The sequence below is a fragment of the Enhydrobacter aerosaccus genome, assembly GCF_900167455.1.
Taxonomy (GTDB): domain Bacteria; phylum Pseudomonadota; class Alphaproteobacteria; order Reyranellales; family Reyranellaceae; genus Reyranella; species Reyranella aerosaccus.
On the sequence record NZ_FUWJ01000002.1, the window covers coordinates 428,491 to 540,964 of the forward strand.

Here is a 112,474-nt window from a genome sequence, read left to right on the forward strand (position 1 = left end):
TGTCCTTGAATTGCCCCACGCCCTTGGCCGCGTTGTACTGGACGTCGGACTGCGCCAGACCGAATTCCTGCTCGCCGGTGCCGATGGCATTGGCGTTGAACACGGAGCCGCCCGTCGATTCGACCGAGCAGCGGATCCCGGTCTTGGCCCGCTCCTTGTTCATGAGACGGCACACCGCGCCGCCCACCGCGTAATACACGCCAGTGACGCCGCCGGTGCCGATGGTGACGAACTTCTGCTGCGCCGCCGCCGGCTCGGGCAGCGACGAAAAAGCAACCAGTGCTGCGGCGGCGAGCCCGCCGAGCGTAGTGACCTTGCTTCTGATCATTCTTGCCTCCTGTGACTTCCGTTGCTCCAATGATTACTTCCCGGTGGCGGCGATCGCCGCGTCGACCGCCTCGCCCAACCGTTCGACGACGGTGTCGATCGTCGCGGCATCGACGATGAAGGGCGGCGCCAGCAACACATGATCGCCGCGCACACCATCGACGGTGCCGCCCATCGGATAGACCATCAGGCCGCGATCCATCGCTTCCTGCTTGATGCGGACATTGAGCTTGCGGGCCGGATCGAACGGTTCCTTGGTGCCGCGATCGGCGACCAGCTCGATCGCCTGGAACAATCCGCGCCCGCGCACATCGCCGACAAAGGGGTGATTGCCGAACCGTTCGCCGAGGCGGCGCAGAAGGTGATCGCCCTGAGCCTTCACATTGGTCAGCAGGTTGTCCCGCTGGATCACGCGCTGGACGGCGAGGGCCGCCGCACAGGCCAGGGGATGCCCCATGTAGGTGTGCCCGTGCTGGAAGAAGCCCGATCCCTCGGTCAGGGTCTTCACGATCTTCTCCTGCACCATGAGGGCGCCGATCGGCGCGTAGCCACCGCCCAGCCCCTTGGCGACCACCAGCAGATCGGGCGTCACGCCTTCCTGCTCGCACGCATGCAGCGTGCCGGTGCGGCCCATGCCGCACATGACTTCGTCGAGGATCAGCAGGATGCCGTGACGATCGCAGATCTCGCGCACGCGCTTGAAATAGCCCGGCACCGCCGGCACCGCGCCCAGCGTCGCGCCCACCATCGTTTCGGCGATGAAGGCGATGACGTTGCCACCACCCAGCTCGTCGATCTTGTTCGAGAGTTCCTGCGCCAGCCGTTCACCGTAGCGCTGGGGCGTCTCGTCGATGCGGCGGCCGCGATATTCGTAGCAGGGCGAGACGTGATGCACGTTCTCGAGCAGGATCGGCGCGAACGGCTTGCGCCGCCACAGATTGCCGCCGACCGACAGCGCCCCCAAGGTATTGCCGTGATAGCCCTGCAGCCGGCCGATGAAGTGCTGGCGCTGCAACTCGCCGCGCTCGACGAAATACTGCCGTGCCAGCTTCAACGCCGCCTCGACCGCTTCCGAGCCGCCGCTGGTGAAGTAGACGTGCCCGATGCCGGCGGGAGCGTGCCGGATCATCTCGTCGGCCAGCTCTTCCGCTGCCGGCGTAGTGAAGAAGCCGGTGTGGGCATAGTCGAGCTTGTCGATCTGCGCGTGCAGCGCCGCCAGGACGTCCGGATTGGAATGGCCCAGGCAGGAGACGGCAGCGCCGCCCGACGCATCGATATATTCCTTGCCGGTGGCGTCGCGGATGGTGATGCCGCGGCCCAGGACCGCGGACGGGTAGTCACGCGTGAGCTGGCGATAGAACACATGGGTCATGACGGAACTCTCTTTCTACTGCCCTTCCTGCGGGTGACGTAGGTGTCGAAGGCGGCGAGCTGCTTCTCGCTCTCGCTCAGTGCCGACAGCGTCTCCTTGCCTCGTCGAGCGGCCACGAGGGCCGCCAGGCATTCGACCACGGCGAAGGCCGGCGTGACGGTATGGAAGAACGAGGGCGTCTCCGTGCCGACCACGACCACGCGATCGGCGATAACGGCAAGCGGAGACACGGTGCTGTCGGTGATGGCAACGACCTTCGCCCCGCGCGACTTGGCAAAACGCGCCGTCGCCACGGTTTCGCGCACATAGGGATTCAACGTCACCGCGAGCAGCACGTCGCCTCGACCGATCGTGCGCAACGTATCCCGCCCGGTCGCCCCCGGCCCGTCCACCAGCACCGACTTGGAACCGAACAACGATCGCACGTAGTGGAAGATGAAGGCGACGGCATAGGTCGAGCGCTGGCCAAGGCAGAAGACGTGATCGGCCGAGGCAATCATTTCCGCCGCCGCCGCCACGTGACGGACGGACTCCGGCGCCGACAGCATCGCCAGATGGCGATCGAGGGCGGCGAACACGTCGCGCGCCAGCGCCGCATCGCCCTCGCTGCCATGCCGGGCCAGCAGCTCCTGCGCACGCCCATGGAAGCTCTCCGGCCGCTGGCGCACCGCGTCCGCATAGAGGCGGCGAATGTCGTCATAGCCCTTCAGCCGGAAGCGCTGGGCAAGCCGTGTGAGCGTCACCGGTGCGACACCCGACCGCCGCGCCTGCTCGCGCAAGGACAGCAGCGCCACATCTGCCGGGTGATCGATCACCCAGCGCGCCGCCTCCTGAAGTTGCGGCGACAAGTCGCCGAACTGCGCCTTGAGTTCGGCGCTGAACGCCGACAACGACCAACGGGCCACGAATTCCCCAAGTTCACCCCGAACGAAACAAACGTGTCATATTCGGAAAATTGCGTCAAACGATTCAGAACATATGACGCCCGCTACGGCCAGTAATCCGGAAGATCGACGGCGAGCCAGCGTGCCAGGGCGGCATTCACGGCCGCAGGCCGCTCCTGCGCCATCCAGTGGCCGGACTTGACCACGACCTCGGTGAGATGGGCGCAGGCCCTCCGCATCGGCTCGGCCAGCCGCGAGGTCATGGTCTCGCAGGTCGTGTCGTAGGCGCCATGCAGGAACAGCACCGGCATATCGAGCCGGCCGGCCTTCGCCGCGCGCCGGGCATAGTCGCCATTGGTCTTGTGGTTCATGTACCAGGAGCCCGGCCCGAAGAAGCCGTTGCGCGTCAGCGCGGCGACATAGGCCTCCAGGTCCTGCTCGGTGATGACATCGCCATCGCGCGGCAGATCGGGCAAGGCGCCGCCACCGAACCGGCCACCCGCCTTGCGCACGAAGGCCGTCGGCGCCGGCTGGCCCACACGGGCGGGATCGCCCTTGCGGAATAGGGCCTTTACGACGTTGCGGATATTGGCCTCGAAATCGGTGCAGGCCCGGTCGAAATTCTCCTCGTAGAAAAACTGGTAGTCCCACTGGCCGGCCGGAAAGGTGTCCGCGGGATAGAGCTTGCGGTCGACGAGCGCGACCAGGTTCTGGAGCGTGAAGCCTGTAGGCAGATAGGGCACGCACAGGCTCGCGACGGCCAAGACCTTGTCGGGATGATGGCTGGCGAGATTCCAGACCACGGCACTACCCCAGTCGTGGCCGATCCAGACTGCCCTGTCGCGGCCGAGCGAGCCGAGCAGCTCGAGCATGTCCTGCACGATCAGCTCCTGCGCGAAGTCCCCGTGCCGGGTGTAGGTGCTCGAGCGGCCATAGCCGCGCATGTCGGGCGCGACGCAGCGAAAGCCGAGCGCGGCGAACGCCGGCAGCTGATGCCGCCACGACAGCGAGAGCTCGGGCCAGCCGTGGCAGAAGATCAGCAGCGGCCCCTCTTCCGCTCCGCAGGCGAGATAGCCGGTCGTGTGGCGCGGTGTCTTGACGGTGTGTTCGGTGATCGGGAATGTCATGGCCAAACGTGACTCGTCCCGGCGCAGGCCGACAACGGAGGAAATCTATGGACATCGATACCGGCACCACTGAACTGCTGTGCTCGGTGCGCGACGGCGTGGCCGTGATCACCCTCAACCGGCCGGAAGCGCGCAACGCGATGTCGGACAAGCTGACGCCGGCCCTGCGCACGCAGATCAAGGAGCGCGGCGAAGACCCGGATGTCGGCGCCATCCTGATCACCGGCGCCGGCACCGCCTTCTGCAGCGGCGGCGACGTGAAGGGCATGGGCGGCCGCGGTCCGCGCGGCCAGATGAGCTTCGAGGAGCGGCTGGCCGACCTGCGCTGGCGCCAGACCAATCTCACCGGCGCGCTGGTCGCGCTGCGCAAGCCGACCGTCGCCGCCCTGCCGGGCGCTGCGGCCGGTGCCGGCCTCGCCATCGCGCTCGCCTGCGACATCCGCATTGCCGCCCGATCGGCCTTCGTCAGCACGGGCTACGCCAAGATCGGCCTGACCGGCGACTACGGCATCGCCTGGCTGCTCACCCGCACCGTCGGCCCGGCCCGGGCGCGCGAACTGATGTTCACCGCCGAACGCGTCGATGCCGAGCGCGGCGAGCGCATCGGGCTGTTCAACCGGATCGTCGACGACGCCCGACTGCAGGACGAAGCGTTCGCCTTCGCCAAGTCGCTCGCGGACGGTCCGCGGCTCGCCTTGGCGAGCATGAAGGACAATCTCGACGAGGCGCTGCACATCGACTACCCGACCGCGCTCCATCGCGAGGCCGAACGTCTCGTCCGCGCCTCGCGCACCGCCGACCACAAGGAAGCGGTCCAGGCCTTCGTCGAAAAGCGCAAGCCGGTGTTCAAGGGCCGCTGACGGCCCACCGTCGAACGCACACGAAGGGCGGAAGACACCGACCAGGACGTGACCTGCACAATTGTCGCACGTCACTCCCGCACGCGCCGCAACCGCCTCGTTTCCATTAAATAAATGGACGAATAAAGGAAATGAGGACGGCGGGCAGACCATGGCGCGCGCATTTTACGGCCGCGCCGATCCACTCCCTATTATGGTCATCAACGCCAAGGCATCGTCCGATGCCGTCACGAATAGCAGCGCAGCCGCTTTCCCGGCAGCAGATCGTACGGTGCCTTCCAGCCCGGAAGCGTCTCCAGCCGGGCAAGCCAGGCGGCGACGGCAGGGTGACTGACCGGAAGATCGTACCCTGTCTCGTTCTTCGGGAACGACAGATATGCCATCAGCGAAAAGTCGGCGATGGTCGGATGAGCGCCGATCACGAACGGCCTCGAACCGAGATGATGATCGAGGATGCCGAGGAAATCGTCGAGACGCCGGCGGAAATAGGCCAGCACCGCCGGATCCGGCGACGGCGTGAAGGCGCGCATGTAGCGGTACGTCGCCATGTAGCCGGTGAGTTTGTGGTTGTCCCAGAACAGCCAGCGCAGGATCTCGAAACGCTCCGCTTCGCTCTCGGCACCGAAGCGGCCATAGCGCTCGGCGAGGCGCAGGAGGATCGGCGCGGTCTGGGTCAGGCGCTGAGTGCCGTCCTCCAGAACCGGGATCTCGCCCATCGGGTTGACCTTGTCCCGCCACTCCGGAGTGCGCGTGACGCCACCGCCGAAGTCGGTCCAGATCGGCTCGAACGTCTGGCCGCACAGCGTCAGCATGAGCGCAAGCTTGTAGCTGTTGCCCGATTCGGGAAAGTAGTGAAGGCGATAGGAAGTCACGGCGCTCAAGCTAAGCCGGATCGGCGCAGGGCACCATTCAGTCCTCGGACCGCCCGCTTCAGCAAAATGCAAGGCTGCCCCTAGGCAGCGACTTGCGCCTCGCCCTGCAACCACGTGCTGAAGCGCTCAAACGCCTTGCCTGATGGGCGGCCCTTGCGTCGGACGATATGGAAGCTGCGCGAAAGCATGACGCTCCCAATGTCCAGGCGGACCAGGCGGCGGCTTTCGAGATAGGGGCGCACCAGCGGATCGAGGCCTATGGCGATGCCGAGACCTGCCGCGGCCGCCTCGTAGACGAGCTGCAGATTGTCGTAGCTCCGATACGCAGCTGGCTCGAACGCACGGCCGCCCAACCTGAACCATTCCGGCCAGAAATCAGGCTGATGGGTCGAGCCGATCAGGGTGTGGCGCAGGAGGTGGTGCGGCTTGCGGATGATGCTGTGGCCTGAGCAAAAGGCAGGGCTGGCGACCGGATAGGCTTCGATGGGCAAGAAGCTCCGACCGATGAGACCCGGCCAGGGTCCGCGTCCGAGGCGAAGCGCGCAATCGATGTCCTGCCGGATTTCGAGATCGACATAGTCCGCCGATGTCTCGAGCTCGATCTCCATACCGGCCGGCCGCATTCCGTCCCGCGCCAACCTCGGGAGCAGCCAATTGGCTGCGAATGTCGGAATGACGCTGATCCGGAGAGGACGCCGCGCCGATATCCTGGCTGCTGCTGTCGCCTTCTGCAGAACCTCCCATGCCGGGCCCAGTTCGGCGAAATACCGCTCACCCGCGCTGGTCAGGGCGAGACCACGGGGCAGGCGATGAAACAGCCGAACGCCAAGCTGCTGCTCGAGAATCTGCACGCGCCGGCTCACGGCCGGAACGGTAATGCTCAAGACGAGAGCTGCGCGCGCGAGGCTTCCCTCGCGCGCTGCCGCCACGAAAGCCTCGATCGCACGCAGGGGAAGCTGGCTCATCGCGCGTCAGTCCCGGTAATTCGCCGCCCGCTTCTGCAGGTTCGACATGACGGCCTCGAGCTGGTTCGGTGAACCGATCAGCTTCTGCTGCTCGACTGACTCGGCCATCAGGCCAGTCGCCGCGTCCGACGCCACGGCGAGGTTCAGGAGCCGCTTGGCCGCCCGCACGGCATCCGGACTCTTGGCAGCGATCTCACCGGCCGCTTCCAGCGCGGCGGCGCGCGGATCGGCGACGATGCGGGTCACGAAGCCAAGCCGCTGCGCCTCCTCGCCGTTGAAGATTCGGCCGGTGTAGGTGAGCTCGCGCACGATATCCTCGCGCGCCAGATGGCGCATGAGCTGCGTGCCGGCGAGATCGGGCACCAGCCCCCACTTGATCTCCATGACCGAGAAACGCGCATCGGCGGTCGCGTAGCGCATGTCGGCGCCGAGCGCGATCTGGAAGCCGCCGCCGAAGGCGACGCCATGGACCGCGGCAATCACCGGCACCGGCAGGACGCGCCATTGCCAGGCGCATTGCTGCGGGCGATTGGCGATGCCATGAGTGCGCGTGGTAAGATCGCGAACGCCGGGCACCTTGTCGCCCTGCTCCTTCATGGCGGCGAAGCTGCCCATGTCGAGGCCGGCGCAGAAGGCCTTGCCCTCGCCCGACAGCACCACGGCGCGCAGCCCCTTCATCTCCGTCAGTCGCTGCCCGGCCTCCAGGATGGCCTCGAACATGGCGGGATCGAGCGCATTCATCTTGTCGGCCCGAACCAGCCGCACGTCGGCAACGCCATCCTTGAAGTCGATGGCAACACGGTCCTTCATTTGTCCCTCTCCGATTTCAGCCACTCGCGCAGGCGGCGTTTCACTTCATCCGGCGACAGGCGCTCCGGCGGCTTGAGCCCGCCATCTTCCTGCTTCGGCCACATCAGCACGGCGATCGCACGCTGCACATCGGCGAAGCTGCAATCGTCCGGCAACCGATCGAGCAGCTCGCGGACCTGATCCTTGACGCTCTTGTCGCTCATCGTCCCGCCATCTGCCAAACACCCTGCGCAACATAGACCGCACCGAGGGCCAGAATCACGCGGCGCGTCCAGTAATAGAACTGCTTGTCGGACAGCCGGTCGAGGAAGCTGCGCGACAACGTGGTGCCGAGGACCGCGCACCCGGCCGCGAAGGCCATGACCAGCCATTGCTCCGGATCGCCCGCGACGGAGCGGCCGACCAGCCCGCCGAAGTAGATAACCTTGGTGAGATGGCCCATCACCTGCGCCGCCGCCTTGGTCGAGACATTGACCTGCCGCGTCATGCCGGTGCGCACATAGAAGATATCGAGGATCGGCCCGGTCACGCCCGAGACGAGCTGCAGTCCGCCGCCGATCACGCCAGCAGTGAAGGCCTGCCCGCGTCTTTCGATATTGGGAGCGATGCGTTGTGGAACCGCCAGGGCGACGAAAGGCATGAGTCCGACCGCGATCAGCACGACCGGCTTGGGCGGCACGAAGGCGAACGACGAAAAGACCATCAGCGAGAAGCCGGCGCCGAGGCCGAACTGCAACACCACGCTCCAGTTGATGTGATGGCGCCACAGCCAGGAGCGCCAGCCATTGGCGGCGATCTGAATGACGCCATGGAACACCATCGCGACAGGGACCGGCAGCATCAGCAGCAGAAAGCCGATCAACAGCATGCCGCCCGCCATGCCGAAAATGCCCGAGATGAAGGAGGTGACGACGGCGATGGCTGCCAGCGCAGCGAGGACGGGGAGCGAGAACATTCTGTTGCCGACTTCGGGCAATAGCCTGTGGCAGGCGGGAAGCAAAGCCCGACGTTGCGGCCGAGGGTGCCGTTCGGGAAGGGATCACCGCTTTGTGGCTACAGTCCAGTCTCGCTGCGTGAGGCGGCGCTACTGGCCTTGGCCTCGCGCCCCGCTATGCTCTCCCCAATAACGAGACTTTGTGGGAGGGACTCATGCGCATCACAGTGGCGCTGTTCGGCTTGTTGGCCGCCTGGGCGAGCGTCGACCCCGCAGCGGCGGAATATCCCGACAAACCGATCCGACTCATGGCGCCCTACGCGCCCGGCGGGAACATCGACGTCACGGCGCGCATCGTCGCCGACAAGCTCAAGGACGTGCTGGGCGTGACGGTGCTGGTGGAGAACAAGGCAGGCGCCTCCGGCATGATCGGCAGCGACGTGATCGCCCGCTCGGCGCCCGATGGATACAATCTGCTGGTCTCGGCCAATTCGCTCGTGGCGGTGCCGGCGATCTACGGCAACGCGCCGTACGATTGGCGCACGGCATTCCAGCCGATCAGCCATATCCAGTCGGTACCAGCGGTGGTGCTCGTCAATCCGGCGTCGCCGATCAAGACCTTCGCCGATTTCATCAAGGCGGGGCGCGACACACCGGGCAAGCTTGCGCTGGCCGATTCGGGAATCGGCACCACCAACCATATCGTGATCGAGCTGATGAGCGCGGCGAGCGGCGCCAAATACACGCTGGTGCATTACAAGGGCAGCGGCGCCGCCGCGGTCGACGTGGTGGCCGGACAGGTGCCGGCACAGGTCGACCAGCTCAACAGCGCCATCGGCCACATCAAGGCCGGCAAGCTACGCGCGCTCGCCGTGACGTCCGACAAGCGCATGGCCGAGCTTCCCGACGTTCCCACCGTCAAGGAATCGGGCATTCCGGAACTGTCCGATTTCACCTACGCGACCTATACGGGCCTGTTCGGCCCGGCGAGGATGCCACCCGACGTGGTGGCCAAACTGCACGAAGCGATGGTGAAGGTTCTGACCGATCCAGTGACGGTCAAGCGCTTCGCCGATCTCACGGCCGAAGCCCGGCCCAGCACGCCCGAAGAACTTGCCGGCCGGCTCGACAAGGAAGACAAGCTGGTGGTGCCGCTCATCAGGAAGCTCGGCATCAAGGCGGAGTAGAACGTATGCTTGGGCCGGCGGCGCCTCAGCCGGCGCCGAGCGCGCTCGCGACCTGGAAGACCGCAAACGCCGCCGCATAGGCCAGCGCCAGCATGTAGAAGAAGGTGACGGCCATCCATTTCCAGCTGCCGGTCTCGCGCCGGATCACGGCCAGGGTCGAGGCGCACTGCGGCGCGAAGATGTACCAAGCCAGGAAGGCCAGCGCCGTCGCGAGACTCCATTGGCCGCTCAGCACCTGACCGATCTTGTCGGCGGCGCTCTCGCCGCCGTCGATCGAGTAGATCGTGCCCAACGCGCCGACGGCAACCTCGCGCGCCGCCATGCCGGGAACGAGGGCGACGTTGATCTGCCAGTTGAAACCCAGCGGATGGGTCAGCGGTGCGATGGCATTGCCGATCATGGCGGCCAGGCTGTAGTTGATGGCAGGCCCGGTCGCGCCGTCCGGCGGCTGCGGAAACGAGGCCAGCACCCAGATCAGGATCATCATCGACAGGATCGTGGTGCCGGCGCGCTTGAGGAAGGCCAGCGCCCGGGCCCAGACGCCCAGCAGCAGGCTCTTGAGCTGCGGTATCTTGTAATCCGGCAGCTCCAGCATGAAGGGCTCGCCGGCATTGGTGCGCCAGAACAGCCGCTTGGCGATGAACGACACGACCAGCGCGCCAACGATGCCGACGGCATAGAGACCGAACATCACCAGCCCCTGCAAGCCGACAACGCCCCAGACCTGGCGATCGGGAATGAAGGCCGAGATGATCAGGGTATAGACGGGGATGCGCGCCGAGCAGGTCATGAGTGGCGCCACCAGGATCGTGGTCAGCCGATCGCGCCGATCGTCGATCACCCGCGTCGCCATGATGCCGGGAATGGCGCAGGCGAAGGAGGACAGCAAAGGGATGAAGGCACGGCCATGGAGGCCGGCGCCGCCCATGATCTTGTCCATCAGGAACGCGGCTCGGGCCATGTAGCCCAGGTCCTCGAGCAGCAGGATGAAGAAGAACAGAATCGTGATCTGCGGCAGGAACACGATCACACTGCCGACGCCGGCGATGACGCCATCCTTGAGGAAGCTGCGCAGGATCTCGGGTAGCGGCGCTTCGCCCACCAGGGCGCCGAACCAGGTGAAGCCATCGGAGATGGCATCCATCAGCGGTCGCGCCCAGGCGAAGACCGCCTGGAACATCACGAACAGAATGGCGAGCAGGATCACCAATCCCGCCACCGGATGAAGCAGCAGCGCATCGGCCTTGGCCGTGCCCGGATCGAGACGGCCTTCGCTGCGCACCGCCAGCCGCAACAGGCGATCCGCTTCACGTTGACCGCTGCGCAACTCGGAGGCGTTCGGGGCGTGCCAGTCGGACACGCCAGCCTGGAGCCTCCGGTCGAGGGCACGATCGAGTTCGGCCAGCAGCCCGTCGGTGCCCCCGCGACGGACGGCAACCGAACTCACAACGGGGATGCCCAGCGCCGCCGACAGCCGATCGATATCGATCTCGATGCCGCGCTTGCGCGCGATGTCCATCATGTTGAGCGACAGCAGCAACGGCCGTCCCACATGCTTGAGCTCGAGCACCAATCGCAGCGCCAGGCGCAGATTGGAAGCATCGGCGACGCAGACGATGAGATCCGGCACCGCCTCGGTGGCGAGACGGCCCAGCACCGCGTCACGGGTGATTTCCTCGTCGGGCGAGCGGGCGCGCAGCGAATAGGTTCCCGGCAGATCGACGACCTTGATGGCGCGACCCGCCGGAGTCGTGAACTGACCGGTCTTCTTTTCGACGGTGACGCCGGGATAATTGGCGACCTTCTGCCGGCTGCCCGTCAGGGCATTGAACAAGGCGGTCTTGCCGCAGTTGGGATTGCCGACCAGAGCAACGATGGCGGCAGCCGCGGTGGACTCTGGCGCCTGCTCCGCCCGAGGCAGCGGGGCGACGGAGATGTCTCCGTTCATGACGGCGTCTTCATCGGGGCCACCGAAACCGCCATTGCTTCGCGCCGCCGCAGCGCGATCGTCGTGCCGGCGACGCGCACGGCAATCGGATCGCCGCCGAAAAGGCCCTGATGCAACAGCTCGACGGTCGCTCCCTCGACAAAGCCGAGTTCGATCAGCCGCCGCTCCAGTTCGGGACCCGGCAGTCCGGCACCGTCCGCAGAATGCATATCGAGTGCAACAATACGGCCGCGAAATCCCACCCGTGCTTCCCCCAAAGGAAGTGTGCGATGGCTTATGATGGTCTGGTCAGGCATTGAGATTGCTTCCTAATAGCATCGGAGCGTCAATGCCGCCAGTGCGGGAAGGAAAAAACATATGACGTCTGTGGTTTTGGCGCACGGCGCCTGGTCGGCCGCCTGGGCCTGGAAAAAGATGCGGCCGCTGCTCCAGGCGGCGGGACACGAGTTCTTTTCGCCGACCTACACCGGGCTTGGCCACCGCGCCCACCTGCTGGCGCCGACCATCGATTTGTCGACCCACGTCCAGGATGTCGTATCCCTGCTCGAATTCGAGGACCTGACGGACGTCACGCTTCTCGGCCATTCCTATGGCGGGATGGTCGCCACCGGCGTTGCCGATCGTGCGCGGAGCCGGATCGGCCGCATCGTCTATATCGACGCCTTCGCACCCAGGGATGGGCAGAGCCTGTTCGATCTCGTTGGCCCCAAGGCCGAGGGAAATATGCGCGCGGGCGCAGCGAAGGACGGCGAAGGCTGGAAATTGCCGGTCAACCCGATGCCACCGGATACCTCTCCCGAGGACAAGGCGTGGGCGAGCCCGCGGCGACGACCGCAACCGATCCGGACTTTCGAGGAAAGGATCAGGTTGGAATCGAAGGAGTCGCCGCCGCCACGCCATTACATCTACGCCCGGAAAAACGGCCCGGGCGACGTGTTCCGCCAGTTCGCGGAGCGCGCCAAGACCGAGCCCGGTTGGAGCTACTATGAAATCGATGCCAGCCACAATCCGCACATAACTTGCCCGAATGTGCTGATGGACTTGTTGACCCAGATCATGGCCGGCAAATGAACGCAACTCTCAGTCACGACATCCTGGCCTTGCTGGGCCGGCCGGCGCGGAGCGATGACAATCTGCTTGTGAGCGGCAGCAGCGATCCGGTCTTCCGCACCCCCTGGCGGATCGCCGAAGCGGGCGCATCGGCCCTGGGGGCCGTGGGCCTTGCGTTGTCCGATCTGTGGCGTCTGCGGACCGGCAGAGGCCAGGCAGTGACCGTGGACCGGCACGCCGCCGCGGCGTCGCTACGATCCAATACCTATGTCCTGCGCAACGGCGAGCGACCGGTCTCCTGGGATCCGCTGACCGGTCATTATCCGACCCGGGACGGCCGCCACATGTTCCTCCACACCAACCATCCGCATCATCGGGCCGGTGCCCTGCGGATCGCCGGCGCCGCGGCAGACACAAAGGAGGCACTGGCGGCGGCGGTCGCCAAATGGGATGGCCTTGCGATCGAAGAGGCCATCGCTGCCGGCGGTTGCGTTGGCGGCCTCACTCGCAGCCGCGACGAATGGAATGCGCATCCGCATGGCCAGGCCGTCTCCCAGCTACCCCTGATCGACATCGTTCCGATTGGAGACGCGCCACCGCGGCCGCTGCCTGAAGGCGATCGTCCGCTGTCCGGTGTGCGGGTCCTCGACCTGACCCGGGTCCTGGCCGGACCGACCAGTGGTCGCGTGCTGGCCGAGAACGGGGCCGACGTGCTGCATGTCGTGGCACCGCACCTGCCCTACCAAACCGAACTGCTGATGGACACCGGCCACGGCAAGCGCTGCACGTGGATCGATCTGCGCGAACCGGCCGGCGTGGAAACCCTGAAGGGCTTGATTCAGGATGCCGATGTCTTCACCCAGGGCTATCGGCCCGGTACGGTTGCCGGCCGCGGCTTCTCGCCCGAGCAGGTGGCGTCGCTTCGGCCCGGCATCGTCTATGTCAGCATCTGCGCCTACGGCCACGAGGGCCCATGGGCCGCGCGACGCGGATTCGATTCGATCGTCCAGAACGTGACCGGGCTCGCCGCAACACAAGGCTCGCTCGTGAAGCCCCGCAACCTGCCGGTCCAGGCGCTCGACTACATCGCAGGCTATCTCGGCGCGCTGGGCGCCATGATCGGTCTGGCGCGCCGCGTCGAACAGGGCGGATCGTGGCACGTGCGCGTTTCCCTGGTCCAGGTGGCGCATTGGCTGGCGAGTCTCGGAACCGTCGATCCTGCCGACGGCCTTGCCGAGCTTCCCGACAACGAGCTGGCGCCGCTCTTCATGGAGAGCGACGGGCCGCTCGGTCATATCCGCCATCTCAAACCGGTCATACAGCTGAGCGAGACTCCGTCCTTCTTCGCCAAGCCAGCCGAACCGCTCGGCACGTCGGCGGCGCGATGGGCCGCCTGAGGAGCACCATGTCCGACCACATCGTAAACTCCGTCGCTGAGCTCGAAGCGCTCTATGGGCAGCCGAACGAGGCTTCCACCGTCAAGGAGATCGACTACATCACGCCGCATTATCGCGCCTATATCGAAGCATCGCCGTTCGCGGCACTGGCCACGGCCGGACCGGAAGGCCTCGATTGCTCGCCGCGCGGCGACAAGCCCGGGTTCGTGCGCATCCACGACGAGCGAACCCTGATGCTGCCGGATCGACGCGGCAACAATCGCATCGATTCGCTGCGCAACATCGTACGCGACCCGCGCGTCGCGCTGCTCTTCATGATTCCCGGCGTCGGCAACACGCTGCGCGTCAACGGACGCGCGCATATCAGCATCGAGCCGTCCCTGCTGGCGTCGTTCGCGATCGAGGACAAGGCGCCCCGTTCGGTGACGGTGATGACGGTGGAGCGGATCTACTTCCAATGCGCCCGGGCGCTGGTGCGATCGGAGCTGTGGGATCCGGCCCGCCACGTCGATCCGCGAAGCCTGCCGACGGCCGGCCAGATCCTGGCCGCTCTCAGCCGCGATCGCGTGGGCGGCGAAGCCTATGACCGCGACTGGCCGGAGCGAGCCGCCAAGACGATGTGGTGACGATAGGTGGTCGCGCTCAGGCGGCGACCCGCGGAATCGACTGCGCCTTGATCGACAGCAGGGCGTCCATGAAGCGGGCGCAATAGGCCTGCGCGGTGGTGCGAAAGACCTTTTCCTTCAGGGCCTGATGGCGTTCCTTACGTTCCGGTGCCGGCATGATCAGGGCGTGGTGCATGGCGTCGGCGATGGCATCGGGGTCGAACGGATTGATGATCAACGCTTCCGTCAACTCCTGGGCCGCACCAGCGAATTGCGACAGCACCAGCACGCCGGGATCCTCATCGGACTGGGCGGCAACGAATTCCTTGGCGACCAGATTCATGCCATCACGCAGCGGCGTCACCAGGCCGATACGGCCGATCCGATAGAGACCGGCAAGGGTACTGCGCGGCGCGGCGCGAGCGCTGTAGCGCAGCGGCGTCCAGTCGAACTCCGAGAAGCGGCCATTGATGCGGCCGGTCAGACGATCGAGCTCGATGCGCAGCTTGCGGTACTCGTCGACCTCCTCACGCGACCGCGGACAGATCTGGAGAAAGTGGACCTGTCGGCGATGCTCCGGATGGCGCTCGAACAGGCGGCCATAAGCTTCGAAGCGCTGCGGCAGGCCCTTGGAATAGTCCATGCGGTCGACGCCGATGGCCAGAGCGCGGCCGGCGAGGCTGCCAGCGACACGCTTCACCAGGCTGTCGTTCTCCGCCCGCTGCGCTTCCTGATGGAAGCCCTCGGCATCGATGCCGATCGGATCCGCAAAAGCTCGCATGCTGCGCCCGTTGAGCCGGACCCATTCGCCCCTCACCGTGGCGCCCAGCAGCCGTTGGGCACAGTCGCGGAAATCGCGCGCATGCTCCTCCGTCTGGAAGCCCACGAGATCGTAGGCGCAAAGATCGGCCACGAGCTCGCGCCCGACCGGCAAGGCTTCGAGCATCGACGGCGGCACAAAGGGCACGTGCAGGAAGAAGCCGAGCGGACCGCGGAAGCCCTGCTGACGCAGCATGCGCGCGAACGGAACCAAGTGGTAATCGTGCGCCCAGACGGTATCGTCCGGCTGCAGCATCGTTCTCAACGATTCGGCGAAGAGGCGATTGACGGAAAGATAGTCGTCGTAATCCTCTTGCCGGTATTGCATCAGGCCAAGCCGGAAGTGCAGCAACGGCCACAGCGTGCCGTTGGCGAAGCCGACATAGAAGCCGCGATAGGTCTCCGCCTTCAGATCGATGGTCGCGTAGGTGACGCCACGCGCCTCGACGATCGCCGGCTGCAGGGAGGGGTCCGCCGACAGCCGTCCGCTCCAGCCGAACCACACGGTTCCCGGCGTCAGAAGATCGCGCAACGCTACCGTCAGACCACCCGCAGAGGCGCCGCGCGACTTCGGGATCGGGACGCGGTTGGAGACGATTATGACGCGTGCCATAGGCCCTCCTCCCAGCTTCGGGACAGCCGCATGGCAGAGAGGATCAGCCCCACCTGCGAGTAGGTTTGCGGAAAATTCCCCCACAGCTCGCCGGTCCGCGGATCGAGATCCTCCGACAGCAGGCCGACATGATTGCGCTGACCCAGGACGTTGTTGAAGAGCTCAAGCGCTTCCTCGCGCCGACCGACACTTGCGAGGGCATCGATGTACCAGAAGGTACACAGCAAGAACGCATTCGACGGTTTGCCGAAGTCATCGGCCTCGACGTAGCGCATGACGAAGCCGTTCTTCATCAACCGCTTCGCCACCATGTCGAGCGTCCCGTGAAAGCGCGGGTCGTCGGAGCGTAACAATCCGATTTCGGGAAGGACCAGACTGGAAGCGTCGGACATCTCGCGATCGAGAACGCCAGAGAGCCAGCCGTCCGGCGTGGTGGCGCGCTGCAGCACTTCCTGGCGCAGCACGCCCGCCTTGGCGAGCCATTCGCGCGACTCCGAATCCACCCCGACCCGGCGGGCGATCATGCCAAGCCTGTGCTGCGCGGCCCAGCACATGGCCGCTGAAAACGTGTGGACCTCTTCGCGCTCACGGTACTCCCAAAGTCCGGCATCGCACGTCAACGCAGCGCGGTGGGCTTCGTTCCCCACCACACACAGCTGACGGTAGAGTTCCAGATCGCCATACCGCGGCAGGCGTTCGTCCCAGAACATCTGAGCCGCAGTCAGGACCATGGAGCCGTAAGTATCGTTCTGGCGCTGCCCGACCGCCGCGTTGCCGATGCGGACCGGGCCGTAACCGCGGTATCCCGGCAAGGTTTCGACGATGCGCTCGGCGGTGTCGGTGCCCGGCGCGATCGGGAACAAGGGTGGGATCTGATCGGCTTCGCCGCGCGAACTGCCGGCCTCGACGATGTCGACGATGAAGCGCACGAACCGCTCCATCGTTCGTGTAGCCGACAATCGATTCAAGGCCGTCACTGTAAAAAAAGAGTCACGCAGCCACGAAAAACGATAGTCCCAGTTCCGTGGCGTGGCGGCGGCTTCCGGAACGGACGTCGTCAGCGCCGCCAATACGGCGCCCGTATCCTCGAAGCTGCAGAGTTTCAAGGTGATGGCGGCACGGATGACAGCCGCCTGCCAATCGAACGGAATGTTCAGATCTCGAACCCAGGTGTGCCAGTACGACTCGGTCTCGGCGAGAAAGGTGCGATAGAGCGAATCGGGGCTTTCGGGAATGCTTTCGTCCGCGGCCAGAATCAGCGTCAGCGGGCGGTCGAGGGCGAATTCCGTCTCGTGCAGGATATAGGTGACCGCCGCGTCGGTCGTGAGCCGCATCACCGCCGCTTCACTGAAGAAGCGGACATGGTTGCTGCCGCTGGTCAGCTGCGGCCTGTGGGCTCCGTAGGAGAAGGTCGGCCGAATACGAATGGCGATTCGCGGCCGCCCCGCTACCGGCTCCAGCCGACGCACGAGCATGGGCGGACGGAACATGCGTCCGAAACGGCGAAAGCGCGGCGCGAAATCGACGATGCGCACCGTCCCGCTTGTTCCCTCGATCGTCGTCTCGAGAATGGCGGTATTGGGAAGGTAGCGCTGCCGACCCGGCTCGCGAGCACCGGCGACGGCCGCTTCCATGAAACCGCCCTGCGGGTTCACCCCGCCGAGCAGGGCGTTGAACACCGGATCGCCGTCCAATCGTCCCAGCCCGTGCCAGACATGGCGTCCGTTGCGGTCAATCAGACTGGCGATGGCGCAGTTTCCGACCACGCCGAGATCGAGCGTGCTCATGGCGTCACCCCCGTCGGAATGGATGACGCGGACCGGCCATCGAGCCGCTGCGCTCCCTCCATCAACCAGGCCCGCACATTGGCCGGATCGCCGCCGAACACTTCGGCGACACGCAATCCGATTCCCCCGAGTTCGCGCGCCTTTCTCATGCCGGCCTCGTCGGTGAAGTCGTCGCCGATAAAGATCGGGCGCCGTCCGTGGAAGGGCGCATGCGCCATCAGCCGCTCGACCGCATGTCCCTTGGACGCGGAGCGCAGGCCGATCTCGACGGCCTCGCGCGCCGGAACGAGATGAAACCAAGGGTGCTCGGGCGGCACGAGCTGGCGGACCAGTCGCCAGACCTCGTTGCCGTATTCCGGGGCCAGCCTGTAATGCACCGCGAAGCCATGCGGCTTGGGCTCGACCAGGACACCTGGCCAGCGTTGGACCGCCGCCTCCAGTTCCTCCCGCCACGCCGAGGGCACGGCAATCCCCGCCGGCAGCTCCTCGCGCGTCCCGTCCGCATAGCGGAGCGATACGCCATGTTCACCCGCCGCGCTGGCGCTGAAAGGGCGAAGAAGCTCGTCGGTCTGCGCCAAAGGCCGACCTGTTACGATGGCGACAGCGCCCTCGAGCTGATGATGGAGATGCGCAAGAAGCGACGGCAAGCCGGGCGGCACGACGACCTGCTCCGGCGTAGCGGCGATTTCCAGCAGTGTCCCATCCAGATCGAGGAAGAGCGCCGATTTCCGGTCGAGTTCCGGCGGTGTCATCCCAAGTGTCCCTTCGCCGCTTGAAAGCATTGCCAAAGCGCGACGGGTACTCGAACGGAATACGCCGCCGGCGGCCGCTACGGGAGACGACCGCGCCTGCGCGCGATCTTAACGCACGACACCGACAATCGTTCCGCGAAAATACCTTGAGATGGACGCGAAGATGCTGCGATTAGCGCAAGGGGCCCAGGCTCCGCCAGAATGGTTTGCCGGACTCGAACGCGGCGGCAGCAGGCGAGATGCCCAGTTCCCGGAGGCTACGCGCATCCAGGCGCGCGAGGCAATGGCGGGTACGCATCCGCTCTCTCCAAACGGCCAGTGTAAGTGCCATCCGCTGGCGCAGGCTCTGCCGATGCTCGACCTCGGTCATGAACAGGTTCTGCGCGGAAAGCGGGTGACGCGATTGGAAACTCATCTCTCCCTCCTTCGGCTGGACAATCAAAGCTGACGCCAAGATGGTTTCGCACCCGCGAAGGCTCAATGATGCAGCAGGTAATCAAGGACGAGAGGTCCTCATGTGGCGCTGCGGAAAATTGAGGCAATGCCGTGCTAGTTTCCCCTCATCCAGAGTGAAGGAGTCGATGGATGCTGCCTTGCCAGCGTGAGTTGTTCGACATGCCGCGTGACGTGTGCTTCTTCAATGCCGCTTCCTGGAGCCCACTGCCGCGCGCCGTGCAGGAGGCGGGGCGGGCCGCGATCGGGCGCAAGGGCCAGCCGTGGAAATTGGCGCCGGACTTCCAGGGCGCTCAGTACGAACGAGCCCGCAAAGCCGCAGCCGCACTGATCGGCGCCGACGCTGACGACATTGCCTTGATCCCGTCGGTCGGCTACGGCGTGTCGACCGCAGGCAAGGTGCTGGCCATCGCGCCTGGCAGTCGCGTGATCGTGCTCGAGAACGACCACACTTCGCCGGTTCTGGAATGGGTCAGTCGTGCCATCGCCGGTGACTTCACCGTCGAGACCGTCGCGCAGCCAGGCGACGGCGATTGGACAACGGCCGTGCTCGAGGCCATCGAGCGAAAGGGAGCGGCACCGTTGGCGCTGGCCTCCCTATCGTCGGTCCACTGGTCGGACGGCGGCGCTCTCGATGTGGCCCGCATCGGCGCGGCCTTGAAGAGACAAGGTGCCGCCTTCCTGATCGATGCCACGCACGATGTCGGCGTCCGGCACATTGATGTAAAGGCCTTGGATCCCGACTTCCTGATCTTTCCGACATACAAGTGGGTGCTCGGGCCTTACGGTCGCGCCTTCATGTATGTCGCCAAGCGCCGGCAGCAAGGCGTGCCGCTCGAGCAAACGGCGGCCGCGCGCAAGGCGGTCTCTGCCGAGGACACGGTCTATTTCCGCGATCTCGCCTATCGCAACGATGCGCGCCGCTTCGACATGGGCGAGCGCGATCACTTCGTTTCCCTCGAGATGGCAGCCATCGGCATGGAGATGATGGCCGCTTGGGGCAACGACGCCATCGTCAAACGGCTGTCGATGCTGACGGGCCTGCTCGCGGACGGCCTGGGCAATCTCGATGTGCGCGTGCCGGACACCAGGCTGCGGGCGCCGCATATCCTGAGCGTCGCCTTCCCCAAGGGCATGCCGGAGCATCTCCCCGAGAAGCTCGCGGCCCGGAACGTTCATGCCGCGCCACGGCTCGGCCGCCTGCGCATCAGCCCGCATGTCTACAACGACGAGGAAGATGTCGAACGCTTCGTCGATGTATTCCGCAGCGTCGCGGGCTAGACTGCGTGATCGAAAAGAAGAACGAAGCAAGGGCAGGAAACCAGGATGTGGCAACCCAACGAACGCTACCCCGATCCGGCGGTGCGCGTACTCGATCCGTCCTTCAACAAGTATCGACTGATGCTGGCCTCGGTGGAACGTCTCTATACCGGCTGCCGGTGGTCGGAAGGACCGGTCTATTTCGGCGATGGCCGCTACCTTCTCTGGAGCGACATCCCCAACAATCGCATCCTGCGCTGGGATGAGGAGACCGGTGTGGTTTCGGTATTCCGAAAGCCCTCCAACAACGCCAATGGCCATACGCGCGATCGGCAAGGACGATTGGTCGGCTGCGAGCACGACACGCGACGCGTGGTGCGGACCGAGTACGATGGCTCCATCACGGTGCTGGCCGACTCCTACAATGGCAGGAAACTCAACTCGCCCAACGACGTGATCGTGAAGTCCGACCACACGATCTGGTTCACCGATCCGGAGTTCGGCATCCTCGGCTACTACGAAGGCCACAAGGACGAGAGCGAGAACAAGCCGGCCGTCTATCGACTCGATCCGCGAACCGGCAAGCTCACGATGATGGTCGACACCATCCCGGGGCCGAATGGGCTCGCTTTCTCACCCGACGAGAAGAAGCTGTATGTCGTGGCGTCGCGCGCGGAGCCGCATCGTCAGATCATCGCCTACGATCTGCTCGACGACGGCACCAAGCTCGGCAAGGGCACCGTGCTGATCGATGCCGGACCAGGCGGCTCACCGGACGGCTTCCGCGTCGATATCGATGGCAACCTCTGGTGTGGCTGGGGCATGGGAAGCGCCGATCTCGACGGCGTTCGGGTGTTCAATCCGCAGGGCAAGCCGATCGGCCATATCGATTTGCCCGAGCGCTGCGCCAATGTCTGTTTCGGCGGACGCTATCGCAATCGTCTGTTCATGGCAGCAAGCCACTCTCTCTATGCCCTTTACGTGAACACCCAGGGTGTCGCCGGCGGCTGACAGACCAAGGGGCAAGGAATAATGAGCGATATTGAATCGCGTTACGCCTGGTGGCGACTGGCTGCCAGCGTGGCGCTCAGCACCTTGGGCGGCGTCGGCATGTGGGCCGTGGTCGTCGCCCTGCCGCCCGTCCAGGCCGATTTCGGCGTCACGCGCGCCGACGTCTCGTTCTCCTACACCGCGACGATGGTGGGATTTGGCATCGGCAGCATTCTGCTTGGGCGCCTGATCGATGCCAAGGGGGCGCTCTTGACCGTCACCCTCAGCACGGTGGTGCTGGCGGCCGGTTTCGCGGTTGCATCCTATGCGCCGACCGCCTTGTTGTTCGCGCTCGCGCACATCCTGATCGGCTTCGGCTCTGCCGCAACCTTCGTCCCCCTCGTGGCCGATCTGTCGCACTGGTTCGACAAGCGACGCGGACTCGCCGTCGCAATCTGTTCGGCCGGCAATTATGTGGCCGGCGCTCTGTGGCCACCGATCGTGGAGCACCTCGTTAGCCATGAGGGATGGCGGTCGACCTATTTCACGATTGGCATCATCTGTCTGGTGGCGATGCTGCCTCTCGGGTTCGCGCTTCGGCGCCGTCTCGTCCAAGATCCCTCCGCGAGTGGCGGAATGCCGGCCGCCCACTCGGCCCGCAGCCTTGGCCTGTCGCCGGCCGCGCTGCAGGCGTGGTTGGCGCTGGCAGGCATCGGTTGTTGCGTCGCCATGTCGATGCCGCAGGTTCATATCGTCGCCTACTGCGCGGATCTCGGTTATGGCGTGGCGCGGGGCGCGGAGATGCTGTCCCTCATGCTAGGTTTCGGCATCGTCAGCCGGGTCGCGTCCGGCTGGATTGCCGATCGCGTCGGCGGCATCAAGACCCTGTTGCTGGGCTCGACACTTCAGGCCGTCGCCCTCTTCCTTTATCTGATCTCGGATACCCTCACCTCTCTGTACGTCGTCTCGGCCTTGTTCGGTCTGTTCCAGGGCGGCATCGTGCCGAGCTACGCCATTATCGTGCGCGAATATTTCCCCTCCCGCGAAGCGGGTATCCGTATGGGGATTGCTGTCTCGGCCACGATCGTGGGCATGGCGCTCGGCGGCTGGATGGGCGGGGTCTTTTTCGATCTCTCCGGCTCCTACCGGGCCGCCTTCATCAACGGTATCGCCTGGAACGCCTTGAATGGCGCCATCGCGTGGTGGCTGCTGCTGCGGCAGACACGCCGCGCCGTGTTCGTCACCTGACAACCCTCCTCCGGCGAGCCGTTCTGCTGGCCCGCCGGATCGAGGCCCTGTAGAACGACATCATCGGTTGTCTGCCACGGGTTGCATCATGCGCATCGTCGCCGTCCGCGACATCGTCTCGCCCATCCGCTCCAACATCGCCAACGCCTATATCGACTTCAGCCAGATGACCGCCTCCGTCGTGGCCATCGAGACCGACCTCAAGGTCGAGGGCAAAGCCGTTGTCGGCTACGGTTTCAATTCCAACGGTCGATACGCCCAGCATGGGCTTCTCAACGAACGTTTCATCAAGCGGCTGACGGAGACCAAGCCCGACTCGCTGCTCGATGGGGAGGGCCTGCTCGATCCCGGCAAATGCTGGGCGGCCATGATGGCCAACGAAAAGCCGGGAGGGCATGGCGAGCGCTCGGTGGCGGTCGGCGTGTTGGACATGGCGTTGTGGGATGCCGTCGCCAAGGCCAAGCGGGTGCCGCTCTGGAAGCTTCTCGCCGATCGATACAACGGTGGCCAATACGACGACAAGGCGTGGGTCTATGCGGCCGGCGGCTATTACTATCCCGGCAAGGACCTCGAAGCGCTGCAGGACGAGATGAAGCACTATCTCGATCTCGGCTATTCCTGCGTGAAGATGAAGGTCGGCGGGGTGCCGCTTGCCGAGGACCTGAAACGCATCGGCGCCGTGCTGAACATCGTCGGCTCCGCCGAACGCCTGGCCGTCGACGTCAATGGCAAGTTCGACCTGCTGACGGCGATCGAGTTCGGACGCGCGATCCAGTCGCTGGGGCTACGCTGGTACGAAGAACCGCTCGACCCGCTCGACTATCTCGCCCATGCCGCGCTCGCCACACAGTACGCGCCGCCCCTGGCAACGGGCGAGAACCTGTTCTCGATGCAGGACGCCCGCAACCTGATCCGCCATGCCGGGTTGCGGGCCGACCGCGACATCCTGCAGTTCGATCCGGCGCTGAGCTATGGTCTCGTCGAATATCTGCGCACGCTCGAGATGTTGAAAGCGAATGGCTGGTCGCCACGTCGCTGCGTGCCGCATGGCGGGCATCAATTCGCGCTGAATATCGCCGTCGGCCTGCAATGCGGCGGCAACGAATCCTACCCGCAGGTCTTTGCTCCTTTTGGCGGGTTTGCCGACGACTGTCCGGTGGCCGACGGCCGCGTTACCCTACCGGAGACGCCCGGCATCGGCTTCGAACGTAAAGCCGACCTTTGGAAGGTGATGCGGGAAATCGCCTGAAGCCGACCCTATTCCGGCTTCAGCACACCCATTTTCAACAGCTCCGCGACGTTGGCTTCGTCTGCCTTGAGCTGATCCTCGAATTCGCCTGGCGTCGACGGTCGGACCGTGGCGCCGAGGTCGCGCAGCCGTTGATGGGCGGTTTCGTCCCTGAGCCCTGCAACGACGGCCTCGTTCAGCCGGCGGACGATATCGGCAGGCGTCTCCCGACGCACGAACACGCCTGCAGTCGTCGCCCCATTGAAAGTCTTGCATCCGACCTGCTCCAGCGTCGGCACATCCGGGAGTTCCGGAATGCGCTCCGGCCCCAAGGCCATGAGAGGCCTGAATTTGCCGGATTGAATATAGGGCATGGACGCGGTGAGCTGATCGGCGAAGCAGTCGATATTGCCCGCCAACATGTCGTTCAACCCCGGCCCCGATCCCTTGTAGGGGATGATGTTGAAGCTAAGCTTCTCGTTCACCTGCAGACGCAGGATCGCGACATGATTGGTCGTGCCGTTGCCGGAATGGCCGATGCTTACTGTCCCGGGTTTGCTGCGCGCCTCGGCCAATAGCGCGCGCATATCGGAAAAGCGACTGTCGGCGCGAGTGACGACCAGTGTCGGGACGGTGGTCAGGATGCTGACGGGCGCGAACGCCGGCAGCAGCGGCTGCTTTCCTGCCAAGAGCGGCGCAATATAGATCACGCTGAAGCTTGCCATCGTGATGGTGTAGCCGTCGGCAGGTGCATTCGCTGCCGCCTCCAGTCCGACCACGCCGCCGGCGCCTGGTCGATTGTCTACCACGACGGTTTGTCCAAGCTGCCGGCTCATCGGCTCGGCCACCAGACGTGACGTCACGTCGTAATTGCCGCCGGGCGCGAAGGGTATGATCCAGTGGATCGGCCGTGATGGAAAAGTCTCCGCGCGACCGGCCGGCGCGAAACCGGCCGTCGCGAGGACGGCCGAACTTTTCTGGAGAAAGCGGCGCCGTTGCAAGTTCATGACCTGTCCCCTATTCCGGCTTCAACAAGCCGGATTTCACCAGTGGCGTCACAGTCTCCTCATCCGACTTGAGCGCTGCGGCGAAGGCTTCCGGCGTCGAGGGGCGAGTGATGGCTCCGAGTTCGGCCAGCCGGGCGCGCACCGCGTCGTCCTTCAGCGCACTCGTCACGTTCTGATTCAAGGTGGCAATCAGTGCGGTCGGCGTTCCCTCGCGAACAAAGAGGCCGGCGGTGGTGCCGCCATCGAAGGGCGTCGCGCCGATATCCTTGAGGCAAGGGACGTCCGGCAGGCTCGGCAACCGCTCGGGACTGACAGCCACCATCGCCTTCAGCTTGCCGTTCTTGATATGCGGCAGCGAGGTGGAGAGCTGATCCATGTAGAGATCGATGTTGCCGCCCATGAGGTCGGCCAGGCCGGGGCCGGATCCCTTGTAGGGAATGATGTTGAAGGTGATCTTCTCGCTCACCTGCAGACGCAGGATGTCGACGTGGTTCGAAGTGCCATTGCCGGCATGGCCGATGGTCACGGTACCGGGTTTCGCCTTGGCTGCTGCGAGAACCGCCTGCATATCGGCGAAGCGGCCGCCCGGCCTGCCGACCACCACCATCGGAACGGTCGTGAGCAGACTGACCGGCGCAACGGCAGAAAGCAGCGACGGCTTTCCCGCCATCAAGGGCGAGACAAACAACACGCTGAAACTGGCCATGACGACCGTGTAGCCGTCGGCGGGCGCATTGATGGCCGTTTCCACACCGACCAGGCCGCCGGCGCCAGGACGATTGTCCATCACGATGGTCTGATTGAGCAGGCGGCCCATCGCCTCGCCGACGATGCGCGACGTGACGTCGTAATTGCCGGCCGCAGCGAAGGGAATGATCCAGCGGATCGGTTTCGACGGAAATGTGTCGGCAAATGCAGCTGCGGCCCGACCTGCAGCGAACAGCGCCCCCGCGCCCGCGGTAAAATTCCGACGCCTGATCGGCATCTTTTCCTCCCATGGTTCTTTTTCTGAAGTATCGATAGCGCTGGAGAGGCTCGTCAACGATTGAAATCCCATCAGCGCTGGGCCACATCCGGAACGCAGAAATTCGAGCCGCACGGAGAAAGACGATACCCGAGCATCAGACACCGCTGATCGCGACAATCGTTGCCGGCCTGATGCTGGCCTACGTGTTCGGCCTCCTCGCCCAGCGCCTGCGGCTGCAGCCGCTGGTCGGCTATCTCGTTGCAGGAATTGTGGTGGGACCGTTCACCCCGGGCTTCACTGCGGACCTTTCACTGGCAGGCGAACTGGCCGAGATCGGCGTGATGCTACTGATGTTCGGCGTCGGCCTGCACTTTTCCCTCAAGGACTTGATGGCCGTCGCCAGCCTCGCCGTTCCTGGCGCGATCGGCCAGATCGTCCTCGCCACCATCATGGGGGCCGCCCTCGCCCACCTGCTGGGCTGGTCCTGGATTGCCGGGCTCGTATTCGGCCTGGCTCTCTCCGTCGCCAGCACGGTGGTGATGATCCGCGCGCTGCAGGACCGACGCATTCTCGATACCGATAGAGGTCGAATTGCCGTTGGCTGGCTCGTGGTCGAGGACCTAGCCATGGTGCTGGCCCTGGTGCTGGTGCCAGCGGCGGCAACGATTGCGTCGAGCGGCGACGTGCCTCTCAGCCGTTTGGTGTTCTCCCTCCTGGTCGCACTGGCCAAGATCAGCCTGTTCGCCGTGGCGATGCTGGTGGTGGGTCGCCGTCTCATCCCCTGGTTGATGCACTACACTGCGCACACCGGATCGCGGGAGCTCTTCCGGCTGGCCGTCTATGCGATTGCGCTGGGTGTCGCGTTCGGTGCCGCCAAGTTGTTCGGCGTGTCGTTCGCTCTCGGCGCTTTCTTCGCCGGCATGGTCATGGGCGAAAGCAATCTCAGCCAGCAGGCCACGGAAGAAGCCATGCCGCTTCGCGACGCGTTCGCGGTGCTGTTCTTCGTCTCGGTCGGCATGTTGCTCGACCCCTCGGTCCTCATTCGCTCGCCCCTTGCCGTGCTGGCGACCGTGATGATCATCGTGGTCGGCAAGTCGGCCATCGCCTGGGCCATCGTTCGGGCGTTCGGTCGTTCGAACGACATGGCGTTCGCCGTTGCCGCCAGCCTGGCGCAGATCGGCGAGTTTTCCTTCATCCTGATCGGGCTCGGCATCGAACTCGAATTGGTGCCGCTTCTGGCGCGTGATCTCATTCTCGCCGGCGCGATCCTGTCGATCATGGTCAACCCGCTGGTATTCGGCCTGCTGGTCCGCCCGGCAGCGGCGAAGGCAAAGCCTGTCCCGCAGACTCGGGCCCCCACGCCCGCCGGGCACGACGTGTTGGTCGGATATGGACGTGTCGGCTCGTGGATCGGAGCGATGCTGGCCCAGGAAGGGGGCCGTCGCATCGTCATCGAAGCCAACGAAGACGGCCTGGAACGGGCCCGCAGCGATGGCGCCGAGGTCGTGGCCGGCAATGCCGCCGATCCCTCGATCCTGGCGTCCGCCAACCTTGCCCAGGCGCGGCGCCTGTTCGTGACCGTTCCGGAACCGTTCGAGGCCGGCCAGGTTGTCGAGCAGGCGCGCGCCGTCAACCCGCAGCTCGATATCCTGGCTCGCGCCCATTCCGACGCCGCCGTCGACCACCTTCAGAAGCTCGGCGCCAGCCTGGTCGTGCAGGGCGAACGCGAGATCGCCGAACGCATGATCGAGCGGGCTCGCAAAAAGACGTAAGCGAGCCCGACAGCGTATCCGCTCACGACGCGCCTCCTCTAAAGATAGACAGCTCTCATTTGCGCGTCGGCATAACGTCCACCCGCAGCAGCTCCGGGCGGCACCGCCTCGGACAAACGCGCAACGTCGTCCGGCGATAGGGCGACATCAAGTGCACCCAGATTTTCGTCGATACGTTGGACATGCTTGGTACCCGGGATAGGAACGATATCCGGCCCCTGGGCCAACAGCCAGGCCAGCGCAACCTGCCCTGGCGTGCAGCCCTTGGCTTTGGCCATGGCCTCGACGACCCCGGTCAATTGGAGATTGCGCGCGAGATTGTCTGCCGCGAAGCGGGGATGACGGCCCCGCCCGTCGCCTTCGGGAATATCGCCGGCCTGTCGCACCGAGCCGGTCAGCAGGCTGCGGCCAAGCGGCGAGTAGGCGACGAACGAGATGCCCAGTTCTCGCGTGGTCTGCAGCGTCTCCTCCGCATCCCTCCGATAAAGTAGCGAATATTCGCTTTGCACCGCCGCAATCGGAAAGGTCTTGTGCGCACGACGAATCGTCTCCGGCCTGGCTTCGCTCAGGCCGAGCGCCTTCACCTTGCCGGCTGTGACCAGATCACCCATCGCGCCCACGGTCTCCTCGATCGGGACCGATGGATCGACGCGATGCTGATAATAGAGGTCGATCACCTCCACCCCGAGACGCTTGAGACTGGCCTCGCAGGCCGCCTTTACGTAGTCGGGCCGGCCGTTCACCCCGTTGACGCCGCCCGGCTGCTGCGTTTGCCCGAACTTGGTGGCGAGCACGACCCTGCTGCGGCGGCCTTCGCTCAGCGCTTTCCCGAGAAGCGTCTCGTTATGCCCCCAACCATACATATCGGAGCTGTCGAGCATCGTGACGCCGCGCTCTATCGCATGATGGATGACTTTGATCCCCTCGGCGTCGTCACTCTTGCCGTAAGCGCCGGACAGCGACATGCAGCCGAGGCCGATCGGAAACACCTTGAGCGTGCTGGCACCAAGCTGGCGTGGTTCCCTGGTGAACGTCTGTGTCATGGCTGCCTCCTTTTGCTGGACGCTAGCACGGCAGATTTGGCTTGGGTCTTGTCGAAAGAACAATGCTCGTCGCCCTTTGTTGCCGTGCGCGCAAGCCGAAGGGCGAGTGTCGCGTCACCCCTCTTCACGGGGCAAGGATGGCGTCCGCCGGGAGCGGTGATGCGATAACGCCAAGAAAGGTCTCTAACGACCGTTCGATCGACCCTCGTTCAAGTCCGTCGACGATGAACACCAGGCGCGACCGACGATCGTCGTCCGGCCAGGCCGTCATATGTATCGGCGGATGGACGAGGCGTTGCACACCATGGATCGCAACCGGCGTTTCCGAGTTCGCGACATTCAGGATGCCCTTCACCCGCAGCACGGCTTCGCCATGGCAATGGAGCAACATCGTCAGCCATACGCCAAACATGGTCCAGTCCAGTTGCCCCTCAAATGCCAGACTGAAGCTGCGGATGCTGTCGCCATGACGATTGCGGCCCGTCGCAGTGGACCGGCGTCCAGCCGCGACCTCCTCAGCAAACCATCGCAACGGACGCTCTGCCTTATCGCCGAGCGCAAAATGATCGTGCGCCAGCAGGAGATCGACGTCGAGAGACCGGTCTGCGGTCTGCCACAGCGGCGCCGACGGGTTGAGGCGCTGCACATCTCGCAGCAAGGTTTCGACCGATACCGGATCAGCGATATCCGTCTTCGTCAGGACCAACCGATCCGCGATCGCCACCTGCTTCACGCTTTCCGGGTGACGCCCCAGCTGGCCCGCGCCATTGACCGCATCCACGGTGGTAATGACATTGCCGAGCCGGAAATGATGCGTCAGCACCGGATCGTTCTGCACCGTCGACAGAATGGGAAATGGATCGGCAAGGCCGGTGCTTTCCACGACGATGCGGCGGAACACCGGGATTTCTCCGCGCTCGCGGCGGGAATGAAGATCGCGGATGGCCTCGGACAGTTCGCCTCGGATCGTGCAGCAGACGCATCCCGACGGCAGGAGCACCATCGTTTCGTCGATGCGCTCGAGCAGGTGGTGATCGAGTCCCACCTCGCCGAATTCGTTGATCAGGACCGCCGTATCCCCGAGGGCCGGATCGGCCAGCAGTCTCTGCAGCAGCGTGGTCTTTCCCGAGCCGAGGAAGCCAGTAACCAGATTGACCGGGGTGAACTCAGCCACGTGCGGGGCCCAAATGGTTGATCACCGCCGGATCCAGCGGATCACAGCGGCGTCCGAGCAGCTTCTCGGCCGCCGCCCATAAGTGCGTAAGGTTATCGACGATCTCGGTCTTGCCCGTCGGCGTGGACAATAGATAGGCCGTGCCCTGCCAATCGCTGAGCGTCAGGCGGTAATGGCTCAGGACGCGCTGCGCGCAAGCAACCCGCTGCAGCCGCTCCCGGCGACGCTGCAGCGAGTCCAGATTGCGGGTGAAAACGCCTGGCCGCGCGGCCGCATCGGTCCAGTGATTTGCCGGGCCGAGAATGCCGCACAGCGCGCACATGACGCTACTTCTTGCGCGGGAAACGTCGGGCGAAATCGTCCGCCATCTCGTTCATGGTGACGAACTTCACGCCAGGATGGCTGCTCATATGCTGGTACAGCCGCTCCAGCATCATGAGGACATGCGGACGGCCCGACACGTCGGGATGGATCGTCATCGGAAACACCGCATAGTCGTATTCGCGATAGACCCAGTCGAACTGGTCGCGCCACATCTGCTCGATGTCACGTGGATTGACGAAGCCGTGACTGTTGGGCGACTTCTTGATGAACATCATCGGCGGCAGGTCGTCGAGATACCAGCTTGCCGGAATTTCGATCAGGTCGGTTTCGTGGCCGCGCTTCAGCGGCACCATCCATTCGGCCGGCTTCTTTGCGTAATCGATCTTTGTCCAGCTATCGCCAACCCTGACGTAATAGGGCTGATGATCGTTGTGCATCAGCGAATGATCGTACTTGATGCCGCGCTCGAGCAGCAGCTCATTGGTGACCGGCGAGAATTCCCACCACGGGGCGACGTAGCCTGTCGGGCGTTTGCCGGAGAGCTTGGTGACGAGTTCGATGCACTTGTCGAGGATCTCGGTCTCCTGCTCGCGCGTCATCGCGATCGGATTTTCGTGGCTGTAACCATGAATGCCGATCTCATGCCCCGCATCGGCGACAGCCTTCATCTCGGCGGGGAAGGTCTCGATCGAATGGCCGGGAATGAACCAGGTCGTCTTGATGCCGAGCCTGTTGAACATCTTGAGCAGACGCGGGCTGCCGACCTCGCCGGCAAACAGGCCGCGCGAAATATCGTCGGGAGAATCTTCCCCGCCGTAACTGCCGAGCCAGCCTGCCACGGCATCGACGTCGATGCCGAAGCCGCACAGAATTTCCTTTGCCATAACCGGACGCTCCTCCTCGGATTAACGTCCAACAGACAGCAAAAAGCGTTCCGGACGAAATCCGGAACGCTGATTTATTTCGTCGGCCGGCGCCCAAGCGCCGGATTTCAGTTCGCGAACTTTACTGCCAAGCGAACTGGGCTTCTGTACGCAAGCGCTCACGCGCCTGGAGCACGCGATCCTTCGTGCTGACCGGCTTGACCGCCGGGCGGGTCGCCTCGACGACAAACGGCTCGGCTGGCGCATTGACGCGCGCCGTTGCCACACCCTGCAGTACGCTGGCCGTGCCGAAAGTCACCACCAAGGCGCCGATCAGCATGGTGGCCGCCACCAGTAAATGCCTCATTCCACACCTACCCCAATATGCCCAAGCGCGTGCGCCCACCGCACTACGCTCCCAAAAGTCACAAACGAATATCGCGCTGCCGAGGTCCACAAGTCTCTGCAGTTCGGGCGCAGTAAATAATCTGTCGCAGAGGAGAACGCCAGCAAAATCGACTCGTTTTCCGCAACCTTCGTCCCGATTTTTCGTATCAGGCGTAGGTACGGCAGCCAACCCCAAGGAGCGGCCCAAGCTGCGCAACACGGCTAAGGCCCTGAATCTATGGACAAAATGGCCAAAAGACGCGGAAACAGCAGTCCCTCTGCATGATGTAGAACGCGAATAAGTCTGACAAATTATCGCAGCTCTAATGCGGAGAAATTCACCTCAACTGCTATGATTGACAGGCATCCTCAGCCGTTCCGCCTCCTTCCGCCGGGGCACATTGCGCTGATCTGCCTCCGCCAGGCGCCCTTTTTTGAGCGCGTCGTCGACCGTCATCTCCGCCAGGGTCCAGCCCAGGAACGCCCACCGCGGAGGCGCGTTGACGGCACCATGAATGACGTGGCCACACCCGGAGTTGCATCCATCGTCCCGACCGTCCTGGTCGTCGAACACGATGTCATCGTGCGGATGGCGGTGTCGGGCTATCTTCGCGAGTGCGGCTTCAAGGTGATTGAAGCCGCCGATAGCGACGAGGCTCGGCGCATACTGGAATCCGACGTCGAGATCGATGTCGTCTTCGCGGAAGTGGCACTGCCTGGAGCGTCGGACGGATTTGCGCTGGCGACATGGCTGCGCAGTCACCACCCGCGCATCAAGGTCCTCCTCACCTCCGGCATCGGCCGGTTGGCAGAGCAGGCTGGGAATCTCTGCGAAGAAGGACCCATTCTTGCCAAGCCTTACGACCATCGGGAACTGGAACGTCTCATCCGCCGCCTCATAGCGGCGGAACAACACCAACCGCGCTGATCGTCCACCCTGTCAGAATGCTCGGCCGAGAATCAACTTGGTCACGATCGCATCGGATCCCTGAGTCAGCCCGACCCCCACGCCGAAGTTCACATCGAGGCCGAAGGCCTTGAAGTCGACGACACCGAACAGGTTGTGCTGCTGCGTATCGATGGTCGAGAAATTCCCCAGCGGTCCCATGTTGGCGTAGTACTCGGCGCCGACCCACACATCGCCGCTCACCTGCCGGGCCAAGCGCATGGCCGGGGCGAAGTCCACCGCGCCCTCGCTGCCAAAACTGACGTCTATGATCGGATTGATGATGGCTTCCCATCCGTTCTCGCGCACGCCGAGAATGGGCCTCAATTCGATCCCGAACGGACTCTGTGCAAAGCGCGGCGTCTGGTAGCTCAACTCGATGTTGAGACCGTAAAAGAGATTGCGCTCCTCGGCATGCGGGGAGACGAACAAGTGGCGGAACTTCACCCCGCCCGGGATGAAGGTGCCTGTCGCATCGACGGTAAAGGGTGCGTAGAACCCGATCTCGTACCAATCGGTCACACCGTAGGCGAGTTCGGGCGTGCCGTTGAGGGTGTGGAACGGCGCAATGCCTCCCTCGAAATCAGGCGTCGTACTGCCCTGCCACACGTAGTTCAGATGTTGCTGGAGCGTGAACGTGCCGACCGGCGCAATCTCTGCATTGTAAACTTGGATCTCATCGGTCGCCCAGGCATCTACCGGTGCGAATTGCAACGCATTCGCAACTAAACCGAGAACAACCAATCGCCCGGCATGACGGTATGAAGAACAAGCATTGGACGGGGTCATGACGATCCATGGCAAGAGTATGGTCCGCTCAATCAAGTTCAACGCCAGTAAACCAGCGTTTCGCGTGAACGCGAACACCGAAGTGAGACTAATAAACGGAGGGTTGCCACGCCCATATTTAAATTTAACTAAATCTAACTCACAATTTCGCGATGACTTGCTCTCCCAGGATCGGGCCGGTAGCAAAGGCGGCAGAGGCGGGGCGAAGCACAACCATGGCGTGAATTACCAGGAGCCATCGTGACCGACAGACCGATCGAACCCTGGAAGACCTTGACGTCGCGTTACTCGTACGAGGACGAGTGGCTGAGACTGCGCAGCGACGCTGTCTCGCTGCCGAACGGCAAGGTGCTCGATCCGTACCACACCATCGACGTACCGGATTGGGTGAACGTGATTGCCATCACGGACGTCGGCAACCTGGTGCTGGTCGAGCAGTATCGTCATGCCGTGAAGCGCGTGCTGATCGAGCTTCCCGCCGGGAATGTCGATCCCGGCGAATCATCGGAAACGGCGGCGCGGCGGGAGCTGTTGGAGGAAACGGGCTACGCGGACGGGCTCTGGTACGACCTGGGCGCCCTGTTCCCGGTGGCGTCGCGCTTTACGAACGAAGTTCGAGCCTACCTTGCGCTCGATGTTCGAAGGATCGGCGCTCCCAAGCCGGACGCCAGCGAGAATCTTCGCCTTCACGAAATCTCCTGGCAGCGCTTCGTCGACGATCTGCGTGCCGGCCGTCGCCCCATTCTCGAAGCAGCTCAGATGTCGAGCCTGTTCCTGCTGTCGCTGTTTGCGCAGTCGAGTCGTGATCCGAGAATTGCCAGCCTGCGATTATAGGCTCCGATCTCGCCCAGCGCCGCGCAGATCACGAGGTAGATCGATGATCCCTCGTCAGTCGTTCGGCGACAGATCGTTCGATCAGGGTATAGGACTGGCGCTCTGACTCGTAGGCGTACATGTCACCGGTGGCGATATCGAACCACCAGGCGCTCAGCCGGAGCCGGTTCGCTTCGACGGCGGAGCGGACAGCCGGATAGGTCATCAGATGGTCGCGCTGGACCAATACGTTCAGTCGCGAGAGCTCATCGTGCAACTTCAGCGTCCCGTTCTGGGGCCTGTCCTGCTTGAGCCGGAATAAGGCGCCATCGGCATGATGCAGCCACTTCGCCAGGTTCGGAGCATCGTCCAGATGGCTCGGCGCCAGGACGGCTTTCATCGCGCCGCATTCGGAATGACCGCAAACGACGATATCCTCGACCTGCAGGACGGATACTGCATATTCGATGGCGCTGGCTTCCGACAGGTCACCCGTCGATAGTCCTTCCTCGGTCGCCGGTGGAATGAGATTTCCGACATTGCGCATGGTGAAGAGCTCTCCTGGATCAGTTGAAACCAGAAGATTCGGAACGACCCGGCTGTCGGCGCAGGTTATGAACAAGGCATCCGGAGCCTGGACCTTCGCTAGTCCACGAAAGCGGTCGGCATATTGAGGCAGCAAGCGTTCCCGGAAGTCCACAATCCCCAAAATCAGTTTCTTCATGCGCCTTAATCTCCGGGCCTCAAACTCGCCGTAAGCCGATGTCGCTCGAAGGCAGAAGCGACGTCGTCATTTCAACAACACTTGCAGCGGCAATGCATGCTCTTATAGTGGCAAAGGAGAGGCAGTGCAGCCGGCAAGCGGTTGCTCGGGGATGCGTTGAGCCGAGGGGGAGCGTTAAGTGTTGCAGCGGCGCGGCCAACGTAGTCGCGACGGAGGCTGGGCGAGCTTCGGGTCGACGAAGCAGGCGCGGCCTCTGGCGCGGCCAATTCGCGACATCGTCACCGGCTCGGCAATACCGCCTCTTCTGGCGCTGGCCTTGACACTCGGAGGGTGCGAGGTCGGTCCGGATTTCAAATCGGCCGACGCTCCGGTCTCCGATAAGTGGCTGGAGGCAAATAATCCGTCCGTAAAGACCGACCGCCAAGAATACGAGCAGTGGTGGACGGTCTACAACGATCCAACGCTCAACCAGCTGATCGATAAGGCCTATCGCCAGAACTTGAGCCTTCAGGCCGCGGGAGCCAGGGTTCTGGAAGCGCGGGCGATCCTGGGTATCTCGATTGGCCAGTTCTACCCGCAGGTGCAGCAGGTCAACGTAAGTGCGGCCTATGCGCAGGCAAGCAAGACCGACACCAGTTCGAACCCTGGCAGCTTCCTCGACAACTACTGGAAGGCGACGATGGGCCTCCAAGTCGCCTGGGAAATCGATCTCTGGGGCAAGTTCCGGCGCTCGACGGAATCGGCCAGCGCCTCCTATCTCGCTTCGATCGCCACCTATGACGATGCGCTCGTCACTCTGCTGAGCGATGTCGCAACAACGTATATCGGCATTCGCACGCTACAGACCCAGATCGAGATCGCGAAGGAAAACGTCGTCAAGCAGCAGAGAGCGCTGATAATCGCCAGGGACCGTTATCGCGGCGGTGTCGCCACCGAGCTCGACGTCTACCAGGCCGAAAACGTCCTCGGTCAGACCCAGTCGACCATCCCCCAATTGACGGCCCAGTTGCAGAAGGGCGAAGACGCCCTGCGCGTGCTGCTCGGCATGCCGCCGCAATCGGTCGACGCCCTGATCGCCGGCCCGCAGACGATTCCTGTTCCGCCTCAGGATGTCGCGGTTGGCATTCCCGCCGACCTCGTCCGCCGGCGCCCCGATATCCGCAGCGCCGAACTCAAGGCGGCCGCCCAAAGCGCCAAGATCGGCATGACCAAGGCCCAGCTCTTTCCAGCCTTCACCCTCTCGGGTGTGTTCGGGACAACGGCCGGGGGCTCGACGGAAAACCCGCTCGACCAGGTCTTCAGCTCCCGAAGCATTTTCTTCGCCTTCGGCCCATCCTTCTCCTGGCCGGTCCTCAATTACGGACAGATCACCAACAAGGTCCGCGTCCAGGACGCGCGGCTGCAGGCCTTGCTGTTGGAATACCAGGACACGGTGCTGAAGGCGCAGAAGGAGGTCGAGGACGGGCTGAGCGGCTTCCTGCAAGGGCGACAACAGGTCGAACTGTTGAAAGGCAGCGTCAGCGCCGCCACCAAGGCGATGAATATCGCCATGGACCAGTACACGCTTGGCACGCGCGACTTCACGACGGTGCTCACGGCGGCCCAGAACCTCTATCAGGCGCAGAGCAATCTGGCTTCCGCCTCGGGCAACGTCTCCGCCAGCCTTGCCACCCTCTATCGCTCCCTGGGCGGTGGCTGGCAGATCCGGGGCAACAGCGAATTCGTCAACGACAAGGTCCGCGCCGAGATGCGCAACCGGACCGACTGGGGCAGCGTCCTGCCGCCTGCTGGTCCGCCGCCGCAACCTGAACCGGGTCTGCCCGGTCCCGACAATGTCGGACCGAACGTGCAGGCTCCGAAGTGGTGACGCCCATGATCAGCCAACTTGCAGAAGCGCAATGCCCATGACGCCTCGAGCCAGCACAACGCGCAACAGACTTCTGGTTGCCGCGGTCGTAGCGGCGGCCGCCATCGGGATCGTCGGCCAGTTCGAAGGATGGTGGCGCAATCCCAGTACCGGCACTTCCTCCGGTCCGACGCCGAGCCCGGCCACCGGCCAGGCGCAGACGTCACAGTCCGCCCCGGCGACCACGACACAGACGGCGCCGCCTGACGCTGCCAGCGCGAAAGTCCCCGTCGCCAAGCCGAAGGTCCAGACCATCAGTGACACGCTGGAGATCACTGGCAACGCCGCCGCTGTCAGCCAAGTGAAGCTCGTCGCCCGTGTCGTCGGCTACCTGGAAAAGATCCACTTCGAGGACGGCGCCCTCGTCCGCAAGGGCGACCTGCTCTTCACCATCCAGCAGGATCAGTGGAAGGCGCAGCTGCAGCAGGCCAAGGCCCAGCTCCAGCTTCAGCAGGCGGCGCTGAGCTACGCCAAGACCGAAGTGCAGCGATACACGGAGCTGGTGAAGCGATCGGCCGCGCCGCAGATCGAGATCGATCACTGGGTGTTCGAGAAGGAGAGTGCCGAAGCCAATATCCTGGCCGCCCAGGCCCAGATCGCGATCGCCCAGCTCAACCTCGACTACACCGAGGTTCGCGCGCCCTTCGACGGCCAGATGAGTAAGCATCTGATCGATCCTGGCAATGTCGTCGGTGCGACCACGGAAACCGCCCTCGCCCAGATCACGCAGCTCGACCCGATCTATGTCGAGGCCAACATCAGTTCACAGCAGGCGCTGCAGATCCGGACCAATCTCGACCAGCGCCGCCTGTCGCTCGAGGAACTGCACAAGGTTCCCGTGGATGTCGCCTTGGCCAACGAGACCGGCTTCCCCCTGCACGGCACGCTGCAATACGTGGCGCCGCAGATCGATCCGGCGACCGGAACGCTGCTGGTGCGCGCCCTGCTCGCCAACCCTAATCGGATCCTGGTCCCCGGCATCTTCGCCAAGATGCGCATTCCAATGGGCAAGGAAATCCAGCGCGCGCTGCTCGTGCCGGATCGGGCCCTCCAGGAAGACCAGGGCGGCCGCTACCTTCTCGTCCTCGACAAGGACGATATCGTCCGCCAGCGCTACGTGCAGATCGGCCAGCAGGTGGGCGCCCTGCGCGTCATCCTGGGCGGCCTCGATGCCAACGACCGCGTCGTGATCGGCGAACTGTGGCGCTCCACCCCCGGCACCAAGGTTTCGCCGCAGCTGAAATCGATCGACGGCTAGGAGCCGCGTCTCAATGTCGAAATTCTTCATCGAGCATCCGGTCCTGGCCAATGTGCTGGCGATCGTCCTGGTCCTGCTCGGCGCCGTATCGCTGCTGCGCCTGCCGGTGGCGGAATATCCCAATGTCGTGCCCCCCACCGTGTCGGTCACGGCGAGCTATCCCGGCGCCAGTCCCCAGACCGTCATCGACACCGTCGCCCTGCCGATCGAGCTGCAGGTCAACGGCGTCGATCGCATGCTCTACATGGAGTCGACCAGCGCCGCGGACGGCACCTACAGCCTGACCGTGACCTTCCAGATCGGCACCGATCCGGATATCGCCCAGGTCCTGGTGCAGAACCGCGTCCAGCTCGCTCTCGCCTCGCTGCCGACCCCGGTGCAATCGCAGGGCGTGAGCGTGATGAAGAAGAACACGGCGATCCTTCAGATCGTCACGCTCGACTCCGCCGACAGCCGCTACGACAGCCTTTTCCTCAGCAACTACGCCACCATCAATCTCGTGAACCAGCTCGCCCGCCTACCAGGCGTGGGCACGGTCAAGGTGTTCGGGGCCGGCACCTATTCGATGCGCGTGTGGCTGGATCCGGAGAAGCTGTTCTCGTTCGGACTGACGCCGCGCGACGTCAGCGACGCCATCAAACAGCAGAGCCAGGAAGTCGCGGCCGGCCAGGTGGGCATGCCGCCGGCACCGAAGGATGTCGACTTTCAGTACACGATCGACATCCAATCACGCCTCAACGAACCCGAGCAGTTCGCCGACATCATCGTCAAGGACCAGACCGCCCAGGGCGGACGGTTGGTCTATGTGCGGGACGTCGGTCGTATCGAGCTCGGGGCCCAGACCTATTCGCAGGACTTCCATCTCGACGGCAAGCCCGCGGCGGGCATCGCCATCTACCAGACGCCTGAAGCCAACTCCCTGCAGGTCGGGCAGCGGGTCAAGGACATGATGGCGCAACTCTCGAAGCGCTTCCCGGCCGGCATGCGCTACGCCATTCCCTACGACACGACGCTGTTCGTGACCGCGTCGATCAACGAGGTGTACACGACGCTGTACCAGGCCGGCATTCTCGTCCTCATCGTCATCCTGGTCTTCCTGCAGAATTTCCGCGCCACGCTGGTGCCAGCGACCACGGTGCCGGTGACGATCATCGGCGCCTTCGCCGGCATGGCGGCCCTCGGCTTCACCGTCAATCTCTCGACGTTGTTCGGTATCGTGCTGGCCATCGGCATCGTCGTCGACGACGCGATCGTGATCGTCGAGGGCGTCACCAAGTACATCGAGAAAGGAATGTCGGGGCACGATTCGGCCATCAAGGCGATGGGCGAATTGTTCGGGCCGATCATCGGCATCACGCTGGTGCTGATGTCGGTGTTCCTGCCCGCCGCCTTCGTGTCCGGCCTCACCGGAAACATGTTCGCGCAGTTCGCGCTCGTGATCGCGGCGACGGCCCTGATCAGCGCGGTGAACGCCGCCACGTTGAAGCCGACCCAGTGCGCGCAATGGCTGCGCACGCCCGTCACGCCGGAGAAGCGGAACTTCTTCTACCGCGGCTTCAACCGCCTCTACGATCCGATGGAGAATGCCTACGCAGGCCTGATCGGGCGCATGGTTCGACGCTCGGGCCTCATGGTGGTCGTGGCCCTCGTGATATCGGTCGGCGCGATCTGGGGCATCGGCCGCCTGCCGACGGCCTTCATCCCGATCGACGACCAGGGCTACGTGCTGGTTGCCATGCAGCTCCCCGAGGGCGCGTCGCTCAATCGCACCACGGCAGCACTCGAACAGATCAACAAGACCGCCCACCAGATCCCGGGCGTGGACAGGGTCATCGCGCTCGCCGGCATGTCCATTCTCGACAACAGCGCCGATCTGGCCAACGCCGGCACCTGCTGGATCATGCTGAAGCCGTTCGACGAACGCATCGGCGCAAAGGGGCAGGATCTCATATCCATCTACGAGAAGCTGTCGGCCGCCCTGATCTCGCTTCCCGATGGGCAGGCCACAGTGCTCCCGCCGCCGGCGATCCAGGGCATCGGTAATGCGGGCGGCTTCCAGATGCAGCTCGAGCTGCTGGGCGGCAGCTTCGACTACCGGAAGCTCGACGAATACGCTCGGGAAATCGTGCGACAGGCCGCGTCGGAACCCTCCGTCACCCACGTGCTCACCACCTTCAGGCCCGATGCACCGCACGTCGCTCTTACCGTCGACCGCGCCCGGGCCGAGACCCTGCGGGTGTCGGTCGGCGACATCTTCGCCGCCCTGACCGATTACGTCGGTTCGACCTACGTCAACCAGTTCAACAAGTTCGGCCTGTCGCTTCAGGTCTATATCCAGGCCGAGTCGAAGTTCCGGGAGCATCCCGACGATCTGCTCAATCTCTACGTCCGCAGCTCCGACAACCAGATGGTGCCGCTGGGGTCGGTCGCGAAGCTGGCGCCTACCGTCGCGCCGCCGCTGGTCACGCTCTACAATCTCTTCCCTTCGGCCACGATCATCGGCGGTTCCGCGCCGGGCTACAGCTCCGGCCAGTCGATGGCGGCGATGGAGCGTATCGCCGCGCGCGTCCTGCCCCAGGACGTCACGTTCGAATGGACGGCGATGTCCTACCAGGAAAAGATCACGGGCAATCAGCTCTACTACGTGTTCGGCCTCTCGGTCCTGCTCGTCTATCTTTGCCTCGCCGGCCAGTACGAGAGCTGGATCCTGCCGCTGGCGGTCCTGTCGGCCGTTCCCCTGGCGCTGGTCGGTCCCGTCGTGGCCCTGACCAGCCTGGGCGTCGCCAACAACCTCTACACGCAGATCGGCCTGATGCTGTTGATCGCCCTGTCGGCGAAGAACGGCATCCTGATCGTCGAGGTCGCGCGCGAGCATCGTATCCTCGGCGGCAAGAGCATCATGGAGGCGGCGGTAGAGGCCTCGCGGACCCGCTTCCGCCCGATCCTGATGACCTCCTTCGCCTTCATTCTCGGCGTGTTGCCGCTGGTCCTGGCGCAAGGCGCCGGCGCCAATGCACGCAAGTCACTGGGCATCAGCGTCTTCAGCGGCATGTTGGCCTCGACCTGCCTGGCCGTGCTCTTCGTTCCCAGCTTCTTCGTCCTGCTGCAGAAGTTCGACGAATGGCGTGCCTCCCGGAAGAAGGCGCATATCCCTGTCGTGAAGTCGGAGAGCGAAGCCCATGGCTGATGGCGGGCGAGGCAGATCGGGAAGCGTCAGCCAGAAACGCGACATTGCCACATGACAACCTCTGAACTTTGGCGTTGGTCAGCAGTCGACCTCGCTGACGCAATTCGACTGGGTACAATTTCCAGCGTCGAAGCCGTGCGCTCCTGTCTCGACCGGATCGCTGCCGTCAATCCCGCCGTGAACGCCGTCGTCGACGTGCTTGCGGATGAGGCCTTGACCGCGGCACGCGATGCCGATGCCGCTCGCGCCGGCGGTCGCGAGCTGGGTCTGCTGCACGGCGTCCCCGTGACCGTGAAAGTCAATGTCGACCAGCGCGGCCGCGCGACCACCAATGGCGTGGTCGCCTTCCGCGATGTCATCGCTACCGAGGACAGCCCGCCGGTGGCCAACTTTCGCAAGGCCGGCGCCGTGATCGTCGGCAGGACAAACACGCCGGCCTTCTCGCATCGCTGGTTCACGAACAACGACCTGCATGGCGCCACGCTCAATCCCTGGAATCGCGAGCGGACGCCGGGTGGCTCGAGCGGCGGCGCAGCGGCGGCAGTCGCCTCGGGAATGGGGGCACTGGCGCACGGCAACGACTTCGGCGGCTCGATTCGTTATCCGGCCTATGCCTGCGGCGTGGTCGGGCTGCGGCCCACGCCAGGCCGGGTGCCGACGTTCAACCCATCAGCAAAGGCCGAGAGACCAATCGTGGCACAGATGATGGCAGTACAAGGTCCCTTGGCGCGTCGGGTAGCCGATGTGCGCCTCGGCCTCGCCGCACTCGCCGCGGCCGATGCGCGCGATCCGCTATGGGTTCCAGCACCCCTCACCGGCGCTCCGATCGAGCGTCCGATCAATGTGGCGATGGTGCCCGATCCTTTCGGCACGGCCGATCCTGCCGTGAGTGCCGCGGTTCGCGCCGCCGGCAGCGCCTTGTCCCAAGCCGGCTGGAAGGTCACGGAGATCGCGCCGCCGCGTCTGCGGGAGGCCGCCGACATCTGGCACAAGCTCGTCACAAACGAGGAAAAGCGCGGCCTCGTACCGGCTATTCGAGCGTATGGCGACGACAAGAGCCGCCGCAACATCGACGCCCATCTCCGTTATGCCCCGTCGCTCGACGCCGACGGCATCCTGACGGCTTTCGAAACGCGGCTATCCCTGATACGCGACTGGCAGCTATTTCTGAGCCGATATCCGGTGCTCATCATGCCGGTATCGGATCAACTCCCCTTCCTGGATGATCTCGACATGGCCGACGACGCCACGGTCACGCGCCTGTTGGACTCGCAACGCTGTCTGCTTGCCACACCGGCGCTGGGCTTCCCTTCCGTTTCGGTGCCCACGGGGCTCGCTGAATCGAATATCCCGGTCGGCGTTCAGGTCGTCGCCGGACGTTTCCGCGAGGATCTTTGTCTTGATGCCGCCGAGGTCATCGAGGCACAGCCCTGCGGCCTTTGGCGAGTTCATCCTTCAACGCCGCCGCCAGCGTCCGGAACGTTTCCTTGCGCGCGGAACGCCGTCTCCAGGCCAGACCGATCCGCCGCGAAGACGGCTTGCCGGCGAGTGGCCGCGTTTCGAGCTTCGTTCCTCGCAGGATGCCGGCATCGATGGCCATCTGCGGCAGCAAGGTGATGCCCAACCCGGCTGCGACCATCTGTACGAGGGTGTGCAGGCTCGTGCCCTGGAACTCCTCGTTGCGCCGCGCCCCCTCGAGGTGGCACGCGGCAAGGGCCTGGTCGCGCAGGCAGTGCCCATCCTCCAGGAGCAGGAGATTCTCGAAGGCGATGTCGCCGGGCCGTACCGGTTTGCCGGGCGGCTCGGCGCGGCCGGGCGGATAGACGGCCGAAAAGGGATCGTCGGCAATATCGATGGCTTCGAGGTCGTCCCCGACCGCATAGGGCAAGGCGAGCAGCACCGCATCCAGTTCTCCGGCCCGCAACTTGGCCAGCAGCGGCGCCGTCTGCTCCTCGCGCAGGAACAGCCGCAGCCGTGGAAAGGCCTTGCGCAGGCGCGGCATGGCATGCGGCAACACAAAGGGTCCGATCGTCGGGATCACTCCCAGGCGCAGCGGACCGGCCATCGTGTCCTTCGACGACCGCGCCGCGTCGACCATGTCTTCCGCGGCCTTGAGCAGCTCCCGAGCCCGCGCCGCCATGTCCCGGCCGAGCGGAGTCGCGATCACCTGGCGCTTGGTGCGTTCGAGGAGCGGGGCGCCGAGAACCTCTTCGAGTTCGCGGATACCGGCGCTCAGGGTCGACTGCGTCACCCCGCAGGCATCGGCTGCCTTGCCGAAGTGGCAGAGATCGACGACGGCAACCAGGTAGCTCAGCTGACGGAAACTCGGCAACGGGCGCATGGCGATCATGTAATCGATTTTTTCGATTACACAAGTCGGAATTATTCGTTTTCCTCTCTAGATGCGAGCGATTATCTAACGCCCCAGGCCGAGAGCCTAACAACCGCGACGTAGTCAGGAGTAAATCCATGTCTTTGATCAACAGCGAGATCCAGCCGTTCAAGGCCACGGCCTATCAGCAGGGCGAGTTCATCGAGGTCACCGAGGCGACACTGAAGGGCAAGTGGTCCGTCCTGTTCTTCTATCCGGCCGACTTCACCTTCGTCTGCCCGACCGAACTCGAGGATCTGGCCGACAACTATGCCGAATTCCGCAAGCTCGGCGTCGAAATCTACAGCGTTTCGACCGACACGCATTTCTGCCACAAGGCCTGGCACGACACCTCGCCGGCGATCGGCAAGATCGGCTACCCGATGATCGCCGACCCGACCCATGTGCTGTCGCGCAACCTCGGCGTCCTGATCGAAGACGCCGGCATCGCCGATCGCGGTACGTTCGTGATCGACCCGCAGGGCCGCATCCAGATCATCGAGATCACGGCCGGCGGCGTCGGCCGCGACGCCAAGGAGCTGCTGCGCAAGATCAAGGCCGCTCAGTACGTTGCGGCGCACCCGGGCGAGGTCTGCCCGGCCAAGTGGCAGGAAGGCGCCAAGACGCTGGCGCCGTCGCTCGACCTCGTCGGCAAGATCTGACCGTCCAGGTCGCTCCCGGTCCGGCCCCTCTCCCCCTTGCCGGGCCGGGAGATCTGATCGTCCGTTTCTGTTTTTGCGTTGTCGCCGGAGCCCGTCATGTTGGACGCCAATCTGAAGACCCAGTTGCAGGGCTATCTCGCCCGCATCGCCCAGCCTGTCGAGTTGGTCGCATCGCTCGACGACGGCCAGAGTTCGGCGGAGCTGCAGGAGCTCCTGCACGAGATCGCGGAGCAATCACCGCAGATCACCGCCGTGCGCCGCGATGACGATGCCCGCCGTCCCTCCTTCGCGATCAACCGCGTGGGCACCGAGGTCGGCGTCCGTTTCGCCGGCCTGCCAATGGGCCACGAGTTCACCTCGCTGGTGCTGGCGCTCCTGCAGGTCGGAGGATATCCGCCCAAGGCATCGCCCGAGACGATCGAGCGCATCCTCAACCTCGAAGGCGAATACTTCTTCGAGACCTATTTCTCGCTCTCGTGCCAGAACTGCCCCGACGTGGTGCAGGCGCTCAATCTCATGAGTGCGATCAACCCGCGCATCCGGCACGTCGCCATCGATGGCGCCTTGTTCCAGAAGGAAGTCGAGGCGCGCGGCGTGATGGCCGTGCCGGCCGTGTTCCTGAACGGCGAGCCGTTCGCGCAGGGCCGCATGGGGTTGGACCAGATCTTGGCCAAGCTCGACACCGGATCGGTACAGCGACAGGCCGCAGCGCTGAAGGCAAAGGACGCGTTCGACGTGCTGGTCGTCGGCGGCGGCCCGGCCGGAGCGGCAGCGGCGATCTATGCGGCACGCAAGGGCATTCGCACCGGCGTCGTTGCCGAACGCTTCGGCGGCCAGGTGCTGGACACGATGGGCATCGAGAATTTCGTCTCGGTGCAGCACACCGAGGGCCCCAAGCTCGGCCTCGCCCTTGAAGAGCATGTGCGCGAGTACGGCGTCGACATCATGAACCTGCAGGTCGCCACCGCCTTGATACCGGCGGCGACGCCTGGCGGACTTGCCGAAGTCAAGCTGGCCAGCGGCGCCTCGCTCAAGGCCAAGACGATCGTGCTTTCCACGGGAGCCCGCTGGCGCACCATGAACATCCCGGGCGAGGATACCTATCGCAACAAGGGTGTGGCCTTCTGCCCGCACTGTGACGGCCCGCTCTTCAAGGGCAAACGCGTGGCCGTCATCGGTGGCGGCAACTCGGGTGTCGAGGCTGCGATCGATCTCGCCGGCATCACGGCTCATGTGACGCTGATCGAGTTCGACTCCAGACTGCGGGCGGACCAGGTCCTGCAGGACAAGCTGCGGTCGCTGCGCAACGTCACGATCATCACCTCGGCTCAGACCACGGAAGTGACAGGTGACGGCGCCAGGGTCACCGGGTTGCGGTACAAGGACCGTAGCACCGGCGCGGAGCGTTCGGTCGACCTCGAAGGCGTGTTCGTGCAGATCGGCCTCGTGCCCAACACCGAGTGGCTGAAAGGCACGATTGGGCTCAGCCCCCGCGGCGAGATCGAGGTCGACGCGCGTGGCCAGACATCGGCGCCAGGCATCTTCGCCGCCGGCGATGTCACCACGGTGCCCTACAAGCAGATCGTGATCGCGATGGGCGAAGGCGCCAAGGCATCCTTGGCCGCATTCGACCACCTGATCCGAACGGCGCCCGCCGAACTCGCGGCTGCAGCCTGACGCACCGCGAGACCCTGCGAACGGCCGCCCTAATGGGCGGCCGTTTTGCCGATGGCGTCGAGTTCCGCCATCACTTCGTTCGGCAGGTCCAGTTGGATCGACTGGAGGTTCTCGCGGAGATGCGAGAGCGACGAGGTGCCGGGGATCAATAGGATGTTGGGCGCGCGGCGCAGCAGCCACGCCAAGGCGACCTGCATCGGCGTCGCTCCCAGACGCGCCGCCACCTGCGAGAGCCGCTGCGAGTCCAACGGCGTGAACCCTCCGAGCGGAAAGAAGGGAACGTAGGCGATTCCGGCCGCGGCCAGCTCGTCGACCAGCCGATCGTCGGTGCGATGAACGAGGTTGTAGTGGTTCTGTACGCAGACCACCTCGCCCAAGGCGCGCGCCTCCGCAACCTGACGGGACGTGACGTTGCTCAGACCGAGATGGCGAACCAGGCCTTGCCGCTGCAGCTCGAGCAGCGCGGCAAAGCGCTCCGCAATCGATCCTTCGCTGGGTTCATGTGACTCCTCCGTGACGATGCGGAGATTGACCACGTCGAGAACATCGACCTTCAGATTGCGGAGATTGTCGTGGACGCCCTTGACCAGGTCCGCTGGCTTCTGGGCGGGGATCCACGAGGCATCGTCGCCGCGCACGGCGCCGACCTTGGTCACGATCACCAGATCGTCCGGATAGGGATGCAGGGCCTCGCGGATCAACTGGTTGGTGATGTGCGGACCGTAGAAGTCGCTGGTGTCGATATGGCGAACACCGGCCGCCACCGCTTCGCGCAACACGGCGACCGCCGTGTCGCGGTCCTTGGGCGGGCCGAAAACGCCCGGTCCGGCGAGTTGCATCGCCCCGTAGCCCATGCGGCTCACGACGCGACCGGCAAGGGGGAATGTGCCAGCAGAGTGAATGTCGACCATGCCAATCTCCGAAATGTCCAGGTGGGCCCGATATGGACTGGGCAAGCCTATTCGATAAGTCGTATTGCTTGGCACAGGCCGTACGAGAATTCGCACAATGGAGCTGAACGACCTTTCCGCCTTTGTCGCCGTGGTTCGCGCCCGTGGCTTCCGCGACGCCGCGCGGGCTCGAAACGAATCTCCCTCCGGTCTCAGCGAGGCGGTTCGGCGTCTGGAAAGCAGGCTGGGCGTTCGGCTGTTGAACCGGACCACGCGAAGCGTCGCGCCGACCGAGGCCGGCCAGCGGCTTTTCGAACGGTTGGTCCCCGCTCTTGGTGAGATCGAAGCGGCGCTGGACGTGGTCAACACTCTTCGCGATCGGCCCGCCGGGACCTTGCGGCTGAACGTTCCTGCCAACATCGCCAGGACGGTCCTGCCGGCCATCGTCGTGCCGTTCTTGAAGGCGTTCCCCGACATCCGCCTCGATGTGATCGTCGAGGACAGCTTCGTCGATCTGCTCGCTGCCGGCTGCGACGCGGGTATCCGCTATGATGAGAAGCTCGAGAAGGACATGGTCGCAGTGCCGATCGGGCCCCGCATCCAGCGGCTGGCGACGGCAGCGGCGCCAGCCTATCTCGAAGCGCACGGCTGTCCGCAACATCCACGCGATCTTCTCGTCCACGCCTGCCTGCGCGGACGATTCTCCGGCGGCGCATCGCCTGCCTGGGAATTCGAGCGGGACGGCGAGATCGTGAAGATCGATCCCAAGGGACCGCTCGTCACCCAACCGGGCGCCGCATCCGACCTGTTGCTGTCCGCCGCGCTTTCAGGACTGGGCATCATTCACCTGTTCGAGGATTGGCTTCGGCCTCACTTCGACAGTGGAGCGCTCGTCCCCGTGCTGGAGCCGTGGTGGCAAAGTTTCTCGGGTCCATACCTGTACTATCCCGGCACGCGCCTCATGCCGGCACCGCTTCGCGCGTTCATCGACTTCATCAGGACCTAGACCGAGACGGGCGAGCCCCCCTCAGCTGGTCATGCGGTCGCGCACAAAGTCCCAGTTCATCAGATTGTCGAGCACGGCCTTCACATGGTCGGGACGCCGATTCTGATAGTCGAGATAGTAGGCGTGCTCCCATACATCGATGACCGCCAATGGCCGCTTGCCGTGAGCGATCGGCGTGTCGGCGTTGCTGGTTTCCATCAAGGCCAGCTTGCCGCCATCTTCGATCAGCCATGCCCAGCCGCTGCCAAAGACCGCATTCGCCCGCTGGGCGTAGGCTTCCTTGAACTTGACAAAGCCGCCGAAGTCGCGTTCCAGCGCCTGCGCCAGCTTGCCGCTCGGCTGTGATCCGCTACCGGGCTTCAGCACCTGCCAGTAGAAGTCGTGATTCCAGGCCTGGCCGGCCTGATTGAACAAGGCCTTCTGCGTAGGATCGCTGCCCGTCTTGACGACGATCTGCTCCAGCGGAAGATCGGCGTAAGGCGTGTTCGGGATCATGCGGTTGAGGTTCGCGTAGTAGGCCGCATGGTGCTTGCCGTAATGGAACTGCACCGTCTGGGCGGAGATCGTCGGTGCGAGCGCGGTATCGGCGAAAGGTAACGGCGGCTGAGTGAGAGCCGCTGCGGAGGCGGAACGCATCGCTACCGGCGCCAGGACAGCCGCAACGACACCCGAACGCAACAGACTCCGCCGTGACAAACCGGACATGCTCTTCTCCTCCGTGAGGATGCGATATTGGCCGGCATTGCAACCGTGGTCCAATGCGATATGCCAGAAGCATTGCGATACGAATTCATTGTTTACCGGCCGCCCACCATCCATACGATGGACAGTCGGGGAAAATTCGCCGCCGAGGATTTGCACGCCGGGCCAGGAACTGGCCTTTCCGGTGGCCGCTCCCGTCGTATGGAGATCGTGATGTCCTTTCTCGTTCGGTCACTCGCAGTGTTGGTTCTCATCGTCTGTTCGCTGGCGCCAACTTTGCCGGCGCAGGCGGATGAGAAGAGTGCCGTTCAGGTCGTCTCGGGCATCAGCTACGAACTCGTCGATCGATGGGATGTGGACAGGCTCAATCGGATCCTCACGGTGGATGGGCCAAAATTCCTGGGCATCTCCGTTGCCTTTACGCCTGCCCGCAACGCCGTGCGGCTCTATCGGATCACCTACAGTTCGGTGATCCCCGAGCGCGGCAACAAGCCGACGACGGCGACCGGCCTTCTTGCGATTCCCGATACAGGCACCACCAGCTTTCCCATGGTCTCCTACCAGCACGGCACAGTCTACGGGAAGGAACAGGTGCCGTCCTTCCCCGACCAGTCGCCCGAAACCCAACTCGCGCTGGCCCAGTTTGCCGGCCAGGGCTACGTCGTCATTGGTGCCGACTATTTCGGCATGGGGCGCTCGACCGAGCCCGAAGGCTACCTGGTCAAAGGCAGCCATCAGCAGGCGACCTATGACATGCTGATGGCTAGCCGCGCCGTGCTCGACCATCTGAAGATCTCGACCCCGAAGCTGTTCCTGGGCGGCTGGTCACAGGGTGGCTTTGTCACCATGGCGCTCCTGGAGAAGCTGGAGAACTCGGGGGTACCAGTGGCGGCTGCAGCAACGGCGAGCGCAGGCGTGGACATCTTCGCGGGAATGAGCGGCTTCCTCGACTTTCCACGCAAGAACGACGCGGCCTGGATGCCGATCGTGTTCATCCTCTCATCCTTCTCGTTCGAGAACTACTATGGTGCCGCCGGTCTGGCGCGCTCGCTCATCAACGACGACTATTACGATCTGTCACGCCGCATCTACGAGAGGCAGTCCGCCGACGTGACGCAAATGCCGGCCGACCTGCACAAGCTCATCCGCGCGGAGTACTTCGATCCGCAGTTCTTCGCCGCCTCGACGTTCGGTCGCCTGCTGCTCGACAAGGCCAATGCCTATCGCTGGATCATCAAGAGCCCGGTCCGCAACTATTACGGTCAGGCCGACGAGATCATCTCCGTCGGCCTTGGCCAGCTCGCCATGAACTATCAGCGCAGCATCGGCAGCGGCAACACGAAGGTCGAGGCGATCTCTACCGGCGACACCGATCATCGCGGTACCTTCGGCACGGCGCTCCCGCTCTGGAAGACATGGTTCGACGGGCTTTAGCGGCGACGCATCAGCTCTGCCGGTTCCGGCGCAGCGCCTCGAGGATCTCGCGGCCGACGACCGGTAAGTAGGCAGCGGCGTAGTGATGAAAATCGGTGCCGCCCTTGTCCAGCGCGCGCGCCTGACCATCGCGCTCCACGAAGGTCCGCGGCTCCAGCACCGGCAGTCCGGCGATCCTCGCCGCTTCGATCGTCTTCTCGACGTGTTGCAGGCGCTCGCCCAGGAATCGTCCGTCGGGCAGGCGCACGACGACATGCGGCACGACCAGGAACGGCCTGCCGAGCAATGTCCGGAGTTGCGCCAACCCTTCCGCGATTTCCGACGCCGACAGGTATCGGAAGATCAGCTCACGCAGCACCTGGCGGTGCCCGTCATTCAGCCGCCAACGGCCCAGCCAATGGGCGCGCAGCTCCCGTTCGACCTGCTGCACCAGTGCCTCCGACGGCCGGACGCTGCGATCGATCAGGTCCCACCATTCGCGCGCCGCCGATCCGCCCGGCTCGACGAGGTGCCGATGGATCTCGTTGACGTTCAGGGACCAGCCAGCGACCTCGTAGTGCTTGTCGGTACAACATTCGACGACGACATACTCGGCCTGGTCCAACGGCAGGCGCATGGCATCATGGAGACGCAATCCATGATCGTACGCGAAGGGGCGAATTTCGGCCGGCATGACGATGTCGCCGCGCGCGAGCCGGACGAACTGGATCGTCTCGTGGATATCGTGGAGGAAGATCGCATGACGCCGCTTGAAGCCGCGATTCACATAGTCGATCTCGCCGCGCTGCTCTGCGTCCATCAGCGGCTCGTGGATCCGACAGGATCCCAATCCTAGCACGCGCATGTCGTCATGCCTTGTCGCTCGCCTGGCGAGGGCTAGCGAATGGCCCGGTACGAGGCAAAGGACATCCTTATCGTTCCCCCGAGGCGATCGATCCTGGCGCCGTTCCGCGCCGCCATCGCCATCAGCTCGCGATTGTAGGCGGGCCATTCGAATCCCAGCAAGCGCCGTCGCGATTGCTTGTTGAGCATCAGGTAGATGGTGCCGGGATAGCGGAGCTGATTGGCGACGAGATCCTCGAGAAAGAACTGCCACTCGGGCAGCGACCAGAACTGGCGTGGCTGACCTCGATCGCCCCTCTTCTCGTTAAACGTGATGTTGCAGGCCGTGATGAGGTCGAATCTCCCATCCAAGGCCGGCAGCGGTGTCCCGGGTTCGACGCGAACGATGGTCCTCTCGACCCCAAGGCTGCCGGCGATGCCGGCGTAGACCGGATTCTCGATATCGATCCCGACCACGGAATGGCCGAAGTATCGGCACACGAACGGAAAATGGCCGCCGCCGGTGCCGATATCGAGCACCCGCAGCGGCGGGGCCTTGTCCAGACCGAGCCTGCGGGCCAGCCGCAGCTTCTCCCGCGTATAGAAGGCAACGTCGAGATACTTATAGCGGGAGTCGGCGCTGGCTTTGCGCATACGCTCTCCAAACTGCCGACGCAGTTCTTCCAGCCGACCGCTGTCGACCTTCGCCATCAACGCCCGCAGATGTCGCCGCATCTCCCTTTCGGCGGGATGCCACTTCATGGCGGCGTCGAGCGCTGCCATCCGCTCCGCCACCGTCTTGCTGGGATCGGGACTCGATATCACCTGTCAGGGCCATTCATTGCAGCAGATCCGGTGGCATTTTCCCGGTCTTGCGGATGGCTGTGAAGACCGGCGCGACGCCCAGAGCCTGGCCGCTGCCCCGGTCGACCTGCGGAGGGACGGAAAGTCGGAAATGACGAACGTGCTTCAGGGAGGGTTTCGCTTCTGGCGAGCGACACTGGCGGAGAGGGTGGGATTCGAACCCACGGTACGCTTGCACGCACAACGGTTTTCGAGACCGTCCCGATCGACCACTCCGGCACCTCTCCCGCGCCCCGCTTATAGGGGGCGTTTTTCCGGGCGGCAACAAGGCGACCGAGCCTCGGGAAATAAAGGCTTTCCGACGTTGACTCGGGCCGAACCTTGCGTATATTCCGCGCCTCTCCGGCGGGTCATTCGGGTCCGCCGCGTTCTTTCGTGCTTGTCGCTGTATGGGCCCCGAGACGGCCAGATCCCCTAGATCTGGTGGCCATCGGTCCAGGAGGCAGGCTTCAGTCAGGTGTGCCATGATCGCCGTTATCCGCACGGGTGGGAAGCAATATACGGTCGCTGCCGACGAGACGCTCACGGTCGAGCGCCTCGAGGGTGAGGCCGGCGCCAAGGTCGAGTTCACCGACGTCCTGATGGTGGGCGACAAGGTCGGCGCGCCGACGGTTGCCGGCGCCAAGGTCGTGGGCTCGATCGTCAAGCAGGCCCGCGGGCCGCACCTGATCGTCTTCAAGAAGCGCCGTCGCCAGAACTCGCGGCGCAAGAACGGTCATCGTCAGGACCTGACGGTGGTCAAGATCGAACAAATCGTCGCCTGATCCAGAGAGCGACCGGAGTAGTACGATGGCACATAAGAAAGCAGGCGGCTCCTCGCGTAACGGCCGCGATTCCGACGGCAAGCGCCTGGGCGTGAAGCGCTTCGGCGGCCAGAAGGTTCTCTCGGGCAATATCCTGGTCCGTCAGCGCGGCACCAAGATGAATGCTGGCGAGAATGTCGGCATCGGCCGCGATCACACCCTGTTCGCCACCACCGACGGCATCGTGTCGTTCCGCAAGCGCAGCGGCGGCAAGGTCGAGGTGAACGTGCTCCCGGCGCCGGCTCTGGCTGCCGAATAGCCGTTCCCGCGCCTGAGAATTGCGAAGGGGGAGCGGCCACGCCGTTCCCCCTTTTCGTTTTTGGAATCCACCGATGAAATTCCTCGATCAAGCCAAGGTCTATATCCGCTCCGGCAACGGCGGTTCGGGCTGCGTGGGCTTTCGCCGCGAGAAGTTCATCGAGTTCGGTGGACCGGATGGCGGTGACGGCGGCCGCGGCGGCGACGTGATCGCCGAATGCGTCGACGGCCTCAACACACTGATCGACTATCGCTACGCCCAGCATTTCAAGGCCGAGACCGGCCATCACGGCATGGGCAGCCAGCGCACCGGCGGCAAGGGCAAGGACATCGTGCTGCGCCTACCGCGCGGCACGCAGATCTTCGATGAGGACAATGAGACGCTGTTGGCCGACCTCACGCAAGTGGGACAGCGCATCGTCCTCGCCAAGGGTGGCGACGGCGGCTACGGCAACCTGCATTACAAGAGCTCGACCAACCGCGCACCGCGCCGCGCCGACAAGGGCTGGCCGGGAGAAGAGCGCTGGATCTGGCTGAGGCTTAAGCTGATCGCCGATATCGGCCTGGTCGGCCTGCCCAATGCTGGCAAGTCGACCTTCCTGTCGGCCACCTCCAACGCGCGCCCCAAGATCGCGGACTATCCCTTCACCACCCTGCATCCCGGCCTCGGCGTGGTGAAGGTCGGCAACCGCGAGTTCGTGATGGCCGACATCCCGGGCCTGATCGAAGGCGCGCACGAAGGCGCCGGCCTAGGCACGCGCTTCCTGGGCCATGTCGAGCGCTGTCGCGCGCTCCTGCATCTCGTCGATGGCACCCAGGAAGATGTGGTCGGCGCCTATCGCACGGTGCGGGCCGAACTCAAGGCTTACAGTCCGACGCTGGCGCGCAAGAAGGAGATCGTGGCGCTCAACAAGACCGACGCCATGACGCCTGAGGACATCGAGGCCAAACGGGCCGCCCTCGCCAAGGCCAGCCGCAAGACGGTCCACATCATCTCGGGCGTTTCCGGCCAGGGCGTCCAGTCCCTGCTGCATGAATTGATGAAGCTCGTCGACAAGCAGCGTGACGGCGCGAAGGAAGCTGCATGAAATCGCGAGCTGGCGTCGATCTGGCCAGCTCCAAGAGGCTGGTCGTCAAGATCGGCTCTTCCATCCTGGTCGACGAGTCAAAGGGCCTGATTCGCCGCGATTGGTTGGAGGCACTGACGAACGATGTCGCCGGCCTGCATCGTCAAGGATGCGAGATCGTACTGGTCTCCTCGGGCGCCATCCGTCTCGGCCGCACCTATCTGAAACTTCCCCCCGGACCGCTCAAGCTCGAGGAAAGCCAGGCAGCGGCAGCGACCGGACAGATCCAGCTCGCCCATGCCTACCAGGAGGCTCTCGCGAAACATGGCATCACGGTTGCACAGGTATTGCTGACGCTCGATGATTCGGAAGAGCGCCGTCGCTACCTCAACGCGCGCCAGACCATGAGGACGCTGCTGGGACTCGGCGCTGTGCCGGTCATCAACGAGAACGACACCGTTGCCACCGACGAGATCCGCTTCGGCGACAACGACCGGCTGGGCGCGCGCGTCGCGGAGATGATCTCGGCTGACACGCTGGTGCTGCTGTCCGATATCGACGGGCTCTACACGGGCGATCCACGCAGCGACGCCCAGGCGCGGCACATTCCGGAAATCCGCGAGATCACGCCGGAGATCGAGGCGATGGCCGGCGCGGCCGCGTCGGAGCTCTCCAACGGCGGCATGGTGACCAAGCTGATGGCGGGCCGTGTCGCCATGGCCGCGGGTTGCCGGATGGCCATCGCCGATGGGCGCCAGGTAGGCGCGCTCGGCGCCCTGATCGATGGCCGCGCGAGATGCAGCTGGTTCGTGCCGGAAGCATCGCCGCTCTCGGCCCGCAAGAAATGGATCAGCGGCTCGCTCAAGTCGGCCGGATCGCTCGTCGTCGACGATGGCGCGGTGCGGGCCCTGTCGCGCGGCAAGAGCCTGCTGCCGGCCGGTGTCACCGCCATCGACGGGAACTTCAAACGCGGCGATGTGGTCTATGTGAAGGATGGGTCCGGCCGCATCCTGGGACGCGGACTGGTTGCCTATGCCGCCGAAGATGCTCGCCGCATCGCGGGGCGAAAGAGCGCCGAAATCGAAAAATTGCTGGGTTTCCGCGGCCGGGATGAGATGGTCCACCGCGACGACCTTGTGGTTGAATGACTATAATGGTGCGGCCATGAACATCCAGACGAAGCCCGCGGAAGACGCCGCCGCCATCGTCGCCGAGCTTGGCCGCCGCGCGAAGCTCGCTTCGGCGGCGCTGCGCAACGCCACGACCGAGGCGAAGAACCGCGCGCTGTCCGAAGCCGCTCGCCTGATCCGGTCGGAGAAGACCGCGATCCTCACCGCCAATGCGCGCGATATCGAAGCGGCGAAGGCCGCCGGCATGACCACCGCCTTGCAGGATCGCCTGCTGCTCAACGAGGCCCGCATCGAGTCGATGGCCAAGGGTCTCGACGATATCGTCGCGCTGCCCGATCCGGTAGGCGCCGAGATCGAGCGCTGGCAGCGGCCGAACGGCCTCGTCATCAGCCGCGTGCGGGTGCCGATCGGCGTCATCGGGGTCATCTACGAGGCGCGGCCCAACGTGACGGCGGATGCCGGCGCCCTCTGCATCAAGTCCGGCAATGTCGTCGTGCTGCGCGGCGGATCCGACAGCTTCCATTCCTCGCGCAGCATCGTCGATCTCCTGCGGCGGGCCCTGAAAGGCGCCGGTCTGCCGGAGGATTGTGTGCAGCTCGTGCCCACGACCGATCGCGCCGCCGTCGGGGAGCTCCTCAAGGCTATGGACTGGCTCGACCTGATCGTGCCGCGCGGGGGCCGATCTCTGATCGACCGCGTTACGCAGGAGAGCCGCGTGCCGGTGCTGCGCCACTATGACGGCATTTGCCACGTCTACGTCGACCACGATGCCAATATCGACATGGCACGCGAGATCGTGGCCAACGCCAAGATGCGGCGCGTCAGCGTCTGCGGCGCGGCCGAAACGCTGCTGGTCGATCGGGCCGCGCTCGACACGCATCTGATGCCTATGCTGACCAAGCTGCACGAACTCGGCTGCGAGGTGCGTGGCGATGCCGAGGTTCGCCAGCGCGATCCGCAGGCCGTTGCGGCGACGGAAAAGGATTGGCGCACCGAGTATCTCGAGCCGGTCATTTCCGTGGCCACGGTGGAAGGCGTCGAAGGGGCGATCCGCCATATCGCCACCTATGGCAGCCAGCACACCGAATCGATCGTGACCGACAACGAGGCCACTGCCGAGCGCTTCCTCAAGGAAGTCGACAGCGCCATCGTCATGCATAATGCCAGCACGCAATTCGCCGATGGCGGCGAGTTCGGGCTCGGTGCGGAGATCGGGATCTCGACCAATCGCATGCATGCGCGCGGCCCCGTCGGATTGGTGGAGCTCACGACGTACAAGAACATCGTCCGCGGCAAGGGCACCTTGCGCCCATGAGCCCCCGCGCGTGATCTCCGCTCATCATCCGATGCCAGGCGTGCCGCGGGACACGCGGCGGCGCATCGGCCTCCTGGGCGGTTCCTTCAATCCGGCTCATGAAGGCCATCTCCATGTCAGCCTGGAGGCGCTGAAGCGATTGGGCCTCGACGAGGTCTGGTGGCTGGTCTCGCCACAAAATCCTCTGAAGAGCGGCGACGGCATGGAGCCGCTCACGACCCGACTGGCCGGCGCCAAGCTGATCGGCCGCCATCCGCGGCTGAGAGTCGAAGCGCCCGAGCTGCTGCTGGGCACGCGCTATACCCTCGACACCGTGCAGGCGCTGAAGCGGCTGTATCCGTGGGCGCGCTTCGTCTGGTTGATGGGCGCCGACATCCTGCCGCAACTGGTGCACTGGGAAGGATGGCGCGACCTTTTCGGCGCCATTCCGATCGCCGCCTTCGCCCGCCCGGGCTGGAGCTACGCGGCGCTGCAATCGGCAGCTCCGCGTGCCTTTGGGCGTTACCGCATCGAGCTGGGCCAGGTCCGGCGGCTCGCGGATTGCCGCCCGCCGGCCTGGTGCTTTATCCCAAGTCGTCTCGACAGCCATTCGGCAACCGCCATCCGGGCGATCCGCCCGAAACGCAGCAAAGCGAAAGGAAAGACCATCACCGACACGACCCGAAAGCTTCCTCCCGGAAGCAAGGCCGCCGATACCGAGCTCGCGCTGGTGCGCCGCTCGCTCGAAGACGACAAGGCCGAGGATATCGTCGTCATCGACCTCAAGACCAAATCCGCTTTCGCGGACTACATGGTCATCGCCTCTGGCCGCTCCACCCGCCAGGTCGTAGCGATCGCCGACCACCTCGCGGAGCGGCTGAAACACGCCGGCTACGGTTACATCCCGGTCGAAGGCAAGCAGGGCGGCGACTGGGTGCTGGTCGACGGCGGCAACGTGGTGGTCCACGTCTTCCGCCCCGAAACGCGCGCCTTCTACGGGCTGGAGAAGATGTGGGCGCTCGAAAACGAGGCCGCCGCCAAGCCGAAGGCCGCCAAGCCCCGTCGCAAGCGGGCCTCCTAGCCTCGTGAAGCTGACCATCGCCGCCATCGGCCGAGCCGGCCGAGGGCCCGAGCGCGATCTCTATGAGCACTATGCCAACCGCATCCGCTGGCCGCTGGTCCTGAAGGAACTCGAGGAAAAGCGTAAACTCAGTCCGCCCGAGATGGTGCGGCGCGAGGGCGAGCTGCTGCTGGCGGCCGTGCCGGCCGGCGCCACACTGGTGGCCCTCGATCGCCGCGGCAAGCAACTCGACAGCGAGGCCTTTGCCCGTCGCCTGGAGCGTTGGAGAGACGATTCCGTGACAGATGTGGCGTTCCTGATCGGCGGACCGGACGGGCACGGCGACGAGTTGCTCAAAAAGGCGACTCTGGTGCTGTCCTTCGGCGCCATGACGTGGCCACACCAGCTCGCCCGGGCCATGCTTGCCGAGCAAATTTACAGAAGTCAGCAACTTTTGGCCGGCCATCCCTATCATAGAGCATGACAAAGCGTCGTTTTTGCCTCTGTTCTGACGAAAAACCGGGACTAAATTGATCCCATGCACCCTTCGCTTCCCAGGCCTGTCGCCGCCCTGGCAGCCCTTGCCGTGACGGCCCTCTCGACCGTCGCGCTGGCCCAGACCCCGACCGCGGATACGCCTGCGGTCAAGCCCGTGCGCAGCATCCCCTATGTCTCGATCATGGGGGCGGACGGGAAGCAGCGTAACTACGAAACCAACGCCATCCCGCTGCTCTACAATCGCGCCTGCTTCGGCTGGCGCATGTATCTCGGCGGCCCCAACCGCACCGTGGCGCTGACCGAGGTTCTCACGACGTCGCAGCCGGCCGAGCAGGTGATTGCCGGTCCCGAGACGGAAGTCAGTCCCGACAAGACCAAGGCCACGACGCGCATGCGCGAGGTGGTGCAGGACGGCGTGCTGCAGCGCTCCTGGTGCATCATCCCCGGCGATCCGCCGGGCACCTACACCTACGACATAACGATCGACGGCGAGCCGCGCGGCGAGTTCGTGTTCTGCGCGATCGAAATCCCCGACCAGAATCCCAACACCGACCCGCGCGACCTGCACTGCCCGAACAAATTCAACTCGGTCGAGCGCATGCGTCCCACCAACAACGGCAAGGCATCCTGATGGCTTCTCGTCCGCGTCCCGCTGTCCTGTGCATCCTCGATGGTTGGGGATTCCGCACCGACCCGCGCGACAACGCCATCCTCGACGCCCGCACGCCCAATTACGACAAGCTGGTCGCGACCTGCCCGCAGGGCCTGATCGACGCATCGGAGACTTTCGTCGGCCTGCCGAAGGGGCAGATGGGCAATTCCGAGGTCGGGCACATGAATCTCGGCGCCGGTCGCGTCGCCGTGCCGGACCAGCCGCGAATCGACAAGGCCATCGAGGACGGATCGCTGGCCAGGAACGAAATTCTTGCCGAGCTGATCGCCACCCTGAAGAAGAATGGCGGCGCCTGTCATCTGATGGGGCTCGCGTCGCCGGGCGGCGTGCATGCGCATCAGGACCACCTGGTCGCCCTCGCCAATCGGATCGCCGGTGACGGTGTCCCGGTTTGGATCCATGCTTTCCTCGACGGTCGTGACATGCCGCCGCGCAGCGCCCATGAGTGCCTGCAGGCGATTCAGGCCGGCCTCAAAGCGGGACTGCCGATCCGCTTCGCCACGGTCACCGGGCGCTTCTATGCCATGGATCGCGACAAGCGCTGGGATCGCGTGAACGCGGCCTACGATGCCTTGGTCGATGCCGAGGGCAAGGCGGCCGTCGTCGAGACACCGGACCAGGCTGTCGATCAGGCCTATGCCGCCGACAAGAACGACGAGTTCGTCGAGCCGACGGTGATCAAGGGCTATGGCGGCATGAAGGATGGCGATGCCGTCCTGATGTTCAACTATCGCTCGGATCGGGCGCGCGAAATCCTGACCGCACTCGTCGATCCGATGTTCGACGGCTTCAAGCGCAGGCGCACGGTCAAGTTCTCGGATGCGGTCGGCATGGTCGAATATTCCGCGGCCCTCAATGAATTCCTGAAGACCCTCTTTCCGCCGACGACGATCAAGATGGGACTGGGCGAGACGATATCGCGGGCCGGCCTGAAGCAGCTGCGCATCGCCGAGACGGAGAAGTACGCGCACGTGACCTTCTTCTTCAACGGCGGCGAGGAACGGCAGTTCGAAGGCGAGGACCGGATCCTGGTTCCCTCGCCCAAGGTCCAGACCTACGACCTCAAACCCGAGATGAGTGCGCCGGAGGTCACGGACAAGCTCGTCGAGGCGATCGGGTCGGGCAAATACGACCTGATCGTGGTCAACTACGCCAACTCCGATATGGTCGGCCACACCGGCGAGCTGCCGGCCGCCATCAAGGCCATCGAAGCCGTCGATACCTGTCTCGGCCGTCTGATGGAGGCGGTCCGAGCCGCCGGCGGCGTCCTTCTCGTCACCGCCGACCACGGCAACGCCGAACAGATGTTCGACGAGGCGAGCGGCCAGAAGCACACCCAGCATACGCTGAACCGGGTACCCGCCCTGCTGTTCAACGGCCCTTCGGGGATCCGGTCGCTGGCGGACGGCAAGCTGGCCGACGTCGCGCCGACGATGCTGGACCTCATGGACGTGCCACAACCTTCGGAAATGACGGGACATTCCCTTCTTTCCACGGCCTCGAGGTCGGCGATCCTGGCCGTCCCCCACCAGGCCGCCGCTGCCGCCGCCTCCGCATGAATGTGAAAGCCCGTGATGGCCACGTCGCCTTGATCCCGCCAAAGACGCACGGGTATCTTACCGCCCAACGCGCGTTGATCCTTTTTGCCTGACCGGTTTGCGGCGGGCGTTGTTTTGCAAAGGCCTCCCTATGACGACTCGTCTGCGATTTGCCTCCGTCGCCGCGACCCTGGCGTTCCTGACTCTGCCGGCGATCGTTCCCGCCTCCGCGCAGGACAAGACCGACAAGGCCCCTGGGGGCGACAAGAGCGAACTCTATCAACAGCTGAATCTGTTCGGCGATGTGCTCGAGCGAATTCGCCGGGACTATGTCGAACCCGTCGACGAGAAATCCCTGATCGAGAATGCCATCAACGGCATGCTGGCCTCGCTCGATCCGCATTCGAGCTACATGAACCCCAAGAGCTACAAGGACATGCAGGTCCAGACTCGCGGGGAGTTCGGGGGCCTCGGCATCGAGGTCACGATGGAGAACGGCGTCATCAAGGTCGTCTCCCCAATCGACGACACGCCGGCCTCCAAGGCGGGCCTGCAGCCGGGTGACCTGATCTTCGCGCTCGACGGCGAGCCGGTGCAGGGCCTGACGCTGCAGGAAGCGGTCGACAAGATGCGCGGCAAGATCGGCTCGCCCATCAAGATCTCCGTCAAGCGGGCGAACAAGGATCCGTTCGATCTGACGCTGACCCGCGAGAGCATCAAGGTGAAGTCGACCCGCTATCACCTCGAGGGCGATGTCGGCTATATCCGCGTCACCTCCTTCACCGAGCAGAGCACGTCCGGCGTGCTCGATGCCATCGAGCATCTCAAGAAGGAGGCCGGCGGCAAGCTGAAGGGCTACGTCCTTGATCTCCGCAACAATCCTGGCGGTCTGCTCGACCAGGCCATCTCCATGGTCGACGCCTTCCTCGACAAGGGCGAGATCGTTTCGGTCAAGGCCCGCAAGGCCGAGGACGTGCAGCGCTGGAATGCCAAGCCGGGCGATGTCACCAACGGCCTGCCGATCGTGGTGCTGGTGAATGGCGGCTCCGCCTCGGCCTCGGAGATCGTGGCCGGCGCGTTGCAGGACCATCACCGCGCCATCATCCTGGGCACCCGCACCTTCGGTAAGGGCTCGGTGCAGACCATCATGCAGGTGACCGGCGGCGGCGCGATCCGTCTCACCACCGCGCTCTACTTCACGCCGTCGGGCCGTTCGATCCAGAAGGAAGGCATCAAGCCCGACATCGAGGTCGAGCAGGCGAAGGTCGAGCCGATCCAGGGCCGCCCGGGCTTCCGCGAGGAGAATCTGCGGCGCTCGATCGCCAATCCGATCGACAAGCCGACGACGGCCGACAAGCCGACGACCGACAAGCCCACGCCGCCGGATGCCAACGCAAAGCCGGCCAAGCCGGAGGACAAGCCGGCCGCCGGCCAGGCTCCGGCGCCTAGCGCGCCGCAGGCCAATGTCGATCCGGACGAGCCGCCGAAGGACTCGGTGCAGGATTACCAGCTCCTGCGCGCGGTCGATTTGATCCGCGGCATCTCGCTCTACAGCAGCCGGAACTGAGCGCGAGCCAGCGACTGCCATGGCGGAAGAGCCGGGCAAAGACCTTGTCCGGTGGCGCCCGCCCCGGAATCCGCTGAACAGTCCGATCGCCGCCTATGCGCTGGTGATCGGGATGACGGTGGGATGCGGGGCCTTGGTCTATTCCCACATCGAACGGCCGCCGGTCCTGATCGAGGAGGCAGCCGCCGCGGCGGTGCCGCCGGCCCGCGCGTCGATCTCGCTGAAATTGCCGGCGCGGACTCAGGCCCCCCTCCATTTCCGCACGCTCACGCTCGCCGAACGCGACGACCTGGTGGAAGTCACGCCGGACGGGCTGCGCCTTCCCAAGATCGCCTCTGACGGCTGGATGCCGTGGATCGCCTATGCTCGGCGCTACGATCCCGACGGCCCCGCGGCCCGTGTCGGACTGCTGATGATCAATCTCGGCGCCGACGAAGCGCTGATGCGACGGGCCATCGATGACCTGCCCGGCGAGGTCAGCCTCGCCTTCCTGCCCGGCACGCCCGACCTGCCGAAGTGGATGAAGCGTGCCCACGCGCGCGACCACGAGACCTATCTGATGATGCCGGTCGACGATCCCGGCGGTATCGGCGAACGTGGCATTCGCCCTATCGACCCTGCCGCCGATGGCGACGAGAACGTGCGGCGCCTGCGCCAGGCGATGGCCCGCGGCGAAGGCTATGTCGGCTTCGTCATGCCGGCGGCGGAGCAAGTGTCCCGCGCCGAAACCGTGGCCCGGCCACTGGTGAAGGAGATCGCCGATCGCGGCCTTGCCCTGATCGAGATCGATCCCGGGATGACGCCGTCGGCGATGTACGGCCTCACGATCGAACTCGGTGTGGGCTACGCCCGTACCTCGACCGTGCTCGACTACAAGCTGGCGCGCAACGGCATCGACGGCAATCTCGACCGCCTGGCCGAATGGACCGGCGAGAGCTGGCCGGGCCGTCCGCCGCGCCACGACTTCGGCGTGCTGCAACCTGACAATGCGGCGATCGACGCGATCGTCTCCTGGCGTCAGCGCCTTGCCAGGCAGAGCGCCGTCTCGTTCGTGCCGATCATCGGCCAGTTCGAATGCCGCACGGCGTGTCTTGCGCGCCTGCGCGCCCAGCCGGACCAGTTGAGGCCATGATCACCAACGTTCCCAAGCACTATCGCCCCAATGTCGGGCTGATGTTGATCTCCAGCGACCGCCGGATCTTCGTCGGCGAGCGGGCTGGCATGCCGGGCGCCTGGCAGATGCCGCAAGGTGGCGTCGATGACGGCGAGACCGCGATCGAGGCCGCCTGTCGCGAGCTCGCCGAAGAAGTCGGCACCAACCGCGCGCTGTTGATGCGCGAAAGCCGCGACTGGCTGACCTACGACTTCCCCTCCGACATTGGCCGCAAGCGCTGGCAGGGTCGCTGGCGCGGCCAAGCGCAGAAGTGGTTTGCCCTCGCCTTCACCGGTCGCGACGAGGACATCGACATCCACGCCCATGATCACGAATTCGATGCCTGGAAATGGGCGTCAGCGGCCGAAGTGCTCGACCTGATCGTCGCCTTCAAGCGGCCCGTCTACGAGACGGTGCTGGCGGAGTTCAAGGATCTGGTTTCCTAGAGCCCACGCCGACGCGCACTCGACGTCCTAAGCGCCCTGCTCCGCGAGCCGCGTCGAGCGCCGGCGCAGGAACCAGAGGCCGAGCCGGGTCAGGAAGTCGTTCAACCAGCCCTGCGGCTGCAGGCCGACCGCCTTCAGCACCATCGCCATCGCCCGTTGCACATGATTGGGCTGATAGAGCGGATAGGCTCGGCGCGCGTAGGCTTCCATGGCCTTCTTGCGATCGTACACGGCGCCTTCCGGCGCGTTGGCGGCGAAGTAGGCATAAGCCAGCTCATCGTCGTCGCTCTCGGCAAGGCGGCCCCAGCTGATGCGCAGGCGCTTGAGCTTGCTCAGTTGATCGCGCTCGAGGCAGCGGCGCAGGTGATCGTAGAAGAGCTTGTAGTGGCGGAATTCGTCGGCAGCGATCTTGGCGCAGACCTGCCTCAGCACCGGCTCGGCCGCCGCATCCTTGAGCGCGCTGTAATAGGAACTGGTCCCGGTCTCGACGATGCAGCGCGCCAGCATCTCGCCGGCCTGGCTGCCGCGTACCGATTCGGACACGTCGAGCGGCACTTTGTAGCCCGCACGGAAACGCGCAAAGGCGGCATCGAAATCCCAGCTCGGGTCGGCCATCTGCGCCCAGCGCCCCAGCGCCATGCCGTGCTGGATCTCTTCCTCAGCCCAGCGGTCGACATCGGCGACGACGGTCGGATCGTCGGCAAACACCCGGTTGAGATAGACGCGATAGTCGCCGCCATTGCGCTCGACCATGGCCGCAGCCTTGATATTGCGCAGGATCTCGGGATCGACTTTCGATGCGTCGAAGCGATCCCAAGCGATCGAGTCGAGTGTCCAGCTACCCATGTCAGAGCCCCCGGCGACCGTCGTGTAAGCGTAATAAAGCGGTCCCGGGCCCCGCTTTCAATGGGGCCGACAGGACTATCCGGACAGATTATTTCGCGTAGGGACTGAAATCAGCGGCTGGCGTAGTAGGCCTGGGCCCGCCGCAGTTCCTTGGCGATGGCCAGATCCTTGGTCGCCGCCGCTCGCTCTGCCTCGCTCGCCGCGTCGACCAGGTCTTCCTCGGCGGTCCGCTCGCGCTGGGCGAGCACCTCCGCCGTGGCCTCCTCGAACGGGATCGCCTCGTCGGCCAGAACCGTGCAGCGCTCCGGCGTCACTTCGGCAAAGCCGCCGACGATGACGAAGCGCTGGTCGACCTTGTTGCCCTGATAGACCTCGAGGACACCCGGGCGGATGGTCGAGATCAGCGGCGCGTGGCCCTGAAGGACGCCGAAGTCGCCCTCGCTGCCCGGCACCACGACCATATCGGCCTCGATGGCAAGCAGCTCGCGCTCCGGCATCACCAGACGGAAGGAGAACTTGGCCATCTGTTAGGCCGCCTCGCCCGCGAGCTTCTTCGCCTTGGCCACGGCCTCCTCGATGGTGCCGACCATGTAGAAGGCGGCTTCCGGCAGCGAGTCGTAATCGCCGGCGACGATGCCCTTGAAGGCCTTGATCGTATCCTCGAGCTTCACGAACACGCCCGGCGTGCCGGTGAAGACCTCGGCCACGTGGAACGGCTGGCTGAGGAAGCGGGCGATCTTGCGGGCGCGCGCCACGACCAGCTTGTCCTCTTCCGATAGCTCGTCCATGCCCAGGATGGCGATGATGTCCTGCAGCGACTTGTACTGCTGCAGCACGCGCTGCACCGAACGGGCGACATCGTAGTGTTCCTCGCCGACGATACGCGGATCGAGCATGCGTGAGGTCGAGTCGAGCGGATCGACGGCCGGGAAGATCGCCTGCTCGGCGATCGAGCGGCTGAGCACGGTCGTCGCGTCCAAGTGGGCGAAGGAGGTCGCCGGCGCCGGGTCGGTCAAGTCGTCGGCCGGCACGTAGATGGCCTGCACCGAGGTGATCGAACCCTTCTTGGTCGAGGTGATGCGCTCCTGCAGGGCGCCCATGTCGGTGGCCAGCGTCGGCTGATAACCCACCGCCGAAGGAATGCGGCCCAGCAGCGCCGACACTTCCGAACCGGCCTGGGTGAAGCGGAAGATGTTGTCGACGAAGAACAGCACGTCCTGGCCTTCGGCGTCACGGAAGTATTCCGCCGCCGTCAGGCCCGACAGGGCGACGCGGGCACGCGCTCCCGGCGGCTCGTTCATCTGGCCGTACACCAGCGCCACCTTCGACCCCGGACCGTCGAGCTTGATGACGCCCGACTCGATCATCTCGTGATAGAGGTCGTTGCCCTCGCGGGTACGCTCGCCGACACCGGCGAACACCGACACGCCGCCATGCGCCTTCGCGACGTTGTTGATCAGCTCCATGATCGTCACGGTCTTGCCAACGCCAGCGCCGCCGAACAGGCCGATCTTGCCGCCCTTGGCGTAGGGGGCGAGCAGGTCGATGACCTTGATGCCCGTGACCAGGATCTGCGCTTCCGTCGACTGCTCGACGAACTCGGGCGCCGAGCGATGGATCGGCAGCGTCTGCTTGGCATTGACCGGGCCGCGCTCGTCCACCGGCTCGCCGATCACGTTCAGGATGCGGCCGAGCGTCTCGGGGCCGACCGGCATGGCGATCGGACCGCCGGTGTCGACCGCCTTCTCGCCGCGCACCAGACCGTCGGTGGTGTCCATCGCGATGGCGCGGACTTCCGATTCGCCCAGATGCTGCGCCACTTCGAGCACCAGCTTGCGACCGCCGCTCTCGACGTGCAGCGCGTTCAGGATGTTCGGCAGGTCGGCGTCGAAGCGCACGTCCACGACCGCGCCCGTAATCTGGGTGATCGTGCCGATGTTGTTGGTGGCCATGACGGTATCCCTTTCCTTCGATTGCGGTCGGCGCGGGCTAGACGGCCTCGGCGCCGGAGATGATCTCGATCAGTTCCTTGGTGATGGTGGCCTGACGCGAGCGGTTCATCTGCAGCGTCAGCTTCTTGATCACGTCGCCCGCGTTGCGCGAGGCATTGTCCATCGCCGTCATCTGCGAGCCGTAGAAGCTCGCCGCGTTCTCGAGCAGCACGCGGAAGATCTGGACGGTGAGGTTGCGCGGCAGCAGGTCGGCCAGGATCGCGCCCTCGTCGGGCTCGAACTCGTAGATCGCGCCGCCGGTGGTCGCGGGACCGCCATCGCCTTCCGGCGGCTGCGCCGGAATGAGCTGCTGCGCGGTCACGATCTGGCTGATCGCCGACCGGAAGCGGTTGTAGATGACCGTGGCGACGTCGAACTCGCCGGCATCGAACAGCTGCGTCACCCGAGCCGTCACCTTCAGGGCGTCGGCGTAGCTGACTCGCGGGCGTCCGAGGTCGGTGATGGTGTCGACGATCATCGACCCGAAGTCGCGACGCAGCTGGTCGCGGCCCTTGCGGCCGACGCACAGGATCTTGACCGTCTTGCCCTCGGCCATCAGGGCGCGGATGACGCGGCGCGCCTCACGCACGATGGAGCTGTTGAAGGCGCCGCATAGACCGCGATCGGCGGTGGCGACGATCAGCAGTTGGACCTGGTCCGAGCCGGTGCCGGCCAGCAGACGCGGCCCTGCACCCTTGAAGCTCTGGCCCAGCGCCGCCAGGACCTTGTCCATCGCCTCGGCGTAGGGCCGGGCGGCCATGGCTTGCTCCTGGGCACGCCGCAGCTTGGCCGCGGCCACCATCTTCATGGCCTTCGTGATCTTCTGCGTCGACTGAACGCTTCGGATCCGAAGGCGGTAGGTTTTGAGACTGGGCATTGGAGCTCAGCGATCCTCAGGCGAACTTCTTGGTGAAGTCGGTCAGGAACGCCTTCAGCTTCTCGTCCGTGTCCTTGGCGATCTCGCGCTTCTCCCGGATGGCGGCCAGGATCGAACCCTCGGCCCGCAGCCCGTCGAGCATCTGATGCTCGTAGTCGCCGACGCGGTTGACGGGCAGGTTGTCGAGGAAGCCGCGGGTGCCGGCATAGATCGAGGCGACCTGCTCCTCGACCGGCATCGGGCTGTACTGGCCCTGCTTCAGCAACTCGGTCAGGCGCTGACCGCGCGCCAGCAGGCGCTGGGTCGAGGCGTCGAGATCCGAGGCGAACTGCGCGAAGGCCGCCATCTCGCGATACTGCGCCAGCTCGAGCTTGATGGTGCCGGCGACCTGCTTCATCGCCTTGATCTGGGCGGCCGAGCCGACGCGGCTGACCGACAGACCGACGTTAATGGCCGGACGGATACCCTGATAGAAGAGCTCGGTCTCGAGGAAGATCTGGCCGTCGGTGATCGAGATCACGTTGGTCGGAATGTAGGCCGACACGTCGCCGGCCTGCGTCTCGATGACCGGCAGCGCGGTGAGCGAGCCCGAGCCGTTCTTCTCGTTCAGCTTGGCGGCGCGCTCGAGCAGGCGCGAGTGGAGATAGAACACGTCGCCCGGATAGGCTTCGCGGCCCGGCGGACGACGCAGCAGCAGCGACATCTGGCGATAGGCGACGGCCTGCTTGGAAAGATCGTCGTACACGATCACGGCATGCATGCCGTTGTCGCGGAAATACTCGCCCATGGCGCAGCCGGCGTAGGGCGCCAGGAACTGCATCGGCGCCGGGTCGGACGCGGTCGCGGCCACGACGATGGAGTATTCCATCGCACCGTTGTCCTCGAGCGTCTTGACGATCTGCGCCACCGTGGAGCGCTTCTGGCCGACGGCGACGTACACGCAGTAGAGCTTGCGGCTCTCGTCGTTGCCCTTGTTGATCGGCTTCTGGTTGATGAAGGTGTCGATGGCCACGGCGGTCTTGCCGGTCTGGCGGTCGCCGATGATCAGTTCGCGCTGGCCGCGTCCGATCGGCACCAGCGAGTCGATCGCCTTGAGGCCGGTCTGCATCGGCTCGTTCACCGACTTGCGCGGAATGATGCCCGGCGCCTTCAGCTCGACGAGGCGGCGCTCGGTCGACTGGATCGGGCCCTTGCCATCGATCGGATTGCCGAGACCGTCGACCACGCGGCCGAGCAGGCCCTTGCCCACCGGCACGTCGACAATCGCGCCCGTGCGCTTGACGGTGTCGCCTTCCTTGATGGTGCGATCGTCGCCGAAGATAACGACGCCGACATTGTCCTTCTCGAGGTTGAGGGCCATGCCCTTGATGCCGCCCGGGAACTCGACCATCTCGCCGGCCTTGACGCTGTCGAGGCCATAGACGCGGGCGATACCGTCACCGACGGAGAGGACCTGGCCGACCTCGGCGACTTCGGCTTCAGCGCCGAAGTTGGCGATCTGCTGCTTCAGAATGGCCGAGATTTCGGCGGCACGGATTTCCATTTAAGCAACTCCCTTCATGGCGAGCTGCAGGCGCTGCAGCTTGCTGCGGATGGATGAATCGAACAGGCGGGAACCGACTTTGACGACGAGGCCGCCGAGAATGTCGGGATCAACCTGCGCATCGACGGAGACCTTGGCACCGCCCAGCACGCCCCGCAGCGTGTCGGTGAGCTGCTGCAGCTGCGCCTCGGTCAGTGGAATGGCGGTGGTCACGGTCGCCGTGGTCTCGCCGCGACGGCGCGCCAGCTCGGCAAGGAACGCCTTGGCCATGCCGGGAAGATCCCTAGCGCGACCATTGGCGGCGACGGTGCCGACGAAATTGCGGGTCAGGCCCTGGATGCCGACCGCATCGAGCACCGCAAGCAGCCCCTTGGTCTGGGCGGCACGGCCGATGATCGGGCTGGCGATCAGCCGCGCGAGGTCCTTGCTCTCGGCGATCAGCTTGCGGATGGTGGCCAGGTCCTGCGCGACCTGGTCAAGAGCCCGCGCATTGTCGGCCAGATCGAACAGCGCACTGGCATAGCGGTCGGCAACGGCCGATGTAGCCGAGGTAGCGTTTGACACGTCGAAAGCCTCTCCCCTGCCGAGTCCGGCTGGTAAGCCCTTGAAAACCCAAAGTCTTTCCCGGCAGAACGCCCCCTTTGTCGCGCGCCGCCCAGGCCGGAAAAGCGCGCGTTGCTACCATGCGCCCCTTCCCGCTGCAAGGTCACTAAAGCCCCGTATTACCTGCCTTTTCCGCAATCCCCTCTCTACATGAAGGAATAGGGATCGATATCGATCTGCAGACGGACCGAAGCCGGCAGGCCGATCTTGCTGAGCCAGGCGTGCAATAGCGGTTGCACCGCAATATCGCGCCCTGTCTTGAGCAGGAACCGCCGGCGATGCCGGCCGCGCAGCAGCGCCAGCGGTGCGGTGGAAGGTCCGAGGACCGTGACGCCCGGCTGATGCGGTGCCTGGCGGGCGATGGCGGCACAGACGTTATCCACCAGGGCGGCATCGGGTCCGGAGACGACGAGCGCCGCCAGCCGACCATAGGGCGGCATGCCGGCGGCGGCGCGGCCCGCGAGCTCGGCCGTAACAAAGCGGTCACGATCGTTGGCCACCAGCGCCTGCATCACCGGATGCTCGGGCATGTGCGTTTGAACCAGCGCCCGGCCAGGCCGATCCTGTCGGCCGGCACGACCAGCCACTTGATAGAGGAGCTGGAACGTCCGCTCGCCGGCGCGCAGGTCGCCGCCGTTCAATCCCAGATCGGCATCGACCACCACGACGAGCGTGAGATTGGGAAAGTGGTGGCCCTTCGCCGCCATCTGCGTGCCGATAAGGATGTCGATCTCGCCGGCAATCATGCGTTCGACGGCGGCCGTCGCCTCGGCGCGGCTGACGAGGCTGTCCGAGGTGAAGAGTTCGACCCGCGCCTCCGGAAAGAGCGCATGCGCCTCTTCCGCCAGCCGTTCCACGCCCGGTCCGCACGCCACGAAGTGATCGATGGCGCCGCAATGCTTGCAGGTCCGCGCCGGCGGCTCGCTGTAGCCGCAATGGTGGCAGATCAGCACGCGCCGGAAGCGATGCTCCACCAGCCAGGCCGAGCATTGCGGACATTCCAGCCCGTGACCGCAGGCACGACACAGCGTGATCGGGGCATAGCCGCGGCGATTGAGGAAGAGCAGCACCTGCTCGCCGGCTGCCAGCGTCTCCTTCATCGCGTCGATGACCGGCGGCGACAGCCAATGGCCGCGCGGCGGCGGCGCCTTGCGCAGATCGACGGCGGCAAGGGTCGCCAGTTTCTGGCCGCCGTGGCGTGCCGGCAGATGAAGCGCGCCATAGCGTCCCGCCGTGACGTTGGTGATGCTTTCGAGCGACGGCGTCGCCGAGGCAAGAACGACCGGGGCGGAAACGAGACGCGCGCGCACCACCGCCATGTCGCGCGCATTGTAGGTGACACCTTCTTCCTGCTTGAAGGAGCCGTCATGCTCCTCGTCGACGACGATCAGACCGAGATCGGCGAAAGGCAGGAACAGGGCGGAGCGCGCGCCGACCACGACGCTGACGCGACCATCGGCAATGGCGCGCCAGGTCTCGCGCCGCTCGAGGCTGGTGAGATCCGAGTGCCACGATGCCGGTGCGGCGCCGAAGCGATCCTCGAAGCGTTTCAACCATTGCGCCGTCAGAGCGATCTCCGGCAACAGCACCAGGACCTGTCGCCGCTCCGCCAGCGTCGCCGCGATGGCTTCGAAATAGACTTCCGTCTTGCCGGCGCCCGGGACACCGTCGAGCAGAGTCGCGGAGAAAGCATGGGCCTTCACCTTGTCGATCAGCGCATCCGCCACGCGTCTCTGTTCGGGGGAAAGCGTCGGACCATCGTGCAGGCCGTCCGGCTGCGGGAAGGATCGCCGCATGACCCGCGCCTCGGCCGACAGCAGGCCGATCGAGGCCATAGTCTTCACCACCGACGGACCGACGCCGGCAAGATGCGCGAGCTCCGCAACGGGCATGGCCGGCCCATCCTTCAGCGCCTCGAGCACGCGGCGCCGTGCCGCGGTAAGCTTGAGGTCGGTGTCGCCGATGGCCTCGGCCGGGCGATAGACGAGTTCGGTCCGGGGCGCCTCGAGCGCGGATGTCGATCCCATGGTCATGCGCAACACCGCGCCCGGCGGCGCCAGAGTGTAGGCGGCGACCCAATCGACGAAGCGACGCAGCGTCTCCGCCATCGGCCGCGCCGGCAGCACACTGACGATATCGCGCAGCTTCTCGCGCGGCACCTCGCCCGTCCCCTCGCCCCAAACCACCCCCAATATTTCGCGCTTGCCCAGCGGCACGACCACGAAGCTGCCCGCCGGAACCTCCAGACTGTCGGGCACGCTGTAGTCGTAGGCATCGGCAAGCGGCAGCGGCAGCAGGACCTTCACCGTCCTGAGGTCGATGTTTTCCACCGATTCCGGACGCGCCGGTCCCAACCCCTCGGCTTGTGGCTGCGAGGGCGAATCGCTAGAAATTGCGGCGGCGCGCCAATCCGAACCACTGGCCATTGGGGTATTTTATATGAAGTTCTTTGTCGATACCGCCGATGTCGCCGAGATCAAGGACCTCGCGTCGTCGGGGCTCTTGGATGGCGTCACGACCAATCCCTCGCTGATCATGAAGGCCGGCCGGCCCATGCTCGAGGTGATCAAGGAAATCTGCGCCATCGTTCCTGGCCCGGTCAGCGCCGAAACGGTCGCGACCGACCACAAGAAGATGCTCGAAGAGGGCAGAAAGCTCGCCAAGATCGCCAAGAACGTGGCGGTGAAGGTGCCGCTGACGCCCGACGGGCTCAAGACCTGCAAGGCGCTGGCGGCCGAAGGCACGATGGTGAACGTCACCCTGTGCTTCTCCGCTGCGCAGGCGCTGCTCGCGGCCAAGGCCGGCGCCACCTTCGTGTCGCCGTTCGTCGGTCGTCTCGACGATATCGGCCAGGACGGCATGTATCTCATCGAAGAGATCATGACGATCTATCGCCAGTATCCCGATCTCAAGACGCAGGTGCTGGTGGCCTCTGTCCGCCATAGCCAGCATGTCGTGCAGGCCGCCAAGCTCGGCGCTCATGTCGCGACCGTGCCACCGGCGGTCTTGCGCAGCCTGTTCAAGCACGTCCTGACCGACAACGGTCTCAAGGCTTTTCTCGACGACTGGGCCAAGACCGGCCAGTCGATCCTCTAGGCGCGGAGATCGGGGATGGCGAACGACGGTATCGTTACGGCGCCGGACGGATCGGGCCGGCAGGTCAAGCTGATCACCGCTGACGACGTCGTCGCCTATCTGAAGGCGCATCCCGACTTCTTTACCAAGCAAGCCGAGCTGGCGGCCGAGCTCGGCCTGTCCTCCGCTCTGCAGGGGCCGGGCGTGATCGACATGCAGCAGGCGATCCTCAAGCGCCTGCGCGGCGAGATCGATCGTCTCAAGAGCGAGCGCACCGAGATCATCGCCAATTCCAAGCAGAACCAGATCGTCCAGAATCGCATCCAGGCGGCGGTCATCAGCATCATCCAGGCGCCGACCTTCGAGAAGATGATCCAGGTCGTGACTCACGACCTGCCGGAACTCCTGGACGTCGACTTCATCACTCTGGCGATCGAGGCCAATGCCGACGCACCGCGGAAGGCGCCGGTGCGCGGCATCTACGTTCTGGCGCCGGGCGCGATCGATGTTGCGATCGGCGAGGAAAAGCATGCGCGGCTGCGCAGCAACGTCGCTGGCGAGGAAGCCTTCTTCGGCGATGTCGCCCGCTTCGTGCAGTCCGACGTCCTGCTGCGCCTGCGCGTCTCCACCGGTTCGCCCGATGGCGTGATGTGCTTCGGATCGCGCAATCCGGAGGCGTTCGGACCGGACATGGCGACCGAGCTGCTGTTCTTTCTGGCCAAGGTGCTGGAAAACACGATCCGCGCCTGGCTCGATCTGCCGGAATAGAAACGCTCCATGGCCATGAGCCTGACAGCCGCACGGGAGGCCTGGAGGGACTGGCTCAAGAGCGAACGTCGGCTCGCGGCGCATACCCTGGTCGCCTACGAACACGACGTCGCGACCTTCCTCGATTTCATGACGACCTATCTCGGCGCGCCGCCGACCTTGACGGCGCTGGAGAAGCTGAAGCCCGCCGAGTTTCGCGCCTGGCTTGCGGACCGTGCGCATCAGGGGCTGGCGCGCACCTCGACCGCACGCGCCTTCTCGTCCGTGCGGTCCTTCTTCCGCTTCCTCGACAAGAACAAGCTCGCCCACAATGCCAGCATCGGCGCGCTCAAGACTCCGAAGCTGCCGCATTCGGTGCCGAAGGCGCTGTCCGAACCGGACATGGAGGGTGTGCTGGACGCCGAGTCGGAACAGGACCGCGCGCCCTGGATCGACAGGCGCGACACAGCCGTCCTGCTGCTGCTCTACGGTGCCGGGCTGCGCATCGCCGAGGCGCTGGAACTGACAAAGGGCACCGTCGAGGGACTTCTCAAGGCAGGGCAGGACACGCTGGCTGTCACCGGCAAGGGCAACAAGACCCGGATCGTCCCGCTCCTGCCGCAGACGCTCGAGGCGCTGGTCGCGTATCGCGACTCCTGCCCCTATCTGGCCGCCCTCGCCCCCCACCATGCCTTTTTCCTCGGCGCGCGTGGCGGGCCGCTCGATCCGGCCATCATCCAGAAACGCGTGCGCGAGATTCGCCGGCAGCTCGGCCTGCCCGAAAGCGTCACGCCGCATGCGTTGCGTCATTCATTCGCGACCCACCTGCTCGGCGCCGGCGGCGATCTGCGCACCATCCAGGAACTGCTGGGCCACGCCAGCCTGTCGACCACCCAGCGCTACACCGATGTCGACAGTGCCCGGCTGAGCGCCGTCTATCGCGCCGCCCATCCGCGCGCCAAGCTCCGCTGAGCGGCTTGACAAGGACGGCGATCGCGGGATCGCCATTAAATAAATGGAACAATAATGGGAGCTGGATCCTGCCGAGGTGAGTCACGGTATGCTGGGATCGGGGCGCTCGCTCGCGGGACATGGTTCCACCGGCAATCATAAGGCCGGGCCCGCAACCAACCGATTCCGGTCGCCAACGCGACCTTCGACCCGGCTAAGCCGGATGTGCCACCTCATAAACGAGATGCAGCGCCCCACGCGATCGCTGCGTACAGCTCGCCAGACGCAGATGGAGTTCCGGCGTCCCTGGCCGAAACAGAGGGATGCCGTCCCCCAGAACGATCGGGATGAGGGCCATCTCCAGCACGTCAAACCGGCGGGCAGCGATCATCCCCTGGATCACCTGGCTGCCCCCTTCGATCCAGACGCGGCGGCAGCCGCCCTGCTCGAACCCGGCCGCGACAGCGCCGAGATCGCCCGACCGTGCTTCGACGCCCTCCGGCGGGTCGGGCAAGGGCCGATGGGTCATGACGATGGTGCGCTTGCCAGGATAGGGCCAGTCGCCCATCCGGCGAATCGCCTCGTAGGTCTGCCGCCCCATCAGGATGCCGTCGACGCCGGCCAGGAAGGCGCCGATACCGAACTCCTCTGCCGGATAGCCTTCCAACCAGTCGAACGAGCCATCCGGCCGGGCGATCTTGCCGTCCAGGGAAACGGCGATGTGGCAGTGCCATACGGTTCCAGTCATCGGGTCGAACTCTCTCCTCGCCTTCGGCTGTGAGACTTTGGCAATTTAGGCGAAAGGCGTGGGAATAAGTCGTCCTCGCGAGCGTCTCTCTCCTGTCAGCACCCGCACGCAGGAGATACCGCATGAAATTGCTCGTCCTTACCGCCCTCGCCACGACCGTCGCCGCCACCGCGGCCTTCGCCGGCGAACCCGCCGCCACGGCGCCAATGGCCAAAAACGGCATGTTCGTCGACGCCAAGGGCATGACCCTCTACACCTTCGACAAGGATACGGCCGGCAAATCGGTCTGCAACGGTCCCTGCGCCACCAACTGGCCGCCGCTGGCGGTTGCCGACGGCGCCAAGGCCTCCGGCGACTGGTCGATCGTCACCCGAGACGACGGGCTGAAGCAGTGGGCCTACAAAGGCAAGCCGGTCTACGCCTGGAGCAAGGACAGCAAGCCCGGCGATACGACCGGCGATGGCTTCCTGAATGGTGCCTGGCACGTGGCCAAGCCCTGAGCCGCTTCGGGACGCCGGCCGCCCGTCCCCACTCCCTCCGGCCGGCGTCCCTTCTTTTGCCCTAGACTGCCGCCTGCATGGCCGACGCCACAGCCCTTCTCGAGCCGCAGATCCCGGCGCTGCGCCGCTACGCCTATGCCTTGCTGCGCGACCACGATCTCGCCGACGATCTGGTGCAGGACACGCTCGAACGCGCGCTGGCGCGCTGGACGCAGCGCCGCGACGATGGCGACTTGCGCGCCTGGCTGTTCACCATCCAGCGCAACCTCTATGTCAGCGGTGGGCGCCAGCGGCGCCGTCGTGGCCCGGCGATCGGCCTCGACGAGGCGTTGCTGCCCGGCACGGCCCCCAAGCAGGAGGCGGCTCTCGAGGTACACGACGTGCTGGCCGCCCTGGAGCAACTGCCCGAAGAGCAGAAATCACTCCTGCTGCTGGTGGGGGTCGAAGACTTCTCTTACGACGACGCCGCGCGGATCCTGGATCTGCCGATCGGCACCGTCATGTCGCGGCTGTCGCGCGCCCGGCAGCGGCTGCGGTCGATCGTCGAGACCGGCAAGACGACGTTTCTTCGGAGAGTGAAATGACTGGCGACCCTGCCGCTATCGTCGAGGACGATCTGCAGGCCTATGTCGATGGGCGATTGACGGGCGAGCGACTGGCCGCGGTCGAAGCCCATCTTGCACAACATCCCGATCTGCGCGAGCGCCTCGCGATCGAGCAGCGTCAGCGGGCCCAGCTGCGCGGCCAGCTCGAGGCCAAATTCGCCGAACCGATTCCGGCGCGGCTGCGGATCGCGAATATCCGCGCGGCACGCCGCCATCGCTGGCTGCGTGGATTTGGCATCGCCGCGGCAGGGCTGCTGCTGTTCGCGGCCGGCGCCGGCGCGGGCTGGTTCATCGGCCATCGCAGCCCCGATATTGCCGCCGCACCGGCAACATCGGCGGTGGCGCAGAACGCAGCGGTGGCCTACCGCACCTATGTCGTCGAAGTGGCGCATCCGGTCGAGGTCGATGCGCAGCATCAGGCGCATCTGCTGCAATGGCTGTCGCGCCGCCTCGGCAAGCCGCTGGTCGCGCCCGATCTCGCCCCCTTCGGCTATCGTCTGATGGGAGGCCGCCTGTTGCCGGCTGGCAGCGGCGCGGCGGCCCAGCTGATGTACGACGATGCCAGCGGCAAGCGCCTTACCGTGTATGTGCGCGCCGCCGAAGGGAGCGAGACCGCCTTCCGGTTCCAGCACGAGGGTGAGGCCTCGACCTTCGCCTGGATCGACCAGGGCTTCGGCTTCGCCGTCACCGGCATGCTGCCGCGCGAGGAATTGCTGCCCATCGCCGAGGCGGTCTATCACGGCTTCGCAGGCGACGCCGACACGACGAGGAAGAATTAGGCCTGCCGGGGGCGCGCCACTCCAGTGGCGCGTCTTATTTCCTGAGCGCGCCACTGGAGTGGCACGCCCCCAGCGCGATCATTTGTCCGGATCGGTGAGGTCCTCGAACTCGTGCAGATGGCGCGGCGCCCAGCGATGGTTGCGTGCCTTCACGATCCAGCGCGAGAGAAGCGGCCAGCGCCGTCGCGCCGCCTTCACGTAGTGCCGGCCGGCATCGAATTCGGTTGCGAACAGATAGAGCGCGAGGACGAAGAAGATCCAGCCCTGCAGGATCGGCAGCAGGCCGCCGACCACGGACATGATCAGACAGGCGATGATCGCCAGCGCCATCAACGGCTTGCGCATGCGGGCTCCTGGATCGCGTTCATCCCAGCCGAAGCCAATGCCCGCGCGCCGTCAAGGTTCCTCGGCGGCCGAGAGCCATCACATACGAACTTCTGCCGCCGCTCTTGCCCTGCTGTGGACGGAGCGCCCTGTTCGGTCAGAGGTGGATCGGCTTGTCCCAGGCGGCCAGCGCCGCCTCCTTCATCGCCTCGTTGACCGTGGGATGGGCGTGGCAGACGCGGCCGATATCCTCGGCGGAGGCCGAGAACTCCATGGCCAGTGCCGCCTCGGCAATCATGGTGCCGGCCTCGGCGCCGATGATGTGCACGCCCAGCACCTGGTCCGTGGCCTTGTCGGCCAGCACCTTCACGAAGCCCTCGGTGGCGCCGTTGGCGCGGCTGCGCGGATCGGCGGTGAAAGGATACTTGCCGATCTTGTAGGCGATGCCGGCGGCCTTGAGCTGCTCCTCGGTCTTGCCCACCCACGCCACCTCGGGCTGGGTGTAGATGATCGACGGCACCAGGTCCCAGTTCACATGGCCCTTCTGGCCAGCCAGAGTCTCGACACAGGCGACACCGTCTTCGCTCGCTTTGTGCGCAAGCATCGGCCCGTCAATCACGTCGCCGATCGCATAGATGCCGGGAACCGAAGTCTGGAAATGCGCGTCGACCTCGATGCGGCCACGGGCGGTCAGCTTCACGCCGGCCTTGTCGAGGCCAAGTCCTTCGACGCACGGCCGCCGTCCGATCGACACCAGCACGACATCGGCCTCGAGCGTCTCGGCCGCGCCGCCCTTGGCCGGCTCGATCGTCAACGTGACGCCGCTCGCGGTCGTCTCGGCCTTAGTCACCTTGGAACCGAGCTTGAACTTCAGCCCCTGCTTCGCCAGCGCCCGCTGGAAGTGCTTGGTCACCTCGTCGTCGACGCCGGGCACGATGCGGTCGAGGAATTCGACCACCGTCACGTCGGCGCCCAGCCGGCGCCACACCGACCCCAGCTCGAGGCCGATGATGCCGCCGCCCACCACGACCAGGCGCTTCGGCACTTCGCCGAGTTCCAGCGCGCCGGTCGAGGAGACGATCTTCTTCTCGTCGACGGTGACACCCGGCAGCGGCATCACTTCGGAACCGGAGGCGATCAGGACGTTGCGGGTCGACAGCGTCTCGGTCACGGCGCCATCGGCGCCCAGCACGGCGACCGAGCCCGCCTTCTCGATGCGGCCGGTACCGGTGAACCAGGCGATCTTGTTCTTCTTGAACAGGAAGGCGACGCCCTTGGTGGTCGCCTCGACGACATCCGCCTTGCGCTTCATGAGCTGGGCGAAGTCGAGCTTGGGGGGGGCAAGCTGGATGCCATGCACGGCGAGATCGTGCCCGGCCTGTTCGAACAGATGCGAGGATTGCAGCAGGGCCTTGGACGGGATGCAACCCACGTTGAGGCAAGTGCCGCCCAGGGTCGCGCGCTTCTCGATCACCGCGACCTTCATGCCGAGCTGCGCCGCGCGGATCGCCGCCACATAGCCGCCCGGACCGGCACCGATCACGACGAGATCAAAGGTTTCGTTTGCCATGGCGCTACACTGCCTGATCCACTCTCGCTGTCATCCCGAGCGTGGCGAGGGATCTTTCGCCGCGCCCGAACAAGGATCCCTCGCTTCGCTCGGGATGACACCGAGCGCGAGGCAACACAAGTGCCTCAGACCCCGAGCAGCAGCCGCTCGGGATCCTCGATGCATTCCTTCACGCGCACCAGGAACAGCACCGCCTCGCGGCCGTCGATGATGCGATGATCGTATGACAGGGCGAGGTACATCATCGGCCGCACCTTGATCTCGCCGCCGACCACCATTGGCCGCTGCTGGATCTTGTGCATGCCGAGGATGCCGGACTGCGGCGGGTTCAGGATCGGCGTCGACATCAGCGAGCCGTAGACGCCGCCATTGGAGATGGTGAAGGTGCCGCCGGTCAGGTCGGCAATCGACAGCTTGCCGTCGCGTGCCTTGCGGCCGAGATCGGCAATGCCCTTCTCGATCCCGCCGAAGGACAGCGCATCGGCGTCGCGCAGCACCGGCACGACCAAGCCCTGCGGCGTGCCGACGGCAACACCGATATCGTAGTAGTTCTTGTAGACGAGCTCGTCGCCCTCGATCTCAGCATTGACCGCCGGCAGCTCCTTGAGCGCGGCGATGCAGGCCTTCACGAAGAACGACATGAAGCCGAGGCGGGCGCCATGCTTCTTCTCGAAATCGTCCTTCAGCCGCTCGCGCAGCGCCATGACGTTGGTCATGTCCACCTCGTTGAAGGTGGTGAGCATGGCGGCCGTGTTCTGCGCTTCCTTGAGACGATTGGCGATGGTGCGGCGCAGACGCGTCATGCGCACGCGCTCCTCGCGATCGGCGCGCAGGCGCGGACCGGCCGGCACCGCCGGCTTCGCGGCAGGTGCGGCGCTCGGCGCCGAGACGGACTGCAGCGCCGACAGGATGTCGGCCTTGGTGGCGCGGCCTTCCTTGCCGGTTGGCTGGATCGCGGCGGCGAGAATGCCCTTCTCTTCGGCGAGCTTGCGCGCGGCCGGACCCGAGGCCGCGAGGTTGGCGCCTTGGGCTGGCGGCGCCGCGGCGGGTGCCAGAGCGGGCTTCGGCGGCGGGGGAGCGGCAGGTGCGGAAGTCCCGGCCGGCTTCGCAGGCGCGGCACCACCGGCACCAGCCTCGATGTGGCAGAGCACGCCGCCCACCTGGACGGTGGCGCCTTCCGCCACGGCCAGATCGGCCATGGTTCCGGCCACCGTCGCATTGACCTCGACCGTAACCTTGTCGGTCTCCAGCTCGCACAACGGCTGGTCTATCGCCACCGCGTCGCCCGCCTTCACCAGCCACTTGGCGACGGTCGCTTCGGTGACCGATTCACCCAGTGCAGGGACCTTGATTTCGACGGCCATGTCTCTAAACCCTCCTCGCTCGCGGCTCCGCTGTCCGTTTTCAGGACAGCGTGAGCGCCCGATCCACCAGATCGGCCTGTTCCTTGAGATGCGTGCGCAGCGACCCGGTCGCCGGCGACGCGGATTCGGCGCGGCCGATATAGATCGGACGCTTGCTCTTCACATCGATGCCCGACAGCGCCCGCTCGATGCGGCGATCGACGAAGTGCCAGGCGCCCGCGTTCTCGGGCTCCTCCTGGCACCAGACGACCTCGGCGTTCGGATACAGGCTGAGCCGCGTGCCCAGCCGCGTGATCGGAAACGGGTAGAGCTGCTCGATGCGCAGGATGGCGATGTCGTCGATCTTGCGCTTGCGACGCTCGGCGACGAGATCGAAATAGACCTTGCCGCTGCACAGCACGACACGACGCACCTTGGCCGGATCGGTGAGCTGGTCGGTCTCGATCAGGATGCGGCGGAACGATGAGCCCGGCCCGAAGTCGGCCAGTGTCGACACGCACTCCTTGTGTCGCAGCAGCGACTTCGGCGTCATCACGATCAGCGGCTTGCGGAACGGGCGGCGCACCTGCCGACGCAGGGCATGGAAGTAGTTGGCGGGCGTCGTCGGCACGATCACCTGCCAGTTGTCCTCGGCGGAGAGCTGCAGGTAACGTTCGAGGCGCGCCGAGCTGTGCTCGGGTCCCTGCCCCTCGTAGCCGTGCGGCAGCAGCATCACGAGGCCGTCCATGCGCAGCCACTTGCTTTCGCCCGAGCACAGGAACTGGTCGATGATGACCTGCGCGCCGTTGGCGAAGTCGCCGAACTGCGCCTCCCACAAGACCAGCGCATTGGGCTCGGCAGAGGAGTAGCCGTACTCGAAGCCGAGCACGCCGGCCTCGCTCAGCGGGCTGTCGATGACCTCCAAGCGTGCCTGGTCCGGAGCGATGTTGTTGAGCGGCACGTACTTGTTCTCGTTGGCCTGATCGACCAGCACCGAATGGCGCTGCGAGAAGGTGCCGCGGCCGGAATCCTGGCCGCTGAGACGCACCGGCGTGCCTTCCACCAGCAGCGTGCCGAAGGCGAGCGCCTCGCCGGTGGCCCAGTCGATATCCTTGCCGGTATCGATGGTCTTGCGCTTCTCCTGGAGGAGACGCGTGATCTTGCGGTTGAGGTCGAAATTCTTCGGCGGCTCGGAGATGGCGCGGCCCACGGCCAGCAACTTGTCCATATCGACCGCCGTGACGCCCTTGCGGTCCTCTTCGCCCGGCGCGACGGTCAGCCCGGCCCAGCGCCCTTCCAGCCAATCGGCCTTGTTGGGCTTGTACTGGCTGGCCGCTTCCAGCGCCTGGTCGAGCTTCTCGCGCAGCGCCGTGTCCATCGCCGCCACATCGGCCGCGGTGACAACGCCCTCGGCCTCGAGCTGCTCGGCATAGACCTGCTTCACCGTCTTGTGGCCGCCGATCTTCTTGTACATCAGCGGCTGGGTGAACATCGGCTCGTCCGACTCGTTGTGCCCGTAGCGACGGTAGCAGAACATGTCGATGACGATGTCGCGCTTGAAGCGCTGCCGGAACTCGGTGGCGATGCGGCAGGCATGGACGACCGCTTCCGGATGATCGCCATTCACATGCAGGATCGGCGCCTGCACGATCTTGGCGACCTCGGTGCAATAGGGGCCCGAACGCGAGAAAGTCGGCAGCGTCGTGAAGCCGATCTGGTTGTTGACCACCAGATGGATCGTGCCGCCGATGCGATAGCCGCCGAGATCGGAGAGATCGAGGCTCTCCGCCACCAGGCCCTGGCCGGCGAACGCGGCATCGCCATGCATCAGGATCGCCATCACCTGGCTGCGGTCGGTGTCGCCGCGCTGATCCTGCTTGGCGCGCGCCTTGCCGAGCACGACCGGATTCACCGCCTCGAGATGCGATGGGTTCGGCGCCAGCGACAGGTGGATGACATGGCCGTCGAACTCGCGGTCGGCCGAGGCGCCCAGATGATACTTCACGTCACCCGAGCCGCGCATCTCCTCGGGCAGCGAGGGCCGGCCCTGGAACTCGGAGAACAGCGCCGTGTAGCTCTTGTGCATGACATGCACGAGCGTGTTGAGGCGGCCGCGATGGGGCATGCCGATCACGACTTCCTTCACGCCCAGCTGGCCGCCGCGCTTCAGGATCTGCTCGACGCCCGGGATCAGCGATTCGCCGCCATCGAGGCCGAACCGCTTGGTGCCGACGAACTTGATGCCGAGATATTTCTCGAGACCCTCGGCCTCGACGACGCGCTCCATGATGGCGCGCCGGCCTTCCAGCGTGAAGTCGGTGCGGTTCTCGATATGCTCGATGCGCTCCTGGATCCACGCCTTCTGGTCGGGATCGGAGATGTGCATGAACTCGACGCCGATCTTGCCGCAATAGGTCTTGCGCAGCCGGTCCATGATCTGGCGCAGCGTGGCCGAATCGCCCAAGGCCAGCGAGCCGAAGATCAGGATGGGACGGTCCCAGTCGTTCTCGCCAAAGCCGTAGGTGGCCGGGTCGAGCTCGCGATGCGGCGCCTGGCGCACGAGGCCGAGCGGATCCAGATCGGCCTCGAGATGGCCGCGGATACGATAGGCTCGGATCAGCATCAGGGCGCGGGCGGTGTCGTGCGCGGCGGCGCGGATCGCTTCCTCACCCTGGCCGGCAAGCGGCATCGCGACGGCGGCCCCGTTGCCGCCCTTGACGTTACGGTTGGCGGCCGCACGCGGCATCTCGGTATCGGGCACGTCGATGACGCGCGCCCCGTTCGGCGCCCAGCTCGCACCGCGCACCTCGGCCAGCACGTCGCCGCGCTCCTCGGCCAAGGCTTCGAAGAAGGTGCGCCAGTCGGCGTCGACGCGATTCGGATCCTCCAGGAACCGCGCGTAAAGCTCTTCAATGAATGGCGCGTTGGCGCCGAACAGAAAGGATGTCTGCTCTGCCTGCATTGATCTGAACTCCTCTTCCTCCTCTCCCCGAAGAGGAAAGGACGAGTGAGGGGAAACTAAGGCCGAAGCCTCCCCTCACCTGGCCTCTTCCCATCAAGAAGAGAGGAACCTGAAGCGACTCAGCCCTTCATTGCCTTAAGCATTTCCTCGCCCAGGGCGGCCGGCGAATCGGCGACCCTGATGCCAGCCGCGCGCATGGCAGCGACCTTGAACTCGGCCGTGTCGTTGCCGCCCGAAATCACGGCGCCGGCATGACCCATGCGGCGGCCCGGCGGAGCGGTACGGCCGGCAATGAAGCCCACGATCGGCTTCTTGGTCTTGGAAGCCTTGATGAACTCGGCGCCCTTGACCTCGGCGTCACCGCCGATCTCGCCGATCATGATGACGCCCTCGGTCTCGGGGTCGGCCAGCAGCATCTCCAGGCACTCGACGAAGTTGGTGCCGTTGACCGGGTCACCGCCGATGCCGATGCAGGTCGTCTGGCCGAGGCCCGCCGCCGTGGTCTGGGCCACGGCCTCGTAGGTGAGCGTGCCGGAGCGGGAGACGATGCCGATCTTGCCGCGCTTGTGGATGTGGCCCGGCATGATGCCGATCTTGCACTCGCCCGGGGTGATGACACCCGGGCAGTTGGGCCCGATCAGGCGCGACTTGGAGCCGGTCAGCGCCCGCTTCACCTTCACCATGTCGAGCACCGGAATGCCCTCGGTGATGCAGACGATGAGCGGGATTTCCGAGTCGATGGCTTCGAGGATCGAATCGGCCGCGAACGGCGGCGGCACGTAGATCACCGACGCGGTGCAGCCGGTCTTGTCGACCGCCTCGGCCACGGTGTTGAACACCGGCAGGTCGAGATGCGTGGTGCCGCCTTTGCCCGGCGTCACGCCGCCCACCATCTTGGTGCCGTAGGCGATCGCCTGCTCGCTGTGGAAGGTACCCTGGGCGCCGGTGATGCCCTGGCAGATGACTTTCGTGTTCTTGTCGACCAGGACGGCCATTAGTTCGACTCCTTGACCGCCTTGACGATCTTTTCCGCCGCATCGGCGAGATTCTCAGCCGACGTGATCTTGAGCCCGGATTCCTTGAGGATCTTCTTGCCGAGATCGACGTTGGTGCCCTCGAGCCGCACGACCAGCGGCACGTGCAGGTTGACCTCTCGGGCCGCCGCGACCACGCCTTCGGCGATGACGTCGCAGCGCATGATGCCGCCGAAGATGTTGACCAGGATGCCTTCGACGTTGGGATCCTTGAGGATGATCTTGAACGCCGCCGTGACGCGCTCCTTGGTAGCGCCGCCGCCGACATCGAGGAAATTCGCCGGCGCCGAGCCGTAGAGCTTGATGATGTCCATGGTCGCCATGGCAAGGCCGGCACCGTTCACCATGCAGCCGATCTGGCCATCGAGCTTGACGTAGTTCAGCGCGTACTTGGCGGCCTCGGTCTCGGCCGGGTCTTCCTCATCGACATCGCGCAGGTCCTCCAGCTCCTTGTGCCGGTAGAGCGCGTTGTCGTCGAAGTTCATCTTGGCATCGAGGGCGACCACGTCGCCGGCGCCGGTCACGACCAGCGGATTGATCTCGATCAGCGAGCAGTCGAGGTCGACGAAGGCCTTGTACAGGCCGCCCAGCAGGGCGACGAAGTTGTTCACCTGCTTGCCGGTGAGGCCAAGCGCGAAGGCGATCTTGCGGCCCTGATAACCCTGATAGCCGGCGGCCGGATCGATCGCCTGCTTGACGATCTTCTCGGGCGTCTGGTGCGCCACGGTCTCGATGTCCATGCCGCCTTCGGTCGAAGCGACGACGGAGATGCGGCCCACGGCGCGATCGACCAGCAGCGAGATATAGAGCTCGCGCTTGATGTCGCAGCCTTCCTCGATATAGAGGCGCTTCACCGTCTTGCCGACGGGACCAGTCTGCTTGGTGACGAGGTCGTGGCCGAGCATGGCGGCGGCGCTGGCGCCGACCTCCTCGATCGACTTCACGACGCGCACGCCGCCCTTGCCGTTGGGATCGTCCTTGAACTTGCCGGCGCCGCGGCCGCCGGCATGGATCTGCGCCTTCACCACGGTGACGGGGCTGCCCAGTTTGCGGGCAACATCCATCGCCTCGTCCTTGGTATAGGCAACGCCCCCTTTCAGCAGGGGGACGGCGAACTTCGCCAAGAGGGTCTTGGCCTGATATTCATGAATATTCATGGAGTCCTATCGTTCGGGACCGGTGCAAAAAGCGTGCGCAACACTTGAGTTGCAAAACGCTACTCACTCGAACCTGCGGCACTGTATGCGCGCCGCAGGGCCTTTGCAACGATGGACTGATGATCGTTCGGAGTCCGATCAAAAATACGCAGATATACTGCGAATTAGCCGGCGGCGACGATCTTCTTGGTGGCTTCGACCAGCGACTTCACCGCGGCGACCGACTTGTCGAACATCGCCTTCTCATCGGCATTGAACGACACCTCGACGACCTTCTCCACGCCGCCTTTGCCGATCACGACCGGCACGCCGATGTAGAGGCCCTTCACCCCGTACTCGCCATTCAGCAGCGCGGCGCAGGGGATCACGCGCTTCTTGTCCTTCAGGTAGGCCTCGGCCATCGAGATCGCCGACGCGGCCGGCGCGTAGAAGGCCGAACCATTGCCCAGCAGGCCAACGATTTCGGCGCCGCCGTCGCGGGTGCGCTGGACGATCTTGTCGAGCTTCTCCTGGGTGGTCCAACCCATCTTCACCAGATCGGGCAGCGGAATGCCGGCCACCGTCGAGTAGCGGATCAACGGCACCATCGTGTCGCCATGGCCGCCCAGCACGAAGGCGGTGACATCCTGCACCGAGACCTTGAACTCCTCGGCCAGGAACAGGCGGAACCGAGCGGAATCCAGCACGCCCGCCATGCCGACCACGCGGTTGGCCGGGAAGCCCGTGACTTCCTGCATGAGGCCGACCATCGCATCGAGCGGGTTGGTGATGACGATCACAAACGCGTCAGGAGCATTCTCCTTGATGCCCTTGCCGACGGCGTTGATGACCTTGGCGTTGATGCCGACGAGGTCGTCGCGCGTCATGCCGGGCTTGCGCGGCACACCGGCCGTGACGATCACGACGTCGGCGCCAGCGATGTCCTTGTAGTTGGACGAACCCGCATAATTGGCATCGAAACCGGCGACCGGGGAAAGCTGGGCGATGTCGAGCGCCTTGCCCTTGGCCGTCCCTTCGGCCTGGGGAATGTCGAACAGCACGATGTCGCCGAGGTCTTTCTGGCCGGCGAGCAAAGCGAGAGTGCCGCCAATTTGTCCCGCGCCGATCAGCGCGATCTTCTTGCGAGCCATGCGAAGTTCTCCAATTCGTGAAGGCGGCGCGTGGTAGCGCGATTCCGCCGAAGCGGCAAGGCGGCCGCCTTTCCCGGGCCGATCCGCGAGAGCCGATTATCGGGACACCGAATACGAGGACTGGCGCGGATATTTCCCCGACCTGGCGCCGTCTATGTCATACGCCTGGCCCGACGGACCTGTTGCCGGTCGCGGGCTGGCCCAAGACGGCAACATCGCGAAGGAAATCATCATGTCCAAGGAACAGGACAACAAGGCCGTGGTCGGTCGCTGGTTCACGGAATTCTGGGGCAATCCCTGGAATCCGAACATCGTCGAGGAACTCGGCGCACCCGATATCCTGTTGCAGTACTCGCTGCATGCGCCGCGGCGAGGACGGGAAGATGTGAAGCAGTTCATGATCGGCTTCCGCGAAGCCTTTCCGGATCTGGGCTTCGAGGGCGCAGCGGATCTCATCGCCGAAGGAGACTATGTGGTCGGCCGCTGGCAAGGCGGCGGCACGCACACCGGGCCGGCCTTCAGCGATTTCCTTTTCGGGTCGCTGCCCGCCCGGTCCGGTCGGAAGATGTCCTTCACCGGCACCACGGTGCTGCGCGTCGCGAACGGCCTGATCGCCGAGGAGATCGGCCTCGACGATGGCGTGACGGCACTCCAGCAGCTTGGCCTCATGAAGGCGGCCTGAGCGACCGCCAGCACCGTCGCCTCCTCCATCGCACCGGCCGGTGGAGGAGGATCAGATCGGATGCCGCTTGAAATGCTGCAGCATCAGATCCGTGGCCCGGGCGGCGGCCTGATCCATGACGAAATGGCCGACGCCCGGCAGGACTTCCATCGCATAAGCGGCGCTGACGAACTCCCGAGTGCCATGAGCGGCATCGGGACCGACCGTGGCATCGGCATCACCCCAGACATAGAGCGTCGGCACCCGGATCACGCCGATATCGGCCGCCAATCCCTTGTTCGAACGATACCAGGCAAGCGCCGCCTCGAGTGCGTCGGGATGGCCCAGGACGCCCAGATGCTCCTCGATGGCCGCGTCGGGCACGCCTTGCGAGGCGAGGTTGCGACGGAGGCGGCGCGCACCGTCTTCGAGCAACATGGGTCCGGTCTGCGGTTCGAGGAACTTGCGATGGTGTCGAGAGCGATGCTTCTGGTCGCCGTCCTCTTTCAGAAGCGCCCGTCGGAACGACGAGGGATGCGGCCGCGACAGGATGGTGAGCGAGGCGAGCCGATCCGGATGCCGACCGGCCACACCCCAGGCGACCTGTCCGCCCCAGTCATGACCGACGAGATGGAATCGGCGGCCGGCCGCGCCGGACGCATCGGCAATATCGATGGCATCGCCGATCAGCTTGTCGAACGCATAGTTCGCCAGATCCGCTGGGTCCGGTCGGGCCCCTGGCGAATAGCCACGCTGATCGGGCGCAATCGCCCGATAACCGGCCTGCGCCAAGGCCGGTAGCGCTGCCTGCCAGCTATGCCGGGACTCCGGAAAGCCGTGAAGCAGGAGAACAAGATCGCCGCCGGCAGGGCCAGCGGAGTCGATCGTGAAAGTGAGCCCTGAACGGGTCTTGAGGTCGAGCGTTTCCACCATCCACTCAGGTTACACCGTTCGCCTTGAACCAGGCGAGGCAGCGCTTCCAGCCGTCTTCCGCCGCTTCCTTGCGATAGGACGGCCGGTAGTCTGCGTTGAAAGCGTGCGGTGCATCCGGATAGACGTGGATCTGCGACTTGGCCGCGGCCGGATTCCCGGAATCCTTGAGAGCGGCGCGCATCTTCTCGACCTGTTCCTGCGGGATGCCGGGATCGGCTCCGCCATAGAGGCCGAGAACGGGCCCGTGCAGTTGCTTCACCACATCGGGCGGATTGTTCGGCGTATTCGCTGACGGCTTGTAGCCGAGCGGTCCGTACCAGGCGACCGCGGCCTTGATCGCCGGATTGTGTGCATCGTAGAGCCAGGCAATGCGTCCGCCCCAGCAGAAGCCGGTGATGCCGAGCTTCGTCGCGTCCGCCTTGCCTTCGCCCTTGGCGAAGGCGGCGGTCGAATCGAGGTCGTTCATGACCTGCTCGTCCGGCGTCTGGGACACGAAATCCTTCATCAAGGTCTGGATGTCGCTGACCTTGGTGGCGTCTCCCTTGCGGAAGTAGAGATCCGGCGCGATGGCGTAGTAGCCGACCTTGGCGAAGCGGCGGCAGATGTCGGCGATGTGGGCATGCACGCCGAAGATCTCCTGTACGACCAGGATCGTGCCGAAGCCCGTCCCGGAAGCCGGCATGGCCCGATAGGCCATCATCTCCTTGCCGTCCTTGGTCTTCACCTGCACCGTACCGGCGGCAAGGCCATCCGAAGGCGTGACGATCATGGTCTGTGCCTGGATGGGCTGGGCCGCGAGGGCGAACGTGGTGCCCAACGCCGCTGAGCCGAGCAGGGCGCGGCGCCGCGAGACGATTTGGTCGAACGAGATGTTGTCGCCGTCCATATCAAAGCCTCCTCGGATTGATCCCGCGACGGTATCGCGCGCCAGCCGGCGACGTCGATCACAATCCGGCGAGGTGACAACTACTCGATATGCTCCAGGGCGAGATATTCGGGACTCTGCATTTCCATCAATCGCGACACGGTACGCTGGAACTCGAACGCGCCATCGCCCTCGACGTAGAGCTTGTCCGGCGCCGCCGCCGCCGAGCAGATGAACTTCACCTTCCGCTCGTAGAACGAGTCGATCATGGTGACGAAGCGCGCCGCCTTGTCCCGATTGTCCGGCCCCATCTTCGGGATTTCAGCCAGGATCACGGTATGGAAATGATCGGCGATGCAGAGGAAATCGGCGGCACCCATCGGCTTGGCGCACCAGTCGATATAGTGCGCCATGGCGACGCCCGGCGCGGCACGCGGCACCTCGACATCCCGCCCCTGCGTGCGCAATACGCGCGGCTCGCCATCGGCACCGCCGGTGAGGGTGCGAAAGGCCTCGTCGAGCTTCTTGGTCGCCCAGGCACCCAGCGGCGTCAGATAGAGATCGAGATTGCGCATGCGGCCCATGCGGTAATCCTGGGCGCCGCCCAGTTCCAGGATCTCGAGCCGCTTCTTGATCAGCTCGATGAACGGCAGGAAGCGGTCCCGCTGCAGCCCGTTCTTGTAGAGATCGTCCGGTGCCCGGTTCGAGGTTGCGATCACCGTCACGCCCGCGTCGAGCAGCGTCTCGAAGAAGCGACCGAGGATCATCGCGTCGGCGATGTTGGTGACCTGGAATTCGTCGAAACAGAGCAAGCGCGTTTCGCGTGCGATCTCCCGGGCGATCGGAACGATCGTATCCGACTCCGGCGGTGCGCCCTTGGCGGCCAGTTCCTCGCGTCGCCGATGCAGCCGCTCGTGGACCTCGAGCATGAATTCATGGAAATGGACGCGCCGCTTCTGCGCGACCGGCGCATCGGCGAAGAAGAGATCCATCAACATCGACTTGCCGCGGCCGACCGGGCCCCAGATGTAGAGCCCGTGCGGTCCGCTTGCCGGCTTTTCCGTGCGGCCGAAGCCGAGTCGCGCGAGGAAGCCGGTCCGGGCTGCTGGCGCGGACACCGCCCCGAGCTGGTCGTAGATGGCCTGCAGACGCTGAACGACGCGTTCCTGGACAGGATCGGCATGGACCTGCCCCGCGGCGCGGCGGGCGGCAAGGTTGGCGGCAGGTCCCTTGCCGGTCGTGGGGATATCTGACTCCATTGCGGGCGATACCTAGCTCACCCGAGCGCGCCTGCCTATAAGATGCGGCAATGAAGATCGCGTTTCTCGGTACGTCAGCTTTCGCCGTTCCCGCCTTGAAGGCCCTGGTCGAGGCCGGCCATGAGGTGGTGGCGGTCTATACGCGCGCGCCCAAACCGGCCGGGCGGGGCCAGCAGGAGCGGAAGACGCCCGTGCATCAGACGGCCGACGCGCTGGGCCTGCCCGTTCGCACCCCCAAAAGCCTGCGCAACGAGGAGGAGGCTGCGGCGTTCAAGGCGCTCGATCTCGATGCCGCCGTGGTGGTCTCCTACGGCCACATCCTGCCGAAGAGCTTTCTCGAAGCACCGGTGCTGGGCTGCATCAACATCCACGGCTCGCTCCTGCCGCGCTGGCGCGGGGCGGCACCGATCCATCGCGCGCTGCTGGCCGGCGACCCCGAGACCGGTGTCACGACCATGCGCATGGATGAGGGACTCGATACCGGGCCGATGCTGCTGGCCGAGCGCACGCCGATTTCCGCCGCCGACACGGCGCAGACCGTGCACGATCGCCTGGCCGAGATGGGGGCGACGCTGATCGTCTCCACGCTCGATGGCCTCATGCGCAAGACGCTCGAGCCGGTACCGCAGCCTGAGGAAGGCGTTACCTACGCCCACAAGCTCGGCAAGGAAGAAGGCCTGCTCGATTGGCGGCGGCCGGCAGCGGAGCTCGAACGCAAGGTGCGGGCCTTCCATCCCTGGCCGGGCACGTTCTTCGACGCCCCAAAAGAAGGCGGACTGGAGCGGATCAAGGTTCTCGAAGCCGGCCTGGCCCTGGCCGCCGGTGCAGCCGGCACGCTTATCGTCGGCCGCGATGGATTTCCGGTCGTCGCCTGCGCCAGCGGTGGCCTGCGCCTGCTGAGGCTGCAGCGTCCCGGCAAGGCGGCGCAAGCGGCGGACGCTTTCCTGCGCGGCTTCGCGCTGCCCGCGGGCACGGTCCTTCCCTCACCGACCGTCGTGCCGTTCCCGCAGACAAAGCCCGGCTGATCCGTGCCGCGTTACAAGATCACTGTCGAGTATGACGGCGGATCGTTCGTCGGCTGGCAGCGCCAGGACACCGGCCCCTCGATCCAGGCCGCTCTTGAAGACGCCGTCTTTGCCTTCACCGGCGAGCGGGTGCACGTGCAGGGAGCCGGACGCACCGACGCCGGAGTCCACGCCCGCGGGCAGGTGGCGCATTTCGACCTCGTCAAGCCGCAGCCGACGGAAAGCATCCGCGGCGCGCTCTGCTTCCATCTGCGTCCTCATCCGATCGTCGTGCCGACAGCCGAGATCGCCGCGCCGGATTTCCATGCCCGCTTCTCGGCAACCTATCGCCGCTACCGTTACCGTATCCTCAATCGGCGCTCGCCGGCGGCACTCGATCGCGGACAGGTGTGGCATGTCCCGGTTCCGCTCGACGCCGACAGCATGGCGGCAGCGGCGGCGGTCCTGGTCGGGCGTCACGACTTCAACAGCTTCCGGTCGATCAATTGCCAGGCAGCTTCGTCGATCAAGACGCTCGACATGCTGAGCGTCCGGCGCGACGGTGAAGAGATCGCGATCGATGTCGGTGCGCGTTCGTTCCTGCACAACCAGGTGCGCATCCTGGTCGGTACGCTGCAGTTGGTCGGCCGCGGCCAGTGGAGCAAACGCGACGTCGAGGAAGCGCTGCGGGCGTGCGACCGCACACGTGCCGGTCCCACCGCGCCGCCGGTCGGCTTGTGCCTGATGGAAGTGCGCTACGGCCTAGCTGCCGACGACCGTCGAAACGCCGAGGACCTGGTTGACGATGAGTGACAGGAACAGTGACGGCACCCAGTTCACGATCAGCAGCAGACCGGCGACGAGCCAGTTGACACCCAGCACCATGCGCGTGGTCGTCGCGATCCAGTAGAAGAGCAACGCCTGCAGCGCGATATCGAAGATCATCGGAAAGGGCATCGGCGTCACGTTGGCGACCAGCGCATCGGCAAGCAGCAGCCCCATGGCCGGCAGGCTGATCCAGTTCAAGGCACCGATATAGCGCGGGTAACGATCGAGCCATCTCCGGTGGCGTGCGATCTCGTAGAACAGCACCGGATACAGCAGCCAATCCACGAGGTAGCGCAGCGCCTCCACCAGCGCGATGTCGATCTCGTCCGCGGCTACGTAGAGGCCCGAATAGGAGATGATGACGTAGAGGGCATAGAGCGGTGCGACCAGCACCATGACCCAGAATGAACGCAAGCAGGCCTGGACGCTGTTCTCGAAATAGAACGGCGCCGAGGGATCGCGCTGCAGGAACCGAAGCGCGCCCTGCGTGCCGCGGCCGATTTCACCACTCGTCAACACGATGCAGTCAGGACCCGAAGTAGCGGTCGAGAACCGTCTCGTAGACACGCGACAGCGTCTTGAGATCGGAGATGGCGCTCTTTTCATCGACCTTGTGCATGGTCTCTCCGACCAGACCGAATTCCAGTACCGGACAGTAGGCGCTGATGAACCGTGCATCGGAGGTGCCGCCGGTCGTCGACAACTCCGGGTCGATCCCGGCGACGTCGCGGACGGCACCGGCCACGAGATCGACGAGCGCGCCCGGCGGCGTGTAGAACGACTCTCCCGAGACCTCGACATTGCGGTACTCGACAACGCCGTTGCCACCAACGGCCGCACTGGCCTGCTCGATCCGCTCCTTGAGATGGGCAAGCAGGGTCTTCGACGTCCAAAGATCGTTGAAGCGCGTATTGAAGCGCGCCGTCACGGTTCCAGGGGCGATGTTGGTCGCCTTGTTGCCGACATCGATGGTCGTGAACTGCAGCGAGGTCGGCTGGAAGTGCGTGCTGCCCTTGTCGATCGGCTCGCGCACCAGAGCTTCGACGATGGCCGACAGACGGTGGATGGGATTGTCCAGACGCTCCGGGTAGCCGACATGGCCCTGGATGCCGCGCACCACGAGGTCGACGGTCATGCTGCCGCGACGGCCGATCTTCATCATGTCGCCGAAGCGCTTGGAACTGGTCGGTTCGCCGACAATGCAGGCATCGATCGTCTCGCCGCGTTCGGCCAGCCGCTTCAGCATCTTCACGGTCCCGTTGACGGCCGGACCTTCCTCGTCGCCCGTGATCAGCAGGCTGATGGAGCCGCCGAAGTCGCGGCCGCGCCGGGCCGTGAAACGGGCCGCCGCTTCGGTGAAGGCGGCGATCGCGCCCTTCATGTCGGCAGCCCCTCGGCCAAATACATAGCCGGCCGACAATTCGGCCGAGAACGGCCCGATGGTCCAGGAGGAGAGATCGCCCACGGGCACGACGTCGGAATGGCCGGCGAAGCAGAAATGCTTCCCGCCGGTGCCGATGCGCGCGTAGAGGTTGGCGACGTCGTCGGTGCCAGTCTGGGTGAAATCCATGCGCTCGCAGCGGAACCCGAGCGGCGTCAAGGTCCGCTCGAGGAGCTGCAAGGCGCCGGCCTCGCGCGGCGTCACGCTCTCGCAGCGCACCAGGGCACGCGTCAGTTCGACCACGTCGGTGACGGAAGGAACCACTGTGTCGGGCATGGGCGGACACTACATCCGCCACCCTCCAAAGAGAAGGGCGCCGGCTTGCCATAGCCGGCGCCCAGTCGATTTGAGAGGAAGAACTGTCTTGTTGTTACTGAAGCTCTTGGTCAGGCCACCATCCTGTCGGCTTCCATCAGGTTGACCGAGACGAGCTGCGACACACCGCGCTCGGCCATGGTGACGCCGTACAGTCGGTCCATCCGCGCCATCGTGACGCGGTGATGGGTAATGATCAGGAAGCGCGTGTCGGTACGACCCGCGATTTCCTGAACCAGCGCGCAGAAGCGCTCCACGTTCAGATCGTCCAGCGGCGCGTCCACCTCGTCCAGCACGCAGATCGGCGCCGGATTGGTCATGAACACCGCGAACAGAAGCGACAGCGCCGTCAAGGCCTGCTCACCACCCGAGAGCAGCGACATGACCTGCAGCTTCTTGCCCGGCGGGCTGGCATGGATCTCGAGCCCGGCCTCGAGCGGATCTTCCGATTCGGTGAGACGGAGCTCAGCCTTGCCGCCGCCGAACAGCTTGGTGAAGAGCTGCTGGAAGTGGGTGCTCACCTGCTCGAAGGCGGCCACGAAGCGCTCGCGCCCTTCCCGGTTCAGGCTCTGGATGCCCTGGCGCAGGCGACCGATGGCGGCGATCAGGTCGTCGCGCTCCGTCGTCATGCCGGTGATCTGCTGCTCGAGCTCGTTCGCCTCTTCCTCGGCGCGCAGATTGACCGCGCCCATCGTCTCACGCTCGTGCGTCAGCCGTTCGAGCCGGTGTTCGGCCTTCTCGAGTTCCGGCAGCTCCTCGAGCGACTGCACTTCGGCAAGCGCCAGCACATCGCTGATCTCGCAGCGGAGCCGCTCGATGATGCGATCGACCACCATCTCGCGGTCCTTGGTGGCCTGCTCGACCTGGCCTTCGCGCCGCACGCGGTTCTCGCGCGCCGTGGAGAGTTCGGCCTCGGCCTGGCGCAGCGCCTTGTCGGCTTCGCTCAACCGGGTCTCGCCGATGGCAAGGCGGTCCGCCGCCTCCTGGCGGTTCTGTTCGGCCTTGGCGATCTCCTCACCGAGCGTGGCCTGCTTGGCTTCGATCTCGGCCGGCTTGGCCTCGAGCTCCGAGATCGTCGCCGCGATCTGCTCGCGGCGCGCGTCGAGTTCGCCGATCTGGCCGTCGGCATCGCCCAGACGCTTGCTCCAGCTCTCGTGGTCCTGCGCGATCTGGGCCAGTCGCTCGGTGCGCATGGCCGATTCACGCGCCAGACGATCGCAAGTGCCTTCCGCCTCGACGAGCTGCGCCCGCAGTTCGGCGATGCGCGCCCGCAACGTGCCGGCGGTGACCCGATCGGCCTGTGTGTCGGAGATCGCCGACAGGCGCGCCTGACGGAAAGTCCGGCGCATCTCGGCATCCGCCATGTCGCCGGCGATTTCCGCCACCACCCGTTCGATACCGGCCAAGCGGGTCGTCAGCTGATCGGTGCGGCGCGCGATCTCGGCATGGCGGTCGCGGGCCTGCATGGCCATCCGCTCGGCCGCGGCGATGGCACTCTGCCCGGCACGCTCCGCTTCCCGGGTCGCCTCGCCCGCCTCCTGCGCCTTGCGGCGGGAGGCTTCGGCGATGCGGCGTTCATGCAGACGAGCCTGCTCGACGCAGGTCTTTTCCGCGGTACGCGCGGCAGCGAGCCAAGTGGCCTCGGCATCCACGCGGGCCTGTTGAGCCGCCTGCTCTTCCGCCACGCCGTCGATCTGGCGGCGGATCTCGGCCAGCCGATTGCGCTGGCTCAACCGAACGGCCGCCGGCGAGGGCGCGCCGGCGCGCATCGTGTAGCCGTCCCAGCGCCAGACCGCGCCTTCGCGGGTGACGAGTTGCTGGCCGGGCTTCAGATCCTTCTGCAATGCCTCGCCAACGGCATCGTCCTCGACCAGGCCGATGAAAGCGAGCCGCCGCTCGAGTTCGGGCAGCGCCTGCACATGCTGCGCCAGCGGCGTGACGCCCTCCGGCAGCGACGGCGTCTCGGCCAGTGGCCCCAGCGGCAACCAGTGCACCGGTGCGCCGCGATCGGAGGAGGCTTCCAGTTCCTCGCCGAAAGCCGCGCCCAGCGCCTTCTCGAAGCCCGGTTCCACGGTCAGTGCATCGAGCAGCGGCGGCCACAGCGAATCGGCCGCCGACTTCAGCGCCGCCGCGACACCCGCCTCTTCGGCACGCAACTTGGTCAGCCGCGCATTGGCTTTCTGCAGAAGCTCGTTGGCCGCCGCATAGCTCTGCTCCGCCGCCTGCCGTTCGGCGGCGCGGGCCTGCTCCATGTCGATGCGCTCGGCTTCGGCCTTCGCGACAGCGGCACGGGCCGCGTCCGATTCATAGCGCTCGGCTTCCCGGGCGCTTTCGATCTTCTCGGCACTGCCGAGGCGCGTCTCCTCGAGCGCAAGGCGAGCGGCTTCGAGGGCTGCCTCGACCTCGGACAAGGCCGGCAGGTTCCGCAGCTCGTTCTCGATCTGCTGCTGCTGACCGGCCACTTCGGCGCGCCGCGCCTCCAGTCGGCGCAGCCGTTCCTGAACTTCGGCGATCTCGCGGCTCACGCTGCTGCGCAGCGCCTCGTCGTCCGCGATCTGGCGCGTCAGGCGATCGTGCTCGGCCTCGGTGGCAGCGGTCGCCGACCGCGCTTCGTCACGTGCCTGCTCGGCGGCCTCGGCGCGATCCTCCTCGCCCACCCGCTCCTGTTCGAGTCGCTCCCGCTGCGCATCGAGATCGGCGATCGCCCTCTCGGCATCGCCCTTGCGGCCCCGCTCGCGTCCCAGATCCGACTCGGTCTGCTGCAGCCGGGTCTCGGCTTCCTGCTGTGCCGAAGCGACACGTTCGGCTTCGGCAGCCAAGGCATCGTGCGCCACGCGCAGGCGCTGAAGGGCGGCCGCCGCAGCAGCTTCCTCGTTGCGCAACGGTGGCAGCGCAGTCGCTGCTTCCGCCTGCGCCGTCGTGGCAAGGCCCACCAGCCGGGTCAGATCGGCGACCTGGGCCTCGGCTTCCTTCAGCCGTTCCCCTGCCTCGGCCAGCTCACGCTCGGCGGCGGCCAGCTTGAGGGCCAGCACGGCCGCCTCGGCGCGACGGATATGGTCGCTGAGGTTGCGATAGCGGCTGGCCTGGCGCGCCTGTCGCTTCAATCCCTTGTGCTGCTCCTCGAGCGCCACCAGCACGTCCTGCACCCGGGCGAGATTCTGCTCGGCGGCCCGCAGCCGCAGCTCGGCTTCATGACGGCGCGCATAGAGGCCCGTGATGCCGGCGGCCTCGTCGATGATGGTGCGCCGATCGGCCGGCTTGGCATTGATGAGGGTGCCGATGCGGCCCTGGCTCACCAGCGCCGTCGACCGCGAGCCGGTGGCGGCGTCGGCGAACAGGGTCTGGACGTCGCGGGCGCGGATGTCGCGACCGTTTACCGAATAGGACGAACCGTGGCCGCGCTCGATGCGCCGCACCACATCGAGCTGATCGGCATCGTTCACCATCGCCGGCGCGGTGCGGGTCCGGTTGTCGAGCGACAGCATCACCTCGGCGATGTTGCGCGCCGGCCGAGTGCCGGCGCCGGCGAAGATCACGTCCTCCATCTCGCTGCCGCGCATCTGCTTGGCCGAGGTTTCACCCATGACCCATTTCAGCGCCTCGACGAGATTCGACTTGCCGCAGCCGTTGGGCCCCACGATGCCGGTCATGCCGGGCTCGATGGCGAGCTCCGTCGGATCGACGAAGGACTTGAAGCCGGAGAGCCGGAGCTTGTCGAAATGGACCATCTACACCACGCCTGTCGGTTAGCCGGTTTACTTGTTCAGAAGCTTGCTGAAGGCGGCGTCGAGCTCATCGAGCGAACGCGCGCCTGTGAACTTCTCGCCGTTGATGAACAGGGTCGGCGTCGAATTCACCCCGACCTGCTCACCCGTGCGATAGGAATTGATCACGCCGTCGGCCACGGCCGGATCGGCAAGGCAGGCCTTGACCTCCTTGTCGCCCATGCCGGCGATGCGGAAGGACTTGGCCAGTTCGGCCAGCGGATCGGAGGCGGTGGCCCAGTTGCCCTGGCCGCGGAAGATCATGTCGACCACGGCATAGTACTTGTCGTTGCCGGCGCACTGCGCCAGCTGCGCGGCCCGCGCCGCGGTCTCGTCGAGCGGGAAGTCGCGATAGATGAGCTTCACCTTGCCGGTGTCGATCCACTTCTTCTTGATCTCCGGCAGCTCCACCGTGTTGAAGTGGGCGCAGTGCGGGCAGGTGAACGAGGCGTATTCGATCAACGTGATCGGCGCCTTGGGATCGCCCTCGACATGGTCGTTGGGCTGGACCTGCAGAATCGCGGCCTTGTCGGGCGCAGCCGTCGTCGCTGCCGCCGGAACCGGCGCCGGGCCGGTCGTGGCGGGGCGGGTCCCGAAGTAGACGCCGGCCGCGATGGCAGCCACCGCCACGACGCCGCCGGCGATGATCAAGATATTCCGCATACCCAACTTCCTCTCTACTACATCTTGGAAATTCAGCCTGTGGGGAGTCAAACGTTTACCGGCCTATTTCATCCAGAATCTTGCCGATGGCGTCGGTGCTGCCGGGATTCCCACAATTCTGGCCATTGATGAACAGGGTCGGGGTCTGGTTGACCCCGAGCGTCTGGCCGGACTGCACGTCGTCGATGATTTTGTCCAAAAGCTGGTCGTTGGCGAGACAATCGGCCGCCGCCAGGCCCTGCGCGGACAGAATCTTCACCATCTCGCCCTCGGGATCCTGCGCCGTCAGCCAGTCGACCTGGGAACGGAACAGCGCGTGGATGGTGTCGAAGAACCTGGCCGTTCCGCCGCATTCGGCGAGCTGGCTGGCATGCGTGGCGATCGAATCGGAGGGAAAGTGCCGGTAGACGAAGCGGACCCGGCCGCTCTCGACGAACTGCTTGCGAATACCCGGAAGCACGGCCATGGCGAAATTGGCACAGTGCGGACAGGTCAGCGAGAAATAGTCGATGATCACGTTCGGCGCGTCGGCTCTGCCCAGGACATGATCGGTCGGCCGAACGACCAGCAGCTTTTCCTGATCGTCCGTCCACTGAGCCAGCACGGTCTGGGCCCGCGATGTCCGCATGAACAGCATCGCCCCCAGAGCGCCCAGCATCAGGCTGCGGCGGCCGCGGGCGATGTGCGTGCCGAGCCGCGCCAGCGCCGCCTTGAGGTCGGGATCCTCGACCTTGGCCACACGTTCGGCGAGGCGCGCCGCGAGCTGCGGATCGACCGGCGCCACCGGCGGAGCCAGCGTTGGCGCTGTCACGCCGCCCTGGACCAGCCGGATCTCGTCGATGAAGCGATGACCGAAATAGGCATTCACCCGTTCGACGAGCTGATTGGCCCGGTGCTGGATCTCGAGCGATGCGGCGCCCTCGACGCGCAGTCGCAGGACCTTGCCGCCTCCGGCCTGCACTGCCCGGCCACCGCGGCCGGCCAGCAGGGCATCGGGACGCGACACGCGGGCAATCTCGGCGCCGACGATGGCGGACCACTCGGTCTTCAGACGGGCCAGCGGCGCTCCACTGGCTTTCGCGCCCTTCTTCCCCTTGGGAGACAGGCCCGAGGTGAGCCGCTGGGCGACACCGCCGATGGCGCGAAAGCCGTTTTCCCGCATGGACCCTTTCAAACTCCGCTCCTTATGCTAGGGCACGCCTCCTTACATGACCATGACCCACGCCGCGCGCCTGCCCGCCAAACTACTCGCCTGGTACGACCGTCACCGACGCACCCTCCCGTGGCGCGCAATGCCCGGAAAACGCACGCCGCCTTATCTCGTTTGGCTGTCCGAGATCATGCTGCAGCAAACCACGGTCGCCACGGTCGGGGATTACTTTCACCGCTTTGTGAAGCGCTGGCCGACCGTGGAGGCCCTGGCCGCGGCGCCTCTCGACGACATCCTGTCGGCCTGGGCCGGCCTTGGTTACTACGCACGGGCCCGTAACCTGCATGCCTGCGCACGCACCGTGATCGAACGTCACGGCGGCCAGTTCCCGGACAGCGAGGCCGACTTGCTGGCCCTGCCCGGCATCGGCCGCTACACGGCCGCCGCCATCCGCGCCATCGCCTTCGACCAACCGGCGTCCGCTGTCGACGGCAACGTCGAACGCGTGATCGCCCGCCTGTACGCGATCGAGACGCCCTTGCCGGACGCCAAAGCCGAGATTCATGCCCGCGCGGCAGAGCTCGTGCCGCAGCAGCGCGCTGGGGACTATGCCCAGGCGATGATGGATCTCGGCGCCACGGTGTGCACGCCGCGCAGCCCAAGCTGCGTCATCTGTCCGCTGATGGATGGATGCGAGGCGCGCCGGCGCGGCATTGCCGAGGAACTGCCGCGCCGCGCCCCAAAGGCGGAGAAGCCGACGCGCCGGGGCGTCGCCTTCGTGCTGTCACGCAAGGACGGCGCGGTGCTGCTGCGCAAGCGGCCGCCGCGCGGACTACTGGGCGGCATGGACGAAATACCGTCGAGCGACTGGCGCGAGGGCGAACTCCTGATGGCCGAGGCGCTCAAGCAGGCACCAGTGCCGGCGAACTGGAAGATGCTCGACGGCGGGGTGCGCCACACTTTCACACACTTCCACTTGGAGCTCGCCGTCGCGCATGCCATCGCGACCACGGCCGGCCTGGCCAAGCTGGCGCCCGGCAGCGCCTGGTGCACGATCGACCAGCTCGACGAGCGCGCCTTGCCGACCGTCATGCGCAAGGTGATCGCGCATGCGATGAGCCGCTAAGGATCGTTTGACCAGGGACGGCTAGAGTCCGGCGCGGACCTGTTGGCGCAGATGATCGATCGGCAGCCGCCCACCCTTGGCCTCGAAATGCCAGAAGGTCCAGCCGTTGCAGGCCGGCGCGCCCTGCACCGCCGCCCCGACCTGATGGATCGAACCGCGATGCTCGCCCAGCGAATTGCTGGCGGACAAGGTGCCGTCGGCACGCACACGGGCCCGATGACGACCGCTCGGATCGATGAGGACTGCGCCGGGCTGCAGCAACCCCGCTTCGATCAGCACGCCGAACGGAACGCGCGGCTCGCTGCGCTTGCTGGGTTTCGGAGTCACGTCCTCGTCGGCAAGCGGCGAGATCTCGGCGATGCGCTTGCGCGCAATCGCGGCGTAGGTCGGATCGCGCTCGAGCCCGACATAATGCCGGCCCAGGCGGCGCGCGACCGCGCCGGTCGTTCCGGTGCCGAAGAAGGGATCGAGGATGGTGTCGCCGGGGTTCGAAGCGGCCATCAGGCAGCGGAACAGGAGTGACTCCGGCTTCTGCGTCGGATGCGCTTTCTTGCCGTCCTCGCCCTTCAGCCGCTCGCCGCCCGTGCACAGAGGCAGGAGCCAATCGGAGCGCATCTGCACGCCCTCGTTGAGCTCCTTCATGGACTCGTAATTGAAGGTGTACCGCTTGGCGCGGCGATCGCGCGCCGCCCAGATCAGGGTCTCGTGGGCGTTGGTGAAGCGCTTGCCCTTGAAGTTGGGCATCGGGTTGGACTTGCGCCAGACAATGTCATTGAGGATCCAGTAGCCTTGGTCCTGCAACGCCGTTCCGATGCGGAAGATGTTGTGGTAGCTGCCGATGACCCAGAGCGTGCCCTCGGGCTTCAGCACCCGCCGCGCCGCCGCGAGCCAGGCCCGCGTGAAGGAGTCGTAGCGCGCGAAGTCGGCGAACTTGTCCCAATCGTCGTCGACGGCATCGACCTTGCTGTTGTCGGGCCGCAGCAGGTCGCCGCCAAGCTGCAGGTTATAGGGTGGATCGGCGAACACCATGTCGACGCAGCCCTCGGGCAGGCTGTTCATGGAATCGATGCAGTCGCCGACGAGAATGCGGTCGAGATAATCCACAGGCATCGGTGGAAGATGAGTCATCCACCGAGTCCGCGTCAAGATTTTCCAATGGATTCAGGCGCTTAAACGATCAGTCCACAACATCGAGTCTGTGGACTTCCATTGGACATACCAGACCTAGAGCCAGCCTTCAGGGCAGAAGGCTCGACAATCGGGACAGGAACGGCGCCACGGCCGCCGCGTCCTCCTCTGCCTCCTCGGCGAAGGCCTTCAGGTGCGTCCCAAAGGACGAGCTGTTCACGGACGTCTCGAGATGGTCGAGGCGCGTGAGCAGCCGCTCGCGCGTGGCGGCGTCCGTATGCTTTGTGATGACGGCGCGCAGTTCCTCGAATAGCGGACCGTGTTCCGCACCCTGCGTCGGAACTTTGTCTTTCTCGTCCATGATCTGCGCCCCGTTCTAAAGCAACTCAGCCGTCTCAGCGTATTTCGCGCGGACCGGCGCGAAGCTGGCGCGATGATGCGGCGTCGGGCCCAGCCGGTCGAGTGCGGCAAGATGCTCGGCGCTCGAATAGCCGCGATTGGTGTCCCAGCCGTAGCCGGGGAAGCTCTCGGCCAGCTTGGCCATGTAGCGATCGCGCGTGACCTTGGCAAAAATCGACGCCGCCGCGATCGAATAGGAGGCCGCGTCGCCGCCGATGATGGTTTCGGCGCGGCAGCCGAGCTGCGGCGGCAGCTGATTGCCGTCGATCAGCACGATGTCCGGCTGTTGCGTCAGCGACTGCAGTGCGCGCCGCATCGCCAGGAAGGTCGCCTGCAGGATGTTGATGCGATCGATTTCCTCGACGCTGGCTTCGCCGACGGAGAATTGCACGATGCCGGACGAGACCATCGCCTCGTAGGCCGCCTCGCGATCCTCGAGCGCCAGCTTCTTCGAATCGTCGATCAATCTCAGCAGCTTGCGTTTGGCGGCGCCGCGCTCGATCACGGCGATGGCGGCCACGACCGGCCCGGCAAGCGGACCGCGTCCGGCCTCGTCGATGCCGGCGATCCGGGCAATGCCCTGCCCCTCGAAGCGCATTTCATGACGAAAGCTCGGCATATCCCCCGGCACAGTCCCTAGACTGGAGGCATGGCGCCCCCGACCTCGATCGTTGCCGACATCATCGCCCAGGACCCTGTGGGCATGAAACAGCTTCGTGCCGTCCGCAGCCTCGGCCTACCCGACTGGTGCATTGCCGCAGGTTTCGTGCGCAATCGGGTGTGGGATCATCTGCACGCGATTACCCCACCGCGGCCGCCGGCGGATATCGACGTGCTCTATTTCGACGCGGCCGATCTCTCAAAGGTGCCAGAGGCACGCTACGAGGCCCGGTTGACGGATCTGATGCCGGACTTGCCGTGGCAGGTCCGCAACCAGGCGCGCATGCATGTTTGGAAGGAAGTGCCGCCGCATGCGGACACCGCCGATGCCATGCGGCATTGGCTGGAAACCGTGACCGCGGTCGGCGTGCGGTTGGAGACGGACGATACGCTCACCGTCATCGCCCCGCTCGGCATCGACGATCTCGTCAACCTTCGCTGCCGTCCCACCGACTTCGGCCGAACGCGCCGCCACGAATATGACGAGCGTATCGCCCGCAAGGGCTGGCGCACCCTGTGGCCGCGGGTGCAGTTCCTCGATTAGGGCGTCGCCCGCTTCGCCAGCGAGAAGAGTTCGACCGCCTGCCCCTTGCCGCGCAACTCGATCGGCCCCAGCGGTTGCGCGATCAGGCCTGTCGGCAGGGCAAGCTTGTCCAGCAATACGGCCGAGATCAGGACCGGCTGTCCGCTATCGCGGCAGGCGTCGACGATGCGGGCCGTCGTATTCATGGTATCGCCGATCAAGGCGATCTCCTTCTTGACCGAGCCCATCTCGCCCACGACCACCGGCCCGCAATGCAATGCCGCCCGAACCTGCACCGGCGCGCCGAATTCATGCCGATAGGCCGGACCGAGCTCTTGCAGTCTTCCGATCACGGCGAAGCAGGCACGCAGACAGCGGGCATCCTTCACGCCCCTTGCAAGCGGCCAGGTCGCGATCAGTTCATCACCGACATATTTGTGGATTTGGCCGTCGAATCGCACGATCGGACCCGCCAGGTCGTTGACGAAGCGATTCAGCAGCCGATGAAACGCGACTTCGCCCAGTCGTTCGGCCGCGGCAGTGGAGTCCTTCATGTCGATCATGAGGAAGAGGCGCTGCTCCACCCGAGGACGATGGTAGCGGCCGGTGATGAAGGCCAGCAGCACACTCTGCCCCAGCAGGCTGTTCACCTCGAACAGGAAGCTGATGACGAAGGTCGCGGCAAAGCAGAAGAGGATATCGTCGCGCGAGATCTCGATGCTGGCGAGGCTTTGTGCCGTCAGTAGCTGGGCAGCGGCGATGCCAACCAGGAATACGCCGAGATAGATCAGCGATCTCACGCTGGTATTGAGCAGGAAGGAAGCGCCGGCAAGGCGCGAGCCTGGAGCCTGGAGAACGAAGGCGTCGAGCGTGCTGATCATGGCGCCGATCAGGGCACCGCTTAGGGCGCCACGCGTGATGCCGAGGGCGATATCGGCATCCGACCCAGCGGCATAGGCATAAATGGCGCCTGCCCCCGCGGCGATGAGGATGAGACGAACGATCCTGAAGAGGAGGATACGGGTCTGGTCGTCGAGGACCATGGGCGGCGCGAGCTTTCGGCAATGACGTCCGCACCATAGGGATGGCCGACGACAAATCTCAAGTTATTGCAGATCGCGTTTCGCTTCAAAGGGACTCGGCTGATCTCCATGCGGACGAGAGTCACATTCCTGGCCTAATCTCCGCGTTGATGATTGCAGCATTCCTTCCCCTGGCAGCGATCGCCCTGCTGGGTGCCCTCCTCCGACATTTCAATCCCGCCATGGAGCAGACACGCCGGTCGATGAACCAGCTCGTGCTCTATGTCTTCCTGCCCGCGCTGGTCTTCCGGACGGTGATGGACAGTCACCTCGATCTTCTGTTTCTCGAGATACCGGCCGCCGCGGCCACCGGCGTCCTGGCCTGCCTGGTGGTGGGCTTTCTCGTCTTCCATTTCCTGCCCATACCCGGCCCGACCAAGGGCGCCATGATGCTGGGCAGCGCCTTCGGCAACGTGACTTATCTGGGCCTGCCCGTCCTGCTGGGCGTCTTTCCGGCCAAGACTGGACAGGTGTCGGAAGTCTCGGTGCTGTTCGAGGTCACCAAATCCTCGCTCAATCTCACCCTGGGCGCGATGATCGCGATTGCCTATGGCAGCCAGGAACCGATCACCTTCCGCAAGACGGCGCTCGAAGCGCTGAAGCTGCCGCCGCTCTGGGCGCTCGCCCTGGCCATCGTCTGGAAGGTCTCGGGCATTCCGTGTCCCGACATCGTCATGAACACGGCCGCGATCCTGGCCGTCGCGGTCAGCGGCATCATGATGCTGTCGCTCGGCATGGCGCTGAAATTCACGCCGACACGCATGATGGCGCTGGCGGCGCCGGTTTCGGCGATCAAGCTTCTCGTGTCGCCCCTGATCGTGCTGTTTGCCGCGGCGCCGATCGGTCTCAGCGGTATCTATGCCAACGCCGCCGTGCTCGAGGCGGCGATGCCCAGCCAGCTCTTGTCCTTCATCATCGCCGGAAAATTCAAGCTCGACGAGGAGACGCTCGCTTTCGTCATCATGGTCGATACCATCCTGGCGTTCGTCACGCTTCCCCTCGTGCGGTCGCTCCTGCCCTCTCTGTGATCGTTGCCGGCTATGCGAGCGTGCTCAGCCCATGGACGGCCTGAAGGGCGATCGAGCGGAACTGGCCCAGGACCTGTCCCTTCCAGAAGTCGGTCTCGACATAGAAGGAGCGACGCACGGCCTTGCGGATGTCCTGGCGCAGGCCGGACGCAGCGTCGGGGTGATTGCGCAGCCAGATCTCGCCGCGCAGGGCCCGCGTGGCCTCGTCGAACGGCACGGTGCCGAACTCCAGGGTCATGAAGGTATATTCGGCGCCTGGACATTCTGTCGGACCCGCTGTGCCGATATAGCCCTGCGTATGCGGCGTGACCGAGCGCGGCGAGCTCGACAGCACGACATCGCGGCCGTACCAGGCGAGCGCGCGGGCGGTCGCCTGGGGGCCCCACATCGTGCTGCCAAAGATTTTCTCGCCGTGTCCCGATGGCCCCAACCCGGAATGCAGATCGATCCAGGCCACGCGCTTGCGGAGCGCGCCATGGCGCCTCAACAGAGCGCGGATCGTGCGATTGCTCCAGGAAGGTCCGGTGCCGGAATAGAACAGCCCGTCGGAATGACTGCCTTGGCCGCCGACCATCGCCTGACGCGTTGCCAGGCCGCCCGCTTCGAGCCTGCGCTGCAATTCCGCTTCGTTGGTGTCGGATGGCGGCCAATGATCCGGCACCAGCAGCGGATGCAGCTCGCCATAGCCACCGGATGTCGACGCCTCGACCGGAAAGTCGAGGAAGTTGCGGTTGAGATCGATGCCGTCCTCGTTGGTGCGCGCCGAATGGGAAAAGCCCCAAGGATTCAGCGCATGGACCAGCAGCACGGCGACGCCGCAATCCTCGAGGCGCCGCACAAGGGTGTCGTCGCGCAGCAGGGCGATCTGGCACGCCGAGCCGCAGAAGCCTTCGACGCCATGCGTCCCCGACGTCAGCACGAACACCGCTTCGGCCGAGGCTGGTCCCACCTCGACGGCATCCATGGCCAGCGGCTCCCCCTCGACGCCGAGACCGACCGGATTGATCTCGCTTGCGACTGTGAGATTGCGACGCGCTGCGGCGGCAAGGAATTTCTCTCGGGCTTCACGATAGGTGCGGGAGAAACACTCGACGAGAGAGGCGGCAGCGGCAGTCATGGCGCGCGCACCGTAGTGCAATCGCCGCGTATCGGCACGCCGAAAGACGACGGCTAGAACAGCTTCATCTGACGGGCATCGCGCTTGGCGTCGACCAGGGCGGTGCGCGCCGACTCGGGCACAGCGAAGCGAAGCGTATCCAGGCGGTACCGGATCCTGTTGAGGCCGAGCCGCTTGACCGCGGCCGTAAAGCGCGCGCTCAACAGTTGCGCAATCGGCCCTTCCCCGCGCATGCGCAGGCCGAACTCGGCCTGGTAGAGGGCGCCGCCGCGCATCTGCCGGATCAGCGACAGGACCCGCTCGGCACGGTCGGGCCGGTGCGTGCGCAGCCATTCCTCGAACAGGTCCTTGATCTCGAGCGGCAGGCGCAGAACGGTGAAACCGGCCCGCGTCGCGCCGGCTTCCACCGCCGCTTCGAGGATGGCTTCCATCTCGTGGTCATTGAGGCCGGGAATCATCGGCGCCGTCATGACCCCCACGGGCACACCCGCCTCGGCGAGCTTGCGGATGGCGTCGAGCCGCCGATGCGGCGCCGACGCGCGCGGCTCCATCGTGCGGGCGAGGTCCTTGTCGAGCGTCGTCACCGACAGGAACACCTCGGCCAGATTGCGCTTGGCCATGTCGGCCAGGATGTCGATGTCGCGCGTCACCAGATGATTCTTGGTGACGATGCCGACCGGATTGTTGAAGTCGCTCAACACACGGACGATCTGGCGGGTAATCTTGAGCTCCCGCTCGACCGGCTGATAGGGATCGGTATTGGTGCCCATCGCCACCACGTCGCAACGATATTTGGGCGAAGCCAGCTCCGCCGTCAGCAGCTTGGCCGCGTCGGGCTTGAACAGCAGCTTGGTTTCGAAATCCAACCCTGGCGACAGGCCGAGATAGGCATGCGTCGGCCGCGCGAAGCAGTAGATGCAGCCATGCTCGCAGCCGCGATAGGGATTGATCGAGCGATCGAAGGGAACGTCGGGCGAGGTGTTGCGCGCCAGGATGGTGCGCGTCGCGTCACGCGTCAGCGTCGTCCGCAACGGCGGCAGGAGATCGTCTTCCGATGGCGTCTCGGATTCCGTCTCCCATCCATCCGTCGTGCGGATGCGCTTCTCGCTGTCGTAGCGACTCGATGCGTTCGACAAGGCGCCGCGGCCATTATGCTGAGGCTCGGGGATCGCATCGTCGGGATAAAGCGGTTCACCGGGCTGCTTCATGCAGCCGACTCTTAGAACAAAAAGAGAACGAGTCAAGCCGCTACCCATTGCGCCTCTTGTGCACGCTGGACCGCGATCCTTAGAGAGTACCATGCTCAGCATCACTCTCCGCCCGGCCGCCGACGCCGACATGGACTTCGTGCACAGCCTTTCGCCGCGCCTGTCGGGTGTGCCCCGGCCGCCATGGCACGACCTCGCCGCCATGGAGGGCTTCCAGGACCGCTACATGACTGCGACCTTCGACGCGCCGGACAAGGAGGCGCGGACCCTGATCGCCTGGTCGGCGGAAGGGCATCGCCTCGGATACATCCACATGCGGCCCGGCAAGGACGGCGTAACCGGAGAGCCGTGTGGCTACGTCTCGCTGCTGGCGCTCGCCAAGGAGGCTGAAGGGATGGGTGTTGCCCACGCCCTCATGCAGGCCGCGGAAGAGTGGGCTCGGAGTCTCGGATATCGGCTGCTCAGCCTCGACGTCTTCGCCCACAACCAGCACGCCGTGGACTTCTATACGCGACGCGGCTTCGAGGCCGAGACGATCCGACTGGTGAAGCCTCTGTAAGGCGTTCGTCTCCTCAGCCTCGGGCCGATCTTGCGCCGAGGTAGAAGGCGAGATCCGGAAACAGAGGCAAGACCCAGCGATCGAGGGCCAGCACGAGCACAAGAGATGCTCCGAGCAGAGGCAAGGCGACGCCGAGGATCACCAGACCGCCCCAGAGAGCTGGCAAGGTGATGAGCCGCCGCCGAGGCATGGGAGCACCGAGGCGATGGGCCGGACGTCGCTTCCACCACATCATCACACCACTGACGCTCACGACGACGAGGCCCACTGCCGTGAAGACACCCAGCGCCTGATTGAACCAGCCGAACAGGTGTCCCTCATGGATGGCGACGCCGTAGCCGACGAGCTGGTCGATCAAGGGCCACTCGGCGAAGGTCGTCCGACTCGTCACGGCTCCCGTGCTGCCATCGAGGGTCACGCTTTGCCGCAAGGGCCGGTTGCGCGCCTCCGAGCGCGCGGTCCAGGTCGGAGACAGCGCCGATGGCGGAGAGATCAGCACGGGTGGAGCAAAGCCCAGAGGCGCTACGATCGGAACCAGGCGGTCGAGTTCGCCATAGAGGGTGCCAGACATTGTCGATCCCCTGCCGCCGCCAACAGCAGGTCGATGCTGGTCGTGGGCCTCGACCCGTTCGGCGGCTTCGGATTCGCTGCCGGTGGTCCAGGGCTGGCGCACCACCGTCTCGCTGCCGATCTGGCGCACCGCCTTCAGCATACCGCCCCAGGAGCTTGCCCAGGGCAGGCCCGACACCAGCAGGAAGAGCGTGCAGAACGACACCCAGAAGCCGAAGACCGCGTGCAGGTCGCGCCATAGCGGCCGCCCGCGCGCAGAGAAGCGGGGATAGAGAATCCCGCCGGCTCCGCGGCCGTCTCTCGGCCACCACAGGTACCAGCCCGTCAGGATCAGCATGATGGTCCAGGAGGCGGCCAGTTCCACCAGCATGGATCCCGGCCATCCCAGCAACAGCTCGCCGTGCAGATAGAACAGCAGCCGCGTCAGTCGTTCGTTTTCCGGCACCACCTTCAGGATCTTGAGCGTCGGGGGATGCACATAGACGCGATACAGGTCGCTGCCGCGCCCGATGAGGACGCGGCTCGCGGATCGCGGACCGGCCGGCAGCTCGTAGGCGTTGAGAACCAAGCCATCCACTGTTGCCAGCGCCGCCGCGACTTGCGCCGAAGGAGCGGCTGCGGAGCCTCGCATCTCCAGCATGTCGTAGCGGCGATCGATCAAGGCATCGAGCTGCGGCTGGAACAGGTAGAGCGCGCCGGTGACGGCGAGCCACAGGACGAACGGCACGCTGACCAACCCGGCATAGAAGTGCAACCGCCAGACCACGGTGTAGGCACGACCTTCGCCGCCCTGCCCGTCGCCTGTCGCCAGACTGGGCGCGATCATTGCTCGACCTCCTGCCTCGAGGCGGCCGACGGAAAACCACTCCGTGCCGACGAGCGGCAAAAGTTGTGCATGCACATGGACTCCTCCCGCTCGTCAGAACTTCGCTCTCAGCCCGGCGATGACGGTCAGCGGCATTCCCATGGTCGGGATGGCCGTCGCGTTGACCGTCGGCCCCTCGAACGTCGTCGTCGTGTAGCCCATCGCGAGGTACTGGAAATTCGTCAGGTTCTGCACACTTGCGTACAGGTCGACGTTCTTGATCGGCGAATAGGACGCGCCGACATCGATGATCGTGGCGCCCTGATTGAGCTGGGTATGGCCGGTGTCGTTCCAGTAGGCGGGGAAGGAGCGCAACGACGCCGTCAAGGCAACCTCTGGGACCGGCCGCCATTCCGCAGTGGCGGTCACCGTCCAGGTGGGAACCTGGCCGAGTTGCACGCCGGTGCGATCGATGGCCGGAAAGTTGGAGCTGGTCAGATAGGCCGTCGTATTGGTGAAGCCCGCCGTCAGCTGCAGCTCCTTGAAGGGCTGCCATCCGCCGATGATCTCGATGCCCTGGAAAGTGGCGCTGCCGACATTCTGGTACTGGCGCACCGTGGTGAAGGAGGAGCCGAGACCGGCCGCCATGACGTAGGGCGAAGCGCAGGTGGCGTTGGCACTGCAGATCGTGATGAGGTCGATGAAGTTGTCGAGGTTGTTGTTGAAGTAGGTCATCGACAGGTTGAAGCCACGCCACTTGAAGTCGACGCCGATTTCCTCACCGACATTCGTCATCGGCTGCAGGTTGGGATTGACGGTGGTGTAGGTCGTGCCGCCGGCGAAGCTCCGGTACATCTGGTTCATGCCCGGCGCTGAGAAGTTGCGATAGACCGCGCCGCGTACCACCAGGTCGTCGGTCATGTAGAACTTCAGCCCGACGCGCGGATCGAAGCTGGAGGCGCTCGAGTTGGCGATCGGCAGGTTGGCGCCGGAATTCACCGTCTGAACGCTGGCGTTCAGGGCCTGATAGAAGTCGCCGCGCAGGCCGATCGTCACCTCGAGCGGCACGCCTGAGAAGTGATAGGTACCCTGGCCGAAGACCCCTTGAAGCCGATGTTCGCCATTGGCGACGAAGGTGGTCGGCGCCGAGGTGGCGCTGGAGTAGAGGTTGTTGTAGTCGCTGATGACCATGCGCCTGGCGTCGACGCCGATCTTGATATCCTTCAGCGACCCGATCTCGAACTGATAGAAAACCGAGCCGCCCTGGTCGGCATTCGGCGCCGTCTCCTTCTGGCTGACATACTGATTGGTGGCGCCGATATTGTTCAGCGTGTAGCTGCCGTTGGCCGTGTTGATCGTGCCGTAGACGCCGCCGCCGGCCCAGGCGCTGAAGGCGACCGACGACTTGTCGTCGATCGTATAGCTGCCGCCCAGAAGCAGGCGGTAACTGGACCAGTTGTTGTGCGACAGGCTCCAGACCCAGCCATCCTCGTAGGCCTGATGGAAATAGGCCTTGGTGAAGAGTTTGAGATTGCTGCCCGAATCGAAGTGGAGCGTGAAGTCGACATTGTCGGCCTTCGACGCGGTCGGCACGAGATTGGCATTCTGATACTGGGCCGGCGTGAGATTGTAGCCGGAGCTCTGGGCGTGATTGTAGCTCACCCCGGCCTTGAGATTGTCGTTGAACGCCGCCGTCGCCCCGACATTGGCATTGGTGGTGTTGTAGCTGCCGTAGCTCACGTCGGCCTCGGCGCCGGTCTTGCTCGGCTGCCGGGTAACGATGTTGATCACGCCGCCCATCGCCATGTTGCCCCACAGGCTGGTGGCGCCGCCGCCACGAATGACCTCGACACGTTCCACGGAATCCTTGGGAATGCGGCTCCAGTCGACCGTCCGGAAGTAGGGATCGTTGATGGGGACACCGTCCATCATCACCAGCGTGTTGATCGTCGTGGTGGTCCCGAAGCCGCGAATGCTGACCGGCTGTCCGGTCGGATGAAGCTGCCCCGTCGGCACCGTATAGGTCCAGATGCCCGGGATGCGGTTGAGGATCTGGTCGACGCCGGTTTCGGGCATCGCCTGGACTTCCTGGCGCGTCAGCACCGTCGTGCTGACATCAAGCTTCTCGAGGTCGGAGCCGCGGCCGGCCGTCACCATGACAGGCGGCAGCTCGACAGGCGTCGATGTTGGCGAGGATGACGACGATGATGGCGATGAAGATGGCGACGAAGCCGGTTGGACCGGCGGTGGAGTCTGGGCTTCGGCCAACGCCGGGACAAGCACCAGCCCCACGGCAGCGACGACTGTCGCGGCACGAACGGACGACATGGAAAATCTCCCCCAAAGGACAAGCAAACGCGCGACGTGCTGCGTCGCGTTTCAGATGTCAGACGGGGAGAGTGGGAGGCGCTCGAGGCTGATTGGGCCCGTCGCGGATGCCGACGGGCGTGAGGGCATTGACGCCGGGTGCGAAGCGGATCGCGACGGCGATCGGCTCGAACGGAATGAAGCCAGGATTTGGAGCGACCAGGGCCGGCGCATGGGCGAGGCCCAGGCAGCATTCGTGCGGCGTGCCTTCCGGCATCGAGGTCGGAGAGCTGCCCTCATCGTGCGCTGGCAGGCAGATCGACGCCCAGACACTCGCCGCCAACGATCCGCCGTCACGCGCGAGCGCGGCATGGACCAGCGGCTGCAGGAAATTGAGAGTGATCGCAAGAAGCGCCGCGACGATTGCCGAGGCGCGCCAGCCCCGATCAGAGCGTCTGCGATCCATTACTCAGACTAGCCAGGAAAGCCGATCGAGTGGAAGAAATGTCTTGGCGTGCAACGAAAACAGATGTGCATGAATCGCATCTGATTCCGAAGCGCGGTCCGAACTGGCTTTGATCCAGTGCTTGCCGAGCGCCGGTCATTGAGCCCGAGACGATCCGCATGACGAAGCCATTGTAGCGGTTGCCGGGCTCGCGCATGCTAGTGTGCGTGCGCTCGGTGCGCGGTTGCCGAATGAGGGGAGATGAAACGGCGGGCTGTGCTGGTTGCAATGACCGGCGTCGTGGCGATACCGGAAATATCGGTCGGGCAAACACGGTCGATGCCGGAAGTCGGCTTCCTTCATCCCGGCAAGGTCGAGGCGTCCAATCCGCGCCTCGCCTCTTTCGCCGAAGGTTTGCGCAGCAAAGGCTTCATCGATGGGAGCAACGTGTCGATCATTGTCCGCGCGGCCGACTACGACGTCGGTCGACTGGGACAATTCGCGGGCGAGCTGGTCGAGCGCAAGGTCGCCGTCCTGTTCGCCGTCGGACCGCAGGCAACCCGTGAGGCTCGGGCACGCACCACGGCGCTGGCGATCGCCTCCCTCGACCTCGAATCGGATCCGGTGGCCAGCGGATTCATAGCGAGCCTGGCCCGTCCCGGAGGAAATCTTACCGGCCTGTTCTTCGACTATGCGGACTTCAGCGGCAAATGGCTGGAACTGATGGGCGAGTTGATCCCTGGTTTGCAACGGGTCGCCGCCCTGTGGGATCCGACCACCGGGTCGGTGCAGACCGACGCCGCACGAGCCATCGCCACCGCCCGGGGCCTCTCGCTCGAGATCGTCAGCGTCGAATCGCCCAAGGTCATGGAGGCCGGATTTCGAGCCGCCGTCGACAAGAAGGCGCAAGCGGTGCTGTTGATGTCGTCGCCCGTGTTCGGAACAGTGCCGAAGCAGGTTGCGGATCTCGGCCTGCGCTACCGACTGCCCACCATCAGCATGTTCCCGGAGTTCGCCGAGATGGGCGGGCTCATCACCTACGGTGCGGACCAGCGCGACCTGTTCCGCCAGAGCGGCGAAATCGTCGGCAAGATACTGGCCGGCGCGCGCCCTGCCGATCTGCCCGTCGAGCGGCCGTCGCGCATCGTACTGGCCGTCAACACCAGGACGGCTGCCGCGCTCGGCCTTACGGTTCCCAGCGCGATCCTGCTACGGGCCGACCAGCTCATCGACTGACGCTGCAGACAGACGCTCAGCCGCTGCGCGGCATCTTCCCTTCGTTGAGC

General features: G+C 65.1%; 107 protein-coding genes, 1 tRNA gene and 1 pseudogene (2 of these 109 running past the window's edge). 46 read left to right on the top strand and 63 right to left on the bottom strand.

Annotated elements, in window-relative coordinates:
* The 4 genes from B5D62_RS11315 to B5D62_RS11330 all read right to left on the bottom strand — a co-directional run.
* A protein-coding gene (locus B5D62_RS11315; protein WP_139373845.1) for a TAXI family TRAP transporter solute-binding subunit crosses the window boundary here: on the bottom strand, positions 1-328 show its start. Its footprint begins 653 nt before the window's first position; the window shows 328 of its 981 coding nt (coding positions 1-328); the start codon lies at positions 326-328; its stop codon lies beyond the left edge, outside the window.
* A gap of 33 nt (positions 329-361) precedes the next feature.
* On the bottom strand, positions 362-1,699 hold the full coding sequence (locus B5D62_RS11320) for an aspartate aminotransferase family protein (protein WP_085933975.1): 1,338 nt from the start codon (positions 1,697-1,699) through the stop codon (positions 362-364).
* Positions 1,696-2,604, bottom strand: coding sequence for a MurR/RpiR family transcriptional regulator (locus tag B5D62_RS11325; RefSeq protein WP_218191039.1), 909 nt, complete (start codon positions 2,602-2,604; stop codon positions 1,696-1,698). Before B5D62_RS11325 ends, B5D62_RS11320 begins: the two co-directional genes overlap by 4 nt.
* 83 nt (positions 2,605-2,687) lie before the next feature.
* Positions 2,688-3,710, bottom strand: a complete 1,023-nt coding sequence (locus B5D62_RS11330) for an alpha/beta fold hydrolase (RefSeq protein ID WP_085933977.1) — start codon at positions 3,708-3,710, stop codon at positions 2,688-2,690.
* Between the two features lie 47 nt (positions 3,711-3,757).
* Between B5D62_RS11330 and B5D62_RS11335 the strand changes: the two genes are divergently transcribed.
* Complete coding sequence (locus tag B5D62_RS11335) at positions 3,758-4,570, top strand: enoyl-CoA hydratase (protein WP_085933978.1); 813 nt, start codon at positions 3,758-3,760, stop codon at positions 4,568-4,570.
* 227 nt (positions 4,571-4,797) lie between these two features.
* Here B5D62_RS11335 and B5D62_RS11340 read toward each other — a convergent pair whose 3' ends face one another.
* The 5 genes from B5D62_RS11340 to B5D62_RS11360 all read right to left on the bottom strand — a co-directional run bounded on the left by B5D62_RS11340 (position 4,798) and on the right by B5D62_RS11360 (position 8,172).
* Positions 4,798-5,442, bottom strand: coding sequence for a glutathione S-transferase family protein (locus B5D62_RS11340; protein WP_085934723.1), 645 nt, complete (start codon positions 5,440-5,442; stop codon positions 4,798-4,800).
* An 80-nt stretch (positions 5,443-5,522) separates the two neighbouring features.
* Positions 5,523-6,407 (bottom strand): LysR substrate-binding domain-containing protein, encoded by an 885-nt coding sequence (locus B5D62_RS11345; RefSeq protein ID WP_085933979.1) that lies wholly within the window; start codon positions 6,405-6,407, stop codon positions 5,523-5,525.
* A 6-nt stretch (positions 6,408-6,413) separates the two neighbouring features.
* Positions 6,414-7,217, bottom strand: a complete 804-nt coding sequence (locus B5D62_RS11350; RefSeq protein ID WP_085933980.1) for a crotonase/enoyl-CoA hydratase family protein — start codon at positions 7,215-7,217, stop codon at positions 6,414-6,416.
* Positions 7,214-7,420 (bottom strand): hypothetical protein, encoded by a 207-nt coding sequence (locus B5D62_RS11355; protein ID WP_085933981.1) that lies wholly within the window; start codon positions 7,418-7,420, stop codon positions 7,214-7,216. Before B5D62_RS11355 ends, B5D62_RS11350 begins: the two co-directional genes overlap by 4 nt.
* Positions 7,417-8,172, bottom strand: a complete 756-nt coding sequence (locus tag B5D62_RS11360; protein ID WP_085933982.1) for a TSUP family transporter — start codon at positions 8,170-8,172, stop codon at positions 7,417-7,419. The genes B5D62_RS11355 and B5D62_RS11360 overlap by 4 nt, the downstream gene beginning before the upstream one ends.
* 194 nt (positions 8,173-8,366) lie before the next feature.
* On the opposite strand from B5D62_RS11360, the gene B5D62_RS11365 reads away from it, so the two are divergent.
* Positions 8,367-9,338, top strand: coding sequence for a Bug family tripartite tricarboxylate transporter substrate binding protein (locus tag B5D62_RS11365; RefSeq protein WP_085933983.1), 972 nt, complete (start codon positions 8,367-8,369; stop codon positions 9,336-9,338).
* 25 nt (positions 9,339-9,363) lie between these two features.
* On the opposite strand, the gene feoB is transcribed toward B5D62_RS11365, so the two are convergent.
* Together feoB and B5D62_RS11375 are read right to left on the bottom strand one after the other, a co-directional pair.
* Positions 9,364-11,286, bottom strand: a complete 1,923-nt coding sequence (feoB, locus tag B5D62_RS11370) for a ferrous iron transport protein B (RefSeq protein ID WP_085933984.1) — start codon at positions 11,284-11,286, stop codon at positions 9,364-9,366.
* Positions 11,283-11,582 (bottom strand): FeoA family protein, encoded by a 300-nt coding sequence (locus B5D62_RS11375; protein ID WP_085933985.1) that lies wholly within the window; start codon positions 11,580-11,582, stop codon positions 11,283-11,285. Before B5D62_RS11375 ends, feoB begins: the two co-directional genes overlap by 4 nt.
* Before the next feature lie 61 nt (positions 11,583-11,643).
* Here B5D62_RS11375 and B5D62_RS11380 point away from each other — a divergent pair, with 61 nt between their 5' ends.
* From B5D62_RS11380 to B5D62_RS11390, 3 genes are read left to right on the top strand one after another with little or no spacing between them, the layout of a single operon-like run.
* Positions 11,644-12,357: an alpha/beta hydrolase gene (locus tag B5D62_RS11380; protein WP_085933986.1), complete on the top strand. Its 714-nt coding sequence runs from the start codon at positions 11,644-11,646 to the stop codon at positions 12,355-12,357.
* Positions 12,354-13,733 carry a CoA transferase gene (locus B5D62_RS11385; protein ID WP_085933987.1) on the top strand — a complete coding sequence of 460 codons (1,380 nt, stop codon included), beginning with the start codon at positions 12,354-12,356 and terminating at the stop codon, positions 13,731-13,733. Before B5D62_RS11380 ends, B5D62_RS11385 begins: the two co-directional genes overlap by 4 nt.
* An 8-nt stretch (positions 13,734-13,741) precedes the next feature.
* The gene (locus B5D62_RS11390) at positions 13,742-14,359 is read left to right on the top strand and encodes a pyridoxamine 5'-phosphate oxidase family protein (protein WP_085934724.1); all 618 of its coding nucleotides are present in this window, start codon (positions 13,742-13,744) and stop codon (positions 14,357-14,359) included.
* A gap of 16 nt (positions 14,360-14,375) precedes the next feature.
* Here B5D62_RS11390 and B5D62_RS11395 read toward each other — a convergent pair whose 3' ends face one another.
* The 4 genes from B5D62_RS11395 to B5D62_RS11410 all read right to left on the bottom strand — a co-directional run bounded on the left by B5D62_RS11395 (position 14,376) and on the right by B5D62_RS11410 (position 18,724).
* Positions 14,376-15,770: an alpha,alpha-trehalose-phosphate synthase (UDP-forming) gene (locus tag B5D62_RS11395; protein WP_085933988.1), complete on the bottom strand. Its 1,395-nt coding sequence runs from the start codon at positions 15,768-15,770 to the stop codon at positions 14,376-14,378.
* Positions 15,755-17,305 (bottom strand): glycoside hydrolase family 15 protein, encoded by a 1,551-nt coding sequence (locus B5D62_RS11400; RefSeq protein ID WP_419188780.1) that lies wholly within the window; start codon positions 17,303-17,305, stop codon positions 15,755-15,757. Before B5D62_RS11400 ends, B5D62_RS11395 begins: the two co-directional genes overlap by 16 nt.
* A 248-nt stretch (positions 17,306-17,553) precedes the next feature.
* The gene (gene otsB, locus B5D62_RS11405; protein ID WP_170920893.1) at positions 17,554-18,309 is read right to left on the bottom strand and encodes a trehalose-phosphatase; all 756 of its coding nucleotides are present in this window, start codon (positions 18,307-18,309) and stop codon (positions 17,554-17,556) included.
* A gap of 172 nt (positions 18,310-18,481) precedes the next feature.
* The gene (locus tag B5D62_RS11410; protein WP_085933991.1) at positions 18,482-18,724 is read right to left on the bottom strand and encodes a DUF1127 domain-containing protein; all 243 of its coding nucleotides are present in this window, start codon (positions 18,722-18,724) and stop codon (positions 18,482-18,484) included.
* 170 nt (positions 18,725-18,894) lie between these two features.
* On the opposite strand from B5D62_RS11410, the gene B5D62_RS11415 reads away from it, so the two are divergent.
* The 4 genes from B5D62_RS11415 to B5D62_RS11430 all read left to right on the top strand — a co-directional run bounded on the left by B5D62_RS11415 (position 18,895) and on the right by B5D62_RS11430 (position 23,509).
* On the top strand, positions 18,895-20,043 hold the full coding sequence (locus B5D62_RS11415) for an aminotransferase class V-fold PLP-dependent enzyme (RefSeq protein ID WP_085933992.1): 1,149 nt from the start codon (positions 18,895-18,897) through the stop codon (positions 20,041-20,043).
* A 45-nt stretch (positions 20,044-20,088) separates the two neighbouring features.
* Complete coding sequence (locus B5D62_RS11420) at positions 20,089-21,033, top strand: SMP-30/gluconolactonase/LRE family protein (RefSeq protein WP_085933993.1); 945 nt, start codon at positions 20,089-20,091, stop codon at positions 21,031-21,033.
* Between the two features lie 21 nt (positions 21,034-21,054).
* Complete coding sequence (locus B5D62_RS11425; protein ID WP_085933994.1) at positions 21,055-22,260, top strand: MFS transporter; 1,206 nt, start codon at positions 21,055-21,057, stop codon at positions 22,258-22,260.
* Positions 22,261-22,348: 88 nt separating this feature from the next.
* Complete coding sequence (locus B5D62_RS11430) at positions 22,349-23,509, top strand: mandelate racemase/muconate lactonizing enzyme family protein (protein WP_085933995.1); 1,161 nt, start codon at positions 22,349-22,351, stop codon at positions 23,507-23,509.
* Between the two features lie 8 nt (positions 23,510-23,517).
* On the opposite strand, the gene B5D62_RS11435 is transcribed toward B5D62_RS11430, so the two are convergent.
* On the bottom strand, positions 23,518-24,495 hold the full coding sequence (locus B5D62_RS11435) for a Bug family tripartite tricarboxylate transporter substrate binding protein (RefSeq protein ID WP_085933996.1): 978 nt from the start codon (positions 24,493-24,495) through the stop codon (positions 23,518-23,520).
* Positions 24,496-24,505: 10 nt separating this feature from the next.
* Positions 24,506-25,480: a Bug family tripartite tricarboxylate transporter substrate binding protein gene (locus B5D62_RS11440; protein ID WP_170920894.1), complete on the bottom strand. Its 975-nt coding sequence runs from the start codon at positions 25,478-25,480 to the stop codon at positions 24,506-24,508.
* Between the two features lie 173 nt (positions 25,481-25,653).
* Here B5D62_RS11440 and B5D62_RS11445 point away from each other — a divergent pair, with 173 nt between their 5' ends.
* On the top strand, positions 25,654-27,234 hold the full coding sequence (locus B5D62_RS11445; RefSeq protein WP_085933998.1) for a cation:proton antiporter domain-containing protein: 1,581 nt from the start codon (positions 25,654-25,656) through the stop codon (positions 27,232-27,234).
* 38 nt (positions 27,235-27,272) lie between these two features.
* Here the strand turns inward: B5D62_RS11445 and B5D62_RS11450 are convergent, their stop codons facing one another.
* From B5D62_RS11450 to B5D62_RS11470, 5 genes are all read right to left on the bottom strand, one after another.
* Positions 27,273-28,277, bottom strand: a complete 1,005-nt coding sequence (locus tag B5D62_RS11450) for an aldo/keto reductase (RefSeq protein ID WP_085933999.1) — start codon at positions 28,275-28,277, stop codon at positions 27,273-27,275.
* Positions 28,278-28,401: 124 nt separating this feature from the next.
* Positions 28,402-29,451, bottom strand: a complete 1,050-nt coding sequence (locus B5D62_RS33965) for a CobW family GTP-binding protein (RefSeq protein WP_085934000.1) — start codon at positions 29,449-29,451, stop codon at positions 28,402-28,404.
* Positions 29,444-29,773, bottom strand: coding sequence for a hypothetical protein (locus B5D62_RS11460; protein WP_085934001.1), 330 nt, complete (start codon positions 29,771-29,773; stop codon positions 29,444-29,446). Before B5D62_RS11460 ends, B5D62_RS33965 begins: the two co-directional genes overlap by 8 nt.
* Before the next feature lie 4 nt (positions 29,774-29,777).
* The gene (locus tag B5D62_RS11465; protein ID WP_085934002.1) at positions 29,778-30,659 is read right to left on the bottom strand and encodes a polysaccharide deacetylase family protein; all 882 of its coding nucleotides are present in this window, start codon (positions 30,657-30,659) and stop codon (positions 29,778-29,780) included.
* Positions 30,660-30,780: 121 nt separating this feature from the next.
* Positions 30,781-31,005, bottom strand: coding sequence for a hypothetical protein (locus tag B5D62_RS11470; RefSeq protein ID WP_139373846.1), 225 nt, complete (start codon positions 31,003-31,005; stop codon positions 30,781-30,783).
* Between the two features lie 531 nt (positions 31,006-31,536).
* On the opposite strand from B5D62_RS11470, the gene B5D62_RS11475 reads away from it, so the two are divergent.
* Positions 31,537-31,953 (top strand): response regulator, encoded by a 417-nt coding sequence (locus B5D62_RS11475; RefSeq protein ID WP_085934725.1) that lies wholly within the window; start codon positions 31,537-31,539, stop codon positions 31,951-31,953.
* 12 nt (positions 31,954-31,965) lie between these two features.
* Here the strand turns inward: B5D62_RS11475 and B5D62_RS11480 are convergent, their stop codons facing one another.
* Positions 31,966-32,760, bottom strand: a complete 795-nt coding sequence (locus tag B5D62_RS11480; protein ID WP_139373847.1) for a hypothetical protein — start codon at positions 32,758-32,760, stop codon at positions 31,966-31,968.
* 240 nt (positions 32,761-33,000) lie between these two features.
* Here B5D62_RS11480 and B5D62_RS11485 point away from each other — a divergent pair, with 240 nt between their 5' ends.
* Entirely contained in the window at positions 33,001-33,594 is a 594-nt protein-coding gene (locus tag B5D62_RS11485; RefSeq protein ID WP_269435097.1) for an NUDIX hydrolase, read from the top strand.
* Positions 33,595-33,622: 28 nt separating this feature from the next.
* Here B5D62_RS11485 and B5D62_RS11490 read toward each other — a convergent pair whose 3' ends face one another.
* On the bottom strand, positions 33,623-34,297 hold the full coding sequence (locus tag B5D62_RS11490) for a carbonic anhydrase (RefSeq protein WP_085934006.1): 675 nt from the start codon (positions 34,295-34,297) through the stop codon (positions 33,623-33,625).
* A 178-nt stretch (positions 34,298-34,475) separates the two neighbouring features.
* Between B5D62_RS11490 and B5D62_RS11495 the strand changes: the two genes are divergently transcribed.
* From B5D62_RS11495 to B5D62_RS33970, 4 genes are read left to right on the top strand one after another with little or no spacing between them, the layout of a single operon-like run.
* Positions 34,476-36,164: an efflux transporter outer membrane subunit gene (locus B5D62_RS11495; protein ID WP_139373848.1), complete on the top strand. Its 1,689-nt coding sequence runs from the start codon at positions 34,476-34,478 to the stop codon at positions 36,162-36,164.
* A gap of 37 nt (positions 36,165-36,201) precedes the next feature.
* Positions 36,202-37,461 (top strand): efflux RND transporter periplasmic adaptor subunit, encoded by a 1,260-nt coding sequence (locus B5D62_RS11500; RefSeq protein WP_085934007.1) that lies wholly within the window; start codon positions 36,202-36,204, stop codon positions 37,459-37,461.
* A gap of 13 nt (positions 37,462-37,474) precedes the next feature.
* Positions 37,475-40,648, top strand: coding sequence for an efflux RND transporter permease subunit (locus B5D62_RS11505; RefSeq protein ID WP_085934008.1), 3,174 nt, complete (start codon positions 37,475-37,477; stop codon positions 40,646-40,648).
* Positions 40,649-40,699: 51 nt separating this feature from the next.
* On the top strand, positions 40,700-42,265 hold the full coding sequence (locus B5D62_RS33970) for an amidase (RefSeq protein WP_085934009.1): 1,566 nt from the start codon (positions 40,700-40,702) through the stop codon (positions 42,263-42,265).
* On the opposite strand, the pseudogene B5D62_RS11515 reads toward B5D62_RS33970, so the two are convergent.
* A pseudogene (locus B5D62_RS11515) lies at positions 42,153-42,998 on the bottom strand (hydrogen peroxide-inducible genes activator); the annotation flags it as partial. The gene B5D62_RS33970 and the pseudogene B5D62_RS11515 sit on opposite strands and share 113 nt — an antisense overlap.
* 119 nt (positions 42,999-43,117) lie before the next feature.
* Between B5D62_RS11515 and ahpC the strand changes: the two are divergent.
* Together ahpC and ahpF are read left to right on the top strand one after the other, a co-directional pair.
* A complete protein-coding gene (gene ahpC / locus B5D62_RS11520) occupies positions 43,118-43,681 on the top strand; it encodes an alkyl hydroperoxide reductase subunit C (RefSeq protein WP_085934011.1) in 564 nt (187 codons plus the stop codon).
* A 96-nt stretch (positions 43,682-43,777) separates the two neighbouring features.
* Complete coding sequence (gene ahpF, locus B5D62_RS11525) at positions 43,778-45,358, top strand: alkyl hydroperoxide reductase subunit F (RefSeq protein ID WP_085934012.1); 1,581 nt, start codon at positions 43,778-43,780, stop codon at positions 45,356-45,358.
* A 29-nt stretch (positions 45,359-45,387) separates the two neighbouring features.
* Here the strand turns inward: ahpF and B5D62_RS11530 are convergent, their stop codons facing one another.
* Positions 45,388-46,269, bottom strand: coding sequence for an aldo/keto reductase family oxidoreductase (locus tag B5D62_RS11530; protein WP_085934013.1), 882 nt, complete (start codon positions 46,267-46,269; stop codon positions 45,388-45,390).
* Positions 46,270-46,366: 97 nt separating this feature from the next.
* Here B5D62_RS11530 and B5D62_RS11535 point away from each other — a divergent pair, with 97 nt between their 5' ends.
* Positions 46,367-47,254, top strand: a complete 888-nt coding sequence (locus B5D62_RS11535) for a LysR family transcriptional regulator (protein WP_085934014.1) — start codon at positions 46,367-46,369, stop codon at positions 47,252-47,254.
* A gap of 21 nt (positions 47,255-47,275) precedes the next feature.
* Here B5D62_RS11535 and B5D62_RS11540 read toward each other — a convergent pair whose 3' ends face one another.
* Entirely contained in the window at positions 47,276-47,959 is a 684-nt protein-coding gene (locus B5D62_RS11540; protein WP_085934727.1) for a superoxide dismutase, read from the bottom strand.
* A 210-nt stretch (positions 47,960-48,169) separates the two neighbouring features.
* On the opposite strand from B5D62_RS11540, the gene B5D62_RS11545 reads away from it, so the two are divergent.
* Positions 48,170-49,390, top strand: coding sequence for an alpha/beta hydrolase family protein (locus B5D62_RS11545; RefSeq protein ID WP_085934728.1), 1,221 nt, complete (start codon positions 48,170-48,172; stop codon positions 49,388-49,390).
* 10 nt (positions 49,391-49,400) lie between these two features.
* On the opposite strand, the gene B5D62_RS11550 is transcribed toward B5D62_RS11545, so the two are convergent.
* The 3 genes from B5D62_RS11550 to B5D62_RS11560 form a co-directional block, all read right to left on the bottom strand.
* Positions 49,401-50,189 carry a hypothetical protein gene (locus B5D62_RS11550; RefSeq protein WP_085934015.1) on the bottom strand — a complete coding sequence of 263 codons (789 nt, stop codon included), beginning with the start codon at positions 50,187-50,189 and terminating at the stop codon, positions 49,401-49,403.
* Between the two features lie 77 nt (positions 50,190-50,266).
* Positions 50,267-50,995 (bottom strand): class I SAM-dependent methyltransferase, encoded by a 729-nt coding sequence (locus B5D62_RS11555; protein WP_085934016.1) that lies wholly within the window; start codon positions 50,993-50,995, stop codon positions 50,267-50,269.
* A gap of 218 nt (positions 50,996-51,213) precedes the next feature.
* Positions 51,214-51,303, bottom strand: a tRNA-Ser gene (locus B5D62_RS11560).
* Positions 51,304-51,540: 237 nt separating this feature from the next.
* On the opposite strand from B5D62_RS11560, the gene rplU reads away from it, so the two are divergent.
* The 12 genes from rplU (at position 51,541) to B5D62_RS11620 (ending at position 62,563) form a co-directional block, all read left to right on the top strand.
* The gene (gene rplU, locus B5D62_RS11565) at positions 51,541-51,840 is read left to right on the top strand and encodes a 50S ribosomal protein L21 (protein WP_085934017.1); all 300 of its coding nucleotides are present in this window, start codon (positions 51,541-51,543) and stop codon (positions 51,838-51,840) included.
* A gap of 25 nt (positions 51,841-51,865) precedes the next feature.
* Positions 51,866-52,138: a 50S ribosomal protein L27 gene (gene rpmA / locus B5D62_RS11570; protein WP_085934018.1), complete on the top strand. Its 273-nt coding sequence runs from the start codon at positions 51,866-51,868 to the stop codon at positions 52,136-52,138.
* Between the two features lie 73 nt (positions 52,139-52,211).
* Positions 52,212-53,225, top strand: a complete 1,014-nt coding sequence (gene obgE, locus B5D62_RS11575) for a GTPase ObgE (RefSeq protein ID WP_085934019.1) — start codon at positions 52,212-52,214, stop codon at positions 53,223-53,225.
* Positions 53,222-54,352, top strand: a complete 1,131-nt coding sequence (gene proB / locus B5D62_RS11580; protein ID WP_085934729.1) for a glutamate 5-kinase — start codon at positions 53,222-53,224, stop codon at positions 54,350-54,352. The genes obgE and proB overlap by 4 nt, the downstream gene beginning before the upstream one ends.
* Positions 54,353-54,368: 16 nt before the next feature.
* Positions 54,369-55,649: a glutamate-5-semialdehyde dehydrogenase gene (locus B5D62_RS11585; RefSeq protein WP_170920895.1), complete on the top strand. Its 1,281-nt coding sequence runs from the start codon at positions 54,369-54,371 to the stop codon at positions 55,647-55,649.
* A 10-nt stretch (positions 55,650-55,659) separates the two neighbouring features.
* The gene (locus tag B5D62_RS33975; RefSeq protein WP_178097479.1) at positions 55,660-56,709 is read left to right on the top strand and encodes a nicotinate-nucleotide adenylyltransferase; all 1,050 of its coding nucleotides are present in this window, start codon (positions 55,660-55,662) and stop codon (positions 56,707-56,709) included.
* Positions 56,710-56,713: 4 nt separating this feature from the next.
* The gene (gene rlmH, locus B5D62_RS11595; protein ID WP_085934020.1) at positions 56,714-57,172 is read left to right on the top strand and encodes a 23S rRNA (pseudouridine(1915)-N(3))-methyltransferase RlmH; all 459 of its coding nucleotides are present in this window, start codon (positions 56,714-56,716) and stop codon (positions 57,170-57,172) included.
* Between the two features lie 54 nt (positions 57,173-57,226).
* The gene (locus B5D62_RS11600; protein ID WP_085934021.1) at positions 57,227-57,817 is read left to right on the top strand and encodes a hypothetical protein; all 591 of its coding nucleotides are present in this window, start codon (positions 57,227-57,229) and stop codon (positions 57,815-57,817) included.
* The gene (gpmI, locus tag B5D62_RS11605) at positions 57,817-59,418 is read left to right on the top strand and encodes a 2,3-bisphosphoglycerate-independent phosphoglycerate mutase (protein WP_085934022.1); all 1,602 of its coding nucleotides are present in this window, start codon (positions 57,817-57,819) and stop codon (positions 59,416-59,418) included. Before B5D62_RS11600 ends, gpmI begins: the two co-directional genes overlap by 1 nt.
* Positions 59,419-59,548: 130 nt before the next feature.
* Positions 59,549-60,964, top strand: a complete 1,416-nt coding sequence (locus tag B5D62_RS11610) for a S41 family peptidase (protein ID WP_085934023.1) — start codon at positions 59,549-59,551, stop codon at positions 60,962-60,964.
* A gap of 19 nt (positions 60,965-60,983) precedes the next feature.
* A complete protein-coding gene (locus tag B5D62_RS11615) occupies positions 60,984-62,096 on the top strand; it encodes a divergent polysaccharide deacetylase family protein (protein WP_085934024.1) in 1,113 nt (370 codons plus the stop codon).
* A complete protein-coding gene (locus B5D62_RS11620) occupies positions 62,093-62,563 on the top strand; it encodes an RNA pyrophosphohydrolase (protein WP_085934025.1) in 471 nt (156 codons plus the stop codon). The genes B5D62_RS11615 and B5D62_RS11620 overlap by 4 nt, the downstream gene beginning before the upstream one ends.
* Before the next feature lie 27 nt (positions 62,564-62,590).
* Here the strand turns inward: B5D62_RS11620 and B5D62_RS11625 are convergent, their stop codons facing one another.
* From B5D62_RS11625 to B5D62_RS11655, 7 genes are all read right to left on the bottom strand, one after another.
* On the bottom strand, positions 62,591-63,409 hold the full coding sequence (locus B5D62_RS11625) for a ferritin-like domain-containing protein (RefSeq protein WP_085934026.1): 819 nt from the start codon (positions 63,407-63,409) through the stop codon (positions 62,591-62,593).
* A 110-nt stretch (positions 63,410-63,519) separates the two neighbouring features.
* The gene (locus tag B5D62_RS11630; protein WP_085934027.1) at positions 63,520-63,933 is read right to left on the bottom strand and encodes a F0F1 ATP synthase subunit epsilon; all 414 of its coding nucleotides are present in this window, start codon (positions 63,931-63,933) and stop codon (positions 63,520-63,522) included.
* Between the two features lie 3 nt (positions 63,934-63,936).
* Positions 63,937-65,361: a F0F1 ATP synthase subunit beta gene (gene atpD / locus B5D62_RS11635; protein ID WP_085934028.1), complete on the bottom strand. Its 1,425-nt coding sequence runs from the start codon at positions 65,359-65,361 to the stop codon at positions 63,937-63,939.
* A 37-nt stretch (positions 65,362-65,398) separates the two neighbouring features.
* Positions 65,399-66,277 (bottom strand): F0F1 ATP synthase subunit gamma, encoded by an 879-nt coding sequence (locus B5D62_RS11640; RefSeq protein ID WP_085934029.1) that lies wholly within the window; start codon positions 66,275-66,277, stop codon positions 65,399-65,401.
* Between the two features lie 16 nt (positions 66,278-66,293).
* Complete coding sequence (gene atpA / locus B5D62_RS11645) at positions 66,294-67,820, bottom strand: F0F1 ATP synthase subunit alpha (protein WP_085934030.1); 1,527 nt, start codon at positions 67,818-67,820, stop codon at positions 66,294-66,296.
* On the bottom strand, positions 67,821-68,384 hold the full coding sequence (locus B5D62_RS11650; RefSeq protein WP_085934031.1) for a F0F1 ATP synthase subunit delta: 564 nt from the start codon (positions 68,382-68,384) through the stop codon (positions 67,821-67,823).
* Between the two features lie 185 nt (positions 68,385-68,569).
* Positions 68,570-70,753 carry a primosomal protein N' gene (locus tag B5D62_RS11655; protein ID WP_231714786.1) on the bottom strand — a complete coding sequence of 728 codons (2,184 nt, stop codon included), beginning with the start codon at positions 70,751-70,753 and terminating at the stop codon, positions 68,570-68,572.
* A gap of 109 nt (positions 70,754-70,862) precedes the next feature.
* Between B5D62_RS11655 and fsa the strand changes: the two genes are divergently transcribed.
* Genes fsa through B5D62_RS11670 form a run of 3 tightly spaced genes read left to right on the top strand, consistent with a single transcriptional unit; the run spans position 70,863 to position 73,217 of the window.
* A complete protein-coding gene (gene fsa, locus B5D62_RS11660) occupies positions 70,863-71,519 on the top strand; it encodes a fructose-6-phosphate aldolase (protein WP_085934033.1) in 657 nt (218 codons plus the stop codon).
* 15 nt (positions 71,520-71,534) lie between these two features.
* A complete protein-coding gene (locus B5D62_RS11665) occupies positions 71,535-72,266 on the top strand; it encodes a DUF484 family protein (protein WP_085934034.1) in 732 nt (243 codons plus the stop codon).
* A 9-nt stretch (positions 72,267-72,275) separates the two neighbouring features.
* Complete coding sequence (locus B5D62_RS11670) at positions 72,276-73,217, top strand: tyrosine recombinase XerC (protein ID WP_085934035.1); 942 nt, start codon at positions 72,276-72,278, stop codon at positions 73,215-73,217.
* 193 nt (positions 73,218-73,410) lie between these two features.
* Here the strand turns inward: B5D62_RS11670 and B5D62_RS11675 are convergent, their stop codons facing one another.
* Positions 73,411-73,944, bottom strand: a complete 534-nt coding sequence (locus B5D62_RS11675; protein ID WP_085934036.1) for a dihydrofolate reductase family protein — start codon at positions 73,942-73,944, stop codon at positions 73,411-73,413.
* Positions 73,945-74,066: 122 nt separating this feature from the next.
* Here B5D62_RS11675 and B5D62_RS11680 point away from each other — a divergent pair, with 122 nt between their 5' ends.
* The 3 genes from B5D62_RS11680 to B5D62_RS11690 all read left to right on the top strand — a co-directional run bounded on the left by B5D62_RS11680 (position 74,067) and on the right by B5D62_RS11690 (position 75,828).
* Positions 74,067-74,444 carry a COG4315 family predicted lipoprotein gene (locus B5D62_RS11680; RefSeq protein ID WP_085934037.1) on the top strand — a complete coding sequence of 126 codons (378 nt, stop codon included), beginning with the start codon at positions 74,067-74,069 and terminating at the stop codon, positions 74,442-74,444.
* 77 nt (positions 74,445-74,521) lie between these two features.
* Positions 74,522-75,028, top strand: a complete 507-nt coding sequence (locus tag B5D62_RS11685) for an RNA polymerase sigma factor (protein ID WP_085934038.1) — start codon at positions 74,522-74,524, stop codon at positions 75,026-75,028.
* Positions 75,025-75,828 (top strand): anti-sigma factor family protein, encoded by an 804-nt coding sequence (locus tag B5D62_RS11690; RefSeq protein ID WP_085934039.1) that lies wholly within the window; start codon positions 75,025-75,027, stop codon positions 75,826-75,828. The genes B5D62_RS11685 and B5D62_RS11690 overlap by 4 nt, the downstream gene beginning before the upstream one ends.
* Before the next feature lie 78 nt (positions 75,829-75,906).
* On the opposite strand, the gene B5D62_RS11695 is transcribed toward B5D62_RS11690, so the two are convergent.
* From B5D62_RS11695 to mdh, 7 genes are all read right to left on the bottom strand, one after another.
* Positions 75,907-76,173 (bottom strand): hypothetical protein, encoded by a 267-nt coding sequence (locus tag B5D62_RS11695; protein WP_085934040.1) that lies wholly within the window; start codon positions 76,171-76,173, stop codon positions 75,907-75,909.
* Positions 76,174-76,309: 136 nt separating this feature from the next.
* Complete coding sequence (lpdA, locus tag B5D62_RS11700) at positions 76,310-77,722, bottom strand: dihydrolipoyl dehydrogenase (RefSeq protein WP_085934041.1); 1,413 nt, start codon at positions 77,720-77,722, stop codon at positions 76,310-76,312.
* A 125-nt stretch (positions 77,723-77,847) separates the two neighbouring features.
* Complete coding sequence (gene odhB / locus B5D62_RS11705; protein ID WP_085934042.1) at positions 77,848-79,086, bottom strand: 2-oxoglutarate dehydrogenase complex dihydrolipoyllysine-residue succinyltransferase; 1,239 nt, start codon at positions 79,084-79,086, stop codon at positions 77,848-77,850.
* Positions 79,087-79,126: 40 nt separating this feature from the next.
* Complete coding sequence (locus B5D62_RS11710) at positions 79,127-82,027, bottom strand: 2-oxoglutarate dehydrogenase E1 component (protein ID WP_085934043.1); 2,901 nt, start codon at positions 82,025-82,027, stop codon at positions 79,127-79,129.
* Positions 82,028-82,146: 119 nt separating this feature from the next.
* Entirely contained in the window at positions 82,147-83,022 is an 876-nt protein-coding gene (sucD, locus tag B5D62_RS11715; RefSeq protein WP_085934044.1) for a succinate--CoA ligase subunit alpha, read from the bottom strand.
* On the bottom strand, positions 83,022-84,218 hold the full coding sequence (gene sucC, locus B5D62_RS11720; protein ID WP_085934045.1) for an ADP-forming succinate--CoA ligase subunit beta: 1,197 nt from the start codon (positions 84,216-84,218) through the stop codon (positions 83,022-83,024). Before sucC ends, sucD begins: the two co-directional genes overlap by 1 nt.
* 164 nt (positions 84,219-84,382) lie before the next feature.
* Positions 84,383-85,348 carry a malate dehydrogenase gene (gene mdh, locus B5D62_RS11725; protein ID WP_085934046.1) on the bottom strand — a complete coding sequence of 322 codons (966 nt, stop codon included), beginning with the start codon at positions 85,346-85,348 and terminating at the stop codon, positions 84,383-84,385.
* A gap of 232 nt (positions 85,349-85,580) precedes the next feature.
* Here mdh and B5D62_RS11730 point away from each other — a divergent pair, with 232 nt between their 5' ends.
* Positions 85,581-86,030: an ester cyclase gene (locus B5D62_RS11730; protein WP_085934731.1), complete on the top strand. Its 450-nt coding sequence runs from the start codon at positions 85,581-85,583 to the stop codon at positions 86,028-86,030.
* A gap of 51 nt (positions 86,031-86,081) precedes the next feature.
* Here the strand turns inward: B5D62_RS11730 and B5D62_RS11735 are convergent, their stop codons facing one another.
* The 3 genes from B5D62_RS11735 to zapE form a co-directional block, all read right to left on the bottom strand.
* Complete coding sequence (locus B5D62_RS11735) at positions 86,082-86,942, bottom strand: alpha/beta fold hydrolase (protein WP_085934047.1); 861 nt, start codon at positions 86,940-86,942, stop codon at positions 86,082-86,084.
* Positions 86,943-86,946: 4 nt separating this feature from the next.
* Entirely contained in the window at positions 86,947-87,828 is an 882-nt protein-coding gene (locus B5D62_RS11740) for a dienelactone hydrolase family protein (RefSeq protein WP_085934048.1), read from the bottom strand.
* Positions 87,829-87,908: 80 nt separating this feature from the next.
* Complete coding sequence (zapE, locus tag B5D62_RS11745; protein ID WP_085934049.1) at positions 87,909-89,066, bottom strand: cell division protein ZapE; 1,158 nt, start codon at positions 89,064-89,066, stop codon at positions 87,909-87,911.
* A gap of 50 nt (positions 89,067-89,116) precedes the next feature.
* On the opposite strand from zapE, the gene fmt reads away from it, so the two are divergent.
* Together fmt and truA are read left to right on the top strand one after the other, a co-directional pair.
* Positions 89,117-90,091, top strand: coding sequence for a methionyl-tRNA formyltransferase (fmt, locus tag B5D62_RS11750; protein WP_085934050.1), 975 nt, complete (start codon positions 89,117-89,119; stop codon positions 90,089-90,091).
* 3 nt (positions 90,092-90,094) lie between these two features.
* The gene (gene truA, locus B5D62_RS11755) at positions 90,095-90,883 is read left to right on the top strand and encodes a tRNA pseudouridine(38-40) synthase TruA (RefSeq protein WP_085934051.1); all 789 of its coding nucleotides are present in this window, start codon (positions 90,095-90,097) and stop codon (positions 90,881-90,883) included.
* Here truA and B5D62_RS11760 read toward each other — a convergent pair.
* The 5 genes from B5D62_RS11760 to B5D62_RS11780 form a co-directional block, all read right to left on the bottom strand.
* Positions 90,833-91,417 (bottom strand): hypothetical protein, encoded by a 585-nt coding sequence (locus B5D62_RS11760; RefSeq protein ID WP_085934052.1) that lies wholly within the window; start codon positions 91,415-91,417, stop codon positions 90,833-90,835. The genes truA and B5D62_RS11760 overlap by 51 nt on opposite strands.
* Positions 91,418-91,424: 7 nt before the next feature.
* Entirely contained in the window at positions 91,425-92,615 is a 1,191-nt protein-coding gene (gene dapE, locus B5D62_RS11765) for a succinyl-diaminopimelate desuccinylase (protein ID WP_085934053.1), read from the bottom strand.
* A gap of 110 nt (positions 92,616-92,725) precedes the next feature.
* Complete coding sequence (locus tag B5D62_RS11770) at positions 92,726-96,382, bottom strand: AAA family ATPase (protein ID WP_085934054.1); 3,657 nt, start codon at positions 96,380-96,382, stop codon at positions 92,726-92,728.
* Between the two features lie 27 nt (positions 96,383-96,409).
* Complete coding sequence (locus B5D62_RS11775; RefSeq protein WP_085934055.1) at positions 96,410-97,081, bottom strand: DsbA family protein; 672 nt, start codon at positions 97,079-97,081, stop codon at positions 96,410-96,412.
* 55 nt (positions 97,082-97,136) lie between these two features.
* Positions 97,137-98,255, bottom strand: a complete 1,119-nt coding sequence (locus tag B5D62_RS11780) for a DciA family protein (protein ID WP_139373850.1) — start codon at positions 98,253-98,255, stop codon at positions 97,137-97,139.
* Positions 98,256-98,289: 34 nt separating this feature from the next.
* Between B5D62_RS11780 and mutY the strand changes: the two genes are divergently transcribed.
* The gene (mutY, locus tag B5D62_RS11785; protein ID WP_218191040.1) at positions 98,290-99,357 is read left to right on the top strand and encodes an A/G-specific adenine glycosylase; all 1,068 of its coding nucleotides are present in this window, start codon (positions 98,290-98,292) and stop codon (positions 99,355-99,357) included.
* Between the two features lie 21 nt (positions 99,358-99,378).
* Here the strand turns inward: mutY and B5D62_RS11790 are convergent, their stop codons facing one another.
* The 3 genes from B5D62_RS11790 to B5D62_RS11800 all read right to left on the bottom strand — a co-directional run bounded on the left by B5D62_RS11790 (position 99,379) and on the right by B5D62_RS11800 (position 101,503).
* The gene (locus B5D62_RS11790) at positions 99,379-100,485 is read right to left on the bottom strand and encodes a site-specific DNA-methyltransferase (protein ID WP_085934057.1); all 1,107 of its coding nucleotides are present in this window, start codon (positions 100,483-100,485) and stop codon (positions 99,379-99,381) included.
* A gap of 109 nt (positions 100,486-100,594) precedes the next feature.
* Positions 100,595-100,846, bottom strand: a complete 252-nt coding sequence (locus tag B5D62_RS11795) for a hypothetical protein (RefSeq protein ID WP_085934058.1) — start codon at positions 100,844-100,846, stop codon at positions 100,595-100,597.
* A 15-nt stretch (positions 100,847-100,861) separates the two neighbouring features.
* Positions 100,862-101,503, bottom strand: a complete 642-nt coding sequence (locus B5D62_RS11800) for a ribonuclease HII (RefSeq protein ID WP_085934059.1) — start codon at positions 101,501-101,503, stop codon at positions 100,862-100,864.
* A 30-nt stretch (positions 101,504-101,533) separates the two neighbouring features.
* Between B5D62_RS11800 and B5D62_RS11805 the strand changes: the two genes are divergently transcribed.
* On the top strand, positions 101,534-102,088 hold the full coding sequence (locus tag B5D62_RS11805; protein WP_085934060.1) for a nucleotidyltransferase family protein: 555 nt from the start codon (positions 101,534-101,536) through the stop codon (positions 102,086-102,088).
* On the opposite strand, the gene B5D62_RS11810 is transcribed toward B5D62_RS11805, so the two are convergent.
* Positions 102,085-103,110, bottom strand: coding sequence for an adenylate/guanylate cyclase domain-containing protein (locus B5D62_RS11810; RefSeq protein ID WP_085934061.1), 1,026 nt, complete (start codon positions 103,108-103,110; stop codon positions 102,085-102,087). The genes B5D62_RS11805 and B5D62_RS11810 overlap by 4 nt on opposite strands.
* 149 nt (positions 103,111-103,259) lie before the next feature.
* Between B5D62_RS11810 and B5D62_RS11815 the strand changes: the two genes are divergently transcribed.
* Positions 103,260-104,177, top strand: a complete 918-nt coding sequence (locus tag B5D62_RS11815) for an AEC family transporter (protein ID WP_170920896.1) — start codon at positions 103,260-103,262, stop codon at positions 104,175-104,177.
* Positions 104,178-104,187: 10 nt separating this feature from the next.
* Here the strand turns inward: B5D62_RS11815 and B5D62_RS11820 are convergent, their stop codons facing one another.
* Positions 104,188-105,294, bottom strand: coding sequence for a M14 family metallopeptidase (locus B5D62_RS11820; protein WP_085934063.1), 1,107 nt, complete (start codon positions 105,292-105,294; stop codon positions 104,188-104,190).
* Between the two features lie 53 nt (positions 105,295-105,347).
* Complete coding sequence (locus B5D62_RS11825; RefSeq protein WP_218191041.1) at positions 105,348-106,502, bottom strand: PA0069 family radical SAM protein; 1,155 nt, start codon at positions 106,500-106,502, stop codon at positions 105,348-105,350.
* Positions 106,503-106,593: 91 nt separating this feature from the next.
* Here B5D62_RS11825 and B5D62_RS11830 point away from each other — a divergent pair, with 91 nt between their 5' ends.
* On the top strand, positions 106,594-107,061 hold the full coding sequence (locus B5D62_RS11830; RefSeq protein WP_170920897.1) for a GNAT family N-acetyltransferase: 468 nt from the start codon (positions 106,594-106,596) through the stop codon (positions 107,059-107,061).
* A gap of 13 nt (positions 107,062-107,074) precedes the next feature.
* Here B5D62_RS11830 and B5D62_RS11835 read toward each other — a convergent pair whose 3' ends face one another.
* The 3 genes from B5D62_RS11835 to B5D62_RS11845 form a co-directional block, all read right to left on the bottom strand.
* Positions 107,075-108,457, bottom strand: coding sequence for a PepSY-associated TM helix domain-containing protein (locus B5D62_RS11835; protein WP_085934064.1), 1,383 nt, complete (start codon positions 108,455-108,457; stop codon positions 107,075-107,077).
* Positions 108,458-108,550: 93 nt separating this feature from the next.
* On the bottom strand, positions 108,551-110,764 hold the full coding sequence (locus tag B5D62_RS11840) for a TonB-dependent receptor (protein WP_085934065.1): 2,214 nt from the start codon (positions 110,762-110,764) through the stop codon (positions 108,551-108,553).
* A 58-nt stretch (positions 110,765-110,822) separates the two neighbouring features.
* Complete coding sequence (locus B5D62_RS11845) at positions 110,823-111,209, bottom strand: DUF2946 family protein (protein ID WP_085934066.1); 387 nt, start codon at positions 111,207-111,209, stop codon at positions 110,823-110,825.
* A gap of 240 nt (positions 111,210-111,449) precedes the next feature.
* On the opposite strand from B5D62_RS11845, the gene B5D62_RS11850 reads away from it, so the two are divergent.
* On the top strand, positions 111,450-112,424 hold the full coding sequence (locus B5D62_RS11850) for an ABC transporter substrate-binding protein (RefSeq protein WP_085934067.1): 975 nt from the start codon (positions 111,450-111,452) through the stop codon (positions 112,422-112,424).
* A gap of 16 nt (positions 112,425-112,440) precedes the next feature.
* Here B5D62_RS11850 and moaB read toward each other — a convergent pair whose 3' ends face one another.
* Positions 112,441-112,474, bottom strand: partial view of a molybdenum cofactor biosynthesis protein B gene (gene moaB / locus B5D62_RS11855; RefSeq protein WP_085934068.1) — the 3' portion only. It continues 515 nt past the right edge of the window; only the last 34 of its 549 coding nucleotides appear in the window; the start codon falls outside the window, past its right edge — the gene reads right to left on this strand; its stop codon occupies positions 112,441-112,443.

Excerpts from the sequence above, each read along its gene's own strand:
- B5D62_RS11410 (WP_085933991.1), bottom strand. The coding sequence starts at position 18,724 with ATGAGTTTCCAATCGCGTCACCCGCTTTCCGCGCAGAACCTGTTCATG.
- B5D62_RS11445 (WP_085933998.1), top strand. The coding sequence starts at position 25,654 with ATGCTGGCCTACGTGTTCGGCCTCCTCGCCCAGCGCCTGCGGCTGCAG.
- B5D62_RS11490 (WP_085934006.1), bottom strand. The coding sequence starts at position 34,297 with ATGAAGAAACTGATTTTGGGGATTGTGGACTTCCGGGAACGCTTGCTG.
- lpdA (WP_085934041.1), bottom strand. The coding sequence starts at position 77,722 with ATGGCAAACGAAACCTTTGATCTCGTCGTGATCGGTGCCGGTCCGGGC.
- ahpC (WP_085934011.1), top strand. The coding sequence starts at position 43,118 with ATGTCTTTGATCAACAGCGAGATCCAGCCGTTCAAGGCCACGGCCTAT.
- B5D62_RS11425 (WP_085933994.1), top strand. The coding sequence starts at position 21,055 with ATGAGCGATATTGAATCGCGTTACGCCTGGTGGCGACTGGCTGCCAGC.
- otsB (WP_170920893.1), bottom strand. The coding sequence starts at position 18,309 with ATGACACCGCCGGAACTCGACCGGAAATCGGCGCTCTTCCTCGATCTG.
- B5D62_RS11505 (WP_085934008.1), top strand. The coding sequence starts at position 37,475 with ATGTCGAAATTCTTCATCGAGCATCCGGTCCTGGCCAATGTGCTGGCG.
- B5D62_RS11530 (WP_085934013.1), bottom strand. The coding sequence starts at position 46,269 with ATGGTCGACATTCACTCTGCTGGCACATTCCCCCTTGCCGGTCGCGTC.
- B5D62_RS11735 (WP_085934047.1), bottom strand. The coding sequence starts at position 86,942 with ATGGTGGAAACGCTCGACCTCAAGACCCGTTCAGGGCTCACTTTCACG.
- B5D62_RS11620 (WP_085934025.1), top strand. The coding sequence starts at position 62,093 with ATGATCACCAACGTTCCCAAGCACTATCGCCCCAATGTCGGGCTGATG.
- B5D62_RS11435 (WP_085933996.1), bottom strand. The coding sequence starts at position 24,495 with ATGAACTTGCAACGGCGCCGCTTTCTCCAGAAAAGTTCGGCCGTCCTC.
- B5D62_RS11390 (WP_085934724.1), top strand. The coding sequence starts at position 13,742 with ATGTCCGACCACATCGTAAACTCCGTCGCTGAGCTCGAAGCGCTCTAT.
- zapE (WP_085934049.1), bottom strand. The coding sequence starts at position 89,066 with ATGGAGTCAGATATCCCCACGACCGGCAAGGGACCTGCCGCCAACCTT.
- B5D62_RS11615 (WP_085934024.1), top strand. The coding sequence starts at position 60,984 with ATGGCGGAAGAGCCGGGCAAAGACCTTGTCCGGTGGCGCCCGCCCCGG.
- obgE (WP_085934019.1), top strand. The coding sequence starts at position 52,212 with ATGAAATTCCTCGATCAAGCCAAGGTCTATATCCGCTCCGGCAACGGC.
- B5D62_RS11345 (WP_085933979.1), bottom strand. The coding sequence starts at position 6,407 with ATGAGCCAGCTTCCCCTGCGTGCGATCGAGGCTTTCGTGGCGGCAGCG.
- B5D62_RS11680 (WP_085934037.1), top strand. The coding sequence starts at position 74,067 with ATGAAATTGCTCGTCCTTACCGCCCTCGCCACGACCGTCGCCGCCACC.
- B5D62_RS11730 (WP_085934731.1), top strand. The coding sequence starts at position 85,581 with ATGTCCAAGGAACAGGACAACAAGGCCGTGGTCGGTCGCTGGTTCACG.
- mutY (WP_218191040.1), top strand. The coding sequence starts at position 98,290 with ATGACCATGACCCACGCCGCGCGCCTGCCCGCCAAACTACTCGCCTGG.
- proB (WP_085934729.1), top strand. The coding sequence starts at position 53,222 with ATGAAATCGCGAGCTGGCGTCGATCTGGCCAGCTCCAAGAGGCTGGTC.
- fsa (WP_085934033.1), top strand. The coding sequence starts at position 70,863 with ATGAAGTTCTTTGTCGATACCGCCGATGTCGCCGAGATCAAGGACCTC.
- B5D62_RS11365 (WP_085933983.1), top strand. The coding sequence starts at position 8,367 with ATGCGCATCACAGTGGCGCTGTTCGGCTTGTTGGCCGCCTGGGCGAGC.
- mdh (WP_085934046.1), bottom strand. The coding sequence starts at position 85,348 with ATGGCTCGCAAGAAGATCGCGCTGATCGGCGCGGGACAAATTGGCGGC.
- sucC (WP_085934045.1), bottom strand. The coding sequence starts at position 84,218 with ATGAATATTCATGAATATCAGGCCAAGACCCTCTTGGCGAAGTTCGCC.
- dapE (WP_085934053.1), bottom strand. The coding sequence starts at position 92,615 with ATGCCCGACACAGTGGTTCCTTCCGTCACCGACGTGGTCGAACTGACG.
- B5D62_RS11430 (WP_085933995.1), top strand. The coding sequence starts at position 22,349 with ATGCGCATCGTCGCCGTCCGCGACATCGTCTCGCCCATCCGCTCCAAC.
- B5D62_RS11540 (WP_085934727.1), bottom strand. The coding sequence starts at position 47,959 with ATGTCCGGTTTGTCACGGCGGAGTCTGTTGCGTTCGGGTGTCGTTGCG.
- ahpF (WP_085934012.1), top strand. The coding sequence starts at position 43,778 with ATGTTGGACGCCAATCTGAAGACCCAGTTGCAGGGCTATCTCGCCCGC.
- B5D62_RS11825 (WP_218191041.1), bottom strand. The coding sequence starts at position 106,502 with ATGAAGCAGCCCGGTGAACCGCTTTATCCCGACGATGCGATCCCCGAG.
- B5D62_RS11555 (WP_085934016.1), bottom strand. The coding sequence starts at position 50,995 with ATGGCAGCGCTCGACGCCGCCATGAAGTGGCATCCCGCCGAAAGGGAG.
- B5D62_RS11380 (WP_085933986.1), top strand. The coding sequence starts at position 11,644 with ATGACGTCTGTGGTTTTGGCGCACGGCGCCTGGTCGGCCGCCTGGGCC.
- B5D62_RS11835 (WP_085934064.1), bottom strand. The coding sequence starts at position 108,457 with ATGATCGCGCCCAGTCTGGCGACAGGCGACGGGCAGGGCGGCGAAGGT.
- B5D62_RS11850 (WP_085934067.1), top strand. The coding sequence starts at position 111,450 with ATGAAACGGCGGGCTGTGCTGGTTGCAATGACCGGCGTCGTGGCGATA.
- odhB (WP_085934042.1), bottom strand. The coding sequence starts at position 79,086 with ATGGCCGTCGAAATCAAGGTCCCTGCACTGGGTGAATCGGTCACCGAA.
- B5D62_RS11790 (WP_085934057.1), bottom strand. The coding sequence starts at position 100,485 with ATGACTCATCTTCCACCGATGCCTGTGGATTATCTCGACCGCATTCTC.
- B5D62_RS11665 (WP_085934034.1), top strand. The coding sequence starts at position 71,535 with ATGGCGAACGACGGTATCGTTACGGCGCCGGACGGATCGGGCCGGCAG.
- B5D62_RS11820 (WP_085934063.1), bottom strand. The coding sequence starts at position 105,294 with ATGACTGCCGCTGCCGCCTCTCTCGTCGAGTGTTTCTCCCGCACCTAT.
- B5D62_RS11375 (WP_085933985.1), bottom strand. The coding sequence starts at position 11,582 with ATGCCTGACCAGACCATCATAAGCCATCGCACACTTCCTTTGGGGGAA.
- B5D62_RS11770 (WP_085934054.1), bottom strand. The coding sequence starts at position 96,382 with ATGGTCCATTTCGACAAGCTCCGGCTCTCCGGCTTCAAGTCCTTCGTC.
- B5D62_RS11670 (WP_085934035.1), top strand. The coding sequence starts at position 72,276 with ATGGCCATGAGCCTGACAGCCGCACGGGAGGCCTGGAGGGACTGGCTC.
- B5D62_RS11440 (WP_170920894.1), bottom strand. The coding sequence starts at position 25,480 with ATGCCGATCAGGCGTCGGAATTTTACCGCGGGCGCGGGGGCGCTGTTC.
- atpD (WP_085934028.1), bottom strand. The coding sequence starts at position 65,361 with ATGGCCACCAACAACATCGGCACGATCACCCAGATTACGGGCGCGGTC.
- B5D62_RS11795 (WP_085934058.1), bottom strand. The coding sequence starts at position 100,846 with ATGGACGAGAAAGACAAAGTTCCGACGCAGGGTGCGGAACACGGTCCG.
- B5D62_RS33970 (WP_085934009.1), top strand. The coding sequence starts at position 40,700 with ATGACAACCTCTGAACTTTGGCGTTGGTCAGCAGTCGACCTCGCTGAC.
- B5D62_RS11815 (WP_170920896.1), top strand. The coding sequence starts at position 103,260 with ATGATTGCAGCATTCCTTCCCCTGGCAGCGATCGCCCTGCTGGGTGCC.
- B5D62_RS11320 (WP_085933975.1), bottom strand. The coding sequence starts at position 1,699 with ATGACCCATGTGTTCTATCGCCAGCTCACGCGTGACTACCCGTCCGCG.
- B5D62_RS11535 (WP_085934014.1), top strand. The coding sequence starts at position 46,367 with ATGGAGCTGAACGACCTTTCCGCCTTTGTCGCCGTGGTTCGCGCCCGT.
- gpmI (WP_085934022.1), top strand. The coding sequence starts at position 57,817 with ATGGCTTCTCGTCCGCGTCCCGCTGTCCTGTGCATCCTCGATGGTTGG.
- B5D62_RS11695 (WP_085934040.1), bottom strand. The coding sequence starts at position 76,173 with ATGCGCAAGCCGTTGATGGCGCTGGCGATCATCGCCTGTCTGATCATG.
- B5D62_RS11420 (WP_085933993.1), top strand. The coding sequence starts at position 20,089 with ATGTGGCAACCCAACGAACGCTACCCCGATCCGGCGGTGCGCGTACTC.
- B5D62_RS11330 (WP_085933977.1), bottom strand. The coding sequence starts at position 3,710 with ATGACATTCCCGATCACCGAACACACCGTCAAGACACCGCGCCACACG.
- B5D62_RS11710 (WP_085934043.1), bottom strand. The coding sequence starts at position 82,027 with ATGCAGGCAGAGCAGACATCCTTTCTGTTCGGCGCCAACGCGCCATTC.
- B5D62_RS11475 (WP_085934725.1), top strand. The coding sequence starts at position 31,537 with ATGAATGACGTGGCCACACCCGGAGTTGCATCCATCGTCCCGACCGTC.
- rplU (WP_085934017.1), top strand. The coding sequence starts at position 51,541 with ATGATCGCCGTTATCCGCACGGGTGGGAAGCAATATACGGTCGCTGCC.
- sucD (WP_085934044.1), bottom strand. The coding sequence starts at position 83,022 with ATGGCCGTCCTGGTCGACAAGAACACGAAAGTCATCTGCCAGGGCATC.
- B5D62_RS11355 (WP_085933981.1), bottom strand. The coding sequence starts at position 7,420 with ATGAGCGACAAGAGCGTCAAGGATCAGGTCCGCGAGCTGCTCGATCGG.
- B5D62_RS11775 (WP_085934055.1), bottom strand. The coding sequence starts at position 97,081 with ATGCGGAATATCTTGATCATCGCCGGCGGCGTCGTGGCGGTGGCTGCC.
- B5D62_RS11470 (WP_139373846.1), bottom strand. The coding sequence starts at position 31,005 with ATGAGGCATTTACTGGTGGCGGCCACCATGCTGATCGGCGCCTTGGTG.
- B5D62_RS11415 (WP_085933992.1), top strand. The coding sequence starts at position 18,895 with ATGCTGCCTTGCCAGCGTGAGTTGTTCGACATGCCGCGTGACGTGTGC.
- B5D62_RS11385 (WP_085933987.1), top strand. The coding sequence starts at position 12,354 with ATGAACGCAACTCTCAGTCACGACATCCTGGCCTTGCTGGGCCGGCCG.
- B5D62_RS11450 (WP_085933999.1), bottom strand. The coding sequence starts at position 28,277 with ATGACACAGACGTTCACCAGGGAACCACGCCAGCTTGGTGCCAGCACG.
- B5D62_RS11585 (WP_170920895.1), top strand. The coding sequence starts at position 54,369 with ATGAACATCCAGACGAAGCCCGCGGAAGACGCCGCCGCCATCGTCGCC.
- B5D62_RS11335 (WP_085933978.1), top strand. The coding sequence starts at position 3,758 with ATGGACATCGATACCGGCACCACTGAACTGCTGTGCTCGGTGCGCGAC.
- atpA (WP_085934030.1), bottom strand. The coding sequence starts at position 67,820 with ATGGAAATCCGTGCCGCCGAAATCTCGGCCATTCTGAAGCAGCAGATC.
- feoB (WP_085933984.1), bottom strand. The coding sequence starts at position 11,286 with ATGAACGGAGACATCTCCGTCGCCCCGCTGCCTCGGGCGGAGCAGGCG.
- B5D62_RS11500 (WP_085934007.1), top strand. The coding sequence starts at position 36,202 with ATGACGCCTCGAGCCAGCACAACGCGCAACAGACTTCTGGTTGCCGCG.
- B5D62_RS11545 (WP_085934728.1), top strand. The coding sequence starts at position 48,170 with ATGTCCTTTCTCGTTCGGTCACTCGCAGTGTTGGTTCTCATCGTCTGT.
- rpmA (WP_085934018.1), top strand. The coding sequence starts at position 51,866 with ATGGCACATAAGAAAGCAGGCGGCTCCTCGCGTAACGGCCGCGATTCC.
- B5D62_RS11840 (WP_085934065.1), bottom strand. The coding sequence starts at position 110,764 with ATGTCGTCCGTTCGTGCCGCGACAGTCGTCGCTGCCGTGGGGCTGGTG.
- B5D62_RS11360 (WP_085933982.1), bottom strand. The coding sequence starts at position 8,172 with ATGTTCTCGCTCCCCGTCCTCGCTGCGCTGGCAGCCATCGCCGTCGTC.
- B5D62_RS11625 (WP_085934026.1), bottom strand. The coding sequence starts at position 63,409 with ATGGGTAGCTGGACACTCGACTCGATCGCTTGGGATCGCTTCGACGCA.
- B5D62_RS11845 (WP_085934066.1), bottom strand. The coding sequence starts at position 111,209 with ATGGATCGCAGACGCTCTGATCGGGGCTGGCGCGCCTCGGCAATCGTC.
- B5D62_RS11640 (WP_085934029.1), bottom strand. The coding sequence starts at position 66,277 with ATGCCCAGTCTCAAAACCTACCGCCTTCGGATCCGAAGCGTTCAGTCG.
- B5D62_RS11685 (WP_085934038.1), top strand. The coding sequence starts at position 74,522 with ATGGCCGACGCCACAGCCCTTCTCGAGCCGCAGATCCCGGCGCTGCGC.
- B5D62_RS11805 (WP_085934060.1), top strand. The coding sequence starts at position 101,534 with ATGGCGCCCCCGACCTCGATCGTTGCCGACATCATCGCCCAGGACCCT.
- B5D62_RS11630 (WP_085934027.1), bottom strand. The coding sequence starts at position 63,933 with ATGGCCAAGTTCTCCTTCCGTCTGGTGATGCCGGAGCGCGAGCTGCTT.
- B5D62_RS11480 (WP_139373847.1), bottom strand. The coding sequence starts at position 32,760 with ATGACCCCGTCCAATGCTTGTTCTTCATACCGTCATGCCGGGCGATTG.
- B5D62_RS11395 (WP_085933988.1), bottom strand. The coding sequence starts at position 15,770 with ATGGCACGCGTCATAATCGTCTCCAACCGCGTCCCGATCCCGAAGTCG.
- B5D62_RS11675 (WP_085934036.1), bottom strand. The coding sequence starts at position 73,944 with ATGACTGGAACCGTATGGCACTGCCACATCGCCGTTTCCCTGGACGGC.
- B5D62_RS11830 (WP_170920897.1), top strand. The coding sequence starts at position 106,594 with ATGCTCAGCATCACTCTCCGCCCGGCCGCCGACGCCGACATGGACTTC.
- B5D62_RS11460 (WP_085934001.1), bottom strand. The coding sequence starts at position 29,773 with ATGTGCGCGCTGTGCGGCATTCTCGGCCCGGCAAATCACTGGACCGAT.
- B5D62_RS11550 (WP_085934015.1), bottom strand. The coding sequence starts at position 50,189 with ATGGACGCAGAGCAGCGCGGCGAGATCGACTATGTGAATCGCGGCTTC.
- B5D62_RS11800 (WP_085934059.1), bottom strand. The coding sequence starts at position 101,503 with ATGCCGAGCTTTCGTCATGAAATGCGCTTCGAGGGGCAGGGCATTGCC.
- B5D62_RS11600 (WP_085934021.1), top strand. The coding sequence starts at position 57,227 with ATGCACCCTTCGCTTCCCAGGCCTGTCGCCGCCCTGGCAGCCCTTGCC.
- B5D62_RS11690 (WP_085934039.1), top strand. The coding sequence starts at position 75,025 with ATGACTGGCGACCCTGCCGCTATCGTCGAGGACGATCTGCAGGCCTAT.
- B5D62_RS11740 (WP_085934048.1), bottom strand. The coding sequence starts at position 87,828 with ATGGACGGCGACAACATCTCGTTCGACCAAATCGTCTCGCGGCGCCGC.
- B5D62_RS11610 (WP_085934023.1), top strand. The coding sequence starts at position 59,549 with ATGACGACTCGTCTGCGATTTGCCTCCGTCGCCGCGACCCTGGCGTTC.
- B5D62_RS11465 (WP_085934002.1), bottom strand. The coding sequence starts at position 30,659 with ATGGCAAAGGAAATTCTGTGCGGCTTCGGCATCGACGTCGATGCCGTG.
- fmt (WP_085934050.1), top strand. The coding sequence starts at position 89,117 with ATGAAGATCGCGTTTCTCGGTACGTCAGCTTTCGCCGTTCCCGCCTTG.
- B5D62_RS11350 (WP_085933980.1), bottom strand. The coding sequence starts at position 7,217 with ATGAAGGACCGTGTTGCCATCGACTTCAAGGATGGCGTTGCCGACGTG.
- B5D62_RS11810 (WP_085934061.1), bottom strand. The coding sequence starts at position 103,110 with ATGGTCCTCGACGACCAGACCCGTATCCTCCTCTTCAGGATCGTTCGT.